Raw genomic sequence first — 107,689 nt, forward strand, 5'->3', positions numbered from 1 at the left:
AATCGCTGGCGGATTCTGACCGGCCTGTTGCGCTTGATAATGCGCCGCCATGAAGCCTTCGCGCAGCGCTTTGCCAACCGACGCCAACTGGCCGTCTTGTGGCAGCAGCAGGACGATTTTGCCCAGCGGCTGGCTGGCCAGTTCCTTGAGTTTGGTCAGCGGCAGCGGCAGGTTGATCGCTGCCGGGTGCTTTGGATTCTGCGCGCGCCAGTTGTCGATCGCAGCTTGCTGCTGCTCCAGCGTGCCTGCGGTTTTCACTGCTTGCGCCAGTGCCATCCAGCCGCCGAGATCATCGGTGGTGTTCGGTTGCAGCTGATCGGTTGGCAGCGAGGCGATCAGGGTCCAGATCGCTTCGTGGTTCTTGCTCGCGGCTTCGCCTTCCAGCATTGGTGCGATGAACACACGTTCGCGAGCAGCCGCCAATGTCTGACCGTCGGCTTCCAGGGCGCGGGCATGAACGGTGCCGGTGCGCACTTGCTGCTCTTGCGGCATTTCACCGAGCTTTTGGAAGCTTGGATGGCTCAGGGCAGTTAGCGCAGCTTTCGGCTGATTGCGCGTCATGGCCAGTTCGGCGGACAGCGTATTGGCGAAAATCTGCTGGCCTGGCTTGAGTTGCTCGATCGGCACTTGTTGCAGGATTTGCGCGGACTGGCCGGCATTGCCTTGGCGGTAAGCCTGGTCTGCCGCGCTCAGGCGCAACAGGGCGGCTTGTTCCGGGGTTTTAGCCTGGGCAGCCTGTTCGAGCAGTTGCTCGATGCTGGCGTCCGGAGTCCGTGGAAGTTCGCCAAGGCTGGAGGAAGGGGAGCTGGCACACGCGGCCAACAGGGCAGCGAGGCAGAGGGCAGTGAACAGCCGCAGGCAAGCGATCATGTAAGTGTTCCTGATACTCGATCAAATTAGCGTGGAATTGTACCCAAGCACTGGCCGGGGCGCGATGTTAGTGGCGTGAATCGATCAATTTAGCTGGAGTAAATGTTGCGGCAGCGCACAACCGTGCGAAAAACCTCCCTCGGCTTGAGCGCATCGCCAGCCTCGTGACGCGCTACAATGGCCGCTTTTACCGATCACGAGGTGTGCGCTTTGACTGCTCCAGGTCCTTTGAATTCCGCTGCTGGCTCGCTTTATGTGGTGGCGACGCCCATCGGCAACCTGGACGACATCAGCGCCCGGGCCCTGAAGATCCTGCGTGAAGTGGCGCTGATTGCCGCCGAAGACACGCGGCACTCGGCGCGCCTGATGCAGCACTTCGGTATCGGCACGCCGCTGGCCGCGTGCCACGAGCACAACGAACGGGATGAGGGTAGTCGCTTTATTACCCGGTTGCTGGCGGGCGACAACGTGGCGCTGATTTCCGATGCCGGTACGCCGCTGATCTCTGATCCGGGTTATCACCTGGTGCGTCAGGCCCGGGCGGCCGGCATCAATGTGGTACCGGTGCCCGGTGCCTGCGCGTTGATCGCGGCGCTATCGGCGGCGGGGTTGCCGTCCGACCGTTTTATTTTCGAAGGTTTCCTGCCGGCCAAGTCGGTCGGGCGCAAGGCACGTCTGGAAGCGGTTAAAGAAGAACCACGCACGTTGATCTTCTATGAAGCGCCGCATCGCATTCTCGAATGTTTGCAGGATATGGAAGCGGTGTTTGGTGGTGAGCGTCAGGCTTTATTGGCGCGGGAAGTCACTAAAACCTTCGAAACCCTCAAAGGCCTGCCGCTCAGTGAGTTGCGCGCGTTCGTCGAGTCCGACAGCAATCAGCAGCGTGGCGAGTGTGTGGTGCTGGTGGCCGGCTGGACGGCGCCGCAATCAGAAGACGCAGTCAGCAGCGAAGCCATGCGCATCCTCGATCTGCTCCTGGAGGAAATGCCGCTCAAGCGCGCCGCTGCACTGGCAGCGCAAATTACCGGCGAACGCAAAAACGTGCTTTATCAAGTGGCGCTGAATAAGCAGAAAGGCGTGTAAGCCGTCGCCCATGGCGTTCTTGAGGGTTTTAGCGCTTGTTCTTCCGGCGCTCTGCCGTTAACCTTCGCGGCGGAGAGTCGATCGGACAGTCGCTGCCCTCTATGAAAATTAGGGGGGGGAGGAAAGTCCGGGCTCCATAGGGCGAAGTGCCAGGTAATGCCTGGGAGGCGTGAGCCTACGGAAAGTGCCACAGAAAATAACCGCCTAAGCGCGCAAGCGCCGGTAAGGGTGAAAAGGTGCGGTAAGAGCGCACCGCACGTCTGGCAACAGTTCGTGGCTAGGTAAACCCCACTTGGAGCAAGACCAAATAGGGTCCCAAGGCGTGGCCCGCGCTGGGACCGGGTAGGTTGCTAAAGATGTCCAGTGATGGCCATCGTAGACGAATGACTGTTCAAGACAGAACCCGGCTTACAGATCGACTCTCCACCTTTTTCTCTCCCTGCCTGGAACATGGAAGGCGCGGCTGTGTAATATCAGTCGGCCCGGTCTGAAATTCCGGCAGCGGCAAACGCGGTAATAGCCTTTTCCCACCCTGCTTCAATCATCAGCCGAAGCGCCTTTGTAATACCGAAAAAATCTTACTCTTAACAAACTACTTTAACTTTCGAGCGCAGCTTTCAGTGCTGCATCAGGTTATTGGTCAAAACTTCGCGTCAGATTCTCGTTGAGCCTCCTTTTACCTCGCTAAATCTCCGTTCTGTAAGGGTTTTCCTTTAATCCGCGCCTTGACGGTGTGGTGGGCGCATTCCTATAGTGTGCGCAAGTGGCGGAAAGTGGCATGAAGTGGGTTTTTTGAGCTCAAAACGATAAAAATTGGAGAAACGCTGACGTGTTTCGCGGAGCTAACGCTATCAGTCTCGATGCAAAGGGCCGTCTCGCTATGCCGAGCCGGTACCGTGACGAGCTCGATTCGCGCAGTTCCGGCCAATTGATCGTGACCATTGATGCCGTAGATCCATGTTTGTGTGTCTACCCGCTCGACGAGTGGGAAATCATTGAAACCAAGTTGCGCGCACTCCCTTCGCTTCGCGAAGAGAACCGTCGTCTGCAACGTTTGCTGATTGGTAATGCCGTCGACCTTGAACTCGATGGCAGTGGTCGTTTCCTGGTTCCGCCGCGTCTGCGCGAATACGCCAAGCTGGATAAGCGCGCAATGCTGGTGGGCCAACTGAACAAGTTCCAACTGTGGGACGAGGATGCATGGAACGCGGTGTCTGCCGCTGACCTTGCTGCTATTCAACAACCGGGCGCGATGCCTGATGAACTGCGTGATTTGATCCTGTGACTATTGATAGCGGCTTTAACCACATCACCGTACTGCTTGACGAAGCCGTCGAGGCTCTCGCCGTACGTCCTGATGGCTGCTATCTGGACGGCACGTTCGGGCGCGGTGGGCACAGCCGATTGATCCTCAGCCAGCTCGGGCCGGACGGTCGACTTATCGGATTCGACAAGGATCCTCAAGCGATTGCCACCGGGCAAACGCTAGCGGCCGAAGACGGCCGCTTTGTCGTTGTGCAGCGCAGCTTTGCCGAGCTCGGTTCGGTGGTTGCCGAGCAAGGCCTGACCGGCAAAGTCAGCGGCATTCTGCTCGACCTCGGCGTGTCGTCGCCGCAACTCGACGACGCCGAGCGCGGCTTCAGTTTCCTCAATGACGGGCCGCTGGACATGCGCATGGACCCGTCCCGTGGCATCAGCGCGGCCGAATTCGTCAACACTGCGCCGGCTGAAGAAATCGCCCGCGTGTTCAAGGAATACGGCGAAGAACGTTTCTCCGGGCGTATGGCCCGTGCCGTCGCCGAGCGTCGTGACATCAAGCCGTTCGAGCGCACCGCCGATCTGGCTGAAGTGCTGAAAGTCGCCAACCCTGCATGGGAAAAGGGCAAGAACCCGGCCACCCGCGCGTTCCAGGGCTTGCGCATTCACGTCAATAACGAATTGGGTGATCTGGAAGCGGGCCTCGAGGCCGCACTGGACGCGCTGGAAGTCGGCGGTCGTCTGGTGGTGATCAGCTTCCATTCGCTGGAAGACCGCATCGTCAAACTGTTCATGCGCAAACTGGTGAAAGGCGAGGCCGACAACCTGCCGCGCAACCTGCCGGTTCGCCACGTCGCCTTCGAACCGAAAATCAAAATCCACGGCAAAGCGCAGACGGCCTCTGATGCCGAACTCAAAGCCAACCCACGTTCCCGTAGCGCTGTCATGCGTGTTGCGGAGAAGTTGCGGTGAGCAAGCTTTTCGCCAAGCCATTGCCTGGCGGCAGCTTTCTGATGCTGCTGCTGTTTATCGGTGTGCTTTTTTCGGCAATCGCCGTGTCGTACAGCGCGCACTGGAATCGTCAGTTGCTCAACACCCTTTATAACGAACTCAGTGTGCGCGACAAGGCGCAGGCCGAGTGGGGCCGGCTGATTCTCGAACAGAGCACCTGGACTGCGCACAGCCGCATCGAAGTGCTGGCCACCGAACAACTGAAAATGCACATTCCCGGCGCGGCTGACGTGAAGATGGTGGCGCCATGATGAAACTCGAAGGCGCGCTGTTTCCGTGGCGCTTCCGCCTGATGGTGGCGCTGCTCGGTCTGATGGTCGCGGCGATCTGCTGGCGAATCATCGACCTGCAAGTGGTCGACCGTGACTTCCTCAAAGGCCAGGGCGACGCTCGCAGTCTGCGGCACATCCCGATTCCGGCGCACCGTGGTCTGATCACCGACCGTAACGGCGAGCCTCTGGCCGTGAGTACCCCGGTGACCACGCTGTGGGCGAACGCCAAGGAAATGCAGTCGGCCAAAGAGAAGTGGCCGGCACTCGCTGCCGCGCTGGGCCAGGATCCGAAAGCCCTGAGCGAGCGCCTCGAAGCGCAGGCCAACAAAGAATTCATCTATCTGGTGCGCGGATTGACCCCCGAGCAGGGTCAGGCCGTGCTCGATCTGAAAGTGCCGGGCGTTTACGGCATCGAAGAATTCCGCCGCTTCTACCCGGCCGGTGAAGTCACCGCGCACATGGTCGGGTTTACCGACATCGACGATCACGGTCGTGAAGGCGTCGAGCTGGCCTATGACGAATGGCTGGCCGGCGTGCCGGGCAAACGACAAGTGATCAAGGATCGCCGCGGACGGCTGATCAAGGATGTTCAGGTCACCAAGAACGCCAAGGCCGGCAAGCCCTTGGCGTTGTCGATTGACCTGCGTCTGCAATACCTGGCCAACCGCGAGCTGCGCAACGCGATCATCGAGAACGGCGCCAAGGCCGGCAGTCTGGTGATCATGGATGTGAAGACCGGCGAGATTCTCGCCATGGTCAACCAGCCGACCTACAACCCGAATAACCGCCGCAACCTGCAGCCGGCGATGATGCGCAACCGCGCGATGATCGACGTGTTCGAGCCGGGTTCGACGATGAAAGCCATCTCGATGAGCGCAGCGATCGAAACCGGCCGCTGGAAACCGAGTGACACCGTCGAGGTGTATCCGGGCTCGTTGCAGATCGGCAAATACACCATCAAAGACGTATCGAAATCCGAAGGCCCGGTGCTCGACCTGACCGGCATTCTGATCAATTCCAGTAACGTCGGCATGAGTAAAGTCGCCTTCGATATCGGCGGTGAGACGATTTTCCGCCTCGCGCAGAAAGTCGGCCTTGGCCAGGACACCGGTCTGGGCTTCCCCGGCGAACGTGTCGGCAATCTGCCGAACTACCGCGAATGGCGCAAGGCCGAAACTGCAACCTTGTCTTACGGCTACGGTATTTCCGTGACCGCGATCCAGCTGGTGCACGCGTTCTCGGCGTTGGCCAACAACGGGCGCCTCGCGCCACTGACCCTGATCAAAACCGACAAGATGCCGCAGACCACGCAAGTGCTGCCCGAAGCCGTGGCAAAAACCATGCAGGGCATGTTGCAGCAAGTGATCGAAGCGCCGCGCGGCGTGTTCCGTGCACAAGTGCCGGCTTATCACGTCGGCGGCAAGTCGGGTACCGCGCGCAAGACCTCGGTCGGCACCAAGGGCTATGCGGAAAATTCTTACCGTTCGCTGTTCGCCGGCTTCGGCCCGATGAGCGATCCGCGTTACGCCATCGTTGTGGTGATCGATGAGCCGACCAAGGCCGGTTACTTCGGTGGTCTGGTGTCGGCGCCGGTGTTCAGCCGCGTGATGTCGGGCACCCTGCGCCTGATGAACGTGACCCCGGACAACCTGCCGACCACCCAACAGGCCAACGCCACCCCGGTCGTTCCGCTGAAAGCCAATGGAGGGCGCGGCTGATGTCATTGAGTCTGAACAAGATATTCCCCCACGCCGGCCACGATCTGTTGATCCGTGAACTGGCGCTGGACAGCCGCAACGTGCGCGCCGGCGATCTGTTTCTCGCCGTGCCCGGCGGCAAATTCGACGGTCGTGCGCACATCGCCGATGCCCTGCAACGCGGCGCCGCAGCCGTGGCGTATGAAGTGGAAGGCGCGACTGTGCTGCCGATCACCGATGTGCCGCTGATTCCGGTCAAAGGTCTGGCGGCGCAGCTGTCGGACATCGCCGGGCGCTTTTATGGTGAACCGAGTCATCACCTGAATCTGATCGGCGTGACCGGTACCAACGGCAAGACCAGCGTGACCCAACTGGTTGCGCAGGCACTGGATCTGCTCGGCCAGCATTGCGGCATCGTCGGCACCTTGGGTTCCGGCTTCTATGGCGCGCTGGAAAGCGGTTTGCATACCACGCCGAATCCGATCGCCGTGCAGGCGACGCTGGGCGACCTGAAAAAGGCCGGCGCCAAAGCCGTGGCCATGGAAGTGTCGTCCCACGGACTGGATCAGGGCCGGGTTACCGCGCTGGCGTTCGACGTGGCCGTGATGACCAACCTGTCCCGCGATCATCTGGATTACCACGGCACTATGCAGGCGTATGCCGAGGCCAAGGCCAGGCTGTTCGCCTGGAACGACCTGAAGTGCCGGGTGGTCAACCTCGACGACGATTTCGGCCGGCAACTGGCGGCGGAAAAACGCGAGTCGCGTTTGATCACCTACAGCCTGCTCGACAGCAGCGCTTACCTGTTCTGCCGCGAAGCGCAGTTCGATGACCACGGCGTGCGCGCCACGCTGGTCACGCCGCAGGGCGAGCATCATCTGCGCAGCACGTTGCTCGGGCGTTTCAACCTGAGCAACGTTCTGGCGGCAGTCGGCGCCTTGCTCGGTCTGGATTACGCCCTCGACGAAATTCTCAAGGTGCTACCGAAACTCGAAGGCCCGGCCGGGCGCATGCAGCGTCTGGGCGGCGGCACGCAGCCGCTGGTGGTGGTCGATTACGCCCATACTCCGGACGCGCTGGAAAAAGTCCTGAGCGCACTGCGCCCCCACGTCAAAGGTCAGTTGCTGTGTCTGTTCGGTTGCGGCGGCGATCGCGATCGCGGCAAGCGTCCGTTGATGGCTGAAGTGGTCGAGCGTCTGGCCGATCAGGTGCTGGTCACCGACGACAACCCGCGCACTGAAGATCCTGCTGTGATTTTCGACGACATCCGCGCCGGTTTCACCGCTGTGGATAAAGTCAGTTTCGTCGCCGGTCGCGGCCGGGCGATTGCGCAGTTGATTGCTGGCGCGACCGCTGACGACGTGATTGTGCTCGCCGGCAAAGGTCACGAGGACTATCAGGAAATCAACGGCGTGCGCCAGCCGTTTTCCGATCTGGTCGAGGCCGATCATGCCCTGACCGCGTGGGAGGTGGCCCATGCTTAAGGCATTGACACTCAGCGAACTGACCAATGCCCTCGACGCCCGTCTGATCGGCAGCGATGCCAGCTTCAATGGCGTCAGCATCGACAGTCGCGCAATCCAGCCGGGCCAGCTTTTTGTCGCGCTGACCGGCCCGCGTTTCGACGGTCATGATTATCTGAACGACGTCGCTGGCAAAGGCGCTGTCGCAGCACTGGTCGAGCGCGAAGTCGCCGACAGTGCGTTGCCACAATTGCTGGTCAAGGACAGCCGTCAGGCGCTGGGCCAGTTGGGCGCCTTGAACCGTGCCGCCTTTACTCAGCCAGTGGCAGCGGTGACCGGTTCCAGCGGCAAGACCACGGTCAAGGAAATGCTCGCGAGCATCCTGCGCACTCGCGGTCCGGTGCTGGCCACCCGTGGCAATCTGAACAACGACCTCGGCGCGCCGCTGACCTTGCTCGAACTCGCCCCGGAACATACATCGGCAGTGATCGAACTGGGGGCCTCGCGTCTTGGCGAAATCGCCTACACCGTGGGCCTGACCAAGCCGCACGTCGCGATCCTCAATAACGCCGGTACCGCCCACGTTGGCGAGTTCGGCGGGCCGGAAAAAATCGTCGAAGCCAAAGGCGAGATCATCGACGGCCTGGCCGCTGATGGCGTCGCCGTGCTCAACCTCGATGACAAAGCCTTCGGTATCTGGCAGACCCGTGCAGGCGCTCGCAAAGTATTGACCTTCGCTCTAAGCAACGTTCAGGCGGATTTCTACGCCAGCGACATGAGCACCGATGCGCGCGGTTGCCCCGCGTTCAATCTGCATACACCTGAAGGTAGCGAGCGTGTGCAGTTGAACCTGCTCGGCACCCATAACGTCGCCAACGCCCTGGCTGCCGCCGCTGCTGCGCACGCCTTGGGCGTGTCGCTGTTCGGCATCGCCACCGGCCTCGGCGCGGTGCAACCGGTCAAGGGCCGCACCGTCGCGCAGCTGGCGAAAAACGGCATGCGCGTGATCGATGACACCTACAACGCAAACCCCACCTCGATGTGCGCCGCCGTTGATATACTCGCCGGCTTTTCCGGCCGCACCGTCCTGGTGCTCGGGGATATCGGCGAGTTGGGCGAGTGGGCGGAGCAGGGGCACCGCGACGTGGGCGAGTACGCCCGAGGCAAGGTTTCCGCGCTTTACGCCGTCGGGCCAAACATGGTCCACGCCGTGAACGCTTTCGGTGAACAGGCGCATCACTTCGGCACGCAAGCCGAACTGATCCAGGCCCTCGACGCCGAGCAGGACACAAACACCACCATTTTGATCAAGGGTTCGCGCAGTGCAGCGATGGAAAACATCGTTGCGGCTCTGTGCGGGTCCAGTCTGGAGAAACATTAATGCTGCTGCTGCTAGCGGAGTATCTGCAACAGTTCTACAAAGGCTTCGCGGTCTTCCAGTACCTGACCCTGCGCGGGATTCTCGGTGTGCTGACCGCGCTGGTTTTGTCGCTGTGCTATGGCCCGTGGATGATCCGCACCCTGCAGAACCGTCAGATCGGCCAATCGGTACGTAACGACGGTCCGCAATCGCACCTGTCCAAATCCGGCACGCCGACCATGGGTGGCGCGCTGATCCTGTCTTCGATCGGCGTCAGCACCTTGCTCTGGGCTGACTTGAGCAACCGCTACGTCTGGGTGGTGCTGCTGGTGACCCTGCTGTTCGGCGCCATCGGTTGGGTCGACGATTACCGCAAAGTCATCGAGAAGAACTCCCGTGGCCTGCCGAGCCGCTGGAAGTATTTCTGGCAGTCGGTATTCGGCCTCGGTGCGGCGATCTTCCTTTATATGACCGCATCCACTCCGGTGGAAACCACGCTGATCCTGCCGATGCTCAAGGACTACAGCATTCCGTTGGGCGCCGGTTTCATCGTGCTGACCTATTTCGTGATTGTCGGTTCGAGCAACGCGGTCAACCTGACTGACGGCCTCGATGGGCTGGCGATCATGCCAACCGTAATGGTTGGCGGCGGTCTGGGAATTTTCTGCTACCTGTCGGGTAACGTGAAATTCGCCGAATACCTGCTGATTCCTTACGTGCCGGGCGCGGGCGAGCTGATCGTGTTCTGCGGCGCGCTGATCGGTGCCGGCCTCGGTTTCCTCTGGTTCAACACCTATCCAGCGCAAGTGTTCATGGGCGACGTTGGCGCCCTGGCACTCGGCGCGGCACTGGGCACCATCGCGGTGATCGTCCGTCAGGAAATCGTCCTGTTCATCATGGGCGGCGTGTTCGTGATGGAAACCCTGTCAGTGGTCATTCAGGTTGCGTCCTTTAAGCTCACCGGTCGCCGTGTGTTCCGCATGGCGCCGATCCACCACCACTTTGAACTCAAGGGCTGGCCCGAGCCGCGTGTGATCGTCCGTTTCTGGATCATCACCGTGATTCTCGTCCTGGTCGGCCTTGCCACCCTGAAGCTGAGGTAGAACGAGTGTCTCTGATCGCTTCTGACCACTTCCGCATCGTTGTCGGCCTCGGCAAGAGCGGCATGTCCCTGGTTCGCTTCCTGGCGAACCGGGGCACGTCGTTTGCCGTCGCCGACACGCGGGAAAATCCACCGGAACTGGCCACGCTCAAGCGTGACTATCCGCACGTGGAAGTGCGTTGTGGCGAGCTGGACGTCGAATTCCTCTGCCGTGCCGATGAGCTCTACGTGAGCCCCGGCCTGGCGTTGGCGACTCCGGCCCTGCAAGCCGCTGCGGCGCGTGGCGTGAAAATGGCCGGCGACATCGAGTTGTTCGCGCGTAACGCGCGGGCGCCGATCGTCGCGATCACCGGTTCCAACGCAAAAAGCACCGTCACCACGCTGGTTGGCGAGATGGCCGCTGCCGCTGGCAAACGCGTCGCCGTCGGCGGCAACCTCGGCACACCGGCGCTGGATCTGCTCAGCGACGACGTCGAGCTGTACGTGATGGAGCTGTCGAGTTTTCAACTGGAAACCACCGACCAGCTCAACGCTGAAGTCGCCACCGTGCTGAACATCAGCGAAGACCACATGGATCGCTACAGCGGTCTGCCAGCGTATCACTTGGCCAAGCACCGGATTTTCCGCGGCGCCAGGCAGTTCGTGGTCAACCGTCAGGATGCCCTGAGCCGTCCACTGATCGGCGAAGGCCAGCCATGCTGGACTTTTGGTTTGAGCAAACCGGACTTCAAGGCCTTCGGCATTCGCGAAGAAGATGGCGAGAAGTATCTGGCCTTCGAATTCCAGAACCTGATGCCGGTGCGTGAACTGAAGGTTCGCGGCGCACACAACCAGTCCAACGCTCTTGCAGCATTGGCGCTGGGTCACGCTGTGGGTTTGCCGTTCGACGCCATGCTCTCGGCACTGCGCACGTTTGCCGGCCTCGAGCACCGCTGCCAGTGGGTACGCGATCTCGACGGCGTGGCCTATTACAACGATTCCAAAGCCACCAACGTTGGCGCTGCGCTGGCCGCCATCGAAGGCCTCGGTGCGGACATCGACGGCAAGGTCATTCTGATCGCCGGCGGTGACGGCAAAGGCGCCGAATTCAACGATCTGCGCGATCCGGTGGCGGCCAACTGCCGCGCCGTGGTGCTGATGGGCCGCGACTCGGACAAGATCGGCGAAGCGCTCGGCGATGCCGTGCCCTTGATCCGCGCGACCTCGCTGGTCGACGCCGTCGCGCAATGCCGCGCCGCTGCCCAATCGGGCGACGTGGTGCTGCTGTCACCGGCCTGCGCCAGTTTCGACATGTTCAAGAATTATGAAGACCGTGGTCACCAGTTCGTCCGCGCCGTGGAGGAACTGGCATGAACCTGAGAAACATCATCAAGCCGTACCCGTCGCCGCTGATCACCGGGCGTGGCATTGATCTCGACTTCCCGATGCTCGCCGGTTGTCTGGCGCTGCTCGGTCTGGGTCTGATCATGATTGCCTCGGCGTCGACTGAAGTGGCAGCCGCGCAGTCGGGCAGCCCGCTGTATTACATGATTCGCCACCTTATTTATGTGGTGCTGGGTTTGGGGGCTTGCATCGTCACCATGATGATTCCGATCGCCACTTGGCAACGCCTCGGCTGGATGATGCTGATCGGCGCGTTCGGTTTGCTGGTGATGGTGATCATCCCCGGCATCGGCCGCGAAGTGAACGGTTCGATGCGCTGGATCGGTTTCAGTTTCTTCAACGTGCAGCCCTCGGAAATCGCCAAGGTGTTTGTGGTGATCTACCTCGCCGGTTATCTGGTGCGCCGCCAGAAAGAAGTGCGTGAGAGCTGGATGGGCTTCTTCAAGCCGTTCATCGTCCTGCTGCCGATGGCCGGTCTGTTGCTGATGGAACCGGACTTCGGCGCCACCGTAGTCATGATGGGCGCGGCGGCGGCGATGCTGTTCCTTGGCGGGGTCGGGTTGTTCCGCTTCTCGCTGATGGTGGTGCTGGCGGTTGGCGCGGTGGTGTTGCTGATCCAGATGCAGCCTTATCGAATGGCGCGTCTGACCAACTTTGCCGACCCGTGGGCCGACCAGTTCGGCGCCGGCTATCAACTGTCGCAAGCCTTGATCGCTTTCGGTCGCGGCGAGTGGCTTGGCGTCGGCCTGGGCAACAGCGTGCAGAAACAGTTCTACCTGCCGGAAGCGCATACCGACTTCGTGTTCTCGGTACTTGCTGAAGAACTTGGCGCGGTCGGTTCGCTGTGCACCGTCGCGCTGTTCGTGTTCGTGTGTGTTCGCGGCATGTACATCGGCCTGTGGGCGGAGAAGGCCAAGCAGTTCTTCGCCGCTTACGTGGCTTATGGCTTGTCGTTCCTGTGGATTGGACAGTTCCTGATCAACATCGGTGTGAACGTCGGCCTGCTGCCAACCAAGGGTCTGACCCTGCCGTTCCTCAGTTACGGCGGCAGCTCGCTGGTGATCTGCTGCGCCTGTCTGGGTCTGTTGCTGCGCATCGAGTGGGAGAGTCGAACCCACCTGGGCAGCGAAGAGATGGAATTCCAGGAGAGCGACTTCGCTGAGGAGCCGACTCATGGGCGCTAACGTATTGATCATGGCCGGCGGTACCGGCGGCCATGTGTTCCCGGCGCTGGCCTGTGCCCGCGAATTTCAGGCGCGCGGCTACACCGTGCACTGGCTTGGCACGCCGCGCGGCATCGAAAACGAACTGGTCCCGGCGGCAGGTCTTGAATTGCACCGGATCAACGCCAGCGGCCTGCGCGGCAAGGGCAAGCTGTCGCTGCTAAAGGCACCGTTGATGTTGCTGAAATCGGTTTGGCAGGCGCGGGCGATCATGCGCCGGCTGAAACCGGTGTGTGTGGTCGGCTTCGGTGGTTATGTGACCGGCCCCGGCGGCCTTGCCGCGAAACTGGCCGGCGTGCCGGTGATCGTTCACGAGCAGAACGCTGTCGCCGGCACCGCCAATCGGTTGCTGGTGCCGTTCGCCGCCCGAGTGTGTGAAGCGTTCCCCGACACCTTTACTCTGTCGGACAGCCGCCGTACCACCGGTAATCCGGTGCGCAGCGAGCTGTTCCTCGAAACATCGCGACCGGCGCTGGCCGGCCGCAAAGCGCGTTTGCTGATCCTTGGCGGTAGCCTGGGCGCAGAACCGTTGAATAAATTACTGCCTGAAGCCCTGGCCCAAGTCGCTGCCGATTTGCGCCCGGAAGTGTTTCATCAGGCCGGCAAGAATCACGATGAAGTGACTGCCGAGCGTTACCGCGCCGCGGGCGTGGAAGCGCAGGTGCAGCCGTTCATCAAAGACATGGCCCAAGCCTATGGCTGGGCTGACCTGGTGGTGTGCCGCGCCGGCGCGCTGACCATCAGTGAGCTGGCGGCCGCCGGTCTGCCCTCGATGCTGGTGCCTTTGCCCCACGCGATCGACGATCACCAGACCCGCAACGCCGATTATTTGGCCCGCGAAGGCGCTGCCTTCCTGATGCCGCAAAGAACGACTGGTGCCGCGGACCTTGCCGCGCGCCTGACAGAGGTCTTGATGCAACCGCAACGACTCGAAGCAATGGCCCAAGCGGCCCGCCGACTGGCCAAACCCGATGCCACCCGTAGCGTGGTCGATACCTGTCTGGAGGTGGCCCATGGTTGAGAATCAGAAAGCCATGCCACAACCGGAAATGCGCCGCATCCGTCGCATCCACTTCGTCGGTATCGGCGGCGTGGGCATGTGCGGTATCGCTGAAGTGTTGTTGAACCTGGGCTATCAAGTCTCCGGTTCCGACCTGAAAGCGTCGCCGGTCACCGAGCGGCTGGAATCGTTTGGCGCGCAGATCTTCATCGGTCACCGTGCCGAGAACGCCGCTACCGCCGACGTACTGGTGGTGTCGAGCGCTGTGAATACCTCCAACCCGGAAGTCGCGACTGCGCTTGAGCGCCGCATTCCGGTGGTACCGCGTGCGGAAATGCTCGCCGAACTGATGCGCTATCGCCACGGCATCGCCGTCGCCGGTACGCACGGCAAAACCACGACGACCAGCCTGATCGCTTCGGTGTTCGCTGCCGGTGGCCTCGATCCGACCTTCGTGATCGGTGGCCGGTTGAATGCGGCGGGTACCAATGCCCAGCTCGGCACCAGCCGTTACCTGATCGCCGAAGCCGACGAGAGCGATGCGAGCTTCCTGCACCTGCAACCGTTGGTGGCCGTGGTCACCAATATCGACGCCGACCACATGGCGACCTACGACGGCGACTTCAACAAACTGAAGAAAACCTTCGTTGAATTCCTGCACAACCTGCCGTTCTACGGGCTGGCGGTGATGTGCCTGGACGATCCGGTGGTGCGCGAAATCCTCCCGCTGGTCAAACGTCCGACCGTGACCTACGGCTTCAGCGAAGACGCTGACGTGCGCGCAATCAATGTGCGCCAGCAGGGCATGCAGACCTTCTTCACCGTGCTGCGCCCGGATCGCGAGCCGCTGGACGTGTCGGTGAACATGCCCGGCAATCACAACGTGCTCAACTCGCTGGCGACCATCTGCATCGCCACCGACGAAGGCGTCAGCGATGAAGCCATCGTGCAGGGCCTTTCGGGTTTCCAGGGCGTTGGTCGGCGCTTCCAGGTCTACGGCGAACTGCCGGTGGAGGGCGGCAACGTGATGCTGGTCGACGACTACGGCCATCACCCGACCGAAGTTGCGGCGGTGATCAAAGCCGTGCGCGGTGGCTGGCCGGAGCGCCGTCTGGTGATGGTGTATCAGCCGCACCGCTACAGCCGCACGCGCGATCTGTACGACGACTTCGTCAATGTACTGGCCGACGCCAACGTGCTGCTGCTGATGGAAGTGTATCCGGCCGGCGAAGAGCCGATCCCGGGCGCCGACAGCCGCAAGCTGTGCAACAGCATCCGCCAGCGCGGCCAGCTAGACCCGATCTACATCGAGCGTGGCGTCGACCTCGCGCCGCTGGTCAAGCCGCTGCTGCGTGCCGGCGACATCCTGTTGTGCCAGGGCGCTGGTGATATCGGCGGTCTCGCGCCGAAGCTGTTGAAAAGTGAATTGTTCGCCGGCGCCGTGGCGGCGCCGGTCGAGGGGAAGTTGAAATGACTGCTGCCTACGCCAAGCTGTTCTCCACGATCGCGCCAAAAGACTTCGGCCGCGTCGCCGTGCTTTTTGGCGGCCTGAGTGCCGAGCGTGAGGTTTCGCTGAAATCCGGTAACGCCGTGCTCGAGGCGCTGCAAAGCGCTGGCGTCGACGCGTTCGGCATCGATGTGGGTCAAGACTTCCTGCAACGTCTGCTCAGCGAAAAGATCGACCGTGCGTTCATCATTCTCCACGGTCGCGGCGGTGAAGACGGCAGCATGCAGGGATTGCTCGAATGCGCGGGCATTCCCTACACCGGCAGTGGCATTCTGGCCTCGGCACTGGCGATGGACAAACTGCGCACCAAGCAGGTCTGGCACAGCCTCGGCATTCCGACGCCGCGTCACGCCGTGCTGTGCAGCGAAGCCGATTGTATTTCGGCGGCGACGGAACTGGGCTTGCCTTTGATCGTCAAACCGGCGCATGAAGGTTCAAGTATCGGGATGGCCAAAGTGAGTTCTGCGTCCGAGTTGATCGACGCATGGAAAGCGGCCAGTACCTACGATTCACAAGTGTTGGTCGAGCAATGGATTCAAGGTCCGGAGTTCACCATCGCCACTCTGCGTGACCAGGTGTTGCCTCCTATCGCCCTGGGTACACCGCACACGTTCTACGACTACGACGCCAAGTACATCGCCAACGATACCCAGTACCGCATTCCGTGCGGGCTGGATGCCGCCAAAGAACAGGAACTCATGGATCTCACGGCCAAGGCCTGTGAGGCGCTGGGTATTGCCGGTTGGGGCCGGGCGGACGTGATGCAGGACGCCGACGGGCAGTTCTGGTTCCTCGAAGTGAATACCGCACCGGGCATGACCGATCACAGTCTGGTGCCGATGGCGGCGCGTGCTGCCGGTCTGGATTTCCAGCAACTGGTACTGGCCATTCTGGCAGCCAGCGTTGAAGACGCTGGCAATAAAGAGGCGCGAGGTTAAGACCATGCAAGGCGCTCATCTGCGACATCAGCCCCCCGCACCCGGCCGCAAGCCGGTGCCGCGTGGCGCCAGCCGAATGGTGGCGAAAGAGCCGATGTCCGCGCGCCTGCCGAAAGCCAATTTCGGCTTTTTGAAAAGTCTGTTCTGGCCGGTGCTGCTGGTGGCGCTGGGCTTCGGTACCTATGAAGGCGCGCAGCGGCTGCTGCCGTACGCCGACCGGCCGATCAGCAAGATCGCGGTGCAGGGCGACTTGAGCTACATCAGCCAGCAGGCGGTGCAGCAGCGGATTGCACCGTTCGTGGCGTCGAGCTTCTTCACCATCGACCTCGCCGGTATGCGTACCGAGCTTGAGCAGATGCCGTGGATTGCCCACGCCGAAGTGCGTCGGGTATGGCCGGATCAGGTAGTGATCCGTCTCGAAGAGCAATTGCCGGTGGCGCGTTGGGGCGATGAGTCGTTGCTCAATAACCAGGGCCAGGCGTTTACGCCCAAGGAACTGGCGAACTACGAACACCTGCCGCAGCTGTTCGGCCCACAGAGGGCTCAGCAGCAGGTGATGCAGCAGTATCAGGTGTTGAGCCAGATGTTGCGCCCGCTGGGTTTTTCGATTGCACGCCTGGAATTGCGTGAACGCGGCAGCTGGTTCCTGACCACCGGTGCCGGCAGTTCGGGGCCTGGCATCGATCTGCTGTTGGGACGCGGCAACCTGGTGGAAAAGATGCGCCGCTTCATCGCCATCTATGACAAGACGCTGAAAGAGCAGATTACGAACATTGCGCGCATCGATCTGCGCTACGCCAACGGCCTCGCTGTTGGCTGGCGGGAACCCGTAGCGCCGACGACAGCCCAACCCGCTGTCGCAAAGAATTAAGAAGAGGCAGGACCCATGGCAAACGTGCAAAGCGGCAAAATGATCGTCGGTCTGGATATCGGCACTTCCAAGGTAGTGGCGCTGGTAGGCGAGGTCGCGGACGACGGTCAGCTGGAAATCGTCGGGATCGGCACGCATCCGTCCCGCGGCTTGAAGAAGGGCGTGGTGGTCAACATCGAATCCACCGTGCAGTCGATCCAGCGCGCGATCGAAGAAGCCCAGCTGATGGCCGGCTGCCGCATTCACTCGGCTTTTGTCGGCGTGGCGGGCAATCACATCCGCAGCCTGAACTCCCACGGCATCGTCGCGATCCGCGATCGCGAAGTCAGTTCGGCCGACCTTGAGCGGGTGCTCGACGCCGCTCAGGCTGTGGCGATTCCGGCTGACCAGCGCGTGCTGCACACCCTGCCGCAGGATTACGTGATCGATAACCAGGAAGGCGTGCGCGAACCACTGGGCATGTCCGGTGTGCGTCTGGAAGCCAAGGTTCACGTTGTCACCTGCGCCGTCAACGCCGCACAGAACATTGAAAAATGCGTGCGCCGCTGCGGTCTGGAAATCGACGACATCATCCTTGAGCAATTGGCCTCGGCCTACTCGGTCCTCACTGACGACGAAAAAGAACTGGGCGTGTGCCTGGTCGACATCGGCGGCGGCACCACTGACATCGCGATCTTCACTGAAGGCGCGATCCGTCACACCGCAGTGATCCCGATTGCCGGTGATCAGGTGACCAACGACATCGCCATGGCGCTGCGCACGCCGACTCAATACGCCGAAGAAATCAAGATCCGTTACGCCTGCGCCCTGGCCAAACTGGCCGGTGCCGGTGAAACCATCAAGGTGCCAAGCGTCGGCGATCGTCCACCGCGCGAACTGTCGCGTCAGGCCCTGGCCGAAGTGGTCGAGCCGCGTTACGACGAACTGTTCACGCTGATTCAGGCGGAGCTGCGTCGCAGCGGCTACGAAGACCTGATCCCGGCGGGCATCGTGCTCACCGGCGGTACTTCGAAAATGGAAGGCGCCACTGAACTGGCCGAGGAAATCTTCCACATGCCGGTGCGCCTCGGTGTACCGCATGGCGTGAAGGGTCTGGATGACGTGGTGCGCAACCCGATTTATTCCACTGGCGTTGGCTTGTTGATGTACGGCCTGCAGAAGCAGTCCGACGGAGTTTCGTTTTCCGGCATCGGCAGCCGCGACAGCTACAGCAACGAAGAGCCACAGGCGCCGTTGCTGGACCGCTTGAAGAAGTGGGTTCAAGGCAATTTTTAAAGCTTTACCGCAACACCGCTACAAACAGCAGTAGGCGAAAAAACTAGAGAATGTAAGGAGAGGGAAAATGTTCGAACTCGTAGACAACATCCCCGCAAGCCCGGTAATCAAAGTTATCGGTGTCGGCGGCGGCGGCGGCAACGCTGTCAATCACATGGTCAAGAGCAACATCGAAGGCGTTGAGTTCATCTGCGCCAACACCGATGCTCAAGCGCTGAAAAACATCGGCGCGCGGACCATCCTGCAACTGGGCACCGGCGTGACCAAAGGCCTGGGTGCCGGCGCGAATCCGGAAGTCGGCCGTCAAGCCGCTCTGGAAGACCGCGAGCGCATTGCCGAAGTGCTGCAGGGCACCAACATGGTGTTCATCACCACTGGCATGGGCGGCGGTACCGGTACCGGTGCAGCGCCGATCATTGCCGAAGTGGCCAAGGAAATGGGCATCCTGACCGTTGCGGTCGTGACCCGTCCGTTCCCGTTCGAAGGCCGCAAGCGTATGCAGATCGCCGACGAAGGCATCCGTATGCTTTCCGAAAGCGTTGACTCGCTGATCACCATTCCGAACGAAAAACTGCTGACCATCCTCGGCAAAGATGCCAGCCTGCTGTCGGCTTTCGCCAAGGCAGACGATGTACTGGCCGGTGCCGTTCGCGGTATCTCCGACATCATCAAGCGTCCGGGCATGATCAACGTCGACTTCGCCGACGTGCGCACCGTGATGAGCGAAATGGGCATGGCAATGATGGGCACTGGCTGCGCCAGCGGTCCGAACCGTGCACGTGAAGCCACCGAAGCGGCGATCCGCAACCCGCTGCTCGAAGACGTCAACCTGCAAGGCGCGCGCGGCATTCTGGTGAACATCACCGCCGGTCCTGACCTGTCGCTGGGTGAGTACTCCGACGTCGGTTCGATCATCGAAGCCTTCGCTTCCGAGCACGCGATGGTCAAGGTCGGTACCGTTATCGATCCGGACATGCGCGACGAACTGCACGTGACCGTGGTTGCTACCGGTCTGGGCGCGAAAATCGAGAAGCCTGTGAAGGTCATCGACAACACCGTTCACACCTCCATGGCTTCGGCGCAGGTGCAGCAACCGGCTCCGGCCCGTCAGGAGCAGCCTGCGGTGAACTACCGTGATCTGGATCGTCCGACCGTCATGCGCAACCAGGCTCAGGCCGGGGCTGCGGCTGCCGCGAAGATGAATCCGCAGGATGACCTGGACTACCTGGACATTCCGGCATTCCTGCGTCGTCAGGCCGATTGATGGAATGTATCAGGGCTATGAAGGTGATTGGTGTTCAGCAAAGGCATGGTCTGCTATCATCGCCAGCCTTTGTTGATACCAGTTCGCAATTTGCGCTGAAGCGGCCCAAGCCATGATTAAACAACGCACACTGAAAAATATTATCCGTGCCACAGGTGTAGGCCTGCACTCCGGTGAGAAGGTCTACCTGACCCTCAAGCCTGCGCCTGTCGACACTGGCATTGTGTTTTGTCGCGCTGACCTCGACCCTGTGGTGCAGATTCCTGCCCGCGCGGAAAACGTCGGTGAAACCACTATGTCGACGACGCTGATCAATGGCGACGTCAAAGTGGACACGGTAGAGCACTTGCTCTCGGCCATGGCTGGCCTGGGCATCGATAACGCCTACGTCGAGCTCTCCGCGTCCGAAGTCCCGATCATGGATGGCAGCGCTGGACCCTTCGTATTCCTGATTCAATCGGCTGGCCTGGAAGAACAGGACGCCGCCAAGAAATTCATCCGCATCCTGCGTGAAGTGACAGTGGAAGACGGCGACAAGCGCGCCACTTTCGTCCCTTTCGAAGGCTTCAAGGTGAGCTTCGAAATCGATTTCGATCACCCGGTATTCCGGGACCGCACCCAGAGTGCAAGCGTGGATTTTTCCAGCACTTCGTTCGTAAAAGAAGTCAGCCGCGCGCGTACCTTTGGCTTCATGAGTGACATCGAGTACCTGCGCAAGCACAACCTCGCACTCGGCGGCAGCGTGGAAAACGCGATCGTGGTCGACGCTGATGGCGTGTTGAACGAAGACGGTCTTCGTTACGAAGACGAATTCGTCAAACACAAGATCCTCGATGCGATTGGCGACCTGTACCTGCTGGGCAATAGCCTGATTGGTGAGTTCAAAGGCTTCAAGTCCGGTCATGCACTGAACAACCAGCTGCTGCGCAAATTGATTGAGCAGACAGATGCCTGGGAAGTCGTGACGTTCGAAGACGCCAGCACCGCACCAATCTCTTACATGCGCCCGGTTGCGGCGGTGTAAGTAAAAAACCTCTCTAGTTTTTTGAAGGCCATCCTCGGATGGCCTTTTTTTATGCCTGTTGGTTTTGTGTTGCATGAATTATCGCCTTCGCGAGCAAGCCCGCTCCCACAGTTGAAATGCATTCCAACCGTGGGAGCGGGCTTGCTCACGAAAGCGGCGGTGCCATCACCCTGGAAACATCAGGCAGACACCACCACGCGATTACGCCCGCCTTCCTTGGCCTGATACAACGCCTTGTCCGCCGCAAACAGCAGATGCTCCAGCGTCATCTCGCTCGCCGAAGTCCACGTGGCGATGCCAATACTCACCGTCATCTCCCGCTCAGCGCCCTCGGCTCTTGGCAGGTTTTGCACCGCCTGACGAATCTGCTCGGCGATCTGTTGCGCCCCCGCGCAGTCCGTCTCGGCGAGAATCACCGAAAATTCTTCCCCGCCATAACGCGCGACCAGATCCGCCGGGCGTCGCACGTTCGCAGTGATTACCTTGGCCAGCTCGCGCAGGACCTGATCCCCGGCCTGATGGCCATGTCGGTCATTGAATGCTTTGAAGTGGTCGGCATCGATCATCATCACCGACAGCGGCTGGCCCGAGCGCTGGGCGCGGAACCATTCGTGGCGCAAGGTCTGGTCGAGCATGCGCCGGTTGGCCACGCCGGTCAGATCGTCGGTGGCGGCCAGTTGTGCCAGTTCGCGTTCGGCGCGATGACGCAAGCGCAGTTCCCGGGCGAGCAGCCAAGTCAGCCACAACAGACCCAGGCATAACACGCCGGTAGCACCACTGATCAATATCGCCGTTCGCCGCCAAGTGCCGAACACTTCATCGCTGGACAAGGCCACCATCACGGTCAACGGCAAATTGCCCACCCGCGAGTAGGTATAGAGCCGGCGCTGTTCATCCATGCTGGAGGTGCTGGTGAAACTGCCGGTGCCATCGCGGTCATTGAGAATGCGCACGACATTGGGCCGGTTGCCGAAGCTCTTGCCCACCGAGTCGCTCTGCAGATAGGGCTTTTGCGCGAGCAACACGCCATCGCTGTTGATGATGTTCAGTGTGCTGTCAGTGCCGATGTCGAGGCTTTTGAACAGCTCGTCGAAGTAGTCGAGTTTTAACGATGCCACCGCCACGCCAAGGAATTCACCGGTCTGAGAGGAGATGCGGCGACTGAAGCTGATGCGCCACTGATCGGCCTCTGCGCAATCGCAACGGGTCTTGAAAGGTCGGCTGATGAACATCCCTGTATCGCGGTTGAACGCGTGCGCAAGGAAGTAATCACGGTCGGCGAAATTGCCCGGATTCGGTTCGATGCGCGAGGAGTCGGCGATCACTTCGCCATGCTTGTCGAGCAGCAGAATGTCGCCCTTGAAGCGCGCCGTGGTCGAGCGGTCGAAGAGCGCCAGATGACGGATCTGCGGCGAGACGTTCTGCAGGTCGTCCCGCTGGGCGGCGGCGATCAGGCCTTGCAGTGTCAGGTCGTACAGCTCGACGGTGCGCAGTACATCGGCGTCGATCAATTGCGCGATGGTGGTGGCGCGGCGGGTGGCGGCTTCCTGCGCGCTGGCGTACTCGCGGATCAGCAGAAAGGTGACGATGCACACCATCGCAATCACGGTCAGCAGGCTGCCGACAATCAACAGGCGCTCGGGGCGGCCGGTCTGGCCTGTGCTGGATGGAGTGCGGCTGGCGATCATGATGGGGGTTCGGTTGGGGTGGTTTCATAAGCTTAGTAGGGCTAACGCCGGAAAACCTTGTGGGAGCGGGCTTGCTCGCGAAAGCGGTCGGTCAGACAACATCGATGTTGAATGACACACCGTCTTCGCGAGCAAGCCCGCTCCCACAGGGTAAATCCCGGAATCTGAAAATCGCAGCGCCGATCTTAGAAGACGTTGACCGGGTAGTCGATGATTACGCGGTATTCATCTGTATCCGTATCAATGGCGCCATAACCATTGCCGCCACGGTTGGTCGCCCATTGCAGGCGCACGGCCAGGTCCTTGGCCTGGCCGCTTTGCACGACGTATCGCAAATCAATATCGCGCTCCCAGTGTTTGGCGTTGCGGCCATCGGCGCTGTACCAGCTGGAATAGCCCGGGCTATTCGGGTCGGCTTTGGTCAAGTCCACCGTGCCGCGCGAGTAGGACAGCGCCGAGGTCAACCCGGGCATGCCGACACCGGTGAAGTCATAGGCGTACTTGAGCTTCCACGAGCGTTCGTTCGGCCCGTTGAAATCCGAGTATTGCTGGGAGTTGTCCAGGTAAACACTGTCGCCCTGGCTGATGTAGTCGAACGGTGTGTTGCCGTTGACCCGCTGGTACGCAGCGGTGACGCTGTGGCTGCCGATGCCGACGGCGAAATGCACGCTCCAGGTGTTGTTGTCGATGTCGCCGAGCAGCGCGTCGCCGGTGTCTTGCGTGTGATAGAAGTGCAAACCCGGATTGAGGCTGACCAAATCGTTCAGTTGCCAGGTGTAGTCAAGGTCGTAGTAGTACTGGTTCCAGATGTCCTTGAGCTCGGACGCGTAAAGGCTGCTGGTCACACCTTCGACACCATTCCACGCCACACCAGCCCAGTTCAGGTGCCGGCTTTCGTCTGCGTCGGCGAGCGTGCCGTAGGACGTACCGATTCGCGTGTGTCCACTCTGGTTATACGGCTTGGTGAAGCTGGCCTGGCCGCCTTCTATCAGCCAGCCGTCAAAGCTTCGGTTGCTCAAGCTGATGCCACGAAACGTCTGCGGCAGCATGCGCGTGTCGCCGCCGGCAATCACCGGGTTGGTGAGGAACAGATCACCGGCCTTCAACTCGGTATCGAACGCACGCAGCTTCAGCGTGCCGCCTGCGGTCGAGAACGAGCCCGGCGCTTTGCCGTTGCCATCGCTGATCGGCAGGATACTCGAACCGTCGGTTCCGCCCCCGCCGTCGAGTTTCAGGCCGAGCATGGTGTGGGCATCGAAGCCGAAGCCGACCGTGCCCTCGGTATAACCGGACTGGAACACACCGAGAAAGCCCTGACCCCATTCGACGTTGTCGTCCGATTTCTGCAAGCGGTTGCGATTCATATAGTAATTGCGGGCGTTGAAGTTGAGGCTCGAGCCTTCGACGAAGCCTTGTTCAGCGGGCTCGTCGGCATGGGCGGCGGGAGTGATCGTTACGAAAATTGCAATGAACAATGGACTGAGACGGACGGGATAAAACACGTGTGATGGAGCTCCTTGGGTCAGCGGATCGCTCTGGTGCTTGAGCGACTCATGTTTCTTGTTATTACAGACGCACCCTGCAGCTTTCAGACCACAACGAAAAAAGGCCGCTGAACGGCAGCGGCCTGAAGTGACGACGGAAGAACGGGAGGAGCCAAACAACCGCGTCAAGGGAAACTTTTCACGGTACGACTCAGCTGTCTTTCTCGATCACTTGAGTCTGGGAAGTAGCGGCCTGCGGGGATTGTTCCGCGTCCTGAGCCTTGGCAATCACTTCGGCCTGACGCTGATCGAACGCCTGCGCGCGGGCGACGTTGTGCGCGACGAATGCTTGCGATTCTTCAGCCATCGCCGTCGGCGACAGGATCAATGAAGACAAAACGAAAGCGCTGGCAATACCCATACTCTTGGACATTTCGAAAACCCTCTTGCTTGGCAAGTGCTGTTTGGTGCGGGCAAAGATAAGGTTGTCGAGGGTTGGGAAACAACCAAAGTTTCATAAAAGACTGTTACAGAAAATGCAAAGATCGCAGTCTTTGGCAACGCCTACAAGGGCATGGTGTATACCCGTAGGAGCTGCCGAAGGCTGCGATCTTTTGATCTTTTCAGACCGGAAGGTGAATGCCGAAGGTGTTCATGCCCCGGTCGCTGCGCACAAACACGTCCCCGCCATGCATCAGCGCGATTGCCTTGACGATCGCGAGCCCCAGCCCATGATTATTGCCACTGTTGCTACGCGAAGCATCGACCCGATAAAACCGTTCGAACAACCTCGGCAGATGCTCGCCGGCAATCGGCGCTCCGGGATTCGCTACGCCAATGCTCACCTGATGCTCTTCAACCTCAATGCGCACCTCGATCACCTGACCGGGCTGGGTGTGCTGTACCGCGTTGCTGAGCAAATTGATCAGCGCCCGACGCAAATGCGCGACCTCGATCTGTACCTGCGCATCGCCGCTGACTTTCACTTCAACCTGCGCGTCTTCAAGAATGAAATCCAGATAGTCCAGTGTCGTCGCCACCTCATCAGCCAGTGACGTCGAGGTCAGCTTGGTTGCCTTGTTGCCCTGGTCGGCGCTGGCCAGAAACAGCATGTCGTTGATGATCGAACGCAGCCGTTCCAGCTCTTCGAGGTTCGATTGCAGCACTTCGAAATAGTGTTCGGCCGAACGTCCGCGAGTTAGCGCGACCTGGGTCTGGCCGATCAGGTTGGTCAGCGGTGAACGCAGTTCATGGGCAACGTCTGCGTTGAACGATTCCAGCCGCGAATAGGCCAGTTCGACCCGTTCCAGCGTCGAATTGAAGGACTCGACAAACTGCTCCAGTTCCGGCGGCAACGGCGACAGACGCAAGCGTCCGGCGCGCAGCGGTGGCGCCAGGCGCTGGGCTTCCTGCGACAGTTTGATCAACGGCTTCAGACCGATTCTTGCGACCCAATAGCCCAACGCCGAGGCCAGCAGCACGCCGATCACCGCCAGGCTGATCAAGGCAACGAGCAAGTGATGCTGGGTCTGATGCAGCGTCTCGGTGTCGATGCCGATCATGAAACGCAGCGGCGGGCGCTGGTCCTTGGCCGGGAACTGACTGATCAGCACTTTCAACGGATAGGGTTGACCGGGCAGTCGCAAGTCGTGCATGCCCAACGGGCCGTTGATGGCCGCGCGAATCTGCGGCGTGAGATTGCCGTATTCGTAACGCGGGTCGCCGCTGCTGATCCAGAAGCTGATGCGCTTGTCTTCCTCGCCGAGCAGGTTGAGCTTGTTGTTGATCTTCACCCAATGCTCAGGCGTGCCGTAACGGCCGACGGTGGATTCGAGCACGCTGTAACGCGCATCCAGCTCAGCTTCCGGCAGCAAACCCAGACCCTTGTCCACCTGTTGATACAGCGCGCCACCAATCAACAGAAACACCACGAGCGCCACCAGCGTGAACATGCCGCTGAGGCGCAGCGCAATCGAGTTACTGGACACCACGGCTCTCCAGCACATAACCCATGCCGCGAATGGTGTGCAGCAGTTTTTCGTTGAACGGCCCGTCGAGCTTGGCGCGCAGGCGTTTGATCGCGACTTCGACCACGTTGGCGTCGCTGTCGAAATTGATGTCCCAGACCATCTCGGCAATGGCGGTTTTAGAGAGGATTTCACCCTGGCGGCGGGCGAGCACGCTGAGCAGGGAAAACTCTTTCGCGGTCAGATCCAGGCGAATGCCGGCGCGGGTGGCTTTGCGGCTGATCAGATCTACCCACAGGTCGGCGATGGTCACTTGCACCGGCTCGTGGCCGCCGCTGCGGCGGGTCAGGGCTTGCAGGCGGGCGACCAGCTCGAGAAAGGAAAACGGTTTGCCGAGGTAATCGTCGGCGCCGTCGCGCAGACCCTTGATGCGATCTTCAACGCGCTCGCGAGCAGTGAGCATGATCACCGGGGTCTGCTTGCGCGCACGCAATGCGCGCAGTACGCCGAAGCCATCGAGCCCCGGCAGCATGACGTCGAGGACGATCACTGCGTAGTCGCATTCCAGCGCCAGATGCAGGCCTTCGACGCCGTCGCGGGCGAGGTCGACGGTGTAGCCCTGTTCGGTCAGGCCACGGTGCAGATAGTCCGCGGTTTTTTCTTCGTCTTCGATAATCAGAACGCGCATGACCGCCTCAGTCTGTGGTCGCCAATGCCGTTGCAGGCATTGGTTCTGGCCGGTGAAACAGCCGCTCGAGCCATAAGTATATGACCGGCGTGGTGAACAGCGTCAGCATCTGGCTGACCAGCAAACCGCCGACCACGGCAATGCCCAGTGGCTGGCGCAGTTCGGCGCCGGTGCCGTAACCGAGCATCAGTGGCAACGCGCCGAGCAGGGCGGCGAGGGTGGTCATGATGATCGGACGGAACCGTGTGATGCACGCCTCGAAAATCGCTTCCTGTGGCGCCAGGCCGCGCTGGCGCTGCGCCTCGAGGGCGAAGTCGATCATCAGGATGCCGTTCTTCTTGACGATGCCGATCAGCAGCACCAGGCCGATCAGCGCCATGATCGAAAAGTCCTGGCTGCAGATCCACAGCATGATCACCGCGCCCAGACCGGCCGCCGGCAATGTCGAAATGATCGTCAGCGGATGCACGAAGCTTTCATAAAGCACGCCGAGAATGATGTACACCGCCACCAGCGCCGCCAGAATCAGCCACGGCTGGCTGGCCAGCGAGCTCTGGAACGCTTGCGCCGCGCCCTGGAAATTGCCGCTGATCGCGGTGGGCATGCCGATCTCGGCCTTGGCCTGATCGAGCAGAATCACCGCATCGCCCAGCGCCACGCCGGGCGCGAGGTTGAACGACAGGTTGGCGGCGGGGAACATGCCGTCATGGGCAATCGACAGCGGGCCGATGGTTGGCGCGTCGAATCGGGCCAGTGCCGACAGCGGCACCATTTCCCCGCTGAGCGGTGAGCGCAGGTAGAAATAGTTGAGGCTTTCGGCCTTGCCGCGTTGTCGGGTGTCCAGTTCCAGGATCACGTTGTACTGGTTGACCTGAGTCTGGAACTCATTGATCTGCCGTTGGCCGAACGCATCGTACAGTGCCTCGTCGACATCGCTGGCAGTCAGGCCGAAACGCGCGGCCGCGCTGCGGTCGATGCTGATGTGGGTGATGCTGCCGCCCAGTTGCAGATCATTGGAAATGTCGCGGAATGCCGGATTGCTGCGCAGTTTTTCGGTCAGGCGCTGAGTCCAGGTGGCGAGGGTCGCGCCGTCGTTACTCTTGAGTACGTATTGGTACTGCGCACGGCTCGGGCCGGAGCTGAGGTTGATGTCCTGCCCGGCGCGCAAATACAGGACGATGCCGGGCACTTTCATCAGTTGCGGGCGGATGCGGTCGATGAACTGGCTGGCGCTGACATCGCGATCGCCGCGTTTTTTCAGGGCGATCCAGAAGCGCCCGTTGGCGATGGTCTGGTTGCTGCCGGACACACCGACCGAGTGGGAAAACGCTTGCACCGCCGGATCGGCCGCGACGATTTCGGCCATCGCCAAGTGTTTTTTCACCATGTCACCGTAGGAAATGTCCGCAGCGGCTTCAGTGGTGCCGAGGACGAAACCGGTGTCCTGCACCGGGAAGAAACCCTTGGGGATAAAGATGTAACCGGCAACAGCCAGCGCCAACGATAAACCGAACACACCAATCATCAATTTCTGATGATCGAGGGCGCGGCGCAGGCCCTTTTCATACCAACTGAGCAGGCGTTCGCTGAACCCCGGTCTGGCGTTGGCGTGATGCAGCGGTTTGCGCATGAACAGCGCGGCAAGGGTGGGCGCCAGCGTCAGCGAGACCACCACGGAAATCATGATGGTCGAGGTCGCGGTCAGGGCGAATTCCTTGAACAGTCGCCCGACCACTCCGCCCATGAACAGCAGCGGAATAAACGCCGCTACCAGCGAGAAACTGATCGATACCACGGTGAAGCCGATCTCGCCCGCGCCTTTGATCGCGGCTTCGCGCATATCGTCGCCGGCCTCCAGATGCCGGTGGATGTTTTCCACCACCACGATCGCATCGTCGACCACAAAGCCGACCGCGACGACGATCGCCACCAACGTCAGGTTGTTCAAGCTGAAACCGAGCACATACATCAGGGCGAAACTGGCAATCAGTGAGACGCCAAGCACCGCCGAGACAATCAGCGTCGCCGACAACTGCCGCAGGAACAGCGCCATTACCGCGATCACCAGCAGGATCGCGATCAACAGGGTGATCTCGACTTCATGCAGCGAAGCGCGAATGGTCTGGGTACGGTCGATCAGGGTTTTCACCTGTACCGAGGCCGGTAGCATGGCTTCGAGACCGGGCAGGGCGGCTTGAATGCGGTCGACAGTCTCGACAATGTTGGCGCCGGGCTGGCGCGAGATCACCAGGTTCACCCCCGGGCGATCACCGGCCCAGGCCTGCACGTAGGCATCTTCCGCACCGTTGACGACTTTGGCGACATCGCGCAGGTGAACCGGGGCGCCATCCTTGTAGGAAACGACCAGTTGGCTGTAGTCCTCTGGGTGGAACAACTGGTCGTTGGTCGACAGTGTGGAAATGCTCGAATCGCCGTACAGCGCGCCTTTGGCAAGATTCAGGCTGGTCTGCTGGATCGCCAGTCTGATGTCGGCGAGGGTCAGGCCGATGGCGGCGAGTTTGTCTGCCGAGGCCTGTACGCGAATGGCCGGGCGTTGCTGGCCGGTGATGTTGATCTGGCCGACGCCGTCGATCTGACTGATCTGTCGGGCGAGCAGGGTTTCCACCAGGTCGCTGAGTTCGGTGCCGGGCATTTGCGTCGAGCTCACGCTAAGGATGAGCACCGGGCTGTCGGCCGGGTTGACCTTCTTCCATGTCGGCAGCGTCGGCATGTCTTTTGGCAACTTGCCGGCGGCGGTATTGATCGCCGCCTGTACTTCCTGAGCGGCAGTGTCGATGCTTTTGTCGAGCGTGAATTGCAAGGTCAGCAGGGTTGAGCCCAGCGCACTGCTCGAGGTCATCTGGGTCATGCCGGGGATGGCGCTGAATTGCACCTCCAGCGGCGTGGCCACGGAAGAAGCCATGGTGTCGGGGCTGGCGCCGGGCAACTGCGCCGAGACCTGGATAGTAGGAAATTCCGCTTCCGGCAGTGGGGCGATCGGCAAGCGCGGGAAGGCAATGATCCCGACCAGCACCAGCGCGATGGTCAGCAGAATGGTCGCCACCGGGTGATCAATGCACCAGGTCGAGATGCCTCTGTGCGATTTCATGGCTTGGGCTCCGCCTGCACCACCTGCGGCGGCTCGCTCATGACTTGCACGGTCGAGCCGGGCTTGAGCCGCGACTGGCCATCGGTGACCAGCACGTCACCAGCATCGACGCCTTTGATGATGTCCTGACCGCTGCCCTGATAGACCATCTGCACCGGCACGGCTTCAACCTTGTCGTCCTTCACGCGATAAACGAAGTGTTGATCGAGGCCGCGTTGTACGACGGTCGGCGGAACCAGCAGCGCATCTTTATCTACCGCCGTCTGAATTTTTACCGTCACCAGCAAGCCCGGCCAGAGCTTTTGGCTGGCATTGGCAAATTCGGCCTTGGCGCGGATGGTGCCGGTGTTGGCGTTGATCTGGTTGTCGATCAGGGTCAGGTGACCTTCGCCGAGCAGGTTGGCGGTTTCGCCATCGGTGTCGGCGCCAATGTAAGCCTTGACCGGCGCGCGTTGCGGGTCGCTGATCAGATTCTGCAGGGTCGGCAGCATTTGCTGCGGCAGGGCGAACTCGACGGCGATCGGATCGATCTGAGTCACGGTGAACAGGCCTTGGGTATCGGTCATCCGCAGGAAATTGCCTTCATCGACCGTACGAATACCGACGCGTCCGGTGACCGGCGAGCGAATCTGCGTGTAGGAGAGTTGCACCTGCGCCGCATCGATCGAGGCCTGATTGCCCTGGGCGGTGGCTTTGAGCTGGTTGACCAGCGCTTGTTGCTGGTCGAAGGTCTGTTTCGACACGCCGTCGTCGACGCTGAGCAATTTGTAGCGTTTGAGATTGACCAGCGCGACCTGCAACTGCGCCTGACTCTCACCCAACTGCGCCCGCGCCTGATCGAGGCTGGCGCGGATCGAACGGTCATCGATGGTGGCGAGCAGCTCGCCTGCTTTGACCGGTTGGCCTTCCTTGACCAGGATCTTCGTCAGAATGCCGTCGATCTGCGGACGCACCACCACGCTATGCAACGAGAGCACCGAGCCGATGCCGCTGGTGTAGCGCGGCACGTCTTTGGCACTCACCGTCACCACCCGCACGGGGATGGCAGTCGGGCTGGCCAGTTTGGTCGGCGCCGGTTTCAGCGCGAACCAAAGGCCGGCGGCTGCCAGCAGAATCAGGAGAGTGGCCAGCAGGATTTTGTTTTTCTGGATGGACATGCGCGGCGCCGAAGTCTGGAGTTTGGGCAGATTGACCAGTTATAAACCGGTCGGGCGGTCGGCAGGGTGACGGCTGGCTGTCAGGATTGTCAGTTTCGTTTGGATAGATGGGGAGTAGCAGGTGTGCGGCGATGGTCTTGTGTTGGATTCGCCCCTCATCGGAACGTCGCCCGCCCAGCCCTCTCCCCAGGGAGAGGGTTAAGGTGAGGGGAAACCGTTCAGCGCATCGTGCAAATCTTCAGATGCCGAGCCAGAGCGCACAGGTATACTGCGCGCCTTTGCGGCTCACTGATCGGGCCGACTTTTTGTTCCCGGAGCTTCTATGACTTCCCCAACCCAACCGCCGGTTGACGATGCTGTGAGCGACGTCCCGGCTGAAGTGGCTGACGCCAGCGAAACCAAGGCCGAGATCCCGGCGTTCAGGTTCCCGTTCAAACCGGGCGAGCTGGCTTCGGCGAAAGGCTCGAATCAGCCGTGGTACAAAAATGGCGCGAAGAATGGCCACACCAAAACCCCGGGCATGGCGCCGCCGGGCACGCGTCGGTCGATGGGCAAGCGCTGAGTCAGATCTGCTGGGCCTGCTTGGCCTTTTCGCTGGCAAGCCCGCGAACAGGCCCTCAACTTTGCTGAAAAATTGGATCAAGCCGCGCGCAATGAAATGAACGCATAAGTTTGCGCCGGTTCGGTCACCACCTGCCCACCCGCAGCCAGCACTTGCCCGGCCACGTCATCACCCGACAAATGAAACAGCCATTCACTCGGTTGCGCCGCTGGTGGTTGCGCGCTCACTTGGTCAATCACTGCTGCAAACGCATTCATGTTCGGCAAGTACGCGGTAAACCCGTCACCCTTGAGCGCGGTAGTGCGGATCCCCAGCGTGGCGCAGATCGCATCCTTGAGTTGGATGTCATCCCGATCCGCCTGACGCGAACGCTGGATCAGCTCAACCAGTTCCCGATCAACCAGCTCGCCTCCCACAATCAGCTCCGGCCCTTGCTCCCAGGACTCTGGCGGGCAATCCTTGGCAGCCGGGTTGAGCGGGATATGCGGATTGATTTCCGCCGGGTATATCCGGCACACCAGCGGACGCCGCTCGTAGATCCGGCAGCGCTTGTCCTCGTCAAGATTCCGGCAGGGGCCGACGTTATAAGCGGCAAAGGTAATCGCCACATGAGCATCAGTGGCGCCGCTGCGAACCATCGTCGAACGGCGTTCGGCATGTTCGCGCTGCTGCGGCGGCAGGCCCAGGCCATTGCCGAGAAATGCCTCGACCAGCACGATTACCTGACCACCGTCCGCCGCCCACATGCGGGATTCGGCCAGCGTCAGCGGAACATGGTGGTCGGTGCAGCACTTGCCGCAGCCTACGCAGGAAAACGTCGTATTCATTGAGCGATCGGTCTTCAATCCAGGTGTGAAACGATGGCGGAAAACCATCGCACAGAACCGGATCGAAGCAAGGACTGCGCCAGTCAGTGGGTTTTCGCTGGCGGGCGAATCGAATCCCACTCGGTGACGAACGCGGTTTTCGACTGTTTGTTGTACAGGCACAGCTCGCTGCCTTGCTGGCCTTTCATGTGTTTTTGCGGGTATTGGCCTTGCAGCAGAACGGCGGTGTAACCGACACGGTCGTCGAATTGCGCGGGCGCGCCGACCGGTTTGACGTTTTCCAGACCGCTGGCCTTGGTGCAACTGGCGAGTACGGTCTTGTCGTAGGCGGCCCAGGCGTCGGGGCTGGAGGCGTGGGCCTGGGAGGCGAGAGCGGTGAGGCTGAGCAGGCTTGCGGTGAGGATTTTCATGGCGGGCATCCTTGGTCGTGGGTGGCCAAGGTTGGAGTCTGCCTAAAGAGTTTTGTTGCCTGGGACACCGCTAAAAGATCAGTCCGGCACCAATTCCCGGCGGACCACATACATCCCCGCACTTTCATACAACCGCTGCGCCCGCAGATTGTCTTCCAGCACCTTCAGATCAACAAACCCTTCGCGCCGTTGCTGAAACACCTTGAACGTATTGAGCAACAACGCTCGCCCCAGCCCCCGGCCCTGCATTCGCGGGTGCACCACCAGATTCTTGATATATGCACTCGTCCAGCATTGCGCCACGCCCACCACGCCCTCGGCATCGCAGGCCACGAAACACAACGCCGGATCGTATTCAGGGTCGCTGGCAAAGCGCTGCCGCCAGTCGCCCAGTGACGGCACTCGACCGCCACCTTCCAGCTGTCCGAGCTGCATCAACTGATGCACTGCCGGCGCCATTTCCTCGCGGTAGACGGACAGCTCAATCCCCTCCGGCCACTGCGCATCCGGCAGAACCCCGCTCAAATCGCGGCGCAGCAGAAAGCAAAACGTCTCGGCCAACACTCAGTGCCCGTTGGCCGCGACGTGCTTGGCGGCTTCGATCAGACGTTGGGTCAGTTCCGGCGAGGAAAACTTGGTCAACACCGCGTTGGCACCGGCCAGTCGAGCCTTTTCGCTGTTCATCGCGCTGTCGAGCGAGGTGTGCAGCAGCACATACAAATGAGCGAAATCCGGGGTCTCGCGCAGGGTGCGGGTGAACGCGTAGCCGTCCATTTCCGACATTTCGATGTCCGAGACAATCAGGTTGATCTGCTGCGCGGTGCCCTGCAGGTCGAGCAGGCAATCGATCGCTTCCTTGGCACTGCGCGCGGTATGGCATTGCAGGCCGAGGTTGCGCAGGGTGTGCACCGATTGTTGCAATGCCACCTGGCTGTCGTCGACCACCAGAATGCGCGCGTTGCCGAGCACTTCGGCGTCTTCCATGGTCAGGTCGGTCGGCGCCATTTCGATCTGCGCCGGGGCGATGCTGTGAATGACTTTTTCGATGTCCAGCACCTGCACCAGCGTACCGTCTACCGAGGTCACGCCGGTGATGTAGGCGCGCGAGCCGCCAGAGCCGAACGGTGGCGGCTTGATGTCGGTGGTCAGGCAGTGAACGATCTTGCTCACCGCTTGCACGTGCAGACCCTGCTTGGAGCGGCTGACATCGGTGACGATCAGGCAGCCACCGTTGGGATCTTCCAGCGGCCGCTCGCCGATGGCGCGGCTGAGGTCGATCACCGACAGCGAGGCACCGCGCAGCGAGGCGATGCCTTTGACGTGCGGGTGCGACTCCGGCAGCTTGGTCAGCGGCGGACAGGGGATGATTTCACTGACTTTCAGCAGGTTGATCGCCATCAGCTTGCCGCTGCGCAACGTAAACAGCAGAAGCGAAAGTGAATCTGCGCGGGCTTTGGTGGAGGACATAAGAACCTTCTGTGGATGGGCGAGAGTGGAAATCGCCAGAAACCTTTGATGCCGGGTTATCGGCGTGATCGGGGTGGGCTTTAGGCTATTGGCTCGTCAGCCTTTCATCCCCAAACGCTTGGCCATCCGCCCAAGGTTCGCCCGATCCACCCCCAGCTCCCGCGCCGCACTCGCCCAATTATGCTGATGACGCTCAAGTGCGGCGTTGATCAAGCGCCGCTGAAACTCATCCGTCGCAGTACGCAAATCGGCGCCGACCATCGGCATTGCTTTGGCCAAGCCTGCGTCAACAGGCGCAAGCACGTGATCGACAACCTCATGCGGCAAATCCAGATCCGCCGCACTCAGGCTCAGAATCTTTGGCCGCACCTTGCAGTTACCCAGCGCTTTGAGCGCACTGCGCCCGATCAGGTGCTCCAGCTCACGGACATTGCCCGGCCAGGTATAGGCCAGCAGCGCTTCCTGAGCATCACTGTTCAAGCGCAGGCTATTGAGGCCCATGCGCGAGCGGTTCTGCTCGAGAAAGAAACCACTGAGCAACAACACATCACGCCCACGATCACGCAGCGCCGGCACTCGCAGCGGATACACGCTCAAGCGGTGATAGAAGTCGGCGCGGTAGCGACCGCTTCGCACCTCCTCGGCCAGATCGCGATTGGTCGCCGCAATCAAACGCACATCAACCTGATGCTCTTGGTCCGAACCCAGGCGCTGCAACTGACCGCTCTGCAGTACGCGCAGCAACTTGGCCTGAACCGTCAGCGACAGCTCGCCAACTTCGTCAAGAAACAACGTGCCGCCGTTGGCCAGTTCGAACTTGCCGCGGCGGTCGCTGGTAGCGCCGGTGAAGGCGCCGCGCACGTGGCCGAACAATTCGCTTTCTACCAGTGTGTCGGGGAGGGCGGCGCAGTTGAGGCTGATGATCGGTTTGTCGGCGCGCGCGGAAGCAGCGTGAATGGCTTGGGCGACCAGCTCTTTGCCGACGCCGGTTTCGCCGGTGATCAGAACGGTCAGGTCGCTGCCGCCGACCAGATTGATTTCTTCCACCAGACGTTTGTGCGCTTTGCTCTGGCCTATCATTTCGCGGTTCTGCTGGCCGCTGGCCTGACGGTAAACCTCGGCGCGCTGATGTTCGTCTTCAGCGCGGGTGGCCAGACGTTCGATGCGTTCGGCAGCGTTGACCGTGGCCGAGGCGAGGCTGGCGAAGGCTTGCAGGGCATCGAGCTCGATCGGCTCGAAACGCTCGGGATCAAGCGCATCAAGGGTGATCAGGCCCCAGAGTTTTTCATCAACAAATAAAGGACAGCCGAGGCAGTCGTGAACCTCGAGGTGATCGTCGAGGCCGTCGACCAGCCCGTCATAAGGATCGGGCAGCTCGCTGTCGGCAGCGAAGCGCGTCGGCCCTGCACCGGCCAGGAGAATTTCGAAGCGCGGGTGCTCGCTGACTTTGAAGCGCCGGCCGAGGGTGTCGGTACTCAAACCATCCACCGCCAGCGGCACCAGTGATTCGGCATCCAGACGCAACAACGCGGCGGCATCGCAAGGAAGCAAGGCGCGCATGGCTTCGAGCAGGCGCCGATAGCGCTCGCCCTCGGGCAGTTCGCGGGAGAGGTCAGCGACCAGAGGCAGCAGGGCGGTAAGCAGGGATTTAGCGGTCATGGTCATGTAGTCAAAGAGACAAGGTGTAGTCGCGATGACTATACGTTGATTTGTGTCGAAATGACTAAGCAGGTTTCAAGCTATTGAATTTAAAGGATTAATTAGTTGGCACGAAAGCTGATATCCCTAAGGCAATCTTTCAAGAAAGCGCAGGAGTCACCTTATGCTTAGCGTCCAGGATCGTGCCATCATCAAATCCACTGTGCCTCTGCTGGAAAGCGGCGGCGAGGCGTTGATCACGCATTTCTATCGCATGATGCTCTCCGAGTATCCGGAAGTGCGCCCTCTGTTCAACCAGGCGCACCAGGTCAGTGGCGATCAGCCGCGTGCCTTGGCCAACGGTGTGCTGATGTACGCGCGGCACATCGATCAACTCGACCAGTTGGGCGATCTGGTGGCGAAGATCATCAACAAACACGTCGCCCTGCAGATTCTGCCGGAGCATTACCCCATTGTTGGCACCTGCCTGCTGCGCGCCATTTGCGAAGTGCTCGGCGAAGAGATCGCCACGCCTGAGGTGATGAGTGCCTGGGGCGCTGCGTACGGGCAACTGGCCGACATCCTGATCGGCGCGGAAACCGCGATCTATGACCAGAAGGAACACGCCGTCGGCGGCTGGCGCGGTGCGCGGGAATTCATCGTTGCGGCGAAAGTGCAAGAGAGCGCGGAAATCACCTCGTTCTACTTCGAACCGGCAGACAAAGGGCCGATTCTTGCGGCCGAGCCGGGTCAGTACATCGGCATGAAGCTGATCCTCGACGGCGAAGAAATCCGTCGCAACTATTCGCTGTCGGCACTGGCCAGTAACGGTCAGTACCGCATCAGCGTCAAGCGTGAACCGAATGGTCGCGCGTCCAACTACCTGCATGATCAACTGCACGTCGGCGCGAGCATCCAACTGTTCCCGCCGTCGGGCGAATTCACCCTGGCGGCCAGCGACAAGCCGCTCGTGCTGATCAGCGGCGGCGTCGGCATCACCCCGACGTTGGCGATGCTGGAAGCAGCGTTGGCTACGGAACGTCCGGTGCACTTCATCCACTGTGCGCGCAACGGCAGCGTTCACGCGTTCCGTGACTGGGTCGATGGACTGGCGGCGCGTCATCCGCAGCTCAAGCGTTTCTATTGCTACGCCGAGGAGGATGGTGTCAGCCCGGCGGCGGACAAGGTCGGCTTGTTGAGTCAGGAACAGCTCGGCGAATGGCTGCCGGCGCAGCGTGATGTCGATGCGTACTTCCTCGGGCCGAAAGGGTTCATGGGCGCGATCAAACGGCATTTGAAAGCGTTGGGCGTGCCGGAGAAGCAGAGCCGCTACGAGTTCTTCGGGCCGGCTTCTGCTCTGGAGTGAATCTGAAAGCGAGGCGCCTGCATTGGCGAGCAAGCCCGCTCCCACACCGAAGCTGCGTCCGGCACAAATTGTGTGCAAGGCACGGTCTAATGTGTGAGCGGGCTTGCTCGCGAAGGGCTCGACGCCAATTCCGACACGAGGTTAATCATTCCTTAACCGCTCTATCGTTTATTGCCCCGGTGTAGACTTGCGACAATTTCAGCTGCCAGCCGGCTGAACCATGGACTTACAAAGGAAAGGCAATGAGCGAGGAAACGATGCGGTTGGGACGTGAGCGGCGCTATCTGGTGCTGCTGGGGATCATCTGTCTGGCGTTGATCGGCGGTGCGTTGTACATGCAGGTCGTGTTGGGCGAGGCACCGTGCCCGCTGTGCATCCTGCAGCGCTATGCGCTGTTGCTGATTGCACTGTTCGCCTTTATCGGCGCAGGCATGCGCAGCCGTCGCAGCATCACCGTGTTCGAGACGCTGGTGGTGATCTGTGCGATTGCTGGCGCCGCAGTAGCCGGGCATCACGTCTATACGCAGTTCTATCCGGCGGTGAGTTGTGGTGTCGATGTGCTGCAGCCGATTGTCGATGATCTGCCACTGGCGAAGATCTTCCCGCTGGGCTTCCAGGTCGACGGTTTCTGCTCGACGCCGTATCCGCCGATCCTCGGCCTGTCGCTGGCACAATGGGCGCTGGTAGCGTTCGTGCTGGTGGTGATTCTGGTGCCGCTGCTGACCTCGCGTAATCGAAAAGCGCTGCACTGAGTCAACTTTTCAGCACAAGTGCCGATAAACAAAACGCCCCGTTTTTCGTTGATGAAAATCGGGGCGTTTTTGCTTTTCAGGGTGTTTGTGAAAACACCGTGACGAACGGCAATGAAGTGTGCGGCAAGTGTGCGACATGTTGTCACACACGGGCTGTCGCAGGGGCTGGCGAAGCGGCGGATTGGGCGCCTGTTACATAAAAAGATTGGCCACATCCAACGTTTTCGGGCTTCGCCAGGGATGGGGTGGATCAGGCAGTTTTAACAGGCGCCGCCATGTGGGCGAAGCCCTTGGAACATCGGGCTTTGCGCCAGTCGGGCGTCCACGGAAGAGGTGCAGAGCTGTCTGATTTGAGGCGGTTGCAGCTGCAGATTTTGCCGGTTTTATTGAGAAACGCTTTCGATAACCTGCGCAACTTTTGCAAAAATGGCGATGGATTGTTGCTCTGAGTGATAAAAATTATTTCGGGATAAGACATGGTGTATAGGGCGCTACCTATCTACAATCGCCCGCACTGAATTCCCGGCGCTGTTCAGCCTTTATCAAGGAACTGATCAGAAGGTCGGGTGTCGAGCGAGCCGCGAGGCTTTCAAGACACCCTGGTGTCGGTGCCTTTCCAATTTTCCGCACCAAATGGAATTGGTCTGTAACAAGGCCTTTGACCACGAATTCGAATAAGAACTGAACGCTGTCCCAAGGTTTTGTCGAGCGTGTAACGCGCGACGGGCGGCCCTTATTCAATCCAAAGAAAATGCCAACCCTTGGCAGGGTGAAGTGTTGGCGATCAAAACCCAACTGCATTGCGCAAGCTGCTTTAGAGGTCGTGAGATGAGTAAAAACAGGTACCCCAGATTACTAGGCCTAGTGCCGCTGCTCGGCACGTTGTTGCTGGGAGGCTGCAACATGACCTTGCTCAATCCAACGGGCCAGGTCGGCCTGGAACAGCGCAACCTGATCATCACCGCCACGCTGCTGATGCTGTTGGTCGTCGTGCCGGTCATCGTCATGACCTTCCTGTTTGCCTGGAAGTACCGCGCTTCGAACAAGAACGCTGTCTACACGCCGAAGTGGTCGCACTCGACCAAGATCGAAGTGGCCGTATGGACCATCCCGGTGCTGATCATCATCGCCCTGGGCTACATCACTTACATCTCGACTCACGAGCTGGACCCGTATCGTCCGATCGAGTCTGACGTGAAGCCGGTGACCATCGAAGTCGTCGCGCTGGACTGGAAGTGGCTGTTCATCTACCCGGAACAAGGCATTGCCACGGTCAACAAGATCGTGTTCCCGGCGCACACGCCGATCAACTTCAAGATCACCTCCGACGCCGTGATGAACTCGTTCTTCATCCCGGGCCTGGGCGGCCAGATCTACGCGATGGCGGGCATGCAGACCAAGCTGCACCTGATCGCCGACCGCAACGCTGAAATGGACGGTATCTCCGCCAACTACAGCGGCGCCGGTTTCACCGGTATGAAATTCAAGGCTATCTCCACTACTCAGGAAGATTTCGACGCCTGGGTAAATGAAGTCAAGAAGTCGCCTAAACAGCTTGATCAGGCTGAATACGCGGCCCTGGCCAAACCGAGCCAGAACAACCCAGTCGAGCTCTACTCGTCGGTCACGCCTAACCAGTTCCAGATCATCGTCGACAAGTACGAAGGTATGAAACCGGGCAAGCCGCTGAAGCACGAGAAGAAAGAGAAAGAAGTGGCGGCCACGGATATTGACGCGGGTTCGCATTCAGCTGCCGGGGCAGAGGAGTAAACGATGTTTGGTAAATTAAGTTGGGAAGCAGTCCCATTCCACGAGCCGATCGTGATGGTGACCATCGCCATGATCGCCCTCGGTGGTCTGGCACTGTTCGCTGCGATCACTTACTTCAAGAAGTGGACGTACCTGTGGACCGAGTGGCTGACTTCGGTCGACCACAAGAAAATCGGCGTGATGTACATCATCGTCGCCATGGTCATGCTGCTGCGCGGTTTTGCCGACGCAATCATGATGCGTACCCAGTTGGCCATGGCCACCGAAGGTTCGCCTGGCTACCTGCCACCTGAACACTATGACCAGATCTTCACCGCTCACGGTGTGATCATGATCATCTTCATGGCGATGCCATTCTTCACCGGCCTGATGAACCTTGCAGTGCCGCTGCAGATCGGCGCGCGTGACGTGGCGTTCCCGTTCCTGAACTCCCTGAGCTTCTGGCTGCTGGTGTCCGGCGTTGTGCTGATCAACCTGTCGCTGGGTGTCGGCGAATTCGCCAAGACCGGTTGGGTTGCGTATCCGCCGCTGTCGGGTCTGCAATACAGTCCTGGCGTGGGTATGGATTACTACATCTGGGCGCTACAGCTATCCGGATTGGGCACGACGTTAACCGGGGTCAACTTCCTCGCGACCGTACTGAAAATGCGTACCCCTGGCATGAAACTGATGGACATGCCGATCTTCACCTGGACCTGCACCTGGGCCAACGTTCTGATCGTGGCTTCGTTCCCGATCCTGACCGCGACCCTGGCACTGCTGACGCTTGACCGTTACATGGATTTCCACATTTTCACCAATGAACTTGGTGGCAATCCAATGATGTACGTCAACCTGTTCTGGGCGTGGGGCCACCCTGAGGTTTACATCCTGATCCTGCCGGCCTTCGGCATCTTCTCGGAAGTGATCTCGGCGTTCACCGGCAAGAAACTGTTCGGCCACCACTCGATGATCTACGCCTCGGGCGCGATCTCGGTACTGGGCTTCATGGTTTGGCTGCACCACTTCTTCACCATGGGTTCGGGTGCCAGCGTCAACGCCTTCTTCGGTCTGGCGACGATGCTGATTTCCATCCCGACGGGTGTGAAACTGTTCAACTGGCTGTTCACCATCTACCAGGGCCGTCTGCGTTTCACCAGCCAGGTGATGTGGACGCTGGGCTTCATGGTGACCTTCGCCATCGGCGGCATGACCGGCGTACTGCTGGCCATCCCGGGTGCTGACTTCGTGCTGCACAACAGCCTGTTCGTGATCGCGCACTTCCACAACGTGATCATCGGCGGTGCGGTATTCGGTTACATCGCTGGCTTCGCGTTCTACTTCCCGAAAGCGTTCGGCTTCAAGCTGCACGAAGGCTGGGGTAAAGCAGCGTTCTGGTTCTGGATCTCGGGCTTCTTCGTCGCGTTCATGCCGCTCTACGCACTGGGCTTCATGGGCATGACCCGTCGTCTGAACGCCACCACCAACCCTGAGTGGGTACCGTACCTGTACGTTGCCATGTTCGGTGCGGTGATGATCGCTGTCGGTATCGCCTGCCAACTGATCCAGCTCTACGTCAGTGTGCGTGACCGCAACAAACCAGAGAACGTTTGCGATCACGGTGACCCGTGGAATGCGCACACGCTGGAATGGTCGACCTCGTCGCCACCACCGTTCTACAACTTTGCTGTGCTGCCTAAGGCTGACTGCATCGACCCGTTCACCGAAGCCAAGGAAAACGGTACTGCGTACCAGCGTCCGGCCAAGTACGAGCCGATCCACATGCCGAACAACACCGCCACTGGTGTGGTGATGGGCGCGCTGTTGACCGTCTTCGGTTTCGCGATGATCTGGCACATCTGGTGGCTGGCGATCGCGAGCCTGGTGGGCACCGTCGTTTACTTCGTGATCCACGCTGCACGTGACGACCAGGGCTATATGGTTCCGGTTGAAACGATCGAGCGTATCGAAGCCGAGCAGCACAAGCGTCTGGTCGCGGCAGGGAAAATCCCGGCCAATGCCACCCGTGTTGAAACCTCGTTGGAACAGGCTTAAACCATGTCGAACTTAGTGACCAATGTTGGACACGCCCATGGTGACCATGGGCACGATGACCATCACCACGACTCGGGCGAGATGACCGTATACGGTTTCTGGCTCTACCTGATGACCGACTGCATTCTGTTTGCATCGATCTTCGCGGTGTACGCAGTACTGGTAAACAACGTTGCCGGTGGCCCGTCGGGCCACGACATCTTCGAACTGCCTTACGTGCTGGGCGAAACCGCTCTGCTGTTGTTCAGTTCGATCACCTACGGCTTCGCCATGCTGGCGTTGTACAAGGGCAAGAAGCAGGCGGTCCTGGGGTGGTTGTTCATGACCTTCCTGCTCGGCGCGGGCTTCATCGCCATGGAGATCAACGAGTTCCACCTGCTGATCTCCGAGGGCTTCGGTCCTAGCCGTTCGGGCTTCCTGTCGGCGTTCTTCACCCTGGTCGGTACCCACGGTCTGCACGTTTCGGCCGGTCTGATCTGGATGGGCGTCATGATGTATCAGGTCAACAAGCATGGCCTGACGTCGACCAACAAGACTCGTCTGAGCTGCCTGAGCCTGTTCTGGCACTTCCTGGACGTAGTCTGGATTTGCGTCTTCACCGTTGTTTACCTGATGGGGACTCTGTAATGGCTAATGCACACTCCCATGACAGCCACGATGCTGGCCACGGCAGCGTCAAGTCGTACGCCATCGGCTTCATCCTGTCGGTAATCCTGACCGTCATTCCGTTCGGTCTGGTGATGTACCCGACCCTGCCGAAGTCGACGACGCTGGCAATCGTTCTGCTGTTCGCAGTGATCCAGGTGATCGTTCACCTGTATTACTTCCTGCACCTGGACCGTTCCATTGCTCAGCGTAACAACGTGATCGCATTCGTCTTCACGGCGATCGTGATTGTGCTGCTGGTTGGCCTGTCGCTGTGGATCATGTTCAGCATCCACACGTACATGATGGCGAAGTGAGGTAGACCCGATGTCGCTCAAGCACTTTATCCAAATCACCAAACCGGGGATCATTTTCGGTAACGTGCTTTCTGTGGCAGGCGGGTTCTTCCTGGCCTCGAAAGGGCATGTCGATCTGGCGGTGTTTCTGGCCGCCATGATCGGTACGTCCCTGGTCGTGGCCTCCGGTTGCGTGTTCAACAACTGCATCGACCGCGACATCGACCTGAAGATGGAACGCACCAAGAACCGTGTGCTGGTCCAGGGCCTCATCTCCCTGAAACTGGCCCTGGTTTACGCGACCATTCTGGGTGTTCTCGGCGTTGCCTTGTTGTACAAGGTGGCCAACCCGTTGGCTGCCCTGTTCGCAGTAATCGGCTTCGTCATCTACGTCGGCTTCTACAGCCTGTACCTCAAGCGCAAGTCGGTTCACGGCACGCTGGTGGGCAGTCTGTCGGGCGCCATGCCGCCAGTGATCGGTTACGTTGCCGTGACCAACAGCTTCGACATGGCTGCACTGACCCTGCTGGTGATGTTCAGCCTGTGGCAGATGCCGCATTCCTATGCCATCGCGATTTTCCGTTTCAACGATTACCTGGCCGCATCGATTCCGGTGCTGCCGGTGAAACGCGGGATTCAAGTGGCGAAGAAGCACATCCTGCTCTACATCCTGGCGTTCCTCGTGGCGACCTTGATGCTGACCTTCAGCGGCTACGCCGGCATGAGCTACCTCGCCGTCGCCGCCGCCATGGGCATGTACTGGCTGTACATGGCCTGGACCGGCTACAAGGCAGTCGATGACACCGTCTGGGCACGCAAGCTGTTCGTGTTCTCGATCTTCACCATCACTGCGTTGAGCGTCATGATGTCCCTGGACTTCAAGGTGCCGACAGAGCTGCTGCTGACGTACGCGCCGTAAGGTTGCAGGCTTCAGGAAAAACCCCGCACATCGAGAGATGTGCGGGGTTTTTTGTTGGGTGAAACACACGGTTCCGGATGCAGCTATTGGTCAGCAGGCTCGCTCCCACAGTTAGCGGTTGCGGCCACTTGGTAAAAGACCTAGATTCGGATCCAACCCCGACAGTAGTAGCTCCAAGCCATCCTCCGCTGCTCGACTGTCCTGACCCGTGGATTGATCAAAAGGCTGGGCGTAATGACCGAACGGATGACCTGCGATGAGCGCTTTATCGCCCTGGCTGAAGAACTCAACTACGACATCTATGGCGAGAACACCGCCGGTGGCAATTACGCGCCGCTGATTCGCCATCACGATGAGCTGTACATCAGCGGCATGGTGCCGAGGGTCAACGGCAAAATTCTGTATCCCGGCCGCGTGGGACTGGAATTGAACCTCAAGGATGCGCAAGCCGCCGCAAGCATCAGCGCCATGCGTTGCCTGGCGCTGATTGTCGATGCGGTGGGTTCGCTGGACAAGATTCGCGCGTTGTTGCGGGTCACGGTGTATGTGAAGTCGACCGCTGACTTTGTCGACCTGAGCGAAGTGGCCAACGGCGCTTCGGACGTATTCAGCCATGTGCTGGGCGATGCGGGACGGCATACGCGCACGACCATCGGCGTGTATCAGTTGCCGAAGAATGCGGCGATTGAAGTGGACATGATTGCAGCGTTGCATCCTTCGGCTTGAGGTTATCCCCGCCTCAAACAAAAAGCCCCGCCTGATCACTCAGCGCGGGGCTTTTTTACAGGCGCTTGGCAGCTTACTGCGCCGCGATGCTATACCCGTCAAACGCGGTCTGCTGCTGCAGGGCGGTGATGATGTTCTTGCGGTTCACCGCCTGTTCCGTACCGGCGTTGTCGACGAAGGTTTCGCTCTCCAGCTCGGCTTCATCGCCTTCACCCACAAAGGTGAAACCGAGGAATTCCAGCGCCTCACGATCAACATTCAGACGCGAACGCGGTGTGCGCATTGGCAAGGTCACGCTGGCGCCGTCCTTGCTGATGGTGAAGATTTCCACTTCTTTCTTTTTTGCGGCCTTGCTCTTGCCACCGCTCGGGTTGCTGATCGCCTGATGGGTCTGATTCAGCACTTTCAGGGCCAAGCCATAAACGATTTCCTGAAACGCCGGATCGTCTTTGAAGCTGGACAGAATGCGCCCGATCGAGAACTTGCTGCTCAGGTCTTCCAGCGCGGCGATGTCCGCCGCCTCGGCGTCTTTAAGGCGCTTGAGTTCGCCCATTAGCTCGTACGCCTTGTCGTCATCAAAGCTGTCATGCGCCTGACGGATCGCTGCCCGCAATTCACGGATCTGGTCGCTTTCGCGGGTCGACTGGAACGCGTCCAGAACCATCTCGCTGATGATTTTGGCTTGGGGCAGGTGTTGTGAAAGATTGATGGAGTTTTCGTATTCCGCTTTGGACGACTGGGTGGCTACGGATTCAGCGGTGTTGAAATCGGACATTGAAATTTCACTACTTTTTTAACTTGAGTTGAGACGAGAAAGCACGAGGTCTTTTTCAGGCCGACTAATTTAGGGGAGCGGGGCGGCGTTGTCACGGAGCAACGGTCTGGTGGTCGGGAATTTTCCCTGTCGTTGTTATTTCAGGCGCGGGCGTTCCATGGCAATCAGCGAAGTTTCGAAACCCAGGCTGGCGAAAAAGGCTTCTGCGCCCTCGCGTCCCGCACGTAGCACCCACGTGATGTCAGGGTTGTCGCCCATCACATGCTCAACCAGCGCACGGCCAATGCCCTTGCGTTGATGATGATCAGCAACCACCACCATCGACAGATAGCCATTGGATATTTCATCAGTGATGCCGCGGGCGAAGCCGACAATGTTGTCGTCGAGCAGAGCGACGGCGGCGCGTTGCGAATTGCCAATCAAGCGAGCGAACGACTCGGCATCGCCGGTGCGATGGCGCCAGCCATGCTCGCCGAGAAACAGCCGCGCCGACTCTGTTTCATCGGGGCGCAAGTTGCGAACGTTGAGCGTGTACTGCATGGATTGAAGTCCTTTTCAGCTTTCGATTGTTGAACGGAGGGCGTCAGGTTTGCCCCACGTACGCATCGCAAACTCGACAAATTTCCGCAGCTTCGGCAAACGGTAGCGATCCGGGGCATACAACAAATGCATGGGCCGACTCGGTGGCGTGTAATCGGCGACCACCCTGACCAGTTTGCCTTCGCGCAGATCCTGTTCGACCAGTGCATCGGGCAGCATCATGATTCCCATACCGTTGCGCGCGGCCTGGTGCAGACCGGCAGAGCTATTGATCAGCAGCGGGCCACTCACGTCGACGAGCACTTCGCCATCGGGGCCGCTCAAACGCCAGCGTTTTTCCACCGATTGCCAGTCATCCCCGGCCGGGTAGGCGAAGGACAGGCAATCGTGCTGCTGCAAATCCTGGGGCGTGTGCGGCATGCCACGTCGCGCGATGTATTCGGGGGAGGCGCAGACCGTCAGGGTGTAGTCGATCAAGGGGCGAGCGATCAGGTTGGAAGACTCATCGAAATTGCCCAGCCGGAATGCGACGTCGAGGCCATTCTCCAGCAGATCCGGGCGGCCGTTGGTCAGTACCACGTCGAGTTTCACTTGCGGATACAACAAGGCGTATTCGCTGAGCGCCGGGGTCAGGCGTTCGACGCCGAAGGTCAGCGGCGCGGCAATACGCAGCAAGCCGCGTGGCTCGTCGAGGGCCTGTTCGGCAAGGCGTTCGGAGTCGGCGACCAGACCGAGCACGTCCAGGCAGCGCTGGTAATAGACGCTGCCGAACTCGGTGAGCCGCTGGCGACGGGTGGTGCGCTGCAGCAATTGCACGCCGAGGCGTTGCTCCAGCGCGCGCAGATGATTGCCGACCATGGTCGTCGACATGTCGCACTGCAGAGCGGCTGCGGTCATGCTCCCGCCTTCGACCACTTTGACGTAAACACCCATCGACTGAAACAAATCCATTATCAAGCTCTGCTTTTAAACGATTGAAGTTTTTCCGGGTTTATCCAGTTCAGGTGGCTAACCATACTAAAAAAACACCGACCTGCAATGGAGTTTCACGTCATGACCGCCGCCCTGATGAACACCTACCAACCACTGGCCCTGAGCTTCACCAAGGGCCTGGGCACGCGCCTGTGGGATCAGGCGGGGCGCGAATATCTGGACGCGGTTGCCGGTGTGGCAGTGACCAACGTTGGCCACTCGCATCCGCGCATTGTCTCGGCGATCAGCGAGCAAGCGGGATTGCTGCTGCACACCTCCAACCTGTACAGCATCGACTGGCAGCAACAACTGGCCAAGCGGCTGACGGCGTTGTCGGGGATGGAGCGCGCGTTCTTCAACAACTCCGGCGCCGAAGCGAACGAGACGGCACTCAAACTGGCGCGCCTGTTCGGTTGGCGCAAAGGCATCGAGCAGCCGCTGGTGGTGGTCATGGTCAACGCGTTTCATGGCCGCACCCTCGGCACGCTGTCTGCCAGCGATGGCCCGGCAGTGCGCCTGGGCTTCAACGAATTGCCGGGGGATTTCGTCAAAGTGCCGTTTGGCGATCTCGCGGCTCTGGAGCAAATACAACGCAAACACGGCGCGCGCATCGTGGCGATTCTGGTCGAACCGATCCAGGGCGAAAGCGGCGTACAAATCGCAGCGCCAGGTTATCTCAAGGCTCTGCGCGACCTGTGCAATCGCCACGCGTGGCTGCTGATGCTCGATGAAATCCAGACCGGCATCGGCCGCACGGGGCAGTGGTTCGCCTTTCAGCACGAAGGCATCGTGCCCGATGTCATGACCCTGGCCAAAGGCCTGGGTAATGGCGTGCCGATCGGCGCCTGCCTGGCACGGGGGCGCGCGGCCGACCTGTTCACCCCGGGCAGCCACGGCAGCACCTTCGGCGGCAATCCTCTGGCCTGTCGGGTCGGCTGCACCGTGCTGGACATCATCGAAGAACAAGGCTTGCTGGAGAATGCGCGGGTGCAGGGCGCACGGTTACTGGAACGCCTGCGCGCCGAACTGGCAGACAACCCGAATGTGCTGGCGATTCGTGGGCAGGGCCTGATGATCGGTGTCGAGCTGAAACAACCGGTGCGCGACCTGACGCTGATCGCCGCGCGGGATCATGGCTTGTTGATCAACGTGACTCGTGGCAAGACCATCAGGTTGCTCCCGCCGCTGACGATCGATGAGCGCGAGGTGGGGATGATTGTCAGAGGGGTTGGGCGGGCTCTGGACGCACATTGATTGGTCTGCGCAAAACCCAGTGGGAGCGCATGGCTTTAGTCCGACACATCTTTAGACTCCGGCGCCAGCATCCTCGTCTTCTGCGCCCCATTCGAGTTGTGCTGAATAATCTCGCTCGGCTGCCCCTGGTCATTGAAAAACACCTGTCCGATCCCTGCTGAATTCCACAGCCGTTCCCCGGCCTCGGCATGTTCCGGCGTATACGGGACGATGCGCATCTGCCGGCGTTTGGTGAACCAGTTCAACGGCGAGCGCGGTGAGTAGAGCCAGCGGTTGAGGCGGTCGAACCATTCCAGCAGGGTCGGCGGGAATTCGTTCTTGATGCCGCTGCTGGTGATCTGCCAGATGCGCGGGCCGGCCTTGCGATGGCGGATCAGCACTTCGTAGACGAACGAATAATGCACGTCGCCCGACAGCACCACGTAGTTACCCGGTGTGCGCGAGTGACGGAAAATGTTCAGGATCACCTGCGCCGCACCGCGATGGGCCATCCAGTTTTCCGCATCGACCAGCAGCGGATAGCCGCACCAGCTGAACACCTTTTGCACGGTTTCAATCAGCTTCACGCCGAAGATCGGCGCTGGCGAAACGATGATTGCCGAAGGGTGATCGAGCAGTTCCTGTTGCAGCTCGCTCAAGGCTTCCCAGTCGAGCAGGCCCGACGGCTGCTTGAGGGCCATCTCGCTGCGCCAACGCCGGGTGCGCGTGTCGATCACCACCAGCGCCGGACTGCTCGGCAGCACGAAATGCCACTGCTGAAAACGCAGCAACTGATCAATCAGATCGTCCTGCACCGGCATGTCCAGATAGCCGTCGTCGCCACTCGCGCTCAGTTGTGCGGTCTGCTCCAGCATTCCTTTGAAAGCGTCCGGATTGTTGCCCCAGCCCTGACACAACAGATAAGCAATCAGCGCATTGCCGATGATGCGCTTGGAGAACGGATGGCCGTAGGCCGTTTCCTCCCATTGCGCGGAAAGATTCCAGTCATCGGTGATGTCGTGATCATCGAAAATCATCAGGCTCGGCAGATGCGCCAGCGCCCGTGCGACATTGCCCAGGCCCGCCTTGAAGGCATCGATGCGCGTCTGCTCAAGGTGGTAGCGCTTGGAGCGTTCCGGCGTCAGCGTCGGCGCGCTCGGGTTGATCAGCGACCACGGCGTCGGCGACCACACCAGCATGTACATCGCCATGACTTCGGCGAACGTCACCAGGTGATTGTCAGCGCTGCTGCTGGTGAAAATCGGCTTACGTGCGCCACCGAAAAATCGCTCGCGCAAGGTCTCGTTGCTCTCCAGCGCCGGTAACAAATCCGCACGGTGGTAGTAACTGGCCGGGTGTTGATAGAGCTTGGCGCTGTCGCTGACCACGGCACCTTCAAGGTGTTCTTCGAACAGACCCAGGCGCTCGATCAAGGCATGGATCGCCCGCAGCATCGGCCCGGCAACGTCATCGGCATAGACCTGATCACCGCTCATCATCAGCAACGCCGGACGTTGCTGCGCATCGGTTTCGTCGGCCAGCAGTTGGTCGACGCAGAGCAAACCATCGGTTGCCGGATGATGCGGCTTGCGGCACGAGCCGTGGAGCAATTGGTCGATCCGCGAACGCACCACGAGGTTCGCGCAGGCGCCGCCGGGGTAAAGCAGATGCGGCGACCATTCAGCCATACCGATGGTGTCATCGATCAGCAGGTCGTAGTCGATACGGGTGTCGCAGGGCAGGGCGCTTTCGAGTTGAACGTCGATCAGATGCACGAAGGCATGACGGCCTACGGCAATGACCGTGCATTTCTGCGCATCGAGCGGAATATCTCCTACACCCTGCAGGCGCAAGGTCAGCGACAGTTCACGCGTGGCCACCAGCCACAGCACCACGCGTGTCGGTTCCAGCCGCCGCAGCAACGGGCCGGCCAGAACAGGAGGCAGCGAGATCAGGTCATCGGGTGTTGAAAACATTGAGGGCAAAGTTCAAGGCGCACAGGCCGCCGATGATAGCGCAGCCGGCGCCCTGATCCCTTAAATCAGCCTTAAGAGTCGGCTTTTTGCAGTTTCAGCGCCAGCAAACGCCATTCCCCAGCGGTCGCATCAACCCGTGGCAGTTGTTGTACAGAGCAATCGAATCGGTAGGTGACATCGTCGCCATTCATGTTGCGCGCGGTGACGTTGTTGCTGAAGGTGTAGACCTGATCCTTGAAGCGATGGCTGACCAGCGCTTTGCTGTCAGCAAAACGCGCCGAAGCGGGATAACGCAGTGTGCTGGTGACAAACGGGCTGCACATGACATACGCGATCATCGACTTGTCGGCCTGTGCGTCGCCGCGCAGTTTCTTGTTCAGCGCGGCCAGGGCCATGCGGCCCTCATAGTCGCTTTGATCCAGCACCGTCTGTACCGCCATTGATTGCGGTGCCCGACTGATGTAATTCGGCAACAGTGCGGAGTCGGCGGGAGAAGGCATGTCGTCCGCCTCAATGGCAGCAAAAACCGGCGCATCTTTCAGCTCGGTGGCGGGCGTGACCGCCTCGGCTTCAGGCAGCAGAGAGGACGCCTCGACGACTGGCGTGTTCTGCGCCTGCGCTGCTTCGTGATCGAACGACGAAGGAAACAGAGAAAAGGTGATCGACAACATCACCAGTCCGACAATGAAGCCGCCCGCCGCGCCAACGATGTTGCCGTAGAAAATATTCCAGCTGCCGCGATTCTTCACCACCCAGCGCCACATGAAACCCCAGACAGCGACGAACGCCAGAAAACGCAGAAACTCCATTTGATCTTTTTCCTTGATGTCTTTTAGTGCGAAGTCCGCGCGCTTGCCGCAGGTACACTGGTAAAAAGAAGGAAGATAACAAAAGCAACGGCTTATGCCATCGACTTGGCCCCGATAAGGCAAGAAAAAAGCGATGTCCGAAGGCGACGTATTAGACTGCGCCACGGTCGGATCGAGTCGACCATTCCAGAACATCAAGAGAGCAAAGCATGGAAGCTGAGATCAGCGTCTACGAGCACTATTGTGAGCAGGTCAGACACCACCAGGACGAGCGCCGCGCTATTGCGAACACACTCACGGTGGTCATTGGAGCATTGATCGCTGTGATGGCTATTGATCAAAAGCTGGATGAGCAAGATAGCTGGCTTGTCTATGCCCTGATGGTAGTCGGATTACTGGGTTCGGTGTGTATGGTCAAGTGCCATGGGCTGATCAGGTTTTACAAGGCTATGTCTGAAACTATGGCGCTGCGTATCGGATACAACACGCCAGGCCCATTCGATGTGAAAGCGCTCGAAACGGCGGCAATCCTTGCACAACACTGGTTCTGGCGAACAATGCATAAGGTCAGGCTGTGGCACTTGTGGTTGGCGTTTTCCGGATTCGTGTTCGTTGCGGCGGTATCAATGCGTCTCCGGTTACCGACAAGTGACTGGATTCTGGTCAGCGGTACTGTTGGCTGATGATTACTTTGAGGTAAGAGCCTGTCTGCTAGAGGATGTCTTTCAAATACCCCTTCAGCGCGAGCAGCGGCTGACCCAGCTGCTCCATCGACCGCGCCTGGGCCAACTCCGCCGACAACTTGCGCAACTCCCGCCCCAACGGCTTGTCGACCCCACCCAAAGCATCCAGCGCCAGGTTCAGGCATTCGTTCATCTTGAACTGAATAGTCTCGACATCGCCGCGTTTCACCAGTAACTCGAACAGGTCTTTCTGATAATCGCCCATGACCATGTCATCGCGCAGGATCGGGCTCAGGCCTTCTTCTTCGTAGGCGAGTTTGAGGGAGAAGAGGGCGACGGTTTCCAGTGAGGTTTCCATGGGTTTGTCTGTCAGTGAAGTGGAGGGCTTGAAACCAATGCGCGAAACGCCAGAGGAGGTTTGACGTGCGGGCGTGATTATACGGGCGGGGATCGCATGCGAGGCAACCAGCAATCGGGCATCTAAAACCTACAAGCTCGCGCAGCATTGACATCCACTTTGATACGACGCTTTGTTTACAAACACTGAACATCAGCGGAGTGACCATCATGGAATACGACATGAAACTGATCGACGACGCCGTTCTTGCTCTCCTGGCAGCCTATAGCTCCGACGACGGCAATGCGTGGAAGGGCTATGACTTTGAAATCATGAACCGTTTGCACGAACAGGGTTTGATCAGTAATCCGGTTAACAGGAACAAGTCGATATGGTTGACGAAGGAAGGGTTGGAGCGGGGGCGGGAGATTGCTGAGCGGATATTTGGAGCTAAGGAATAGGTTGGGCAAACGCCCGATTCTGTAGTTGAGCTGTTGCTCGGCAAGATAACGTCAGGTGTGATCATGGCTCGCCATGGGGATATGCATACGATTGTTGTTGGTGCGGTTGCACGCAGATCTGCAGGCGAAACGGTAGCGAGTTACTGGATAAGGAATCGGAGGATTTTTGCATTGGGACATCTTCTGGACGAACCACAACTGACTAGGGTCAGAGATGCCTTATCAGAGCCTTTCAATCATTTCCCCACTGATTACGACTACGTCGTTCGTCAGCTAAGGGGCGTTGATCCAGCGGTGCTCTACAAGATTTTTTATTCAGAAGTAGCACCCGTGTGTTTCACAAACATTGCTGCAGTTCTTCCCACTGTATGGACTGGGTTCGACCCTGATTGGCTCAGATCCGAGATAGAGGAGAGGCTCGCGGCGCGACGGCGCAATTGGTTTCGCAGGCAGTACGACAAACTGTTGGTACGTTGGCTGGAATACAACTATGACTACATGTGGAAAGAGATAGCCTCGAGGTTATGAGGACGGTTTCACGCGGTTTGGTATTCCGCGATGGTGAAAGCCACCTTTTGTTTCACCGATGCGGTGATTCAGGTTCCTTCAAGCTCAATCGTCGGGCGGGGCTTTAGTGCTCGGCATTGCACCAACCACTTTCCTCCAGACGAAAAAAAAGGCCCTGCTTTCGCAAGACCTTTTTCTCTGTGTTGGTGCCCCGAGGGAGACTCGAACTCCCACTCCTTTCGAAAACGGATTTTGAATCCGCCGCGTCTACCAATTCCGCCATCAGGGCTCAATGGCGGCGAAGTATAGAGAGGTGATTACCGTTGGTCAATCACGTTTCATGGTCAATTTTCGATATTTCCGCTAGACTTTCCGGCCCTGCTAGACGAACCCCATCATGCGCGTTGCTGACTTTACTTTCGAGCTTCCTGATTCGCTGATCGCCCGCCACCCCTTGGCCGAGCGTCGCGGTAGTCGCCTGCTGACCCTCGATGGGCCGAGCGGCGCCCTGGCACACCGTCAATTCACTGATTTGCTTGAGCATTTGCGCCCGGGCGATTTGATGGTGTTCAACAATACCCGGGTGATTCCGGCGCGGCTGTTCGGGCAGAAAGCGTCCGGCGGCAAACTGGAAATTCTCATCGAGCGCGTGCTCGATGCGCACCGCGTGCTGGCGCATGTGCGCTCCAGCAAATCGCCGAAACCGGGTTCGAAGATTCTTATCGATGGCGGTGGCGAAGCCGAGATGCTCGCGCGTCATGATGCGTTGTTCGAGTTGGGGTTTGCCGAGGAAGTCTTGCCGCTGCTCGACCGCGTCGGGCATATGCCGTTGCCTCCTTATATAGACCGCCCGGATGAAGGCTCGGATCGCGAGCGTTATCAGACCGTGTATGCCCAGCGTCTGGGCGCGGTCGCGGCGCCGACGGCGGGGCTGCATTTCGATGAGCCGTTGATGCAGGCGATTGCCGCCAAGGGCGTCGAGACTGCGTTCGTGACGTTGCACGTCGGCGCGGGGACGTTTCAGCCGGTGCGTGTCGAGAAGATCGAAGATCACCACATGCACAGCGAGTGGCTGGAAGTCGGCCAGGATGTGGTCGATGCGGTCGCTGCGTGCCGTGCGCGTGGCGGTCGGGTGATTGCGGTCGGCACCACCAGCGTGCGTTCGCTGGAAAGTGCAGCGCGCGATGGTGTACTCAAGCCGTTCAGTGGCGACACCGACATCTTTATCTATCCGGGCCGGCCGTTTCATGTGGTCGATGCCCTGGTGACCAATTTCCATTTGCCGGAATCCACGCTGTTGATGCTGGTTTCCGCGTTTGCCGGTTATCCCGAAACCATGGCCGCCTACAAGGCCGCCGTGGAAAACGGTTATCGCTTTTTCAGCTACGGGGATGCGATGTTCATCACCCGCAATCCCGCTCCAACTGCCCCTGAACAGTCGGGCCCAGAGGAAACAGAATGAGTCGCGAATGTCGAATGTCCTTTGAGCTGCTGGCCACCGATGGCAAGGCTCGTCGTGGTCGCCTGACCTTCCCCCGTGGCACCGTCGAGACTCCGGCATTCATGCCGGTCGGCACGTACGGCACGGTCAAGGGCATGCTGCCGCGCGACATCGTCGCCACTGGCGCGGAAATCATTCTGGGCAACACCTTTCACCTGTGGCTGCGTCCTGGCACGCAGGTGATCAAGGAGCACGGCGACCTGCACGATTTCATGCAGTGGAAAGGCCCGATCCTGACCGACTCCGGCGGCTTCCAGGTGTTCAGCCTCGGCGCGATGCGCAAGATCAAGGAGGAGGGCGTGACTTTCGCCTCCCCAGTCGACGGCGCGAAAGTGTTCATGGGCCCGGAAGAATCGATGCAGGTGCAGCGCGATCTCGGCTCCGACATCGTGATGATTTTCGACGAATGCACGCCGTACCCGGCTGACGAAGACGTTGCGCGGGTATCGATGGAGCTGTCGTTGCGCTGGGCGCAGCGTTCGAAAAATGCCCACGGCGACAACACCGCGGCGCTGTTCGGCATCGTCCAGGGCGGCATGCATGAAAACCTGCGCATGCGTTCGCTCGAAGGCCTCGACAAGATCGGCTTTGACGGCCTCGCCATCGGCGGTCTGTCGGTAGGCGAACCAAAGCACGAAATGATCAAGGTGCTGGATTATCTGCCGGGCCAGATGCCCGCTGACAAACCTCGTTACCTTATGGGCGTTGGCAAACCGGAAGATCTGGTTGAGGGTGTGCGCCGCGGAGTGGACATGTTCGATTGCGTGATGCCAACCCGTAATGCCCGCAATGGGCATCTGTTCATCGATACCGGTGTGCTGAAGATCCGTAACGCGTTCCATCGCCATGATGAATCGCCGCTGGATCCGACCTGCGATTGCTATACCTGCCAGAACTTCTCGCGCGCTTATCTGCATCACCTGGACAAGTGCGGCGAAATGCTCGGCAGCATGCTCAATACCATCCATAACTTGCGCCATTATCAGGTGCTGATGGCTGGTTTGCGCGAGGCTATTCAACAGGGTACATTGGCCGCCTTTGTCGATGCCTTCTACGCCAAACGCGGACTTCCCGTTCCGCCTTTGGACTGAGTTTTCTGACCCCAAGATTCAACATTTGCAACTGGAGTGCTAAATGAGCTTTTTTATCTCTAATGCCATGGCTGACGCCGCTGCACCGGCTGCTGCAAGCCCAATGGGCGGCGGCTTCGAGTGGATTTTCCTGGTCGGCTTCCTGGTCATCTTCTATCTGATGATCTGGCGTCCACAGGCCAAGCGCGCCAAAGAGCAGAAGAACCTGCTGAGCAGCCTGCAGAAGGGTGACGAAGTCGTGACCACTGGCGGCATCGCCGGCAAGATCACCAAGGTTGCCGATGACTTCGTGGTCCTGGAGGTTTCCGACACCGTGGAAATGAAGTTCCAGAAAGGCGCTATCGCCGCCACGCTGCCAAAAGGCACGCTGAAAGCGATCTAAGAGCAACAACTTCTACTCAATCGACGGGGCGCGCAAGGCGCCCCGCGTTCATAACGGGCGGCGTGATGCTGAACAAATACCCTCTGTGGAAATACATCCTGATCCTGGCGGTGCTGGCGATCGGTCTGATTTATTCCGCTCCCAATCTTTACCCCGATGACCCGGCCATTCAGATCAGCGGCGCCAGCACGGCTCTGCAGGTCAATGACGCCGATCTGGCTCGCGTCAGCACGGCGCTGAAAGAGTCCGGCATCAACGTCAAGGCGGCCACGCTGACGGCGGGCGGCAAGGGCGGTCTGATCCGTCTGAGCAAGGCTGAAGATCAGCTGCCAGCCAAGGACGTTGTGCGCAAGGCATTGGGTGATGACTACGTCGTCGCGCTGAACCTGGCACAGACCACTCCGCAATGGCTGCGCAACCTCGGTGCGCACCCGATGAAGCTGGGTCTGGATTTGTCCGGTGGTGTGCACTTCCTGCTCGAAGTGGACATGGACAAAGCCCTCGATGCACGCCTGAAAGTCTACGAAGGCGACGTCAAGAGCCTGCTGCGCAAAGAGAAGCTGCGCTATCGCAGCCTGCCGCAACTGGACGGTGCCATTCAGTTGGGCTTCAGCGATGAAGATGCCCGTGAACAGGCCCGCGCGCTGATCCGCAAGAACTTCAACGATTTCGACATTGTTCCGGCCGACCTCAATGGTCAGCCGGTGCTGCGTCTGGCGATGACCCCGGCCAAGCTGGCGGAAATCCGTGAATACTCCATCAAGCAGAACCTGACCACGGTACGTAACCGCGTCAACGAGCTGGGTGTTGCCGAACCGATCGTGCAGCGTCAGGGCGCCAACCGCATCGTGGTTGAGCTGCCGGGCGTGCAGGATACTGCCGAAGCCAAGCGTATTCTCGGCAAGACGGCCAACCTTGAGTTCCGTCTGGCCGCTGAGCCGGGCGCTTCGAAAGCCACTTCCGAGTCGTTCGAATTCCGCGAAGGCAACCGTCCGCCAGCGCAGATCGAGCGTGGTCTGATCATTACCGGTGACCAGGTCACCGACGCCAAGGCCGGTTTCGGCGAGCACGGCACACCGGAAGTGAACATCCGTCTGGATGGCCACGGTGGCGAGCTGATGAGCCGCGCGACCCGTTCCAACGTCGGTCGCAGCATGGCAGTGATCTTCATCGAACAGCGCCCGGTGACCACTTACACCAAGCAGGTTGTCAACGGCGTCGAGAAAGACGTGCCGGTGCAGACCTTCAAGGAAGAGAAGAAGATCATCAGCCTGGCGACCATTCAGTCGCCGCTGGGTGCGCAGTTCCGTATCACCGGCCTGAACGGCCAGGGCGAATCGTCCGAGCTGGCACTGCTGCTGCGTGCCGGTGGTCTGGCGGCGCCGATGTACTTCGCCGAAGAGCGCACAATCGGTCCGAGCCTGGGTGCTGACAACATCACCAAAGGTATCAATGCGTCGCTGTGGGGCATGCTGTTCGTGTCGCTGTTCATTATCGCCATCTACCGCTTCTTCGGCGTCATCGCCACCGTTGCGCTGGCGGTGAACATGGTGTTGCTGCTGGCGCTGATGTCGCTGCTGGGTGCCACGCTGACCCTGCCGGGCATCGCCGGTATCGTGTTGACGATGGGTATGGCGGTCGACGCCAACGTGCTGATCTTCTCGCGGATTCGTGAAGAGATCGCCGCCGGCATGACCGTGCAGCGCGCAATCAACGAAGGCTTCGGCCGGGCATTCACCGCGATCCTCGATGCCAACCTGACCACCTTGCTGGTGGGCGGCATTCTCTTCGCCATGGGCACCGGCCCGGTGAAGGGCTTCGCAGTGACCATGTCCCTCGGGATCTTTACCTCGATGTTCACGGCCATCATGGTGACCCGCGCAATGGTCAACCTGATCTTTGGCGGACGTGACTTCAAGAAGTTGTGGATTTAAGGGGCTGCCATGTTACGTACAATCAACTTCATGGGCGTTCGCAACTTCGCGTTCGGCGTCACCGTGTTGCTTACCGTCATTGCCTTGTTCAGTGTCGCCACCAAGGGCATGAACTGGGGGCTGGACTTTACCGGCGGTACGCTCATCGAGCTGACCTACGAGCGTCCTGCCGATGTCACCAAGGTCCGCGAGCAGTTGGCGAGCTCGGGTTATCACGAAGCTATCGTGCAGAACTTCGGCGCAACTACCGACTTGCTGGTGCGTATGCCGGGTGAAGACCCGCAGCTCGGTCATCAGGTCGCGCAAGCGCTGCAGAAAGTCGGCGGCGACAACCCGGCGACGGTCAAGCGTGTCGAGTTCGTCGGCCCGCAGGTCGGTGAAGAACTGCGCGACCAGGGCGGCCTCGGCATGCTGCTGGCGCTGGGCGGCATCCTGATCTACCTGGCTTTCCGCTTTCAGTGGAAGTTCGCGGTCGGCGCCATCGTGTCGCTGATCCACGACGTGATCGTGACCATCGGTATCCTGTCGTTCTTCCAGATCACCTTCGACCTGACGGTGCTGGCGGCGGTACTGGCGATCATTGGTTACTCGCTGAACGACACCATCGTCGTCTTCGACCGGGTGCGGGAGAACTTCCGCGTGCTGCGCAAGGCGACGCTGATCGAGAACATCAACATCTCGACCACCCAGACCCTGCTGCGCACCATGGCGACGTCAATCTCGACATTGCTGGCGATCGCGGCGCTGCTGTTCTTTGGCGGCGACAACCTGTTCGGCTTCTCCATCGCGCTGTTCATCGGCGTGCTGGCGGGTACGTACTCGTCGATCTACATCGCCAACGTTGTGCTGATCTGGCTGAACCTGACTACGGAGGATCTGATTCCTCCGGCGAACACCGAGACGGAAGTCGACGACCGTCCATAACGGCCCTCGAAATCCCGGCTGTCAGGCCACGAAAGGCGCGAGTTGAACTCGCGCCTTTTTTTGTGCTCCAAGGCTGGGAGAAGCGCGGGCGCGTCCCGCATGTGATGGTCAGGAGGTTCATGTGAACAAGTCGTTGCTGGTTGGTGCGGTATTGGGTGCTGTCGGTGTCACAGCCGGGGGTGCTGTTGCCACCTACAGCCTGGTTAAAAGCGGCCCTGAGTATGCGCAAGTATTAGCCGTTGAGCCGGTCAAGACACAGATCAAGACTCCACGTGAAGTATGCAAGGATGTAACGGTGACCCGTCAGGCGCCGGTGAAAGATCAACACCAGATCGCCGGGACCGTGGTCGGCGCGCTGGCCGGTGGTTTGCTGGGTAACCAGATTGGCGGCGGCACCGGCAAAAAAATTGCCACGGTGGCCGGTGCGGTCGGTGGCGGTTACGCGGGCAACAAGGTGCAGGAGGGCATGCAGGAGCGTGACACCTACACCACCACGCAAACCCGCTGCAACACGGTCAATGACATCAGCGACAAGGTCGTCGGTTACGACGTGCGTTACTCGCTCGACGGCAAGGAAGGCAAAGTGCGGATGGATCGCGATCCGGGCAACCAGATTCCGGTCGACAAGGAAGGCAAGCTGATCCTGTCGCAGAATGAGCCGGGTCAGTAAGGCTCCACTGTTGTGCGAAGAAGCACCCTGCGGGGTGCTTTTTTTGTGCTCGCGATTTCTTCAGCCAACTGATCTCCTGTTTATTTCCCTGATCAGTGTAGGAGCTGCCGAAGGCTGCGATCTTTTGATCTTGCTTTCAAAAAACAAAGTCAAAAGATCGCAGCTACAGGGAATGGTGTTAAATCGCAGGCATAAAAAAAGCACCCCGAAGGGTGCTTTTCTGTTAGCCGTGAGCTTAGCGCTTCAGCGAAGCCGGCAGGTGCGGCTGGATCGCCGTCAGCACTGCCTTAAAGCATTTGGTGTTACCGGCAACGATATGGCCTTTTTCAAGGAAGTCGTGACCGCCGGTGAAGTCGCTCACCAGGCCGCCGGCTTCCTGAATCAGCAGGGCGCCTGCAGCCATGTCCCACTCGGACAGGCCCGACTCCCAGAACGCATCAAAACGACCGGCAGCCACGTAAGCCAGGTCCAGGCTTGCCGAACCGGCGCGGCGGATGCCGGCAGTCTGGCCAACCAGGGCGCGGAACATGCCGAGGTAGTTGTCGAGGTTGTCCATCTGATCGTCACGGAACGGGAAACCGGTACCGAGCAGGGCGCCGTCGAGGCTGGTGCGACCGCTGACGCGCAGGCGACGACCGTTCAGTTGGGCGCCGCGACCACGGCTGGCGGTGAATTCTTCCTGGCGGACCGGATCCAGAACCACGGCGTGTTCCAGGCGACCACGATATTTGCAGGCAATGCTCACAGCAAAGTGCGGAATGCCACGCAGGAAGTTGGTGGTGCCGTCCAGTGGATCGATGATCCACAGGTACTCTTCGCCTTCGATGCCGGTGCCAGCGTGCAGGCCGGTCTCTTCACCCTGGATCGAGTGATTCGGGTAAGCCTTGCGCAGGGCATCGATGATTTTCTGTTCAGCGGCGCGATCAACCTCGGATACGTAATCCTTGGCGTCTTTTTCGTCGACCTTGATGGTATCCAGGCGCTCGATGGAGCGGAAGATCAGTTCACTGGCGCTGCGGGCGGCGCGCAGCGCGATATTCAGCATGGGCTGCATGGATGTGTCACCTAAGGTTGTTAAAGAAAGCCGCGCATTCTATCAGAACTTTTCTTCAGGTGAAGGACGCTGTTCGCTTTCATAGCTTAACGGTAGGCTGTTCTGTAAGATTTGCCCCCCTTTCCAATGTCCGAGAGCGCCTCCCTTGCTGCAGAACATTCGTGTCGTCCTGGTCAATACCAGCCACCCCGGAAACATCGGCGGGGCCGCGCGCGCCATGAAAAACATGGGTCTGTCGCGACTGGTGCTGGTCGAACCGCGGGTCTTCCCGCATCACGAGGCCGATGCCCGCGCCTCTGGTGCCGGTGACATCCTTGAAAGCGCACAAGTCGTCGCCACGTTGGAAGATGCTTTGGTCGGCTGCAATCTGGTGCTCGGCACCAGTGCTCGTGATCGTCGTATTCCCTGGCCGCTGCTTGATCCGCGCGAATGCGGCAACAAAGTGGTCGAGGAGGCCGGGCAGGGCGCCGAAATCGCTTTGGTGTTCGGGCGTGAAGATTCCGGCCTGACCAACGAAGAGCTGCAGCGATGTCACTTCCATGTGCACATCCCTTCCGACCCGACGTTCAGTTCGCTGAACCTCGGGGCGGCGGTGCAGGTGTTGAGTTATGAAGTGCGCATGGCCTGGCTGGCTGCACAGGGTCAGCCGAGCAAGGTCGAGAAAGAAGAAGTGGCTTCGGTGAAAAGCGCCGAGTTGGCGACCATGGATGAACTGGAACGATTCTATGAGCACCTGGAGCAGACGCTGGTCGCCATCGAATTCCTCGACCCGGAAAAACCACGGCACTTGATGGCGCGCCTGCGCCGGTTGTACGGACGCAGCTCGGTCAGCCGGGCGGAAATGAATATTTTGCGTGGCATCCTCACGGAAACCCAGAAAGCGGCCCGTGGCGAGCTTCTAAAGCGGAAGGATTGAATAATGTTTGAGCGTTTGCGTGAAGATATCCAAAGCGTATTCCATCGAGACCCGGCGGCACGTAACGCTTTTGAAGTCCTGACCTGCTACCCCGGCATGCATGCGATCTGGATTCATCGTCTGGCCGGCATGCTCTGGCGCAACGATCTGAAGTGGCTGGCGCGGCTGGTGTCGAACTTCGGTCGCTGGCTGACCGGGATCGAGATTCATCCGGGTGCCAAGGTCGGGCGGCGTTTCTTCATCGATCACGGCATGGGCATCGTTATTGGTGAAACCGCCGAGATCGGCGATGACGTGACCATTTATCAGGGTGTGACCCTTGGCGGTACCAGTTGGAACAAAGGTAAGCGCCACCCGACGCTGGGTGATGGCGTAGTGGTCGGTGCGGGCGCCAAGGTGCTCGGTCCGTTCACGGTGGGTGCTGGGGCCAAGGTCGGCTCCAATGCCGTTGTGACTAAAGAAGTGCCGCCGGGCGCCACTGTGGTGGGGATTCCGGGGCGGATCATCGTCAAGACCGATGAAGAGCAGGACGCCAAACGCAAAGCCATGGCGGAAAAGATCGGTTTCGACGCCTACGGTGTCAGCGAAGACATGCCCGACCCGGTGGCCCGCGCCATCGGCCAATTGCTCGATCACCTGCAAGCGGTTGACGGGCGTCTGGAGGGGATGTGTGGTGCGTTGAAGGATCTGGGCAGCAATTACTGTGCGAAAGATCTGCCTGAGCTGCGAGAAGAAGACTTCGCCTGCGTCAAGGGCAAAGACGAATCCAAGGCCGGCTAAAGCCTCTGTAGGAGCTGCCGAAGGCTACGATCTTTTGATTTTGCCTTCTTAAGATCAAAAGATCGCAGCCTTCGACAGCTCCTACAAAGGCGTCCAGCAGCTGGTGTGCCATTGGGCTGCAGACCCTGCTATCATTCGCGCGCTCTTTTGCGGGTAAACCCGACTAAAGCACTAGGTCTTATAGTTGACTTAAATGCTCGGGAATTGCATACTCCCGCCCATTCCGAACTCCGTGGTAACTGTCCATGCGACTGACTACAAAAGGCCGATACGCCGTGACCGCCATGCTTGACCTGGCGTTGCACGCGCAGCACGGGCCGGTGTCTCTGGCCGATATCTCCGAGCGCCAAGGCATCTCCCTGTCCTACCTCGAACAGCTGTTCGCCAAGCTGCGCCGCAGCAACCTGGTTTCCAGTGTTCGCGGCCCGGGTGGTGGCTACCAGTTGTCCCGCGACATGCAGGGCATTCAGGTCGCCCAGGTGATCGATGCGGTGAACGAATCGGTCGATGCCACCAAGTGCCAGGGCCAGGGCGATTGCCATTCCGGCGATACCTGCCTGACCCATCATCTGTGGTGCGACTTGAGCCTGCAGATTCACGAATTTCTGAGCGGTATCAGCTTGGCCGACCTTGTGACTCGCCGTGAGGTACAAGAAGTGGCCCAGCGTCAGGACCAGCGCCGTTGCAGCAGCAAGGCGCCACGCCTGGACAAGATTGAAGCGTCCGCCGTCGAATGACAGCCGAAGAGCTACCCGCGGCACGCCAGCCCTGATTTAGGAGATAGTCCATGAAATTGCCGATTTACCTTGATTACTCTGCAACCACCCCGGTTGATCCGCGCGTTGCGCAGAAAATGAGTGAATGCCTGCTGGTCGACGGAAACTTCGGTAACCCGGCTTCGCGCTCCCACGTGTTCGGCTGGAAGGCTGAAGAGTCTGTCGAAAACGCCCGTCGTCAGGTGGCCGATCTGGTCAATGCCGACCCGCGCGAAATCGTCTGGACCTCCGGTGCCACCGAATCCGACAACCTGGCGATCAAGGGCGCGGCACATTTCTACGCCTCCAAGGGCAAGCACCTGATCACCAGCAAGATCGAGCACAAGGCTGTCCTCGACACCATGCGCCAGCTGGAGCGTGAAGGTTTCGAAGTGACTTACCTCGAGCCGACCGAAGACGGTCTGATCACCCCGGCAATGATCGATGCTGCACTGCGCGAAGACACCATTCTGGTGTCGGTGATGCACGTGAACAACGAGATCGGCACCGTCAACGACATCGCCGCCATCGGCGAGATGCTGCGCGCCAAAGGCGTGCTGTTCCATGTCGACGCTGCTCAGTCCACCGGCAAGGTCGACATCGATCTGCAGAAGCTGAAAGTCGACATGATGTCGTTCTCCGCCCACAAGACTTATGGCCCTAAAGGCATCGGCGCGCTGTATGTCAGCCGCAAGCCGCGTGTGCGCATCGAAGCGACCATGCACGGCGGCGGTCACGAGCGCGGCATGCGTTCCGGCACCCTGGCGACCCACCAGATCGTCGGCATGGGCGAAGCGTTCCGTGTGGCCAAGGAAGACATGGCCGCTGAAAACGTCCGTATCAAAGCCTTGAGCGACCGTTTCTACAAGCAGGTCGAGCATCTGGAAGAGTTGTACGTCAACGGCAGCCTGACCGCCCGCGTCCCGCACAACCTGAACCTGAGCTTCAACTACGTTGAGGGCGAGTCGCTGATCATGGCGCTCAAGGATCTGGCGGTATCGTCCGGTTCGGCGTGCACCTCGGCCTCGCTGGAGCCTTCGTACGTATTGCGCGCCCTGGGCCGCAACGACGAACTGGCGCACAGCTCGATCCGCTTTACCTTCGGCCGTTTTACCACCGAAGAAGAAATCGACTACGCCGCGCAGAAAGTCTGCGAGGCCGTTACCAAGCTGCGCGCTCTGTCGCCGCTGTGGGACATGTACAAAGACGGCGTCGATATCTCGAAAATCGAGTGGGCGGCACACTAACTATAGAAGCCGCCGGATACAGACCCTGTAGCGACGCGGCGTTAACGCAGCGCAGTTGCAGGGTCTCAAGAGCGGCCCTGATGAGTGAGGATTGAGAATCATGGCTTACAGCGAAAAGGTCATCGACCACTACGAAAACCCGCGCAACGTCGGCAAGATGAATGCGGAAGATCCTGATGTCGGCACCGGCATGGTCGGCGCTCCGGCGTGCGGCGACGTGATGCGTCTGCAGATCAAGGTCAACGAGCAGGGCGTTATCGAAGATGCCAAGTTCAAGACCTACGGTTGCGGTTCGGCCATCGCCTCCAGCTCCCTCGCCACCGAGTGGATGAAGGGCAAGACTCTGGATGAAGCCGAAACCATCAAGAACACTCAGCTGGCCGAAGAACTGGCCCTGCCGCCAGTGAAAATCCACTGCTCCGTGCTCGCTGAAGACGCTATCAAAGCGGCTGTTCGCGATTACAAGCAGAAGAAAGGCTTGATCTGACTTTCAAGATTTGGCGACGAGTAAGGAGTCAACGATGGCTATCAGCATGACAGAAGCGGCTGCTCGACACGTGCGGCGCTCCCTCGACGGGCGCGGCAAAGGTGAAGGGATTCGTCTGGGTGTTCGCACTACAGGCTGTTCCGGCCTTGCCTACGTGCTGGAGTTTGTCGACGAGGTAGTGGCGGAAGATCAGGTGTTCGAGAGTCACGGCGAAAAAGTGATCATCGACCCGAAAAGCCTGGCCTACCTGGACGGCACCGAGCTTGATTTCGTCAAGGAAGGGTTGAACGAAGGCTTCAAGTTCAACAACCCCAACGTGCGCGGTGAATGTGGCTGCGGCGAAAGCTTCAACATCTGAGGCTGGTCGTGGGTATTCCTTGTCATTTCGCTTTATTCGAGCTGCAACCGAGCTTCCGCCTGGATCTCGAGCAGTTGGCCACGCGCTACCGTGAGTTGGCGCGCGGCGTCCATCCTGACCGCTTTGCCGACGCTTCCGAGCGCGAGCAGCGCTCGGCGCTCGAGCAATCGGCGCGGCTCAACGACGCCTACCAGACGCTCAAGAGTCCGGCCCAGCGCGCACGCTACCTGCTGAAAATCAGCGGGCATGAAGTGCCGATGGAAGTCACCGTCCACGATCCCGAGTTCCTTCTGCAGCAGATGCAATGGCGCGAAGAGCTCGAAGATCTGCAGGACAGTGCCGACCTCGACGGTGTCGCGGTATTCAAGCGTCGCTTGAAGGCGGCTCAGGAACAGCTCAACGAAAGCTTCGCAGCCTGTTGGGATGATGCAGCGCAACGCGAGCAGGCCGAACGCCTGATGCGGCGCATGCAGTTCCTCGACAAGCTCACCTACGAAGTGCGCCAGCTGGAAGAGCGCCTCGACGATTAACCCAGTGCTGCCCTGATTGCACGCTGACAGACAGACAAGACCTGATCACCATGGCTCTACTGCAGATCGCCGAACCCGGCCAAAGTCCTCAACCGCACCAGCGTCGTCTGGCTGTTGGCATCGACTTGGGTACAACCAATTCGCTGGTCGCTGCGCTGCGCAGTGGTCTTTCCGAACCGCTGGCCGACGCTAACGGGCAGGTCATCCTGCCGTCCGCCGTGCGTTATCACGCCGACCGCGTCGAAGTCGGCGAGTCGGCCAAGCTCGCCGCATCCTCCGATCCTCTGAACACCGTGCTCTCGGTCAAGCGCCTGATGGGTCGTGGTCTGTCCGACGTCAAGCAATTGGGTGAGCAGCTGCCGTACCGCTTCGTCGGCGGCGAGTCGCACATGCCGTTCATCGACACCGTGCAAGGCCCGAAAAGCCCGGTCGAAGTCTCCGCCGATATTCTCAAAGTCCTGCGTCAGCGTGCTGAGGCGACCTTGGGTGGCGAACTGGTTGGCGCGGTGATCACCGTTCCCGCTTACTTCGACGACGCGCAGCGTCAGGCCACCAAGGACGCGGCCAAGCTCGCCGGTCTGAACGTGTTGCGCCTGCTCAACGAGCCGACCGCTGCTGCTGTGGCGTACGGTCTGGATCAGCATGCCGAAGGTCTGGTGGCTATCTACGACCTGGGCGGCGGTACTTTCGATATCTCCATTCTGCGTCTGACTGGCGGCGTCTTTGAAGTTCTGGCCACTGGCGGCGACAGCGCGCTGGGCGGCGATGACTTCGATCACGCCATTGCCGGCTGGATTATCGAGAGCGCCGGTCTGTCCGCCGATCTCGATCCGGGCGCACAACGCAATCTGCTGCAAACCGCCTGTGCGGCCAAAGAAGCCCTGACCGACTCGGCCAGTGTGGAAGTGGCTTATGGCGACTGGAAAGCGCAGCTGACCCGCGAAGCCTTCAATACGCTGATCGAGCCGATGGTCGCGCGCAGCCTGAAAGCCTGCCGCCGCGCCGTTCGCGATTCCGGTATTGAACTGGAAGATGTCCATGCCGTGGTCATGGTCGGCGGTTCGACCCGCGTGCCGCGCGTTCGTGAAGCCGTTGCCGAAGCGTTCGGACGTCAGCCCTTGACGGAAATTGACCCGGATCAAGTGGTAGCCATCGGGGCCGCGATCCAGGCCGATACCCTGGCTGGCAACAAGCGTGATGGCGGCGAGCTGCTGCTGCTTGACGTGATTCCGCTGTCGCTGGGCCTGGAAACCATGGGCGGTCTGATGGAGAAGGTGATTCCGCGCAACACCACTATTCCCGTCGCCCGCGCCCAGGATTTCACGACGTATAAAGACGGCCAGTCGGCCATGGCGATCCACGTCCTGCAGGGCGAGCGCGAGCTGATCAGCGACTGCCGTTCTCTGGCACGCTTTGAATTGCGCGGCATTCCGGCGATGGTGGCGGGGGCAGCGAAGATTCGCGTCACCTTCCAGGTCGATGCTGACGGCCTGCTCAGCGTCTCGGCCCGTGAACTGGGTTCGGGCGTTGAAGCGAGCATTCAGGTCAAGCCCTCCTACGGTCTGACCGACGGCGAAATCGCCAAAATGCTTAAGGATTCGTTCCAGTACGCCAGTGACGACAAGGTCGCCCGTGTCCTGCGTGAACAGCAAGTCGATGCCCAGCGCCTGCTCGAAGCGGTGCAGGGCGCTCTGGAGGCGGATGGTGAGCGTTTGCTCGACGCCGAAGAGCGCATGGTCATCGAACTGCAGATGCAGGAACTGGCCGAACTGATGAAAGGTACCGATGGTTACGCCATCGAGCAGCAGACCAAGCGTCTGTCGCAAGTAACCGATGCTTTTGCTGCCCGCCGCATGGATCTGACGGTGAAAGCCGCTCTGTCGGGGCGCAATCTGAATGAAATCGAGGATATCTGATGCCGCAGGTCATTTTTCTGCCCCACGAGAAGTTCTGCCCTGAAGGCATGGTGGTCGAGGCTGCGCCCGGCACATCGATTCTCGAACTGGCCCACGAACACCATATCGAAATGGAAAGCGCGTGCGGTGGCGTCTGCGCCTGCACCACGTGCCACTGCATCATCCGTGAGGGTTTCGACTCGCTGGAAGAGGCCGACGAGCTGGAAGAAGACTTCCTCGATCGTGCCTGGGGTCTTGAGGCGCAATCGCGTCTGGCCTGCCAGGCCATCGTCGGTGAAGAAGATCTCACCGTCGAGATTCCGAAATATTCGCTTAACCATGCGGCCGAAGCGCCGCACTGACTGGTAAGACTGTCATGAGCTACGGTTGGAATGATGTTCAACGCATTGCCGAAGAGCTGGCCGAGGCCCACGAGGGGCTTGATCCATACTCTGTAGGTTTTGTCCGTCTGCAGCAGATGATTCTTGAGCTGCCCGACTTCGATGCTACTTCTGGCCGCGTCGGCGAGAAGGTGCTGGAAGCGGTTCAGGAGCTCTGGGCCGCAGAATTGGACTGATCGTCTCGCAGGTTAGGCAATACCCAAGAACCCGCGTATAATTCGCGGGTTTAATTTTTCGCAAATTACCGTTTCTGGAGTTACACCATGGCTGTTCAACGTACTTTCTCCATCATCAAGCCTGACGCCGTTGCTAAAAACGTGATCGGCAAGATCACCACTCGCTTCGAAGACGCTGGCCTGCGCGTTGTAGCTTCGAAACTGAAGCAACTGTCCAAAGCCGAAGCCGAAGGCTTCTACGCTGAGCACAGCGAGCGCGGTTTCTTCGGTGACCTGGTTGCTTTCATGACTTCCGGTCCGGTTGTCGTTCAGGTTCTGGAAGGCGAAAACGCCATCGCTCGCAACCGTGAGCTGATGGGCGCTACCAACCCTAAAGAAGCTGCTGCCGGCACCATCCGTGCTGACTTCGCTGAATCGATCGACGCCAACGCCGTTCACGGTTCGGACTCCGAAGCTGCTGCCGCTCGCGAAATCGCTTACTTCTTCGCAGCTACTGAAGTAACCACTCGCTAAGCATTGCTTGCAGAGTGAAGGTGAATCCATGACTACATCGACTGTTAAAACAAACCTGCTGGGTCTGACCCAGCCGGAAATGGAAAAATTCTTCGACTCAATCGGGGAGAAGCGTTTCCGTGCCGGTCAGGTAATGAAATGGATTCACCACTTTGGCGTCGATGATTTCGACGCCATGACGAACGTCAGCAAAGCCTTGCGCGACAAGCTCAAGGCCATTGCTGAAGTGCGTGGTCCGGAAGTGGTCAGCGAGGACATCTCCAGCGACGGCACCCGTAAATGGGTGGTGCGCGTGGCGTCCGGCAGCTGCGTCGAGACCGTGTATATTCCCCAGGGCAAACGCGGCACCCTGTGCGTTTCGTCCCAGGCAGGCTGTGCCCTGGACTGCAGTTTCTGCTCCACCGGCAAGCAAGGCTTCAACAGCAACCTCACCGCCGCCGAAGTCATCGGTCAGGTGTGGATTGCCAACAAATCTTTCGGCAGCGTCCCGGCCACCGTCGACCGCGCCATCACCAACGTGGTGATGATGGGCATGGGCGAGCCGTTGCTGAACTTCGACAACGTCGTCGCCGCCATGCATCTGATGATGGATGACCTCGGCTACGGGATCTCCAAGCGCCGCGTGACCCTGTCCACCTCGGGTGTGGTGCCGATGATCGATGAGCTGGCCAAGCACATCGATGTGTCCCTGGCGTTGTCCCTGCACGCACCAAATGACGCATTGCGTAACCAATTGGTGCCGATCAACAAGAAATATCCGCTTAAGATGCTGCTCGAGTCGTGCCAGCGCTACATGTCCGCCCTTGGCGAGAAACGTGTGCTGACCATCGAGTACACCTTGCTCAAGGACATCAACGACAAGCTTGAGCACGCGGTGGAAATGATCGAGCTGCTCAAGGATATCCCGTGCAAGATCAACCTGATCCCGTTCAATCCGTTCCCGCATTCCGGGTACGAGCGGCCGAGCAACAATGCCATCCGCCGCTTCCAGGATCAGTTGCATCAAGCCGGTTTCAACGTCACCGTGCGCACCACCCGTGGTGAAGACATTGATGCTGCATGTGGTCAATTGGTAGGGCAGGTGCTGGATCGCACCCGTCGCAGCGAACGTTACATCGCCGTACGCGAGTTGAGCGCCGACAGCGATCTGACCCAGAACGCCGCGAACACTAACTAAGAGAGGATCTCTATGTCCCTGCGCTTTGCGCTGCTGTTGCTGTTGGCCAGCCTTTGCGCTGGTTGTGTCCTGTCGGGTGACTACAACCCGATGAAGACCAGCAAGGGCCGCGATGAAGCGCGGGCTGCCTACGTGCAGCTGGGGCTGGGCTACCTGCAGCAGGGCATGACCGAGCGCGCCAAGGTGCCATTGAAGAAAGCGCTGGAGCTGGACGGTTCCGACCCTGACGCCAATGCGGCGCTTGGTCTGGTGTTTCAGGCCGAAATGGAGCCTGCGCTTGCCGACGAGCACTTTCGCAAGGCCTTGTCCTCACGTCCTGCCGATGCGCGCATCCTCAACAACTACGGCAGTTTTCTCTACGAAGAACAGCGCTACAAGGAAGCCTACGAGCGTTTTGAACAAGCGGCCGCCGATACCCTGTATCCTGAGCGCTCGCGGGTCTTCGAAAACCTCGGCATGACCGCCGCCAAGCTTGGCCAGCGTGATCTGGCCCAGCAACAGCTGGAAAAAGCCCTGCGTTTGAACCGCCAACAACCACGGGCGTTGCTGGAAATGGCTGAGTTGTCCTTCGAAGACAGGCATTATGTGCCCGCGCGTGACTATTACGACCGTTTCAGCCAACTGACCGAACAAAATGCACGTAGCCTATTGCTCGGCGTTCGGCTGGCAAAAGTGTTTGAAGATCGCGACAAGGCAGCCAGTTACGGTCTGCAATTAAAACGACTCTATCCCGGTACGCCGGAATATCAGCAATACCTGTCGGAGCAATGATGAAAGCGGCGCATCCCGAAGTTGTAGCAGCGAATCGCGTTAATCCCGGTGAGACCCTGCGCCAGGCCCGCGAAAGCAATGGCTGGTCGCTGGCCGAAGTGGCCCTCAAGCTCAACCTCACCGTGACATCCCTGAGCAATCTTGAAGCCGGCGCGTTCGACAAGCTGCCGGGGCATACCTTCGCTCGCGGTTACATTCGCGCCTATGCCAAATTGCTCGGCATGGACCAGACCGTTCTGGTTCAGCAGTTTGACCAGTCCACCGGCACCGACTCCCAGGGCAGCAACGTTCACGCCCTCGGTCGTATCGAAGAGCCGGTGCGGGTTTCCCACACCATTTTGCGTATCGTCAGCCTGTTGTTGCTGATCGCGGTCATCGGCGGCGGATTCGTCTGGTGGCAGGATCAGACCTCACAGCGCAGTCGCGATCTGACCAGCCTCGCGCCAGAACACGTTGAAGTCGAAGGCGCTGACGGCACCACCCAGATCCACCCGATCGACGAGCCGGAAGACCAGGCCGTCGCCGAGAATCAGGCCGACAACTCCACTTCGCTGGCTTTGCCGCAGTCGGACGCCAGCGCTGAATCGACCGGCGCCGAGTCCGCTGCGCCAGCGACCGAGCCGGCTGCCCCGGCAGTTGCACCAAGCGTACCGGCACAGACGCCTGCACCGGTGGTGGCGGCTCCGGCCACTCCCGCGCCGAATGTCCCAGCGACACCTGCCCCGACCGCGCCGGTTGCTCAAGCGCCAAGCGCTGAAACAGCTGCTCCGGTAGCCGGCGAAGGCCAGGTACAGTTGCAATTCACCGGCGATTGCTGGGCACAGGTGACCGATGGCCGTGGCAAAGTGATTTTCAGTGGTCTGAAGCATAAAGGCGACAGCGTGAGTGTTTCCGGCAAACCCCCGCTCGCCGTGCGCCTGGGCGTCGCCCGCGCGGCACAGGTCAGCTACAACGGCCAACCGGTCGACATCGCTCCGTTCACCAGTGGCGAGACTGCTCGCCTGAAGTTGGGTCAATAAGTCATGCACGGCGAATCTCCAATCAAACGTCGCGAATCGCGCAAGATCTGGGTCGGCAACGTACCGGTGGGCGGCGACGCGCCGATCGCTGTGCAAAGCATGACCAACAGCGACACCAATGACGTCGCCGCGACCGTGGCGCAGATCAATCGTCTGGAAGCTGCCGGCGTCGATATCGTTCGCGTTTCGGTACCCGACATGGACGCCGCCGAGGCGTTCGGCAAGATCAAGCAACTGGTCAAAGTGCCGTTGGTGGCCGACATCCACTTCGACTACAGGATCGCTCTGCGCGTGGCCGAGCTGGGCGTCGACTGCTTGCGCATCAACCCGGGCAACATCGGTCGTGAAGACCGTGTGCGTGCCGTGGTCGATGCAGCCCGCGATCGTGGCATTCCAATTCGCATCGGCGTCAACGCCGGTTCCCTGGAAAAAGACCTGCAGAAGAAATATGGCGAGCCGACCCCGGCCGCATTGGTCGAGTCCGCCCTGCGCCACGTTGAACACCTCGAACGCCTGAATTTCCAGGACTTCAAGGTCAGCGTGAAGGCCTCCGACGTGTTCATGGCCGTCGAAGCCTACCGTTTGCTGGCGAAAGAAATCGTCCAGCCGCTGCACCTCGGCATCACTGAAGCCGGTGGTTTGCGCTCGGGCACGGTGAAATCCGCCGTGGGCCTAGGTATGCTGCTCGCCGAAGGGATTGGCGATACTATCCGCATCTCGCTGGCGGCCGACCCGGTCGAGGAAGTGAAGGTCGGTTACGACATTCTCAAGTCTTTGCATCTGCGTTCCCGTGGTATCAACTTCATCGCCTGCCCGAGCTGCTCGCGGCAGAACTTCGATGTGGTCAAGACCATGAACGAGCTGGAAGGGCGCCTTGAAGACCTGCTGGTGCCGCTGGATGTCGCGGTGATCGGTTGCGTGGTCAACGGCCCCGGCGAAGCCAAGGAAGCCCATATCGGCTTGACCGGCGGCACGCCCAACCTGATTTACATCGATGGCAAACCGTCGCAGAAACTGACGAATGACAATCTGGTGGATGAGCTGGAACGGCTGATCCGCCAGAAAGCGGCCGAAAAGGTCGAAGCTGACGCTGCGGTTATCGCGCGCGGCTGATCGAACGAATTAAGGAATTTTTGTGAGCAAGTCTCTGCAAGCCATTCGTGGCATGAACGACATCCTGCCCGAACAGACCCCGCTGTGGCGTTATTTCGAGGGCACTGTTGCGCGTCTGCTGGATAACTACGGTTACAAGCAGATCCGCATGCCGATCGTCGAGTTCACCGAGCTGTTCAAACGCTCGATCGGTGAAGTGACCGATATCGTCGAAAAAGAGATGTACACCTTCGAAGACCGCAACGGCGACTCGCTGACCCTGCGTCCGGAAGGCACTGCGGCGTGCGTGCGCGCTGTGCTCGAACACGGCATCACCGGTGGCGGTCAGGTGCAGAAACTCTGGTACATCGGCCCGATGTTCCGCCACGAGCGTCCGCAAAAAGGCCGTTATCGCCAGTTCCACCAGATCGGTCTTGAGGTGTTCAACCTCGACGGTCCGGACATCGACGCCGAGCTGATCATCATGACCTGGCGCCTGTGGCGCGAGCTGGGTATCCGTGATGCGGTCAAGCTCGAACTCAACAGCCTCGGCACCAGCGAGTCCCGCGGTCGCTATCGTGAAGCGCTGGTCGAGTACCTCTCGGCGCACCACGACAAGCTCGACGAAGACAGCCAGCGTCGCCTGAAAACCAACCCGCTGCGCGTGCTCGACACGAAAAATGCCGACACCCAGGCCGTGCTGGTCGATGCGCCGAAAATGGCCGATTACCTCGACGACGAGTCCCGGGCTCACTTCGAAGGCCTGAAGGCGCGTCTGGATGCCGTCGGCATTCCTTATGTGCTCAACCCGAAACTGGTGCGCGGCCTCGATTACTACAGCAAAACCGTTTTCGAATGGGTCACCGACAAGCTCGGCGCTCAGGGCACCGTGTGCGCGGGCGGCCGTTACGACGGTCTGGTCGAGCAGATGGGCGGCAAGCCAACCGCGGGCGTCGGTTTCGCCATGGGCATCGAGCGTCTGGTGTTGATGCTCGAAACCCTCGAGCAGATCCCGGAAGAAATCTCCCGTCAGGTCGACGTCTACCTCTGCGCCTTCGGTGAGCAGGCTGAGTTGGCCGGTCTGGCTCTGGCCGAGCGGGTTCGCGATCAGCTTCCAAACCTGCGCCTGCAAGTCAATGCCGGCGCCGGCAGTTTCAAAAGCCAGTTCAAGAAGGCCGACAAGAGCGGTGCGCTGTACGCGCTGATCCTCGGTGACGACGAAATGGCCCAGCAAGTGGTAGGTTTCAAACCCCTGCGTGGCCAGGGCGAACAACAAAGCATTGCCTGGGATGCGCTCGCCGCTCACCTGGCCACCTGCGTCGTGCAGGGTTGAAGCTGTCTTAACAGCCGATTTAGCGATTAAGGAGTATTGGGGTGTCGAGTACCGAAGACGAACAGTTGGCGGATTTGAAGGACTGGTGGACACGCAACGGCAAACCTCTGGTCACCGGCGGCCTGTTGGCGCTGGTCATCGTGTTCGGCTGGCAGGCTTATCACAAATACCAGAGCAACCAGTCGCAAGGCGCCTCGGTGCTCTATCAGCAATTGCTGGAAACCACCCTGACGCCTGACGGCAAGCCCGATGCCGCGCGCGTTGCGGATCTGGCCGGCAAGCTCAACAGCGAATACGGCGGTTCGGCTTACGCGCAATACGGCAGCCTGTTCGTCGCCAAAGTCGCGGTCGACAGCGGCAAGCTGGACGACGCAGCCGCTGAACTCAAAGCCATCGTCGACAAACCGGCCAACCCGGCGCTGGGCGAGATTGCCCGTCAGCGTCTGGCGCAGGTGCTGGGCGCGCAGGACAAGGCCGAAGACGCCCTGAAACTGCTCGACGGCGATGCCGACAAAGCGTTCCTGGCCACTCGCGAAGAACTCAAGGGCGACCTGCTGGTGCGCTTGGGCCGTACCGATGACGCGAACAAGGCGTATCAAAAAGCCAAGGCGGCACTGTCGGATGAAGCGGCAGTCGGTGGCCTTCAAATCAAGCTCGACGACCTGGCCAAAGGGGATGCGTGACGTGATCCGTTGGAAGCATGCAGCATTGCTGGCTCTGGCCCTTCTGGCCGCGGGTTGCAGCAGCAACAGCAAGAAAGAACTGCCACCGGCTGAACTGACCGACTTCAAGGAAGAAGTGGTTCTGCAGAAGCAGTGGAGTCGCTCGATCGGTGACGGTCAGGGTGAAACCTACAACATGCTGGTGCCGGCGATTGACGGTGACACCATCTACGCCGCCGATGTGACCGGTGTGGTGATGGCACTGGATCGCAGCAACGGCGACGTGAAGTGGGACCAGGATCTGGAACTGCCTGTCTCCGGCGCCGTTGGCGTGGGTTACGGTCTGGTACTGATCGGTACCCTGCGTGGCGAAGTCGTCGCTCTGGACACCAGCAATGGTGAAGAGAAGTGGCGTGCGCGCGTCAACAGTGAAGTCCTCGCGCCGCCGGCCAACAATGGCGACGTCGTCGTTGTGCAGACTCAGGACGATCGTCTGATCGGTCTGGACGCGGCCACCGGCAACCAGCGTTGGGTGTATGACAGCACTCCGGCTGTCCTGACCCTGCGTGGCACCAGTGCTCCGCTGGTCACCAACCGTCTGGCGCTGGCTGGCCTGTCGACGGGTAAAGTGGTCGCTCTGGACATCTCCAACGGCGTGCCGGTGTGGGAACAACGCATCGCCATTCCACAGGGTCGTTCGGAACTGGAGCGCGTGGTCGACATCGACGGCGGTCTGCTGTTGTCCGGCGGCACGCTGTATGTGGCCAGTTATCAGGGTCGCGTGGCGGCACTGGACCTGGAAAGCGGTCGTCAACTGTGGCAGCGCGATGCGTCGAGCTACGCCGGTATCGCTCAGGGTTTCGGCAGCGTCTACGTGAGCCTGTCCTCGGGCACCGTTGAAGGCGTCGACGAGCGTTCGACCACCGCACTGTGGAGCAACGATGCGCTGGCTCGCCGTCAGCTGTCGGCTCCGGAAGTGTTCTCCAGCTATGTAGCTGTGGGTGACCTGGAAGGTTATCTGCACCTGCTCAGCCAGGTTGACGGTCGTTTCGTCGGCCGTGAGCGCATCGACAGCGACGGCCTGCGTGCTCGTCCGCTGGTGGTGGGCGACACGATTTATGTGTATGGCAACAGCGGCAAACTGGAAGCCCTGACCATCAAGTAACAACTATGCTTGGGGTTGATCCCCAAGCGGCCCTGCATCAGCAGGGTTTGCAGCGCCTCCGGGTGTTGCCCCGAGCACCAGCCGCTGCCTCGCAGCGGCTTTTGTATTTTCTGAAATAACGCAGTGGAGAGCCGCATGGTTCCCGTAATCGCCCTGGTGGGCCGACCGAACGTCGGCAAGTCCACCTTGTTCAACCGCCTGACTCGGACTCGCGACGCCATCGTCGGCGACCTGTCCGGTCTGACCCGTGATCGCCAGTACGGTGAGGCCAAGTGGCAAGGGCGTTCCTACATTCTGATCGACACCGGCGGTATCTCCGGTGACGAACATGGTATGGACGAAAAAATGGCCGAGCAGTCGCTGCTGGCCATCGAAGAAGCCGATGTGGTGCTGTTTCTGGTAGATGCCAAGGCCGGTTTTACCGCTGCCGACCAGATGATCGCCGAGCATTTGCGCAAACGTAACAAGCGTTCCCACGTGGTGGCCAACAAGGTCGACAACATCGACCCGGAAATGGCCCGCGCCGAATTCGCCCCGCTGGGCATGGGCCACGCGATCCCGATCGCCGGCGCCCACGGCCGTGGCATCACGCAACTGCTGGAAGCCGCCCTGAGCGAATTCCCGCGTGATGATGACGAGCCGGCTGAAGGTGAAGAGGAAGAAGTCGTTGCCGAAGGTGAGGAAGCCAAGCGCATTCCTGGCCCGAGCGAAAAAGACGGGATCAAGATCGCCATCATCGGCCGGCCGAACGTGGGCAAGTCGACCCTGGTCAACCGCATGCTCGGTGAAGACCGCGTCATCGTGTATGACCAGCCGGGTACTACCCGCGACAGTATCTACATTCCGTTCGAGCGCAATGAAGAGAAGTACACGCTGATCGACACCGCTGGTGTGCGCAAGCGCGGCAAGATCCACGAAGAAGTCGAAAAGTTCTCCGTGGTCAAAACCCTGCAGGCGATCAAAGACGCCAACGTGGTGATCTTCGTGATGGACGCCCGCGAAGGTGTGGTCGACCACGACCTGAACCTGCTGGGCTTCGCCATCGAGTCCGGTCGTGCGCTGGTCATCGCGATCAACAAGTGGGACGGCATGACGCCGAGCGAGCGCGACTTCGTCAAGGTCGAGCTGCAACGTCGACTGTTCTTCGTTGACTACGCCGATATTCACTTCATCTCGGCGCTGCACGGCACGGGCGTGGGCAACCTCTACGCCTCGGTGCAGAACTCGTTCAAGTCGGCGGTCACCCGTTGGCCGACCAACCGCCTTACCCAGATTCTCGAAGATGCGGTGGGCGAGCACGCGCCACCGATGGTCAACAACCGCCGGATCAAGCTGCGTTACGCTCACCTCGGTGGTGCGAACCCGCCGATCATCGTGATTCACGGCAACCAGATCGAGAAAGTGCCGAAGTCGTACGTGCGCTATCTGGAGAACACTTACCGTCGTGTGCTCAAGCTGGTCGGTACGCCGATCCGCATCGAGTTCAAGGGCGGCGAGAACCCGTACGAAGGCAACAAGAACACGCTCACCGACCGTCAGGTCAACAAGAAGCGTCGCTTGATGTCGCACAACAAGAAAGCCAGCAAGAAGCGCCGCGACAAGAAATAACGTCGCTTGCAGGATCGTTCCCACGCAGAGCGTGGGAACGATCAGTCAGAGAGAAGGGCGCCGGTTGGCGCCCTTTTTTTATGGGCGCCGGATGGGCTATCCTCGGGCTCTCCCGAGCCGTCGTCAGAGCCGGGTGTCGAGAGAGAACCCCCGATGATCACCAGCAAGCTGCCGAATGTCGGCATCACTATTTTCACGCAGATGTCTCAGCTCGCGGCGCAGACCGGCGCGATCAACCTGTCGCAGGGTTTTCCGGATTTTGACGGGCCGCAGTCGCTGCGTGATGCGGTCGGGCGGCATATCGCCAGTGGCCATAATCAGTATTCGCCGATGACCGGGTTGCCGGCGTTGCGCCAGCAGATCGCGGCCAAGATCGCCCGCAGCTATGGCGTGAATGTCGATGCCGATCATGAAGTGACGGTAACGCCCGGCGCGACCCAAGCGATCTTCTGCGCGATTCAGGCCGTTATCCACAGTGGCGACGAAGTCATCGTGTTTGATCCATGCTACGACAGCTACGCGCCGGCGACGGAGCTGGCGGGTGGTCGTTGCGTGCATGTGCACTTGAATCCGGACGATTTTTCCATCGATTTCGACCAACTCGCCGCGGCCCTGAGCCCGCGCACTAAAATGATCGTCATCAACACCCCGCATAACCCCAGCGGCGCATTGATCAGCCGCGACGAGCTCGATCAACTGGCGGCCTTGATCCGTGATCGCGACATCTATCTGATCAGCGACGAAGTCTACGAACACCTGGTGTTCGACGGCGTACCGCATGTCAGCGTGCTCGCCCATGAAGAGCTCTATCAGCGCGCGTTCGTGATCAGCTCGTTCGGCAAGACTTACCACGTCACCGGCTGGAAAACCGGCTATGTCGTCGCCCCGCCAGCGCTGACGGCCGAGTTGCGCAAGGTGCATCAATACGTGAGTTTCTGTGGCGTCACACCGCTGCAATACGCGCTGGCCGATTACATGTCCGAGCACCCCGAGCACGTTGAACAATTGCCGGGTTTCTATCAGGCCAAGCGCGATCTGTTTTGCGATCTGCTCGCGCCGTCGCGGTTCAGCTTCACCCGTGTCAGTGGCACCTATTTCCAGTTGGTTGATTATTCACAGATCCGTCCTGATCTGAATGATGTCGACATGGCCACGTGGATGACTCGCGAGCACGGTGTCGCGAGCATTCCGGTGTCGGTGTTCTACCAGAATCCACCGCAAGGCCAGTGCTTGATACGGCTGTGCTTTGCCAAACGCGAGGAGACGCTGCGTGAAGCGGCGGCGAAACTATGCGTGATTTGAGTGCTTTGCCAGACCTGACTCTGGCGCTGATCCAGACCAGCCTGGCCTGGCACGACCGCCAGGCCAACCTCGAGCATTTCGAGCTGTTGCTGGAGCAGGCCCGTGGGGCCGATCTGATCATCCTGCCGGAAATGTTCACTACCGGTTTTTCCATGGAGTCGGAAACCCTCGCCGAAGCCGAAAACGGCCCGACCAGCAAATGGCTGCGAGCGCAGGCGGCGAAATTCGATGCGGTCATCACTGGCAGCGTGATTATTCAGGCGGCTGACGGCAGCCATCGCAATCGCTTGCTGTGGGCGCGGCCGGACGGCGAAGTGCTGCATTACGACAAGCGTCACCTGTTCCGCATGGCTGGCGAGCACAACCATTACACGCCCGGCGAGCGGCAGGTGCAGTTCGAGCTCAAGGGCTGGCGAATTCGTCCGCTGATCTGCTACGACCTGCGCTTCCCGGTGTGGAGCCGCGATGCGCAGGACACCGATCTGCTGCTGTACACCGCCAACTGGCCGGGCGCACGGCGTCTGCACTGGAATCGCCTGCTGCCGGCCCGAGCGATTGAAAACCTCTGCTACGTGGCGGCGGTGAACCGGGTCGGCAGCGATGGCAAGGGCTTTGCGTATACCGGTGACAGTCAGGTGCTGGATTTCCAGGGCGAGACGTTGCTGGCGGCGGGGGAGGCGGATGGCGTGTTCCAGGTGATTCTGGAAGCGGCGCCGTTGGCGGCGTATCGTGAGCGCTTTCCGGCGAACCTGGATGCCGACACTTTCGAGTTCACCTGATAGTTGCAGCGTCCAAGCGGACGCATTCGCGGGCAAGCCCGCTCCCACAGTGGCCGAGGTATACCTGAATGTCGGGTTCACCCTAAAACTTGTGGGAGCGGGCTTGCCCGCGAAAGGGCCATCAGCTTCACCGCAAAAGCTGGAGGTAAAAAAAGGCCCCGGAGTTTTCACTCCGGGGCCTTTCGCGTTTCAACGGTCGATTACGCTGCTTTCGCCTCTGGCTGGCTCAGCGAGCGGTTCAGCGCGCTGAACAGTGCCTTGAAGCTGGCAGTGGTGATGTTTTCATCGATCCCCACGCCGTGCACCGCACGTTCACCGTTCACGCGCAGTTCGATGTAGGCCGCCGCTTTGGCGTTGGTGCCGGCGCCGATCGCGTGTTCGTTGTAGTCCATGATCTCCACCGGAACCGGCAGACCCGCCACCAATGCCTCCAGCGCGCCGTTACCTTTGCCGCGCCAGTGCAGGTTGGTTTCGCCCTGACCTTTGCTGGCCACTTCCACTTCGACGGCGCTGTTGCCGTTTTCTTCCTGCAGACGATGGCTGACCAGCGCGTACGGGGTGTTGGCCTGCAGGTATTCGCTGATCAACAGCGAGTGAATCTGCTTGGCGGTCATCTCCAGGCCCAAGCGATCGGTTTCACGCTGCACCACCTGGCTGAACTCGATCTGCATGCGACGCGGCAGGCTGATGCCGTATTCCTGCTCCAGCAAGTAGGCGATGCCGCCCTTGCCCGACTGGCTGTTGACGCGGATCACCGCCTCATAGCTGCGACCAATGTCGGCCGGGTCGATCGGCAGGTATGGCACTTCCCACAGGGTGTCCGGTTTCTGCTGGGCGAAGCCCTTGCGGATGGCATCCTGGTGCGAGCCGGAGAACGCGGTGTGCACCAGGTCGCCCACATACGGATGACGCGGGTGCACCTGGATCTGGTTGCACTCTTCGACGACCTTGCGCACGCCGTCGATGTCGGAGAAATCCAGCTCAGGGTTCACGCCCTGGGTGTACATGTTCAGCGCGACGGTGACGAGGTCGACGTTGCCGGTGCGCTCGCCGTTGCCGAACAGGCAGCCTTCGACACGATCGGCGCCGGCCATCAGGCCCAGCTCGGTGGCCGCGACGCCTGTGCCACGGTCGTTGTGGGTGTGCAGGCTGATGATCACGCTGTCACGACGGTTGATGTTGCGACCGAACCACTCGATCTGGTCGGCGTACACGTTCGGCGTTGCGCATTCAACGGTGGCCGGCAGGTTGAGGATCATCTTGTGCTCAGGCGTCGGGTTCCACACCTCGATCACCGCGTCACAGACTTCCTTGGCGAATTCCAGCTCGGTGGCGCTGAAGGTTTCCGGCGAGTATTCGAAGGTCCACTCGGTCTCTGGCTGCATCGCTGCGTATTTGACGAACAGTTTGGCGGCGTTGACCGCAATGGCCTTGATGCCGTCCTTGTCCTGGTTGAAGACGATGCGACGGAAAGAAGGCGAGGTGGCGTTGTACAGGTGAACGATGGCTTTCTTCGCCCCGCGCAGGGATTCGAAGGTGCGCTCGATCAGATCTTCACGGCCCTGGGTCAGCACCTGAATGGTGGTGTCATCCGGGATGTGGCCTTCTTCGATCAGCGTACGCACAAAGTCGAAGTCGGTTTGCGAAGCCGCCGGGAACGATGCTTCGATTTCTTTCACGCCGACCTGCACCAGGGTTTTCCAGAAGCGCAGCTTCTTCGCCGCGTCCATTGGCTCGATCAGCGACTGGTTGCCGTCACGCAGGTCGGAGCTGCACCAGATCGGCGCGGTGTTGATGGTCTTCGACGGCCAGGTGCGATCCGGCAGGTTGATGACGGGAAACGCGCGGTATTTCGAAGACGGGTCTTTGAGCATGCTCATCGGGAAATTCCTTGTTGTCTGGGCCGAAAAGAGGCGGCCTGCCGGTTGAACGAATGTTCTTGGAAAAGCGTGGGACGAGGCGCAGCGATTCAGCCTGGCAGTCGTGCGCTGACGAGGCACAGGCTGCGGTGCTGGCGAAGCTGAATGAGGGTGTGAGAGGTTTTCATGCCCTCAACCCTAACCGCGAGGGGAAAGGATGGCAAGCAGTCGGAAAAAATTGAGAGGAATCCTCGGAAAGCAGGTTTTTGCGCGATTTTATTGTGCTTAAGTCATTACTGGTTGTTGATGTTTGCGTGAGGGTAGATAGAGGCGCAATTGAGGGTGGGCGGATGCCAGCGGTATTTGTAGGTGGAAAAACCGCCTTCGCGAGCAAGCTCGCTCCCACATTGGATTGCATTCACAAACAAATCCCTGTGGGAGCTTGCCCGCGAAGAGGCCAGCAGCCTCCACACAATATTCAGGGTTGGAACGCGCCAATGAAAATCGCCGGATCGACCCGCGCATCATTCAGGCTGACGTTCCAGTGCATATGCGGGCCGGTCGCGCGGCCGGTCGCGCCGACCTTGCCCACCACTGCGCCACGAGCCAGTTGCTGGCCGTTCTTCACATCGATCTTCGACATGTGACAGAACATGCTGATAAAGCCCTGGCCATGATCCACGAACACCGTATTGCCGTTGAAGAAGTAATTGCCGATCAGAATCACCTTGCCCGCCGCCGGCGTCTTGATTGGCGTCCCGGCCGGTACCGCGAAATCCAGGCCCGCATGAGGATTTCGCTCTTCACCGTTGAAGAAACGGCGCACGCCGAACTTGCTCGACAGTGGGCCGTTGACCGGTTTGTCCAGCAGCAGATTGCTCGGCGTGTTCGGGCTGAAACTGCGGTAAGCCGCGATCTGTTCCGCCAGTTCACCCTCGATGCGCTTGAGGTTGTCGGCGTTCGGGTTGACCTGCTGTTTGTTCTTCAGGGTGATGTGCTGTTCCGGGTATTTCTTGCTGCCGACGGTGAAGGGCAGATTGCGCCCGCCACTGCTGATTTGCTGTGCACCGGGCTTGACCGTCAGCGGTACGCCGACAATCGCCAGCCAGTTGTTCTGTTCTTTCACCACCAGCACCGGTTTGCCCTGATACGTGGCTTTCGGCGCTTGTGCTGCCGCGCCCAGATCCACCACCGCGACGCCGCCCGGCACTGGTTTGTTCAGCAGGCGAGTGATGTAACTGTCGGCGTGAGCATTGAAAGCCAGGCAGAGCAACAGCAGCGGAGCGAGAAAACGCGGCATGGATCAGTCCAGTAAAGAGAGGGTGACGGGCGTCAGGTGGTTATCCTCGACGCGCACTTGCAATTCGCCTTCGCCCAGTTTGGCTTTCAGGCGTTGGCCGGTGTGGGTCTGCGCGGCGTTGCGAATCGCGTGGCCACGCTCGTCGAGCAGGATGCTGTAACCGCGACCGAGGGTCGCCAACGGGCTGACCACATGCAGGGTCTGCATCTGACTGTGCAATTGCTGACGACGTTGTTTCAGGCCATCGCGCATGGCACGGGGCAGGCGTTCGGCGAGGCTGTCGAGGCGCTGACGGAGCATGGCCAATTGGCGTCCCGGGTGTTGCCCGGCGAGGCGGGTTTCCAGGCGGATCAGGCGTTCGCGGCGGGTATTGAGACTGCGCTCGAAGGCCCGGCGCATGCGCATGTCCAGATCGTCGAGCCGCTGGGCCTGCTGACGCAGACGTTCGCCAGGATGCCGCAGCCGTCTGGCCATGCCTTCCAGACGCAGGCGATCACGCATCAAGCGATCGCGCATGCGCATCACCAAACGTCGATGCAGGCTCTCGACCTGACGGATCAGATGGCTGGAATCCGGGGCGAGCAGTTCGGCGGCCGCCGAGGGTGTCGGTGCGCGGACGTCGGCAACAAAGTCGCTGATCGACACATCGGTTTCATGGCCGACGGCGCTGACGATCGGCGTTACGCAGGCATCGACCGCGCGCGCCACGGCTTCTTCGTTGAAGCACCAGAGGTCTTCCAGCGAGCCGCCGCCACGGGCGAGGATCAGCGCATCGAAGCCACGGGCATCGGCCATTTTCAGAGCACGGACGATTTGCGCAGTGGCTTCGCGGCCCTGTACGGCGGTCGGAATCAGGGTCAGTTGCACCTGCGGCGCACGGCGGCGGAACACGCTGATGATGTCGCGAATCACTGCGCCGGTCGGCGAACTGATGATGCCGATGCGTTGCGGGTGCGCGGGCAGCGGCACTTTGCGTTCGGCACTGAACAAGCCTTCGGCGCTGAGCTTTTCCTTCAGCGCATCGAAGGCCAGACGCAGCGCACCGTCACCGGCAGGTTCAACGGTGTCGAGGATCAGTTGATAGTCGCCACGGCCTTCGAACAGCGAAACCTTGCCGCGCACCTTGACCGCCAGACCATCTTTCAATGCCTGACGCACTCTCGCGGCGTTCTGCCGGAACAAGGCGCAACGCACCTGCGCGCCGCTGTCCTTGAGGGTGAAGTAGACGTGACCGGACGCCGGGCGCGCAAGGTTGGAAATTTCGCCTTCTACCCAGATGTTGCTGAACACGTCTTCGAGCAACACCCGCGCGCGGCCGTTGAGCTGGCTGACGGTCAGGATTTCTCGGTCCAGGCCAAGTCTTGCGAAGGGATCTTTAATCATGGGGCGCAGTTTAAAGGCATTCTTCTGCTCATTGCACGAACCCTGTAGGAGCTGTCGAGTGCAACGAGGCTGCGATCCTTTGATCTTGTTTTTTCAGGATCAAGATCAAAAGATCGCAGCCTTCGGCAGCTCCTACAGCGCAGTATTGGCGACTTAATAAGGAAATGAAGTGATGAGCGTGATGGAACTGTTGGGGGCGTGGTCGTGGGGCGCGGGCGGTTGGGCGGCTATCGGGCTGGCCATTGCCTTGGCCTACATCGTCTTTGGTATTGCCGGTTTCGGCACGGCGCTGGTGGCGGGGCCGATTCTGATCCTGTTCATGCCGCTGTCGAAAATCGTGCCGCTGCTGGTGTTGCTGGATTTCGTTGCGGCGTTCGGCAATCTGCTGCCTTCGCGGCGGGACGTGGCCAGAGCGGAGTTGCTCAGACTGCTGCCGTGCATGGCGATCGGCTGCACGCTGGGGGTGATCTTCCTGCTGAATCTCAAATCCGATCTGTTGCTGCTGTTGATGGGCCTGTTTATCAGCGCCTATGCGGTTTACAGCCTGTGGGTCAAAGCGCGGCCGGCGCAGTTGTCGGCGGCATGGGCCGTACCCATGGGCACGGTGGGCGGATTGTTCGGTGCGTTGTTTGGCAGCGGCGGTTTTTTGTATGCGATCTATCTGAACAGTCGCTTGCCCAAAGAGGCTGCGCGGGCCACGCAAAGTGCGTTGATCAGTTGCAGCACCGTGGTGCGTTTGAGTCTGTTTGTCATCGCCGGTGTCTATGCCGAGCTACCCTTGTTGATGCTGGCCCTGTGTCTGTTGCCGGCGATGGCGCTGGGCTTGTGGATCGGCCGGCGCTTGAGCATGAGGCTTTCGCGCGAGGCATTTGTGCGGCTGGTGACGTGGCTGGTGCTGGCCAGCGGAATCGCGTTGATCGTGCGTTATTTCAGCACTTGACCGAATTTCTTCAGGGATTAAGCTGCCGGCCTTTGGAACGCCTTCGCGAGCAGGCTCGCGAAGGCGTCAGAAGCCACACCGCAGGAACTTTCATGAACACGCAAAGCATCATCGTCCCGAAAATCTCCACCCTGCCGGTGCACGAACCCCGGGCGCGGGCGATCGTGCGTTGGCTGGTGCGCAAGAACATCATCGAAGAACAACTGACCACCTGCGGGCGCACCGGCAACCGCATGGCGCACGCCATCGCCGACGGCGCCCGCGCAGTGGTGCTGCACCCCGAGGCGCTGCCGTTCGGTGAGCCGATCAATGGCCTGGAAATTGTCACCAAGCGCTGCATCTATACCCCGGCCAAAGGCTTTCTCGAAGAAGCCGGCTGTGCCGAATGCCGCCGCGAAGTCGGCGAGGCACTGTTCGAAAGTCTGGAAGACTGGTTTCCGGGGCGTACCGACAACTTCACCTGCCCGGAGTGCGGGCATGAAGACGACATCAACGGCTTCCTGTTTTTGCAGGAATGCGCGTTTTCCAACCTCGGCTTCATTTTCAATAATTGGCTGGAGGCGGGGTTCAAGCAGAGCTTTATCGACGAGTTCGCCGATTGGCTCGATCAACCTGTAAGTTGGATAAAGGTCGAGCTCTGATCCCAGCAGGAACTGCCGAAGGCTGCGATCTTTTGATCCTGCCTTTGAAAAGCGAAGTCAAAAGATCGCAGCCTTCGGCAGCTCCTACAGAAAGCCAGGTTTTCCATCTATCAATTAGGCTGAGTTTTACATTGAACAGCAGGGGGTGTCTGACTATAATGGCGCGCTTCCATTTTCCCGCTCGGGAGCCCCCGCGATGCTGCGTATCAGCCAAGAAGCTCTGACATTCGACGACATTCTCCTAGTGCCCGGTTATTCCGAGGTACTTCCCAACGAAGTCAGTCTCAAGACCCGTCTTACCCGTGGCATCGAACTGAATATTCCTCTGGTTTCTGCCGCCATGGACACCGTTACTGAAGCCCGTCTGGCAATCGCCATGGCTCAGGAAGGTGGCATCGGCATTATCCACAAGAACATGACCATTGAGCAGCAAGCTGCCGAAGTGCGCAAGGTCAAGAAGTTCGAAGCCGGTGTGGTCAAGGATCCCATCACCATCGAGGCCGATGCCACGGTGCGTGATCTGTTCGAACTGACCCGTCTGCACAACATTTCCGGCGTTCCGGTACTGCACGATGGCGACCTGGTCGGCATCGTCACCTCCCGCGACGTACGTTTCGAAAACCGTCTGGAAGCCACTGTCCGCGAAGTGATGACGCCCAAAGAGCGTCTGGTCACGGTCAAGGAAGGCGCCGACAAGAACGACGTCCGTGAACTGCTGCACAAGCACCGCATCGAGCGCGTGCTGATCGTCGACGACAAATTCGCCCTCAAAGGCATGATGACCGTCAACGACATCGAAAAAGCCAAAGCCTACCCGCTGGCCAGCAAGGACGATCAAGGTCGTCTGCGCGTTGGCGCTGCGGTCGGCACCGGTAAAGACACCGGTGATCGCGTGACCGCACTGGTCAACGCCGGCGTTGACGTGGTGGTGGTCGACACCGCGCACGGTCACTCCAAGGGCGTGATCGACCGCGTTCGCTGGGTCAAGGAGAACTTCCCTGAAGTGCAGGTGATCGGCGGCAACATCGCCACCGGCGCTGCCGCCAAGGCCTTGGCCGAAGCGGGCGCCGACGCAGTCAAGGTCGGTATCGGCCCTGGCTCGATCTGCACCACCCGTATCGTCGCCGGTGTCGGCGTGCCGCAAATCAGCGCCATCGCCAACGTCGCCGCCGCCCTTGAAGGCACCGGCGTGCCGTTGATCGCCGACGGCGGCATCCGTTTCTCCGGTGACCTGTCCAAGGCCATCGTCGCCGGTGCGTCCTGCGTGATGATGGGCTCGATGTTCGCCGGTACCGAAGAAGCGCCAGGCGAGATCGAACTGTTCCAGGGCCGTTCGTACAAGGCCTATCGCGGCATGGGTTCGCTGGGCGCCATGTCCCAGGCTCAAGGCTCGTCCGACCGTTACTTCCAGGACTCCTCGGCAGGCGCCGAGAAACTGGTTCCGGAAGGCATCGAAGGCCGTGTGCCGTACAAGGGCACCCTGAGCGCGATCATTCATCAATTGATGGGCGGCCTGCGTTCCTCGATGGGTTACACCGGCAGCGCCAACATCGAAGAAATGCGCACCAAGCCCGAATTCGTGCGGATCACTGGCGCCGGCATGGCCGAATCCCACGTTCACGACGTGCAGATCACCAAGGAAGCGCCGAACTACCGCGTAGGTTGAGGCTTCCAGCAAAACGTTAAATCACCGGGGCTGTTCATTCAGCCCCGAGTTGTTTCTGATTCACTACATGAGAATGAGTCATGGCCCTCGACATTCACGCTCACCGCATCCTGATCCTCGACTTCGGTTCGCAATACACCCAGCTGATTGCCCGCCGCGTGCGCGAGATCGGCGTGTACTGCGAACTGCACCCGTTCGACATGGACGAAGATGCGATCCGCGAATTCGCCCCTAAAGGCGTCATCCTCGCCGGCGGCCCCGAGTCCGTGCACGAAGCCAACAGCCCGCGCTGCCCGCAGGCGGTGTTCGACCTGGGCGTGCCGGTGTTCGGCATCTGCTACGGCATGCAGACCATGGCCGAGCAACTGGGCGGCAAGGTTGAAGGTTCCGAACTGCGTGAGTTCGGTTACGCTCGCGTTGACGTGGTCGGCAAGAGCCGCCTGCTCGACGGCATCGAAGATCACATCGACGCCGACGGCCTGTTCGGCCTCGACGTGTGGATGAGCCACGGTGACAAGGTCACCAAGATGCCGGAAGACTTCCACATCCTCGCCAGCACCCCGAGCTGCCCGATCGCTGGCATGTTCAACGACGATCGCGCGTACTACGGCGTGCAGTTCCACCCGGAAGTGACCCACACCAAGCAGGGCGGCCGCATCCTGTCGCGTTTCGTGCTCGACATCTGCGGCTGTGAAGCCCTGTGGACACCCTCGAAAATCGCTGAAGACGCCATCGCCAACATCCGCGCCCAGGTCGGCACCGACAACGTCCTGCTGGGCCTGTCCGGCGGCGTCGACTCCTCGGTCGTTGCTGCGCTGCTGCACAAAGCCATCGGTGATCAACTGACCTGCGTGTTCGTCGACAACGGTCTGCTGCGTCTGCACGAAGGCGAGCAAGTGATGGCCATGTTCGCCGAGAACATGGGCGTCAAGGTGATCCGCGCCAACGCTGAGGAGCAGTTCCTCAACAACCTGGCCGGCGAAGCCGACCCGGAGAAGAAACGCAAGATCATCGGTCGTACCTTCATCGACGTATTTGATGCCCAGTCCAACAAACTGGAAAACATCAAGTACCTCGCGCAGGGCACCATCTACCCGGACGTGATCGAGTCGGCTGGCGCGAAAAGCGGCAAGGCCCACGTGATCAAGTCGCACCACAACGTGGGCGGCCTGCCGGAAGAAATGAACCTGAAATTGGTCGAGCCACTGCGCGAACTGTTCAAGGACGAAGTCCGTCGTCTGGGCCTGGAACTCGGCCTGCCGTACGACATGGTCTACCGCCACCCATTCCCGGGCCCGGGCCTGGGCGTGCGCATCCTCGGCGAAGTGAAAAAGGAATACGCCGACCTGCTGCGTCGTGCCGACCACATCTTCATCGAAGAACTGCGCAAGGCCGACTGGTATCACAAGGTCAGCCAGGCCTTCGTGGTGTTCCAGCCAGTCAAATCGGTGGGCGTGGTCGGCGACGGCCGTCGTTACGCGTGGGTCGTGGCCCTGCGTGCGGTAGAAACCATCGACTTCATGACCGCGCGTTGGGCACACCTGCCTTACGAACTGCTGGAAACCGTCTCCGGCCGCATCATCAACGAAATCGAAGGTATTTCGCGCGTCACCTACGACGTGTCGAGCAAGCCGCCGGCGACGATTGAGTGGGAATGATCCTGCTGCACGCTGATCGACGCATCGAGTAAACAAAAAACCCTTGGCCTCAAGCCAAGGGTTTTTTGTTTCATGAGCCTGAAAACGGTTCAGGTGGGCAGGCGGCTTTGCAGGGTCAGGCCGATTTCTATCAGCCGCTGGGATAGCGCGGCGAGGTCGCGGAACATGATGCCGCTGATGCGAGGCATCGACTGAGCCCAAATGTAAACCTGGCCGTCCCTCCGGCTATTTACCGCTGTTCGCACAATGCTGCCTGAGCTGTCGCGACGTACCAATGTGTAAGCGTTCTGGTTCTTTTCGAACAAAAACATACCATTGCGATGCAGCAGCTTTTCCTGCGCCGCAGGCGTCCATTGCGGCGTAGGTGATTCAATCTGCAAGCGCAGGTCAGCGAAGAGCACGTCGGACGAGGCGCGGGTCGACGCGCCGTTATCAAACGGGCCACGCGCGACTTTCAGGCCAGAGTCGATTCCGACGGTTGCCTGCTCTGCGGACGAAACCTCTTCGATCCGTAAACCGATACCGCCCAAGTGTTCGCTTATTCCCGGCAGATTTCTGAACGTATTGGTATCCGTTGCCTCGCTCAAGGCAACCCATTTGCCCGGCCTGTTGAGAATTGCGTCACCCCTTATGATTCGGCTGCTCAGGCGAGTACGCATCATCTGCTCTTCAATCGAGGTGAGTGGTACCTTCGGCTTGTAGTTTTGGGCAACGTCCAGTCCCTGAACCCGAATGCCATTGGCCTGCGCGGTGTTGACCAGCTCAAGGATGTTGAACCTTTCATTGGGGTCGGTGCCGAGACTGGACAGATAGGAACGCAGATCCTGCGACATCTCTCCCGACAGAAAGAACTCGTTGAGATCGATCTGCGCGAAATCACTGAGCAATCCACGGACATACAGCATATTGATGTGCCGTGCGAACGCCTGCATGTTTTCGATCATGAAGCGCATGCTGGCGATGCGATCCAGCGTCTCGCCAATCACCAGCCCATTGCTGTTGGCAAAAATGCCGTCGATCAGCTCGCCCGTCGACATCGCAGGAGTGACCTGCGGGATGACTGGCCGTGGGGGCAGGTTGGCCCAGCTCAGTTCCGAGTAGAACTCCTTGGCCTCGTTAAGCAAAATGGCGCGCCTTTCGGCGAAGTAGGCAGCAAACACCTCGGCAGTCGATCGACTGTCCTGGGCTGTGCCGGGCAGCGTAGCGAAGGGTTCAGGCAGATTCATCGCCCACCTTCGCAGTGTCGGCATGTCCATTCCTGGCACTTCATGAAGGGGCGTGACCAAGCGCAGCGGGCGGGCAGATGGAGGAACCGGTTCGACCAATGGCAGCTCCGGCGAGGGCGTTGTGGAAGACGGTTCTGAGGACGTTTCAGTGTCCGGTATGCAAGCCTTGCCCATGCATTGACCGCCGCCCCTGAGCCGCAACGCGGGTATGCGCTCCCACTTGCCGTCAGCACCGAAGCGTACTGGCAGCGAATACGCGAACTGATTGGGGCGCTCGGGATTGACGATTGCCCAGTGGCCGCTTTCTTCGGAATCGTCAAAGTAGTGCACGTAATACGCATCGTTGCCGAGTTTGATCGCGTAGCGTGGCTCCTTGTCGAGACGGTAGATACCTTCAAATTTCCCTGGGATTGCCTGGACGGCGTCCGGCACCAGCACCTCGTTGCAGCGGTAGCGGGCAGGAATGCCTGGCACGGATGGCCCCTGTTGGGCCGCGGCAGTTATGGAGGTCTGGGCGGGCGTGGCGGGAGGCGTATCGATGGGAAGGTCGTTTGCCAACTCATTGCTGGCTTCTTCAATTACCGCGGCTGGCGGCGGCTCCACGGGGGGCAGCAGAGGCGTGTTTGCCGAAGTGAACTCGATCAACCCGGCCATTTCTTCGGCTTCGGCAAACTCGACTTGTGGGCCGACCTCCAGCTGCGCGCCCGAGCCGATCAGAAACGGCACATCCAGCACAATTTCGATACCGTTGAGCACTGCATTGGCAAGACCCGTTTTACGTTCGGCGGCTGTGGCGCCGTTGACGGCCTGATCGATGTTCAGCCCCATGTTGGCGATGCTCGCGCCGATCAACGGCAACGCCACAGGCCAGCCCACCGCCGCCATCGGACCGAATACTTTCAGACCCGCGCTCAGATAGCCTATCCAGAGTTTTTTGCGCAGGTCGCTGTTGGAGGTCAGCACCATCTGTGCCTCGGCGACCATGGCGCTGCGTGTCGATTCGCTTAACCAGGTGAACGCGTCCCCGGCGACAGCGACGTCGCTGCGATTGATCATCTGGTGATCGCTATGGCCCCAGGTCCCCACCAGGCGGTTCATCAGATCGGTAAGGTTTTCGCTGATGCGGTGACTTTCGGCGAGCGGGAAATGCTTGAGGAATGCGCTGCGTTTGTCCTCGGCATTCATCTGCTCAAGCAGCCACCAGTGCAGATCAGCCTCACTGTCCATCAGGCGAAAAGCCGGGGCTTCACCCGGCAAGTAAAGGGTTTGCCGGCCGCTGTCTTCCACCAGACGCAGCACATCGGTGGCAACGTGGCGATCGACATCCAATGCGCGTACTTCAGCGCCGACCGGGTAGGTCGTTCGCAGCATTTGCAGGGTGACGGGCCAGGTAATCGGCCCGATTACCGAGGCGATGATGCGCTGAAAATCATCGCCCCCCAGGTCGTTCTGTTGCAGCGCCTGCACCGCTTGACTGAGGAAACTGCACTTGGCCAGGACACGAAAATCACCCGACGAGCTTTGCCAGAATTTGCTCAATTGCTCGGTGTAGCGCGTGCTGAAGTCGACTTCCCAGAACACTTTCAGAACATCGCTGCCAAGCAAGCGCACTTCGTTGCTTTGGTTGAAGTTCTCGGCGCTCGGACCTTCCGAATAAAAGCCAGCGTAGAGGCCGAGCAGGTCGGCGTTGTCTTGATCGGTCGCGCGAAAGCGATGGATAACCAGTTGGGTGAGGGTCAGCGTTTCATAGGGCTTTTCCAGCAAATGTTCCCAACCGGTAAAGGTCAGCGCGTTGCTCTGCGCGGCTTTGAAACGGTGGAAATACACCCGGTCGGGATCAAGGCCAGACAGACCTTTGGCCACCAGCAGTTCGCTGGCGACCTGACGTGCGGCTTCAAACAGACCCGGGCAGGTCTGCACGATGGTCGTGGCGAGGGCTTTGAGGGCGGTTTTGTCTGCTGCGTTGGGCAGCAGACGGCGTTCGGGAGCGGTCATGGGTTTTTCATCCTTGAGAAAACAAGGAGCGAGCATGACCGTTTGGTTCAAGCCAAGTGTGTTACCCGGCTATGGCGCGGCGCCCTGTTGGCGGCGGGGGAAGGTTGTCGCATGTATCACCGCCGCGCCACATCCGAAAAATAGAACTTGTCCAGCGTATGCCGTGATTCGGTGTATTCGAACTGGCGGCCGTCCTGCAGGAAGGTCTGGTTGCTGACCACGATGACGTGGTTCTGGCCGTCGAGGTCCAGGTGTTGTTGGTCGTCTTTGCTGCACGGTACGGCTTCAATGGTGCGCTGAGCGTAGGCGATCTGCAGTTGCAGGGTCTGTTCGATGTGGGCGTAGATCGAATGTTCGGCGATGTCCGCCGACAGGCCGGGTATGACGGCGCTGACGAAGTGATTGATGTCGAGGATGACGCGTTTACCGTCGATGCACCGTACCCGTTTGATCCGGGTGATCGGGCTGCCGGGTTCGGCATTGATATGTTCAAGCAGCGCACCTTCCAGCGGCACCTGACACATCTCGACCACCTCGGTGCTGACGTCGTTGCCCAGACGCGGATGGGTTTCCTGGAAACTGACGATGCCGCCGAGCTGGAATTCGATCGGGTTGGTCGACAGCACGAACGCGCCTTTGCCGTGAATCTTCTGAGCGAAGCCGCGCTCTTGCAACTGGTCGATGGCCTTGCGCACCGTGCCACGGCTGGCCTGATAGGTGTCCATCAGTTCGGTTTCGGAAGGCAGCCGGGCGCCGCGCTCCAGGCGCTGCGTGGTGATACTGGCAAGCAAATCGCTGTAGATCTGGTTGTATTTGCTCATGGCTGGGCTCTGTGCCGACGGTGTTCAAAACCCCGAACCTTAAGGGCAGGGTAGGGGTTTGTCCATGCGGACGAAGGAAAACATCTTAGGTCAGAGTAGGAAGAATCCGCTTATTTCTGACGTAGATCCAAGGACGCCGGCTCGTACAGACGAGTTGTTGCATTAACTCGTACAGACGAGTATTTTTCCTCTCGGCGTGCTGCCAATAACAACAATCCACGACGGACGAACAAGCATGAGCCACGACTATCCGAACATCGCCCGGGAGCTGCTGGAAAGCCTCGGTGGCCGCGACAACATCGAGCAGGCGGCGCATTGCGTGACACGTTTGCGTCTGGCCTTGAACGACCCCGCGCGGGTCAATGTGGCCGCACTCAACGGCGTCGAACTGGTCAAGGGGTCGTTCTTCACCGGCGGGTTGTATCAGGTGGTCATCGGCCCGGGCGATGTTGAAAAGGTCTACGCCGAACTGCGCCAGCAGACCGGTCTGGCGGCGTCGACCATCGCCGACGTTAAACAGAAAAGCGCCGAGAAGATAAACGCCATGCAACGGCTGGTGCGGGTGTTTTCCGATGTGTTCATGCCGATTCTGCCGGCGCTGATCATTGCCGGCCTGTTGATGGGCATCAACAACCTGCTCGGCGCCAAGGGCATGTTCATCGAGGGGCAGACCCTGCTCGATGCCTATCCGAATCTCGACGGGCTGTGGAGCCTGATCAATCTGATGGCCAACACCTCGTTCGTGTTTCTGCCGGCGCTGGTGGGCTGGTCGGCAGCCAAGCGTTTCGGCGGCAGCGAAATCCTCGGCATCGTCCTCGGTCTGATGCTCGTGCATCCGGACCTGCTCAACGCCTGGAACTACGGCAAGGCCGTGGCGGGGCTGGATGGGCAGCAGCTGCCGTACTTCGACATTCTTGGCTTGTTCCAAGTGGAAAAGGTCGGTTATCAGGGGCAGATCCTGCCGATCCTGCTGGCAGCCTACGTGATGAGCGTGATTGAAAAATGGTTGCGGGCGCGTGTACCCAACGCCGTGCAATTGCTGGTGGTGCCGATCACTACCATCGTCGTTACCGGCGTGCTGGCGCTGGCGGTCATTGGCCCGGTGACCCGGCATATCGGCATCTACATCACCGAGGGTCTGGTGATGCTGTTTGATCTGGCGCCGTTGGTGGGCGGTCTGATCTTCGGCTTGCTGTATGCGCCGCTGGTGATCACCGGCATGCACCACATGTTTCTTGCAGTCGACTTGCAATTGATCTCGAGCCAGGGCGGCACCTTCATCTGGCCGATGATCGTCATGTCCAATCTGGCGCAGGGCAGTGCGGCCCTGGCGGTGTTCTGGATGACGCGCAATGCGCGGGACAAGAGCATGGCTTCTACCTCGGCGATTTCCGCGTACTTCGGCATCACCGAGCCGGCGATGTTCGGCGTCAACCTGCGCTACAAATTTCCGTTTTACGCCGCGTTGGCCGGTTCGGCGCTGGGGTGCATGTTCCTCTCGCTGAACAAGATTCAGGCCTCTGCCATCGGCGTTGGCGGCCTGCCGGGGTTCATTTCGATCATGCCGCAGTTCATACCCATGTTCGTGATCGGCATGCTGATCGCGATGCTCGTGCCATTTGCCCTGACCTGCGTGCTGAGCATGAAGATCGTCCGGCCGGGTTACCGGGTCGCCTGAAATCAAAAGATCGCAGCCTCGGGCAGCCCCCACAGAGATCGTAAAATTCAAGAGGAAATCCGCCATGCAAGACTGGCAACGTTCGGTGATCTACCAGATCTATCCGAAGAGCTTTCACAGCCATGCCGGCAACGCCACAGGCGATCTGCTCGGCATCGTTGCCAAGCTCGATTACCTGCAATGGCTCGGGGTCGATTACCTGTGGATCACGCCTTTTCTGCGCTCGCCTCAGCGCGACAATGGCTACGATATCAGCGACTACTACGCGGTCGATCCGAGCTACGGCAGCATGGCCGACTGTGAACTGCTCATCGCCGAAGCCGGCAAGCGCGGGATCAAGTTGATGCTCGACATTGTGGTCAATCACACCTCGATCGAGCATGTCTGGTTCCAGCAGGCGCGCAGCAGCCTCGACAATCCTTATCGCGACTTCTATATCTGGCGCGATCAGCCGAACAACTGGGAGTCCAAGTTCGGCGGTTCAGCCTGGGAGTACGAAGCGCAGACTGGCCAATATTATCTGCACCTGTTTGACCACACCCAGGCGGATCTCAATTGGGACAATCCCAAGGTCCGCGACGAAGTGTTCAAAATGATGCGCTTCTGGCGCGACAAAGGCGTCGGTGGTTTTCGTCTGGACGTGATCAACCTGATCTCCAAACCGGCGGATTTCCCCGAAGACGACAGCGACGGTCGGCGCTTCTATACCGACGGGCCGAACGTGCATGCGTACTTGCAGCAGATGCACCGCGAAGTCTTCGAAGGGCACGAGCTGATCAACGTCGGCGAGATGTCCTCGACCCGCCTTGAACACTGCATTCGTTATTCCAATCCGCAGTCGAAAGAACTGTCGATGACCTTCAACTTTCATCACCTGAAAGTCGATTACCCGAACCTGCAAAAGTGGGTGCGCGCCGATTTCGATTTCCTCCAGCTCAAGCAGATTCTCTCCGACTGGCAGACCGGCATGCAGGCGGGCGGCGGCTGGAATGCACTGTTCTGGTGTAACCACGATCAGCCGCGTGTGGTTTCGCGGTTCGGCAATGACGGCGAATACCGCGAGCTGTCGGCGAAGATGCTCGGCACCGCGCTGCACTTTCTACAGGGCACGCCGTTCGTGTATCAGGGCGAAGAACTGGGCATGACCAATCCGGGTTTTGACAGTATTGAGCAGTATCGCGATGTCGAGACGCTGAATATCTTTCGCCTCAAGCGTGAGGCTGGGGCCAGCGATATCGACAACCTGGCGGCAATCATGCAGAAGTCCCGCGACAACGGGCGCACGCCGATGCACTGGCACGCCGGGCACAATGCCGGTTTCACCCTTGGCGAACCCTGGATTGGCGTGCCGGCCAATGCTGCGCAAATCAACGTCGCGCAGCAGCTGCACGATCCGGAATCGGTGCTGCATCACTATCGGCGCCTGATCGAATTGCGCCGCACTGAAGCGCTGATCGGCGACGGCATCTATCGCCAGTTATTGCCGGAGCACCCAAAAGTCTGGGCGTACCTGCGCGAAGGCGTGGGAGAACGTTTGCTGGTGGTAAACAACTTTTACAGTAGCGCGTGTGACGTCGAGCTACCTGCATTGATTGACGAAGCCACGGAGCAGCGCTTGTTGATCAGCAATTACCCGGACTGTCCGAAACGCACGCGGCGGCTGCGCTTGCGACCTTACGAATCCTTCGTGCTGCACCTGACCGATCCCTGATTTCTTTTACTGAATAACAACCTTTGAAAAAACACGCAGAACGCTGCGCGGGGGATTTGTGCGCGCTGAATTCCTGCAACCACACAATAAAAACAATGGGTGGCATATGAAAACAACCCTCAATCACAGCCTGGCCGTCGCGGGTTTATGTCTGGCCATGCCGACGTCTTCACAGGCGCTGGAGTTTGGCGGCTATCTGCGCAGTGGTCTCGGGACCTCGGTCAACAGCGGGAGCCAGTCGTGTTTCCAGTTGCCCGGTGCGCAGACCAAATATCGCCTGGGAAATGAATGCGAGCAGTATGGCGAACTCGAGCTGCGCCAGGATCTGTACACCCTCGACGACGGCTCGGTGCTGAGCGTCGACGGTATGGCATCGCTATATAACCGCTACGACCGCAGCCTGACGTTCAAGGAAGACAACGGCTCGATTCGCTTGCCGCAGGCGTACGCGCAATGGTCGGCAATGCCCGCGCTCAATGGTGGCTCGCTATGGGCGGGGCGGCGCTATTACAAACGTAACGACATCCATATTTCCGACTTCTACTACTGGAACCAGAGCGCAACCGGCGGCGGTATCGAAGACGTATTGATCGGCGGCTTGAAATACAGCTACGCCTTTTCGCGCAAGGACAACCTTTATCAGAAGGACTACATCAACCGGCACGACTTCAACGTCGGCGGTTTCAATAGCAACCCGGGCGGTGAGCTCGAATTCGGTCTGAGTTACATCGACAAGCCTGACAGTCGCGACGCCCACCGTGGCTGGGCGATCACCACTCAGCACGTGCAACAGGACTTTTTCGGCGGCAAGAACAAACTGGCGCTGCAATATGGCGAAGGGCCGGGCACAGGGTTGGGCTATACCGGTAACGTCAGGCTCGATGACCGCAACAAGAGCTATCGGGTCGTCGAGTTCTTCGACTGGCAACTGACGCCGCGTTTTGGCGGACAATTCCAAGCGGTGTATCAAAAGGATATTCGCCCGGGCGGGGCCGATCAGAACTGGCTGTCGCTGGGTGTGCGCCCGGCTTATGCGCTGAGCGAGCAGTTCAAACTGGTGACCGAACTGGGTCACGATCAGGTCGATGCGGCGGACGGCACGCGCAAGCTGAGCAAGTTCACCTTCGCGCCGACCTGGTCCCCCAAAGGCCCGGAGTTCTGGGCGCGGCCCGAGGTGCGTCTGTATTACACCTATGCCAGCTGGAACCAGGCGGCCAAGCGTGCTGCCAACCTGTTGGCCAAGGGTTCGGCACTGTCCGATACGGGGGCTTTCGGCAACGCGCGGCACGGCGCCAATGTCGGCTTGCAGGTTGAATACTGGTGGAAGTAAGCAAAGCGGGTGCGACCGCTCATTCAGACAATACAAGCGCAGGTGATGTCATGGCCACACCCCAACAATTGCAGTTGCTGGCACCGTTGTCCGGCGTACTGATGGCGCTGGACGAGGTGCCCGATCCGGTGTTTGCCGGGCGGATCATCGGCGACGGTTTGTGCATCGACCCGACTTCGTCGACGCTCTGCGCACCGCTGGCCGGCGTGGTCAGCGACGTGCAGGCCAGCGGGCATGCGCTGACCATCACCGGCGATGAAGGTGTTCAGGTGCTGATGCACATCGGTCTGGACACGGTGAATCTCGCCGGCAAAGGGTTCACCCGCCGCGTTGAAGCGGGGCAGCGGGTCGAAGCGGGGCATGCGCTGATCGATTTTGACGCCGATTACATTGCCCTGCACGCGCGCAGTTTGTTGACCTTGATGCTGGTGGTCAGCGGCGAGCCGTTCGATTCACTCGTCGGCTCAACAGGGTTGGTTGAGGTTGGCCAACCAGTGCTGGACGTCGTGGTCGGCGCAGTCGTCGGCGAAAACCCGGCATCGGTGCAGGGCGATGCGGTGTTCTCGCAGCCGATCAACCTGCCCAATCCCAGTGGCCTGCACGCGCGGCCGGCGGCGGTATTTGCCCAAGCGGCGAAGGCATTTTCAGCGACCATCCATCTGCACAAACTGCAAGCGCAAGCCAATGGCAAATCATTGGTGGCAATCATGGCTTTGCAAACGGCCCATGGCGACAGTGTGCAGGTCAGCGCCGAAGGTGAAGATGCCGAAGCCGCCGTCGAAGCGCTGGGCCGCTTGCTGAGCGAAGGCTGCGGCGAAGCCGTTACAGTGCCTACGCCGGTCGAAGTCGTTGCGGCACAAATGCCGAACATCCTGCGCGGCGTCTGCGCTTCGCCCGGTTCGGCGCTGGGCCAAGTCATGCAGATCGTCGAAGTGCCGCTTGTGATCAACGAGTTCGGCGCCGAGCCGCCGACCGAACTTGAGGCCTTGAGCCAGGCCCTGATCGAAGCCGACATGGCCTTGCAGCATCTGCGCGACACCGCCAGCGGCCAGGCGCAGGCGGAGATTTTCAAGGCACATCAGGAACTGCTGGCCGACCCCAGCCTGCTGGATCAGGCCCATGCCCTGATCGATGAAGGCAAGAGCGCAGCGTTTGCCTGGAAAACCAGCACCGAAGCGACGGCGGCGATGTTCCGTTCGCTGGGCAATGCTCTGCTGGCCGAGCGTGTGGCGGATCTGGCCGATGTCGGCCAGCGCGTGCTGAAGCTGATCCTCGGTGTCCACGAGCAAACGCTGGAGTTGCCGGACGACACCATCCTCATCGCCGATCAATTGACCCCTTCGCAGTCCGCCGGGCTGGATACGCGCAAGGTGCTGGGTTTCGCTACGGTCGGCGGCGGCGCCACCAGCCACGTGGCCATTCTGGCGCGTGCCTGTGGTTTGCCGGCGATCTGCGGCATGCCGCTGCAAATGCTCGGGCTCGACAACGGCACGCGGGTGCTGCTCGATGCCGACAAGGGCGAACTGCAGTTGCATCCGGACGCCGAGTCCATCGACCAGCTGCGTGCGCGGCATGAGCAACAGCGTCAACGTCATCAGCAGGAGCTGGCACGGGCCGGCGAGGCGGCCTGTACCCGCGACGGCCGTCACGTCGAAGTCACCGCCAACGTCGCGTCGCAGAGCGAAACCGCGCAGGCCATGGAGCTGGGCGCGAATGGCGTGGGGCTGCTGCGATCGGAATTTCTCTACCTGGGTCGCCAACAGGCGCCGGGCCATGACGAACAGGTGGTCACCTACAGCGCCATCGCCCGAACCATCGGGCCGGCACACAATCTGGTGGTGCGCACACTCGATGTTGGTGGCGACAAACCGCTGGCTTATGTGCCGATGGACAGCGAAACCAATCCTTTCCTCGGCTTGCGCGGCATTCGTCTGTGCCTGGAGCGACCGCAACTGCTGCGTGAACAATTTCGCGCCGTTCTGGCCTGCATTGAGCTGACGCGCCTGCATATCATGTTGCCGATGGTCACCAGCCTTGCGGAATTGCGTCTGGCACGGCAAATCCTCGAGCAAGAGGCGCGGGTGCTGGGCCTGGCGCACCTGCCGAAACTGGGGATCATGATCGAAGTGCCCGCCGCCGCGCTGATGGCCGATGTGCTCGCGCCGCACGTGGATTTTTTCTCCATCGGCACCAATGACCTCACCCAATACACGTTGGCCATGGACCGAGATCATCCGCGTCTGGCCAACCAGGCGGACAGCTTTCATCCTGCAGTGCTGCGCCTGATCGCCATGACGGTGAACGCTGCACACGCGCACGGCAAATGGGTCGGCGTCTGTGGCGCGATGGCGTCTGAACGTCTGGCGGTGCCGTTGCTGCTGGGGCTGGGCGTGGATGAGTTGTCGGTGAGCGTGCCGTTGATTCCGGCGATCAAGTCGGCGGTGCGCGAAGTGAATCTGGCCGACTGTCGGATCATCGCCCAACAGGTCTCGAACCTGGAAAGCGCCGCCGATGTGCGCGAAGCCTTGCGGCGGTTTGATGAGGCGACAGCTGATGCCTCGCCGGTTATGGAGAATTGAACATGTTCGACAAATTGCAGCAGGCACTCTGGAAAGCGCTGACGCCGGATCTGGTTCCGGATGAGGTGATAGCCGCCGCCGATCCGGTTGCGGGCTTGAGCGCGGAGATCGTTGCGGCGCTGGGCGGTGTGGATAACCTCAGGTCTCGGCAGCCGGTGGCGCTGACCCGGGTCCGTGTGGCACTGCATGATGAGTCACGGGTCGACCGTCAGGCGCTGAGCGTGGCCGGTGTGGCGGGCGTCATGCCGCTGGGTGACGGCGTGCTGCACCTGATTACCGGGCTGCACGAGCAAGGCTGAACAAGACGTGCGGCCTCAGGTCGCCCTTACTGTTTCTCAACTGCGGGTGTATCGTATTCGCCTTTTTGCGGATCCCTCGGGGTCTGTCGCTGATACGTGAGGTAGTTGAGTTCATGTCCTTTACCCGTCGCCAAATCCTCGGTGGCCTGGCCGGTCTTGTTGTCGTTGGCGTGGGCGCGGGAGGCGCATCGCGTTACTGGCTGGGCAAGATGGCTGACGCCGAGGCCGGCCACGACTATGAGCTGATCGCTGCGCCGCTGGACGTGGAGTTGGTACCGGGGCACAAGACCGAGGCCTGGGCGTTCGGCCCGTCCGCGCCGGGCACGGAGTTGCGTGTGCGTCAGGGCGAATGGCTGCGGGTGCGTTTCATCAATCATCTGCCGGTGGCGACCACCATTCACTGGCACGGCATTCGCCTGCCGCTGGAAATGGACGGCGTGCCTTACGTGTCGCAACTGCCGGTGTTGCCGGGTGAATACTTCGACTACAAATTCCGTGTGCCGGACGCCGGCAGCTACTGGTATCACCCGCATGTCAGCAGCAGCGAAGAACTGGGGCGCGGGCTGGTCGGGCCGCTGATCATCGAAGAACGCGAACCGACCGGTTTCAAATATGAAAAAACCCTGAGCCTGAAGAACTGGCACGTCGACGAGCAAGGCCAGTTCGTCGAATTCAGTATCCCGCGCGAAGCGGCGCGTGGCGGTACGGCGGGGCGTCTGTCGACGATCAACGGCGTACCGTTGCCGGTGATTGATTTGCCGGCCGGGCAGATCACTCGGGTGCGCTTGCTCAATCTCGATAACACCCTGACCTATCGCATCAACATTCCCGGCGTTGAAGCGAAGATCTACGCCCTTGATGGCAACCCGGTCGAGCCGCGACCGCTGGGCAAGGAATACTGGCTCGGCCCCGGCATGCGCATTTGCCTGGCGATCAAGGCACCAGCGGCCGGTGAGGAATTGTCGCTGCGTAATGGCCCGGTTCGTCTGGGTACGCTGCGTTCGGTGGCCAATACGGACGCGCCAACGGACTGGCCGAAAGCCTTGCCGGCCAACCCCGTGGCCGAGCCGGATCTGGCCAACGCCGAGAAACTCAACTTCAATTTCGAATGGGTCGGCTCGGTGTCGGTCAATGTCGACAACGGCAAGCCGCCGAGCCTGTGGCAAATCAACGGCAAGGCCTGGGACATCACCGACAAGACGTGCGCTGATCGACCGATCGCCAGCCTGAAATTGGGCCAGAGCTATATTTTCGAACTGAAGAACATGACCCAGTACCAGCACCCGATTCACTTGCATGGCATGAGCTTCAAGGTGATTGCCTCGAACCGGCACAAGGTCGTGCCGTACTTCACCGACACTTATCTGCTGGGCAAGAACGAGCGTGCGCAAGTGGCGCTGGTGGCGGATAACCCGGGGGTGTGGATGTTCCACTGCCATGTCATCGACCACATGGAAACCGGCCTGATGGCCGCGATCGAGGTGAAGTGATGCGCCAGATCCGCCCGGCGGCGATCATCGACCGCAGCCGCGACCGCGACTTCATGCGCGAAGCCCTGACCCTCGCCGCACAGGGCGCCGCCCTCGGTGAAGTGCCGGTGGGCGCGGTACTGGTGCAGGATGGTGTGGTCATCGGGCGCGGCTTCAATTGCCCGATCAGCACCAGCGACCCGAGTGCCCACGCTGAGATGGTCGCGATTCGCGCCGCGGCGCAGGCGGTGGACAACTATCGCCTGCCGGGCAGCACGCTGTATGTGACGCTGGAACCGTGCAGCATGTGCGCCGGGCTGATCGTGCATTCGCGAGTGGCGCGGGTGGTGTATGGCGCGCTGGAGCCCAAAGCCGGAATTGTGCAGAGCCAGGGGCAGTTTTTCACCCAGGGCTTTTTGAATCACCGGGTGTTGTATGAGGGTGGGGTGCTGGCGGAGGAATGTGGGGCGGTGCTGACCGAATTTTTTCGCGCCAGACGCGCAAAACCCGCTGAATAAATACCGCCCCATTGTAGAAGCGAGCAGGTTCACTTGCTCAAAAGACGGCATTTCAACGGCAGAAATGCGCTTGCAATGTGGGAGCGGGCTTGCTCGCGAAGACGGTGATTCAGGCAACCATTTATCGTCTGACACACCGCCTTCGCGAGCAAGCCCGCTCCCACAGCGGGATCTGCGCTGTGAGATCGGGTTATTTCTTCGCGACAATCACCGCACGCATCGGCGCCGGCAGTCCCTCGACAGTTTTGCGGTGATCCTCAGGATCCAGAAAATCGCTCAGCGACTGATACTTCATCCACTCCGTCCCGCGCTGTTCCTCGACTGTGGTGGTGCTGACATCCACACAGCGAATATCGGTAAAACCCGCCCGACGCAGCCACAATTCCAGCGCCGGCACCGACGGCAAAAACCACACGTTGCGCATCTGCGCATAACGATCTTCCGGCACCAGCACCTGATGCTTGTCGCCTTCGACCACCAGGGTTTCCAGCACCAGTTCGCCGCCCTTGACCAGGCAATCCTTCAGCGCCAGCAAATGCTCGATCGGCGAGCGGCGGTGATAGAACACGCCCATGGAAAACACGGTGTCGAAGCCTTCCAGATTCGGCGGCAAGTCTTCGAACGGGAACGGCAGGTGCCAGGCATTCGGCTCTGACAGGTAACGCTGCACGGCCTGGAACTGGCAGAAGAACAGCCAGTTCGGGTCGACGCCGATCACGCTGTCAGCGCCGGCGCCAAGCATGCGCCACATGTAGTAGCCGTTGCCGCAACCCACGTCGAGGATGCGTTTGCCTTTGAGATCCAGATGCGGCGCCACGCGCGACCACTTCCAGTCCGAGCGCCATTCGGTGTCGACGTGCACACCGAACAGATCGAACGGGCCTTTGCGCCACGGCGACAGGCCCATCAGTGCGGTGCGCATCTGTGCGCGGGTTTCGTCGTCGCAATCGGTGTCGAGTTTCAGCCCGTTGAGCAGGTCGACTTCGCTTGGCTGGATCTTCGGCAAGGCGTCCAGCGCACTTTGCCAGCGCTCCAGATCGCCGTGGCCTTTTTCCATTTTCTTGTCGAGTAGATGCTGCAGGGTGTTGGCCCATTCGGCCAGCGGTGTGCCGGCCAGACGGCGGGCGAGGGGGGACAGATCAATCATGGCAAGGCAATCAACGAGGCAAAGTTAAGACACTGGAACCACGGCACGACTTTCGAGAACCCGGCCGCCAGCAGGCGTTCGCGGTGTTCTTCGAGGCTGTCGGGCTTCATGACGTTTTCGATGGCGCTGCGCTTCTGGGCGATTTCCAGTTCGCTGTAGCCGTTGGCGCGCTTGAACGCCACGTGCAGATCGGTGAGCAGCGCATGTTCCTCGGCATCGTTGAAGCGCAGCTTCTCCGAGAGAATCAGCGCGCCGCCGGGCACCAGCGATTGGCGAATGCGCGAGAGCAGTGCGGTGCGCTGATCCGGGGCGATGAATTGCAGGGTGAAGTTCAGCGCCACGACCGAGGCGGGCTGAAACTCCAGCGCGAGGATATCGCCCTCGATCACCTCGACGGGCAGCAATTCCTGAAACATCGAATCCTGGCCGTTGAGGTACTCGCGGCAGCGCTCGACCATCGCCACCGAGTTATCCACAGCGATCACCCGGCAACCGTCTGTGCGTACATGGCGGCGCAGGGCCTGAGTCACCGCTCCCAGTGACGAGCCAAGGTCGTAAAGCACGCTGTTGGGTTGGGCGAATTGCGCGGCGAGCACGCCGAGGTTTTCGACGATGGTCGGGTAACCCGGCACCGAGCGCTTGATCATGTCCGGGAACACCCGCACCACGTCTTCATTGAAGGCGAAGTCAGGTACCTGGGCCAAGGGCTGGGCGAATAGGCGATCGGGTTCTTTGCTCACGGCGGCGTCCGGCGGTGTCGGTGGAAAAGGCCGGCATTTTAGCCAAAGTGGCGCGCGGATGCTTGAATTGCTGATAAGCCGAATGTGCGGTGATCGTTCCCACGCGGAGCATGGGAACGATCAATAGCGAGTTTGCTCGCAAAGACGCCAGCGCGGTGTCCCGCCGTCAGTTCACCGAAATGGCGCAGTCAAAGGTTTCTACTGGCAGCACTTCTGGCGCCCAGGGTTGTTGCGAGGTCAGGCGCAAACGCCCAGTGCCGGACGCGAAGGCCTGGAAGCGCCAGGTCGACACACCCGCCGCACCGACGACACCGGCGTCCTCCGGATTGCTGTAGACCTCCGGGCTGAGCGCCCGCAATACGCCGCCGGCCGAGTCCTGAATTGCCCAGCGATAGCCCGTGGTCGGGTTGCTCGGCAGGGTAATGATCAAATTTTGCCCGGTGCTGAGCCGCACGGGGCATTCGCTTTGTTTTTCCACGGTCACGTTGTGTTTCGTTTGCGTGGCGCAAGCGGCCAGCAAGGAAAAGGCGAGGGGAAGAAACAGGCGAGTGGGGGACATGGGTCAGCAGCTCCGGCGGTTACGACGAACGGCGAGCATAACTGAAGATGAGACAAAGTGTGACAATCTGGGAATCCAGCGTTGTCAGCACTGACGCCTTCGCTGGGGAGCCAGCTCCCCACAGGGTTTTGTGGTGAACACAGAATATTTGAACACATCGGACACTGTGGGAGCTGGCTTGCCAGCGAAAGCGGTATGGCAGGCACTACCTGATTATCAGAAGAGCACTTTCGCCACATCGGCAAACCGCTTGGCAAAGTGCACGGTTATGCCTTCCTTCAGGTAATCCGGCAGTTCCTCGAAGTTGCCGCGGTTCGCTTCCGGCAGGATCAATTCGAAAAGCTTCTGCCGCCGCGCCGCAATCACCTTCTCACGCACCCCGCCAATTGGCAGAACATGCCCGGTCAGCGTCAGTTCGCCGGTCATTGCCACGCCTTTTTTCGGTGGCTGATTTCGCGCCAGCGACAGCAACGCACTGGCCATGGTCACGCCGGCGCTCGGGCCGTCCTTCGGCGTCGCGCCTTCCGGAACATGCAGGTGGACGAAGGCTTCGTCGAAGAACTTCGCATCACCGCCGAACTGCTTGAGGTGCGAGCTGACGTAGCTGTAGGCGATTTCCGCCGATTCCTTCATCACATCGCCAAGTTGCCCGGTGAGCTTGAACCCACGGTTAAGCGTATGAATCCGCGTGGCTTCGATCGGCAAGGTGGCGCCGCCCATGCTGGTCCAGGCCAGACCGGTAATCACGCCGGTGCCGGACAACACTTGTTCATTGCGGAACACCGGATGGCCGAGCGAGGCTTCGAGGTCTTTGGGCCCGAGTTTGATCACCGCTTTCGGATCGTCGATCAGCTTCATCACCGCTTTGCGCACCAGTTTGCCCATCTGTTTTTCCAGCTGACGCACACCGGCTTCACGGGCGTAGCCGTCGATCAGGGTTTTCAGTGCGCTGTCGCTGATGCTCAGGCTGCCTTTCGACACGCCGGCCTTTTCCAACAGCTTCGGCCACAGGTGACGCTTGGCGATGGCGACTTTTTCTTCGGTGATATAGCCCGACAGGCGAATCACTTCCATCCGGTCCAGCAGTGGGCCGGGGATCGAGTCCAGAGTGTTGGCGGTGCAGACGAACAGGACTTTCGACAGGTCCATGCGCAGGTCGAGGTAATGGTCGAGGAATTCGACGTTCTGCTCAGGATCAAGGGTCTCCAGCAGCGCCGAAGCCGGGTCGCCCTGGTAGCTCTGGCCCATCTTGTCGATCTCGTCGAGCATGATCACCGGGTTCATCACTTCGACGTCTTTCAGCGCCTGTACCAGTTTGCCCGGTTGCGCGCCGATGTAGGTGCGGCGGTGGCCCTTGATCTCGGCCTCGTCACGCATGCCGCCGAGGCTGAAGCGGTAGAACGGCCGTCCCAGCGATTCGGCGATGGATTTGCCGACACTGGTTTTACCCACGCCCGGCGGACCGACCAGCAGCACGATCGAACCGCTGATCTCGCCTTTGTAAGCACCGACGGCGAGAAATTCGAGGATGCGATCCTTGATGTCGTCCAGACCCGCGTGGTGCTTGTCGAGGACTTTGCGTGCGTGCTTGAGGTCGAGTTTGTCTTCGCCGTACACGCCCCACGGTACCGAGGTTGCCCAGTCCAGATAATTGCGCGTGACCGCGTATTCCGGCGAGCCGGTTTCGAGGATCGACAGTTTGTGGGTTTCTTCTTCGAGGCGCTTCTGCACCTGCGCCGGCAGGGTTTTGCCTTCGAGGCGCTGCTGGAACTGTTCGAGATCGGCGCTGCGGTCGTCTTTGGTCAGACCGAGTTCCTGTTGGATAACCTTGAGTTGTTCCTTTAGGAAGAACTCCCGCTGATGCTCGCCGATCTTGCGGTTGACTTCCGCTGAAATCTCTTTTTGCAGGCGCGCGACTTCGACTTCCTTGCGCAGCATCGGCAGGACTTTTTCCATTCGCTTGAGCATCGGCACGCAGTCGAGCACTTCCTGCAGTTCAGGGCCGGTGGCGGATGTGAGCGCGGCGGCGAAGTCGGTCAGCGGCGACGGGTCGTTGGGGCTGAAGCGGTTGAGGTAGTTCTTCAGCTCTTCGCTGTACAGCGGGTTGAGCGGCAGCAGCTCCTTGATCGCATTGATCAGCGCCATGCCGTAAGCCTTGACCTCATCGGTCGGCTCGGTCGGCTGGTGCGGGTATTCGACCTCCACCAGGTACGGTGGGCGGTGATGTTTGAGCCAGGTCTTGATGCGCACGCGGCTCAGACCCTGGGCGACGAATTGCAGTTTGCCGTTCTCGCGGCTGGCGTGGTGGACCTTGACCAGCGTGCCGTATTCGGGGAGGGCGGCGGTGTCGAAGTGGCGCGGGTCTTCCTGGGGCGTGTCCATGAAGAACAGGGCCAGGGAATGATGTTCGGATTTGCTGACCAGTTCGAGGGTTTCGGCCCACGGTTCTTCGTTGACGATGACCGGCAGGACCTGCGCCGGGAAGAACGGGCGGTTGTGGATCGGGATGATGTAGACCTTGTCCGGCAGGTTTTGCCCAGGCAGCGCCAGGCCGGTGCCGGAAGAGGTGTGTTCGATGTGGTCGCTTTCGAAATCGTCGTGGTTGTCCGGGCGATCTTGCTGGTCGGTCATGGGGCACCTGCGCAATGGGGTATGGGGTCTTAGATGGGGCAGGGGTGGGGTGGTTTCAATGGGGCGGGTGTGTTTCTGCTTGTGTGTTTGGGGCTTGGCGGCCTCTAGGCCGGCCATGCTCTGGGTGGTCTGTGTGAATATCCGTTTCTTCGGGTGCGGCGGCTGTCGGTTTCGCCCTTACGGCGAGTCACCTTTTTCAGACGCCGGAGTGCCGGCCCAGCAATAAGGTAACCGAAAAGGCTTGCTCCTGCGTTCGGCCCTCGCAGGCTCGGGTTCCACGCATTCAGCAGCGTATGTGGGACGTTCACAATTCTCACTCACAAACGAGACCGAATGTGGGAGCGGGCTTGCTCGCGAAGGCGGTGTGTCAAAAAACACATGTGCCGACTGACACTCCGACTTCGCGAGCAAGCCCGCTCCCACAGGTTTTTCCGGTGCTTGCCAGATTGCATGCACAAAAAAGGCGATGTCCCACAGGGGCATCGCCTTTTTGTTACCGCCTGTCTCGTCCTGAATAAGGTTTACACCTTCTGACCTATCCTCAGGAGGAACCAATGGAATCAGGAAAAAGGCGCAGTCAACGTGATTACACGCTGGGCTTTAAATTAGCGGTCGTCGA

General features: G+C 60.0%; 97 protein-coding genes, 1 tRNA gene and 1 other RNA gene (1 of these 99 running past the window's edge). 69 read left to right on the top strand and 30 right to left on the bottom strand.

All coding sequences use genetic code 11. The features are described 5' to 3' along the window. Positions 1-870, bottom strand: partial view of a penicillin-binding protein activator gene (locus ACP7D9_RS26670; protein WP_426160090.1) — the beginning only. It extends 942 nt beyond the left edge of the window; 870 of the gene's 1,812 nt are visible here — the first part of the coding sequence; it begins with the start codon at positions 868-870; the stop codon falls past the left edge of the window. A 177-nt stretch (positions 871-1,047) separates the two neighbouring features. Between ACP7D9_RS26670 and rsmI the strand changes: the two genes are divergently transcribed. The 18 genes from rsmI (at position 1,048) to lpxC (ending at position 20,600) form a co-directional block, all read left to right on the top strand. Then, positions 1,048-1,953: a 16S rRNA (cytidine(1402)-2'-O)-methyltransferase gene (gene rsmI, locus ACP7D9_RS26675; RefSeq protein ID WP_426160091.1), complete on the top strand. Its 906-nt coding sequence runs from the start codon at positions 1,048-1,050 to the stop codon at positions 1,951-1,953. A gap of 73 nt (positions 1,954-2,026) precedes the next feature. Then, positions 2,027-2,380, top strand: an RNA gene (gene rnpB, locus ACP7D9_RS26680) — RNase P RNA component class A. Positions 2,381-2,782: 402 nt separating this feature from the next. Next, positions 2,783-3,238 carry a division/cell wall cluster transcriptional repressor MraZ gene (mraZ, locus tag ACP7D9_RS26685; RefSeq protein WP_007917012.1) on the top strand — a complete coding sequence of 152 codons (456 nt, stop codon included), beginning with the start codon at positions 2,783-2,785 and terminating at the stop codon, positions 3,236-3,238. Continuing rightward, positions 3,235-4,182: a 16S rRNA (cytosine(1402)-N(4))-methyltransferase RsmH gene (gene rsmH, locus ACP7D9_RS26690; protein ID WP_426160092.1), complete on the top strand. Its 948-nt coding sequence runs from the start codon at positions 3,235-3,237 to the stop codon at positions 4,180-4,182. The genes mraZ and rsmH overlap by 4 nt, the downstream gene beginning before the upstream one ends. Continuing rightward, positions 4,179-4,472 (top strand): cell division protein FtsL, encoded by a 294-nt coding sequence (gene ftsL, locus ACP7D9_RS26695; RefSeq protein ID WP_016773269.1) that lies wholly within the window; start codon positions 4,179-4,181, stop codon positions 4,470-4,472. Before rsmH ends, ftsL begins: the two co-directional genes overlap by 4 nt. Next, positions 4,472-6,211, top strand: coding sequence for a peptidoglycan D,D-transpeptidase FtsI family protein (locus ACP7D9_RS26700; protein WP_178081236.1), 1,740 nt, complete (start codon positions 4,472-4,474; stop codon positions 6,209-6,211). Before ftsL ends, ACP7D9_RS26700 begins: the two co-directional genes overlap by 1 nt. Beyond that, the gene (locus tag ACP7D9_RS26705; RefSeq protein ID WP_101161958.1) at positions 6,211-7,674 is read left to right on the top strand and encodes a UDP-N-acetylmuramoyl-L-alanyl-D-glutamate--2,6-diaminopimelate ligase; all 1,464 of its coding nucleotides are present in this window, start codon (positions 6,211-6,213) and stop codon (positions 7,672-7,674) included. The genes ACP7D9_RS26700 and ACP7D9_RS26705 overlap by 1 nt, the downstream gene beginning before the upstream one ends. Continuing rightward, positions 7,667-9,034, top strand: a complete 1,368-nt coding sequence (locus ACP7D9_RS26710; RefSeq protein WP_426160093.1) for a UDP-N-acetylmuramoyl-tripeptide--D-alanyl-D-alanine ligase — start codon at positions 7,667-7,669, stop codon at positions 9,032-9,034. The genes ACP7D9_RS26705 and ACP7D9_RS26710 overlap by 8 nt, the downstream gene beginning before the upstream one ends. Next, entirely contained in the window at positions 9,034-10,116 is a 1,083-nt protein-coding gene (gene mraY, locus ACP7D9_RS26715) for a phospho-N-acetylmuramoyl-pentapeptide-transferase (protein WP_090286123.1), read from the top strand. Before ACP7D9_RS26710 ends, mraY begins: the two co-directional genes overlap by 1 nt. A 5-nt stretch (positions 10,117-10,121) precedes the next feature. Continuing rightward, complete coding sequence (gene murD, locus ACP7D9_RS26720) at positions 10,122-11,468, top strand: UDP-N-acetylmuramoyl-L-alanine--D-glutamate ligase (protein ID WP_426160094.1); 1,347 nt, start codon at positions 10,122-10,124, stop codon at positions 11,466-11,468. Further along, complete coding sequence (gene ftsW, locus ACP7D9_RS26725) at positions 11,465-12,682, top strand: putative lipid II flippase FtsW (protein WP_426160095.1); 1,218 nt, start codon at positions 11,465-11,467, stop codon at positions 12,680-12,682. Before murD ends, ftsW begins: the two co-directional genes overlap by 4 nt. Further along, positions 12,672-13,742 (top strand): undecaprenyldiphospho-muramoylpentapeptide beta-N-acetylglucosaminyltransferase, encoded by a 1,071-nt coding sequence (gene murG / locus ACP7D9_RS26730; protein WP_123420121.1) that lies wholly within the window; start codon positions 12,672-12,674, stop codon positions 13,740-13,742. The genes ftsW and murG overlap by 11 nt, the downstream gene beginning before the upstream one ends. Beyond that, positions 13,735-15,195 carry a UDP-N-acetylmuramate--L-alanine ligase gene (murC, locus tag ACP7D9_RS26735; protein WP_101161963.1) on the top strand — a complete coding sequence of 487 codons (1,461 nt, stop codon included), beginning with the start codon at positions 13,735-13,737 and terminating at the stop codon, positions 15,193-15,195. Before murG ends, murC begins: the two co-directional genes overlap by 8 nt. Beyond that, positions 15,192-16,166, top strand: coding sequence for a D-alanine--D-alanine ligase (locus tag ACP7D9_RS26740; RefSeq protein ID WP_101161964.1), 975 nt, complete (start codon positions 15,192-15,194; stop codon positions 16,164-16,166). Before murC ends, ACP7D9_RS26740 begins: the two co-directional genes overlap by 4 nt. Before the next feature lie 4 nt (positions 16,167-16,170). Beyond that, complete coding sequence (locus ACP7D9_RS26745) at positions 16,171-17,037, top strand: cell division protein FtsQ/DivIB (protein ID WP_313000771.1); 867 nt, start codon at positions 16,171-16,173, stop codon at positions 17,035-17,037. A 15-nt stretch (positions 17,038-17,052) separates the two neighbouring features. Further along, positions 17,053-18,312 (top strand): cell division protein FtsA, encoded by a 1,260-nt coding sequence (ftsA, locus tag ACP7D9_RS26750; RefSeq protein ID WP_313000774.1) that lies wholly within the window; start codon positions 17,053-17,055, stop codon positions 18,310-18,312. Between the two features lie 67 nt (positions 18,313-18,379). Further along, positions 18,380-19,576 carry a cell division protein FtsZ gene (gene ftsZ / locus ACP7D9_RS26755; RefSeq protein WP_101161966.1) on the top strand — a complete coding sequence of 399 codons (1,197 nt, stop codon included), beginning with the start codon at positions 18,380-18,382 and terminating at the stop codon, positions 19,574-19,576. 112 nt (positions 19,577-19,688) lie between these two features. Further along, positions 19,689-20,600 (top strand): UDP-3-O-acyl-N-acetylglucosamine deacetylase, encoded by a 912-nt coding sequence (lpxC, locus tag ACP7D9_RS26760; protein ID WP_007916984.1) that lies wholly within the window; start codon positions 19,689-19,691, stop codon positions 20,598-20,600. 179 nt (positions 20,601-20,779) lie between these two features. Here the strand turns inward: lpxC and ACP7D9_RS26765 are convergent, their stop codons facing one another. The 7 genes from ACP7D9_RS26765 to ACP7D9_RS26795 form a co-directional block, all read right to left on the bottom strand. Further along, positions 20,780-22,288 (bottom strand): sensor domain-containing diguanylate cyclase, encoded by a 1,509-nt coding sequence (locus ACP7D9_RS26765; RefSeq protein ID WP_426160096.1) that lies wholly within the window; start codon positions 22,286-22,288, stop codon positions 20,780-20,782. A gap of 185 nt (positions 22,289-22,473) precedes the next feature. After that, a complete protein-coding gene (locus ACP7D9_RS26770) occupies positions 22,474-23,790 on the bottom strand; it encodes an OprD family porin (RefSeq protein WP_426160097.1) in 1,317 nt (438 codons plus the stop codon). A 193-nt stretch (positions 23,791-23,983) separates the two neighbouring features. After that, positions 23,984-24,205 (bottom strand): hypothetical protein, encoded by a 222-nt coding sequence (locus tag ACP7D9_RS26775; RefSeq protein WP_101161969.1) that lies wholly within the window; start codon positions 24,203-24,205, stop codon positions 23,984-23,986. A 190-nt stretch (positions 24,206-24,395) separates the two neighbouring features. Beyond that, a complete protein-coding gene (locus tag ACP7D9_RS26780; RefSeq protein ID WP_426160098.1) occupies positions 24,396-25,760 on the bottom strand; it encodes a heavy metal sensor histidine kinase in 1,365 nt (454 codons plus the stop codon). Continuing rightward, positions 25,750-26,427, bottom strand: coding sequence for a heavy metal response regulator transcription factor (locus ACP7D9_RS26785; RefSeq protein WP_101161971.1), 678 nt, complete (start codon positions 26,425-26,427; stop codon positions 25,750-25,752). The genes ACP7D9_RS26780 and ACP7D9_RS26785 overlap by 11 nt, the downstream gene beginning before the upstream one ends. 7 nt (positions 26,428-26,434) lie before the next feature. Continuing rightward, entirely contained in the window at positions 26,435-29,536 is a 3,102-nt protein-coding gene (locus ACP7D9_RS26790; protein WP_426160099.1) for a multidrug efflux RND transporter permease subunit, read from the bottom strand. Further along, positions 29,533-30,693 (bottom strand): efflux RND transporter periplasmic adaptor subunit, encoded by a 1,161-nt coding sequence (locus tag ACP7D9_RS26795; RefSeq protein WP_426160100.1) that lies wholly within the window; start codon positions 30,691-30,693, stop codon positions 29,533-29,535. The genes ACP7D9_RS26790 and ACP7D9_RS26795 overlap by 4 nt, the downstream gene beginning before the upstream one ends. A 322-nt stretch (positions 30,694-31,015) precedes the next feature. On the opposite strand from ACP7D9_RS26795, the gene ACP7D9_RS26800 reads away from it, so the two are divergent. Further along, complete coding sequence (locus tag ACP7D9_RS26800) at positions 31,016-31,255, top strand: hypothetical protein (protein ID WP_426160101.1); 240 nt, start codon at positions 31,016-31,018, stop codon at positions 31,253-31,255. 77 nt (positions 31,256-31,332) lie between these two features. Here ACP7D9_RS26800 and ACP7D9_RS26805 read toward each other — a convergent pair whose 3' ends face one another. The 5 genes from ACP7D9_RS26805 to norR form a co-directional block, all read right to left on the bottom strand. Then, positions 31,333-32,082 (bottom strand): YkgJ family cysteine cluster protein, encoded by a 750-nt coding sequence (locus tag ACP7D9_RS26805; protein WP_426160102.1) that lies wholly within the window; start codon positions 32,080-32,082, stop codon positions 31,333-31,335. Positions 32,083-32,165: 83 nt separating this feature from the next. After that, entirely contained in the window at positions 32,166-32,492 is a 327-nt protein-coding gene (locus ACP7D9_RS26810; protein ID WP_426160103.1) for a hypothetical protein, read from the bottom strand. A 78-nt stretch (positions 32,493-32,570) separates the two neighbouring features. Beyond that, on the bottom strand, positions 32,571-33,053 hold the full coding sequence (locus tag ACP7D9_RS26815) for a GNAT family N-acetyltransferase (RefSeq protein ID WP_426160104.1): 483 nt from the start codon (positions 33,051-33,053) through the stop codon (positions 32,571-32,573). Positions 33,054-33,056: 3 nt separating this feature from the next. Further along, positions 33,057-33,959 (bottom strand): chemotaxis protein CheV, encoded by a 903-nt coding sequence (locus tag ACP7D9_RS26820; RefSeq protein ID WP_016773296.1) that lies wholly within the window; start codon positions 33,957-33,959, stop codon positions 33,057-33,059. 96 nt (positions 33,960-34,055) lie between these two features. Then, positions 34,056-35,618 carry a nitric oxide reductase transcriptional regulator NorR gene (norR, locus tag ACP7D9_RS26825; protein ID WP_426160105.1) on the bottom strand — a complete coding sequence of 521 codons (1,563 nt, stop codon included), beginning with the start codon at positions 35,616-35,618 and terminating at the stop codon, positions 34,056-34,058. Positions 35,619-35,781: 163 nt separating this feature from the next. On the opposite strand from norR, the gene hmpA reads away from it, so the two are divergent. The 8 genes from hmpA (at position 35,782) to ACP7D9_RS26865 (ending at position 44,105) form a co-directional block, all read left to right on the top strand. Continuing rightward, entirely contained in the window at positions 35,782-36,963 is a 1,182-nt protein-coding gene (hmpA, locus tag ACP7D9_RS26830) for an NO-inducible flavohemoprotein (protein ID WP_426160106.1), read from the top strand. Between the two features lie 242 nt (positions 36,964-37,205). After that, complete coding sequence (locus ACP7D9_RS26835; protein ID WP_313000805.1) at positions 37,206-37,715, top strand: disulfide bond formation protein B; 510 nt, start codon at positions 37,206-37,208, stop codon at positions 37,713-37,715. Between the two features lie 828 nt (positions 37,716-38,543). Next, the gene (gene cyoA / locus ACP7D9_RS26840) at positions 38,544-39,485 is read left to right on the top strand and encodes a ubiquinol oxidase subunit II (RefSeq protein ID WP_122752278.1); all 942 of its coding nucleotides are present in this window, start codon (positions 38,544-38,546) and stop codon (positions 39,483-39,485) included. A gap of 3 nt (positions 39,486-39,488) precedes the next feature. Beyond that, a complete protein-coding gene (gene cyoB, locus ACP7D9_RS26845; RefSeq protein WP_041479948.1) occupies positions 39,489-41,519 on the top strand; it encodes a cytochrome o ubiquinol oxidase subunit I in 2,031 nt (676 codons plus the stop codon). Between the two features lie 3 nt (positions 41,520-41,522). Next, positions 41,523-42,146: a cytochrome o ubiquinol oxidase subunit III gene (cyoC, locus tag ACP7D9_RS26850; protein ID WP_101161990.1), complete on the top strand. Its 624-nt coding sequence runs from the start codon at positions 41,523-41,525 to the stop codon at positions 42,144-42,146. Continuing rightward, complete coding sequence (gene cyoD, locus ACP7D9_RS26855) at positions 42,146-42,481, top strand: cytochrome o ubiquinol oxidase subunit IV (protein WP_011335842.1); 336 nt, start codon at positions 42,146-42,148, stop codon at positions 42,479-42,481. The genes cyoC and cyoD overlap by 1 nt, the downstream gene beginning before the upstream one ends. 10 nt (positions 42,482-42,491) lie before the next feature. Beyond that, positions 42,492-43,379: a heme o synthase gene (gene cyoE / locus ACP7D9_RS26860; RefSeq protein ID WP_313000807.1), complete on the top strand. Its 888-nt coding sequence runs from the start codon at positions 42,492-42,494 to the stop codon at positions 43,377-43,379. 234 nt (positions 43,380-43,613) lie between these two features. After that, positions 43,614-44,105 (top strand): RidA family protein, encoded by a 492-nt coding sequence (locus tag ACP7D9_RS26865; RefSeq protein WP_016773306.1) that lies wholly within the window; start codon positions 43,614-43,616, stop codon positions 44,103-44,105. Positions 44,106-44,178: 73 nt separating this feature from the next. On the opposite strand, the gene ACP7D9_RS26870 is transcribed toward ACP7D9_RS26865, so the two are convergent. The 3 genes from ACP7D9_RS26870 to ACP7D9_RS26880 all read right to left on the bottom strand — a co-directional run bounded on the left by ACP7D9_RS26870 (position 44,179) and on the right by ACP7D9_RS26880 (position 46,371). Next, on the bottom strand, positions 44,179-44,880 hold the full coding sequence (locus tag ACP7D9_RS26870) for a hypothetical protein (protein WP_313000809.1): 702 nt from the start codon (positions 44,878-44,880) through the stop codon (positions 44,179-44,181). A 135-nt stretch (positions 44,881-45,015) separates the two neighbouring features. Next, entirely contained in the window at positions 45,016-45,420 is a 405-nt protein-coding gene (locus ACP7D9_RS26875; protein ID WP_313000812.1) for a GNAT family N-acetyltransferase, read from the bottom strand. Positions 45,421-45,435: 15 nt separating this feature from the next. Then, positions 45,436-46,371 carry a LysR family transcriptional regulator gene (locus ACP7D9_RS26880; RefSeq protein ID WP_426160107.1) on the bottom strand — a complete coding sequence of 312 codons (936 nt, stop codon included), beginning with the start codon at positions 46,369-46,371 and terminating at the stop codon, positions 45,436-45,438. Positions 46,372-46,473: 102 nt separating this feature from the next. Here ACP7D9_RS26880 and ACP7D9_RS26885 point away from each other — a divergent pair, with 102 nt between their 5' ends. Further along, positions 46,474-47,646 (top strand): aspartate aminotransferase family protein, encoded by a 1,173-nt coding sequence (locus ACP7D9_RS26885; RefSeq protein WP_101161997.1) that lies wholly within the window; start codon positions 46,474-46,476, stop codon positions 47,644-47,646. Positions 47,647-47,681: 35 nt separating this feature from the next. On the opposite strand, the gene ACP7D9_RS26890 is transcribed toward ACP7D9_RS26885, so the two are convergent. Beyond that, a complete protein-coding gene (locus ACP7D9_RS26890) occupies positions 47,682-49,601 on the bottom strand; it encodes an alkaline phosphatase D family protein (protein WP_426160108.1) in 1,920 nt (639 codons plus the stop codon). A 71-nt stretch (positions 49,602-49,672) separates the two neighbouring features. Then, on the bottom strand, positions 49,673-50,410 hold the full coding sequence (locus tag ACP7D9_RS26895; protein ID WP_313000821.1) for a hypothetical protein: 738 nt from the start codon (positions 50,408-50,410) through the stop codon (positions 49,673-49,675). Between the two features lie 209 nt (positions 50,411-50,619). Here ACP7D9_RS26895 and ACP7D9_RS26900 point away from each other — a divergent pair, with 209 nt between their 5' ends. Next, the gene (locus tag ACP7D9_RS26900; protein ID WP_426160109.1) at positions 50,620-51,093 is read left to right on the top strand and encodes a hypothetical protein; all 474 of its coding nucleotides are present in this window, start codon (positions 50,620-50,622) and stop codon (positions 51,091-51,093) included. Positions 51,094-51,121: 28 nt separating this feature from the next. Here ACP7D9_RS26900 and ACP7D9_RS26905 read toward each other — a convergent pair whose 3' ends face one another. Continuing rightward, positions 51,122-51,451 carry a hypothetical protein gene (locus ACP7D9_RS26905; RefSeq protein ID WP_426160110.1) on the bottom strand — a complete coding sequence of 110 codons (330 nt, stop codon included), beginning with the start codon at positions 51,449-51,451 and terminating at the stop codon, positions 51,122-51,124. 221 nt (positions 51,452-51,672) lie between these two features. On the opposite strand from ACP7D9_RS26905, the gene ACP7D9_RS26910 reads away from it, so the two are divergent. Together ACP7D9_RS26910 and ACP7D9_RS26915 are read left to right on the top strand one after the other, a co-directional pair. Continuing rightward, entirely contained in the window at positions 51,673-51,891 is a 219-nt protein-coding gene (locus tag ACP7D9_RS26910) for a DUF6429 family protein (protein ID WP_426160111.1), read from the top strand. A 171-nt stretch (positions 51,892-52,062) separates the two neighbouring features. Then, positions 52,063-52,419, top strand: coding sequence for a DUF7079 family protein (locus ACP7D9_RS26915; RefSeq protein WP_426160135.1), 357 nt, complete (start codon positions 52,063-52,065; stop codon positions 52,417-52,419). Between the two features lie 183 nt (positions 52,420-52,602). On the opposite strand, the gene ACP7D9_RS26920 is transcribed toward ACP7D9_RS26915, so the two are convergent. Then, positions 52,603-52,687, bottom strand: a tRNA-Leu gene (locus ACP7D9_RS26920). Between the two features lie 108 nt (positions 52,688-52,795). On the opposite strand from ACP7D9_RS26920, the gene queA reads away from it, so the two are divergent. The 6 genes from queA to ACP7D9_RS26950 all read left to right on the top strand — a co-directional run bounded on the left by queA (position 52,796) and on the right by ACP7D9_RS26950 (position 58,900). Next, positions 52,796-53,860: a tRNA preQ1(34) S-adenosylmethionine ribosyltransferase-isomerase QueA gene (gene queA / locus ACP7D9_RS26925; protein WP_083353529.1), complete on the top strand. Its 1,065-nt coding sequence runs from the start codon at positions 52,796-52,798 to the stop codon at positions 53,858-53,860. Between the two features lie 14 nt (positions 53,861-53,874). Next, positions 53,875-54,990, top strand: a complete 1,116-nt coding sequence (tgt, locus tag ACP7D9_RS26930) for a tRNA guanosine(34) transglycosylase Tgt (protein WP_160768392.1) — start codon at positions 53,875-53,877, stop codon at positions 54,988-54,990. 43 nt (positions 54,991-55,033) lie between these two features. Further along, positions 55,034-55,372 carry a preprotein translocase subunit YajC gene (yajC, locus tag ACP7D9_RS26935; protein WP_016773317.1) on the top strand — a complete coding sequence of 113 codons (339 nt, stop codon included), beginning with the start codon at positions 55,034-55,036 and terminating at the stop codon, positions 55,370-55,372. A 65-nt stretch (positions 55,373-55,437) separates the two neighbouring features. Continuing rightward, positions 55,438-57,306, top strand: coding sequence for a protein translocase subunit SecD (secD, locus tag ACP7D9_RS26940; protein ID WP_397504634.1), 1,869 nt, complete (start codon positions 55,438-55,440; stop codon positions 57,304-57,306). 9 nt (positions 57,307-57,315) lie between these two features. After that, positions 57,316-58,230, top strand: a complete 915-nt coding sequence (secF, locus tag ACP7D9_RS26945) for a protein translocase subunit SecF (RefSeq protein ID WP_101162014.1) — start codon at positions 57,316-57,318, stop codon at positions 58,228-58,230. 121 nt (positions 58,231-58,351) lie between these two features. Then, a complete protein-coding gene (locus ACP7D9_RS26950; protein ID WP_007956693.1) occupies positions 58,352-58,900 on the top strand; it encodes a glycine zipper 2TM domain-containing protein in 549 nt (182 codons plus the stop codon). 235 nt (positions 58,901-59,135) lie between these two features. Here the strand turns inward: ACP7D9_RS26950 and suhB are convergent, their stop codons facing one another. Next, positions 59,136-59,954 (bottom strand): inositol-phosphate phosphatase, encoded by an 819-nt coding sequence (gene suhB, locus ACP7D9_RS26955; RefSeq protein ID WP_016773320.1) that lies wholly within the window; start codon positions 59,952-59,954, stop codon positions 59,136-59,138. A gap of 145 nt (positions 59,955-60,099) precedes the next feature. On the opposite strand from suhB, the gene trmJ reads away from it, so the two are divergent. The 21 genes from trmJ (at position 60,100) to ACP7D9_RS27060 (ending at position 78,920) form a co-directional block, all read left to right on the top strand. After that, complete coding sequence (gene trmJ, locus ACP7D9_RS26960) at positions 60,100-60,870, top strand: tRNA (cytosine(32)/uridine(32)-2'-O)-methyltransferase TrmJ (protein ID WP_426160112.1); 771 nt, start codon at positions 60,100-60,102, stop codon at positions 60,868-60,870. A gap of 3 nt (positions 60,871-60,873) precedes the next feature. After that, positions 60,874-61,650, top strand: coding sequence for a serine O-acetyltransferase (gene cysE, locus ACP7D9_RS26965; RefSeq protein WP_101162260.1), 777 nt, complete (start codon positions 60,874-60,876; stop codon positions 61,648-61,650). A gap of 245 nt (positions 61,651-61,895) precedes the next feature. Next, positions 61,896-62,387, top strand: a complete 492-nt coding sequence (gene iscR, locus ACP7D9_RS26970; RefSeq protein ID WP_016773323.1) for a Fe-S cluster assembly transcriptional regulator IscR — start codon at positions 61,896-61,898, stop codon at positions 62,385-62,387. Positions 62,388-62,437: 50 nt separating this feature from the next. Further along, positions 62,438-63,652 (top strand): IscS subfamily cysteine desulfurase, encoded by a 1,215-nt coding sequence (locus ACP7D9_RS26975; RefSeq protein WP_101162018.1) that lies wholly within the window; start codon positions 62,438-62,440, stop codon positions 63,650-63,652. A 100-nt stretch (positions 63,653-63,752) separates the two neighbouring features. Next, positions 63,753-64,139, top strand: coding sequence for a Fe-S cluster assembly scaffold IscU (iscU, locus tag ACP7D9_RS26980; protein ID WP_003248539.1), 387 nt, complete (start codon positions 63,753-63,755; stop codon positions 64,137-64,139). A 34-nt stretch (positions 64,140-64,173) separates the two neighbouring features. Further along, a complete protein-coding gene (iscA, locus tag ACP7D9_RS26985; protein ID WP_003227904.1) occupies positions 64,174-64,497 on the top strand; it encodes an iron-sulfur cluster assembly protein IscA in 324 nt (107 codons plus the stop codon). Between the two features lie 8 nt (positions 64,498-64,505). Continuing rightward, complete coding sequence (gene hscB / locus ACP7D9_RS26990; RefSeq protein ID WP_016773325.1) at positions 64,506-65,027, top strand: co-chaperone HscB; 522 nt, start codon at positions 64,506-64,508, stop codon at positions 65,025-65,027. Between the two features lie 50 nt (positions 65,028-65,077). Further along, the gene (hscA, locus tag ACP7D9_RS26995) at positions 65,078-66,943 is read left to right on the top strand and encodes a Fe-S protein assembly chaperone HscA (protein WP_426160113.1); all 1,866 of its coding nucleotides are present in this window, start codon (positions 65,078-65,080) and stop codon (positions 66,941-66,943) included. Then, a complete protein-coding gene (gene fdx / locus ACP7D9_RS27000) occupies positions 66,943-67,284 on the top strand; it encodes an ISC system 2Fe-2S type ferredoxin (RefSeq protein WP_016773327.1) in 342 nt (113 codons plus the stop codon). Before hscA ends, fdx begins: the two co-directional genes overlap by 1 nt. 14 nt (positions 67,285-67,298) lie before the next feature. Then, a complete protein-coding gene (gene iscX / locus ACP7D9_RS27005; RefSeq protein WP_016773328.1) occupies positions 67,299-67,499 on the top strand; it encodes a Fe-S cluster assembly protein IscX in 201 nt (66 codons plus the stop codon). Positions 67,500-67,586: 87 nt separating this feature from the next. After that, complete coding sequence (gene ndk, locus ACP7D9_RS27010) at positions 67,587-68,012, top strand: nucleoside-diphosphate kinase (protein ID WP_024014216.1); 426 nt, start codon at positions 67,587-67,589, stop codon at positions 68,010-68,012. A gap of 28 nt (positions 68,013-68,040) precedes the next feature. Continuing rightward, a complete protein-coding gene (gene rlmN, locus ACP7D9_RS27015; protein ID WP_313000852.1) occupies positions 68,041-69,189 on the top strand; it encodes a 23S rRNA (adenine(2503)-C(2))-methyltransferase RlmN in 1,149 nt (382 codons plus the stop codon). Positions 69,190-69,201: 12 nt separating this feature from the next. Further along, positions 69,202-69,960: a type IV pilus biogenesis/stability protein PilW gene (gene pilW, locus ACP7D9_RS27020; protein WP_016773330.1), complete on the top strand. Its 759-nt coding sequence runs from the start codon at positions 69,202-69,204 to the stop codon at positions 69,958-69,960. Then, the gene (locus ACP7D9_RS27025) at positions 69,960-70,979 is read left to right on the top strand and encodes a RodZ domain-containing protein (RefSeq protein WP_426160114.1); all 1,020 of its coding nucleotides are present in this window, start codon (positions 69,960-69,962) and stop codon (positions 70,977-70,979) included. The genes pilW and ACP7D9_RS27025 overlap by 1 nt, the downstream gene beginning before the upstream one ends. A 3-nt stretch (positions 70,980-70,982) precedes the next feature. Continuing rightward, positions 70,983-72,092: a flavodoxin-dependent (E)-4-hydroxy-3-methylbut-2-enyl-diphosphate synthase gene (ispG, locus tag ACP7D9_RS27030; protein WP_003185136.1), complete on the top strand. Its 1,110-nt coding sequence runs from the start codon at positions 70,983-70,985 to the stop codon at positions 72,090-72,092. Positions 72,093-72,114: 22 nt separating this feature from the next. Continuing rightward, positions 72,115-73,404, top strand: coding sequence for a histidine--tRNA ligase (gene hisS, locus ACP7D9_RS27035; RefSeq protein ID WP_426160115.1), 1,290 nt, complete (start codon positions 72,115-72,117; stop codon positions 73,402-73,404). A gap of 41 nt (positions 73,405-73,445) precedes the next feature. Next, positions 73,446-74,087, top strand: coding sequence for a tetratricopeptide repeat protein (locus ACP7D9_RS27040; RefSeq protein WP_101162029.1), 642 nt, complete (start codon positions 73,446-73,448; stop codon positions 74,085-74,087). Then, the gene (bamB, locus tag ACP7D9_RS27045; RefSeq protein ID WP_101162031.1) at positions 74,080-75,231 is read left to right on the top strand and encodes an outer membrane protein assembly factor BamB; all 1,152 of its coding nucleotides are present in this window, start codon (positions 74,080-74,082) and stop codon (positions 75,229-75,231) included. Before ACP7D9_RS27040 ends, bamB begins: the two co-directional genes overlap by 8 nt. Positions 75,232-75,366: 135 nt before the next feature. After that, entirely contained in the window at positions 75,367-76,839 is a 1,473-nt protein-coding gene (der, locus tag ACP7D9_RS27050) for a ribosome biogenesis GTPase Der (RefSeq protein WP_024014210.1), read from the top strand. Between the two features lie 153 nt (positions 76,840-76,992). Further along, positions 76,993-78,141: a pyridoxal phosphate-dependent aminotransferase gene (locus tag ACP7D9_RS27055; RefSeq protein ID WP_426160116.1), complete on the top strand. Its 1,149-nt coding sequence runs from the start codon at positions 76,993-76,995 to the stop codon at positions 78,139-78,141. Then, positions 78,129-78,920 (top strand): amidohydrolase, encoded by a 792-nt coding sequence (locus ACP7D9_RS27060; protein ID WP_426160117.1) that lies wholly within the window; start codon positions 78,129-78,131, stop codon positions 78,918-78,920. The genes ACP7D9_RS27055 and ACP7D9_RS27060 overlap by 13 nt, the downstream gene beginning before the upstream one ends. 200 nt (positions 78,921-79,120) lie before the next feature. Here ACP7D9_RS27060 and leuA read toward each other — a convergent pair whose 3' ends face one another. The 3 genes from leuA to xseA all read right to left on the bottom strand — a co-directional run bounded on the left by leuA (position 79,121) and on the right by xseA (position 83,462). Further along, the gene (leuA, locus tag ACP7D9_RS27065; protein WP_426160118.1) at positions 79,121-80,800 is read right to left on the bottom strand and encodes a 2-isopropylmalate synthase; all 1,680 of its coding nucleotides are present in this window, start codon (positions 80,798-80,800) and stop codon (positions 79,121-79,123) included. 457 nt (positions 80,801-81,257) lie between these two features. After that, positions 81,258-82,079 carry a peptidoglycan DD-metalloendopeptidase family protein gene (locus ACP7D9_RS27070; RefSeq protein ID WP_101162039.1) on the bottom strand — a complete coding sequence of 274 codons (822 nt, stop codon included), beginning with the start codon at positions 82,077-82,079 and terminating at the stop codon, positions 81,258-81,260. A gap of 3 nt (positions 82,080-82,082) precedes the next feature. Beyond that, complete coding sequence (xseA, locus tag ACP7D9_RS27075) at positions 82,083-83,462, bottom strand: exodeoxyribonuclease VII large subunit (RefSeq protein WP_101162041.1); 1,380 nt, start codon at positions 83,460-83,462, stop codon at positions 82,083-82,085. A 172-nt stretch (positions 83,463-83,634) separates the two neighbouring features. On the opposite strand from xseA, the gene ACP7D9_RS27080 reads away from it, so the two are divergent. The 4 genes from ACP7D9_RS27080 (at position 83,635) to guaA (ending at position 88,367) form a co-directional block, all read left to right on the top strand. Then, positions 83,635-84,402, top strand: a complete 768-nt coding sequence (locus tag ACP7D9_RS27080) for a sulfite exporter TauE/SafE family protein (protein ID WP_426160119.1) — start codon at positions 83,635-83,637, stop codon at positions 84,400-84,402. A gap of 92 nt (positions 84,403-84,494) precedes the next feature. Next, positions 84,495-85,043: a sugar ABC transporter ATPase gene (locus ACP7D9_RS27085; protein WP_426160120.1), complete on the top strand. Its 549-nt coding sequence runs from the start codon at positions 84,495-84,497 to the stop codon at positions 85,041-85,043. A 196-nt stretch (positions 85,044-85,239) separates the two neighbouring features. After that, positions 85,240-86,709 carry an IMP dehydrogenase gene (gene guaB, locus ACP7D9_RS27090; protein ID WP_016773343.1) on the top strand — a complete coding sequence of 490 codons (1,470 nt, stop codon included), beginning with the start codon at positions 85,240-85,242 and terminating at the stop codon, positions 86,707-86,709. An 80-nt stretch (positions 86,710-86,789) separates the two neighbouring features. Next, complete coding sequence (guaA, locus tag ACP7D9_RS27095; RefSeq protein ID WP_042608327.1) at positions 86,790-88,367, top strand: glutamine-hydrolyzing GMP synthase; 1,578 nt, start codon at positions 86,790-86,792, stop codon at positions 88,365-88,367. Between the two features lie 89 nt (positions 88,368-88,456). On the opposite strand, the gene ACP7D9_RS27100 is transcribed toward guaA, so the two are convergent. Further along, positions 88,457-91,624: a membrane-targeted effector domain-containing toxin gene (locus tag ACP7D9_RS27100; protein WP_426160121.1), complete on the bottom strand. Its 3,168-nt coding sequence runs from the start codon at positions 91,622-91,624 to the stop codon at positions 88,457-88,459. A gap of 80 nt (positions 91,625-91,704) precedes the next feature. Beyond that, positions 91,705-92,409, bottom strand: coding sequence for a trehalose operon repressor (gene treR, locus ACP7D9_RS27105; RefSeq protein WP_426160122.1), 705 nt, complete (start codon positions 92,407-92,409; stop codon positions 91,705-91,707). A 235-nt stretch (positions 92,410-92,644) separates the two neighbouring features. On the opposite strand from treR, the gene treP reads away from it, so the two are divergent. From treP to tadA, 7 genes are all read left to right on the top strand, one after another. Further along, positions 92,645-94,087: a PTS system trehalose-specific EIIBC component gene (treP, locus tag ACP7D9_RS27110; RefSeq protein WP_426160123.1), complete on the top strand. Its 1,443-nt coding sequence runs from the start codon at positions 92,645-92,647 to the stop codon at positions 94,085-94,087. Between the two features lie 64 nt (positions 94,088-94,151). Then, the gene (treC, locus tag ACP7D9_RS27115) at positions 94,152-95,798 is read left to right on the top strand and encodes an alpha,alpha-phosphotrehalase (protein WP_426160124.1); all 1,647 of its coding nucleotides are present in this window, start codon (positions 94,152-94,154) and stop codon (positions 95,796-95,798) included. Positions 95,799-95,904: 106 nt separating this feature from the next. Next, positions 95,905-97,128, top strand: coding sequence for a maltoporin (locus tag ACP7D9_RS27120; RefSeq protein WP_426160125.1), 1,224 nt, complete (start codon positions 95,905-95,907; stop codon positions 97,126-97,128). A 50-nt stretch (positions 97,129-97,178) separates the two neighbouring features. Continuing rightward, on the top strand, positions 97,179-99,707 hold the full coding sequence (gene ptsP, locus ACP7D9_RS27125) for a phosphoenolpyruvate--protein phosphotransferase (RefSeq protein WP_426160126.1): 2,529 nt from the start codon (positions 97,179-97,181) through the stop codon (positions 99,705-99,707). Positions 99,708-99,709: 2 nt separating this feature from the next. Continuing rightward, positions 99,710-100,006, top strand: a complete 297-nt coding sequence (locus tag ACP7D9_RS27130; RefSeq protein ID WP_426160127.1) for a PTS transporter subunit EIIB — start codon at positions 99,710-99,712, stop codon at positions 100,004-100,006. 113 nt (positions 100,007-100,119) lie between these two features. Next, a complete protein-coding gene (locus tag ACP7D9_RS27135) occupies positions 100,120-101,496 on the top strand; it encodes a multicopper oxidase family protein (RefSeq protein WP_101162061.1) in 1,377 nt (458 codons plus the stop codon). Continuing rightward, a complete protein-coding gene (gene tadA, locus ACP7D9_RS27140) occupies positions 101,496-101,993 on the top strand; it encodes a tRNA adenosine(34) deaminase TadA (protein ID WP_426160128.1) in 498 nt (165 codons plus the stop codon). Before ACP7D9_RS27135 ends, tadA begins: the two co-directional genes overlap by 1 nt. 190 nt (positions 101,994-102,183) lie before the next feature. On the opposite strand, the gene cmoB is transcribed toward tadA, so the two are convergent. From cmoB to lon, 4 genes are all read right to left on the bottom strand, one after another. Next, positions 102,184-103,140, bottom strand: coding sequence for a tRNA 5-methoxyuridine(34)/uridine 5-oxyacetic acid(34) synthase CmoB (cmoB, locus tag ACP7D9_RS27145; RefSeq protein WP_426160129.1), 957 nt, complete (start codon positions 103,138-103,140; stop codon positions 102,184-102,186). Next, a complete protein-coding gene (cmoA, locus tag ACP7D9_RS27150; RefSeq protein WP_426160130.1) occupies positions 103,137-103,880 on the bottom strand; it encodes a carboxy-S-adenosyl-L-methionine synthase CmoA in 744 nt (247 codons plus the stop codon). Before cmoA ends, cmoB begins: the two co-directional genes overlap by 4 nt. Before the next feature lie 166 nt (positions 103,881-104,046). Continuing rightward, complete coding sequence (locus ACP7D9_RS27155) at positions 104,047-104,439, bottom strand: protease inhibitor I42 family protein (RefSeq protein ID WP_426160131.1); 393 nt, start codon at positions 104,437-104,439, stop codon at positions 104,047-104,049. Positions 104,440-104,655: 216 nt separating this feature from the next. Then, positions 104,656-107,070: an endopeptidase La gene (gene lon / locus ACP7D9_RS27160; protein WP_426160132.1), complete on the bottom strand. Its 2,415-nt coding sequence runs from the start codon at positions 107,068-107,070 to the stop codon at positions 104,656-104,658. Positions 107,071-107,689 lie beyond the last annotated feature (619 nt).

It is taken from the genome of Pseudomonas sp. TSRC2-2 (assembly GCF_049897785.1).
GTDB lineage: Bacteria > Pseudomonadota > Gammaproteobacteria > Pseudomonadales > Pseudomonadaceae > Aquipseudomonas.

Coding starts and splice junctions, on each gene's coding strand:
- rsmI (WP_426160091.1), top strand. CDS start 1,048: ATGGCCGCTTTTACCGATCACGAGGTGTGCGCTTTGACTGCTCCAGGT.
- ACP7D9_RS26700 (WP_178081236.1), top strand. CDS start 4,472: ATGAAACTCGAAGGCGCGCTGTTTCCGTGGCGCTTCCGCCTGATGGTG.
- ACP7D9_RS26705 (WP_101161958.1), top strand. CDS start 6,211: ATGTCATTGAGTCTGAACAAGATATTCCCCCACGCCGGCCACGATCTG.
- ACP7D9_RS26710 (WP_426160093.1), top strand. CDS start 7,667: ATGCTTAAGGCATTGACACTCAGCGAACTGACCAATGCCCTCGACGCC.
- mraY (WP_090286123.1), top strand. CDS start 9,034: ATGCTGCTGCTGCTAGCGGAGTATCTGCAACAGTTCTACAAAGGCTTC.
- ftsW (WP_426160095.1), top strand. CDS start 11,465: ATGAACCTGAGAAACATCATCAAGCCGTACCCGTCGCCGCTGATCACC.
- murG (WP_123420121.1), top strand. CDS start 12,672: ATGGGCGCTAACGTATTGATCATGGCCGGCGGTACCGGCGGCCATGTG.
- murC (WP_101161963.1), top strand. CDS start 13,735: ATGGTTGAGAATCAGAAAGCCATGCCACAACCGGAAATGCGCCGCATC.
- ACP7D9_RS26740 (WP_101161964.1), top strand. CDS start 15,192: ATGACTGCTGCCTACGCCAAGCTGTTCTCCACGATCGCGCCAAAAGAC.
- ACP7D9_RS26745 (WP_313000771.1), top strand. CDS start 16,171: ATGCAAGGCGCTCATCTGCGACATCAGCCCCCCGCACCCGGCCGCAAG.
- ftsA (WP_313000774.1), top strand. CDS start 17,053: ATGGCAAACGTGCAAAGCGGCAAAATGATCGTCGGTCTGGATATCGGC.
- ftsZ (WP_101161966.1), top strand. CDS start 18,380: ATGTTCGAACTCGTAGACAACATCCCCGCAAGCCCGGTAATCAAAGTT.
- lpxC (WP_007916984.1), top strand. CDS start 19,689: ATGATTAAACAACGCACACTGAAAAATATTATCCGTGCCACAGGTGTA.
- ACP7D9_RS26765 (WP_426160096.1), bottom strand. CDS start 22,288: ATGATCGCCAGCCGCACTCCATCCAGCACAGGCCAGACCGGCCGCCCC.
- ACP7D9_RS26775 (WP_101161969.1), bottom strand. CDS start 24,205: ATGTCCAAGAGTATGGGTATTGCCAGCGCTTTCGTTTTGTCTTCATTG.
- ACP7D9_RS26785 (WP_101161971.1), bottom strand. CDS start 26,427: ATGCGCGTTCTGATTATCGAAGACGAAGAAAAAACCGCGGACTATCTG.
- ACP7D9_RS26790 (WP_426160099.1), bottom strand. CDS start 29,536: ATGAAATCGCACAGAGGCATCTCGACCTGGTGCATTGATCACCCGGTG.
- ACP7D9_RS26795 (WP_426160100.1), bottom strand. CDS start 30,693: ATGTCCATCCAGAAAAACAAAATCCTGCTGGCCACTCTCCTGATTCTG.
- ACP7D9_RS26800 (WP_426160101.1), top strand. CDS start 31,016: ATGACTTCCCCAACCCAACCGCCGGTTGACGATGCTGTGAGCGACGTC.
- ACP7D9_RS26805 (WP_426160102.1), bottom strand. CDS start 32,082: ATGAATACGACGTTTTCCTGCGTAGGCTGCGGCAAGTGCTGCACCGAC.
- ACP7D9_RS26810 (WP_426160103.1), bottom strand. CDS start 32,492: ATGAAAATCCTCACCGCAAGCCTGCTCAGCCTCACCGCTCTCGCCTCC.
- ACP7D9_RS26820 (WP_016773296.1), bottom strand. CDS start 33,959: ATGTCCTCCACCAAAGCCCGCGCAGATTCACTTTCGCTTCTGCTGTTT.
- norR (WP_426160105.1), bottom strand. CDS start 35,618: ATGACCGCTAAATCCCTGCTTACCGCCCTGCTGCCTCTGGTCGCTGAC.
- hmpA (WP_426160106.1), top strand. CDS start 35,782: ATGCTTAGCGTCCAGGATCGTGCCATCATCAAATCCACTGTGCCTCTG.
- ACP7D9_RS26835 (WP_313000805.1), top strand. CDS start 37,206: ATGAGCGAGGAAACGATGCGGTTGGGACGTGAGCGGCGCTATCTGGTG.
- cyoA (WP_122752278.1), top strand. CDS start 38,544: ATGAGTAAAAACAGGTACCCCAGATTACTAGGCCTAGTGCCGCTGCTC.
- cyoB (WP_041479948.1), top strand. CDS start 39,489: ATGTTTGGTAAATTAAGTTGGGAAGCAGTCCCATTCCACGAGCCGATC.
- cyoC (WP_101161990.1), top strand. CDS start 41,523: ATGTCGAACTTAGTGACCAATGTTGGACACGCCCATGGTGACCATGGG.
- cyoD (WP_011335842.1), top strand. CDS start 42,146: ATGGCTAATGCACACTCCCATGACAGCCACGATGCTGGCCACGGCAGC.
- cyoE (WP_313000807.1), top strand. CDS start 42,492: ATGTCGCTCAAGCACTTTATCCAAATCACCAAACCGGGGATCATTTTC.
- ACP7D9_RS26865 (WP_016773306.1), top strand. CDS start 43,614: ATGACCGAACGGATGACCTGCGATGAGCGCTTTATCGCCCTGGCTGAA.
- ACP7D9_RS26870 (WP_313000809.1), bottom strand. CDS start 44,880: ATGTCCGATTTCAACACCGCTGAATCCGTAGCCACCCAGTCGTCCAAA.
- ACP7D9_RS26875 (WP_313000812.1), bottom strand. CDS start 45,420: ATGCAGTACACGCTCAACGTTCGCAACTTGCGCCCCGATGAAACAGAG.
- ACP7D9_RS26880 (WP_426160107.1), bottom strand. CDS start 46,371: ATGGATTTGTTTCAGTCGATGGGTGTTTACGTCAAAGTGGTCGAAGGC.
- ACP7D9_RS26885 (WP_101161997.1), top strand. CDS start 46,474: ATGACCGCCGCCCTGATGAACACCTACCAACCACTGGCCCTGAGCTTC.
- ACP7D9_RS26890 (WP_426160108.1), bottom strand. CDS start 49,601: ATGTTTTCAACACCCGATGACCTGATCTCGCTGCCTCCTGTTCTGGCC.
- ACP7D9_RS26895 (WP_313000821.1), bottom strand. CDS start 50,410: ATGGAGTTTCTGCGTTTTCTGGCGTTCGTCGCTGTCTGGGGTTTCATG.
- ACP7D9_RS26900 (WP_426160109.1), top strand. CDS start 50,620: ATGGAAGCTGAGATCAGCGTCTACGAGCACTATTGTGAGCAGGTCAGA.
- ACP7D9_RS26905 (WP_426160110.1), bottom strand. CDS start 51,451: ATGGAAACCTCACTGGAAACCGTCGCCCTCTTCTCCCTCAAACTCGCC.
- ACP7D9_RS26910 (WP_426160111.1), top strand. CDS start 51,673: ATGAAACTGATCGACGACGCCGTTCTTGCTCTCCTGGCAGCCTATAGC.
- queA (WP_083353529.1), top strand. CDS start 52,796: ATGCGCGTTGCTGACTTTACTTTCGAGCTTCCTGATTCGCTGATCGCC.
- tgt (WP_160768392.1), top strand. CDS start 53,875: ATGTCCTTTGAGCTGCTGGCCACCGATGGCAAGGCTCGTCGTGGTCGC.
- yajC (WP_016773317.1), top strand. CDS start 55,034: ATGAGCTTTTTTATCTCTAATGCCATGGCTGACGCCGCTGCACCGGCT.
- secD (WP_397504634.1), top strand. CDS start 55,438: ATGCTGAACAAATACCCTCTGTGGAAATACATCCTGATCCTGGCGGTG.
- secF (WP_101162014.1), top strand. CDS start 57,316: ATGTTACGTACAATCAACTTCATGGGCGTTCGCAACTTCGCGTTCGGC.
- suhB (WP_016773320.1), bottom strand. CDS start 59,954: ATGCAGCCCATGCTGAATATCGCGCTGCGCGCCGCCCGCAGCGCCAGT.
- cysE (WP_101162260.1), top strand. CDS start 60,874: ATGTTTGAGCGTTTGCGTGAAGATATCCAAAGCGTATTCCATCGAGAC.
- iscR (WP_016773323.1), top strand. CDS start 61,896: ATGCGACTGACTACAAAAGGCCGATACGCCGTGACCGCCATGCTTGAC.
- ACP7D9_RS26975 (WP_101162018.1), top strand. CDS start 62,438: ATGAAATTGCCGATTTACCTTGATTACTCTGCAACCACCCCGGTTGAT.
- iscU (WP_003248539.1), top strand. CDS start 63,753: ATGGCTTACAGCGAAAAGGTCATCGACCACTACGAAAACCCGCGCAAC.
- iscA (WP_003227904.1), top strand. CDS start 64,174: ATGGCTATCAGCATGACAGAAGCGGCTGCTCGACACGTGCGGCGCTCC.
- hscA (WP_426160113.1), top strand. CDS start 65,078: ATGGCTCTACTGCAGATCGCCGAACCCGGCCAAAGTCCTCAACCGCAC.
- fdx (WP_016773327.1), top strand. CDS start 66,943: ATGCCGCAGGTCATTTTTCTGCCCCACGAGAAGTTCTGCCCTGAAGGC.
- iscX (WP_016773328.1), top strand. CDS start 67,299: ATGAGCTACGGTTGGAATGATGTTCAACGCATTGCCGAAGAGCTGGCC.
- ndk (WP_024014216.1), top strand. CDS start 67,587: ATGGCTGTTCAACGTACTTTCTCCATCATCAAGCCTGACGCCGTTGCT.
- rlmN (WP_313000852.1), top strand. CDS start 68,041: ATGACTACATCGACTGTTAAAACAAACCTGCTGGGTCTGACCCAGCCG.
- pilW (WP_016773330.1), top strand. CDS start 69,202: ATGTCCCTGCGCTTTGCGCTGCTGTTGCTGTTGGCCAGCCTTTGCGCT.
- ACP7D9_RS27025 (WP_426160114.1), top strand. CDS start 69,960: ATGAAAGCGGCGCATCCCGAAGTTGTAGCAGCGAATCGCGTTAATCCC.
- ispG (WP_003185136.1), top strand. CDS start 70,983: ATGCACGGCGAATCTCCAATCAAACGTCGCGAATCGCGCAAGATCTGG.
- bamB (WP_101162031.1), top strand. CDS start 74,080: ATGCGTGACGTGATCCGTTGGAAGCATGCAGCATTGCTGGCTCTGGCC.
- der (WP_024014210.1), top strand. CDS start 75,367: ATGGTTCCCGTAATCGCCCTGGTGGGCCGACCGAACGTCGGCAAGTCC.
- ACP7D9_RS27055 (WP_426160116.1), top strand. CDS start 76,993: ATGATCACCAGCAAGCTGCCGAATGTCGGCATCACTATTTTCACGCAG.
- ACP7D9_RS27060 (WP_426160117.1), top strand. CDS start 78,129: ATGCGTGATTTGAGTGCTTTGCCAGACCTGACTCTGGCGCTGATCCAG.
- leuA (WP_426160118.1), bottom strand. CDS start 80,800: ATGAGCATGCTCAAAGACCCGTCTTCGAAATACCGCGCGTTTCCCGTC.
- ACP7D9_RS27070 (WP_101162039.1), bottom strand. CDS start 82,079: ATGCCGCGTTTTCTCGCTCCGCTGCTGTTGCTCTGCCTGGCTTTCAAT.
- xseA (WP_101162041.1), bottom strand. CDS start 83,462: ATGATTAAAGATCCCTTCGCAAGACTTGGCCTGGACCGAGAAATCCTG.
- ACP7D9_RS27080 (WP_426160119.1), top strand. CDS start 83,635: ATGAGCGTGATGGAACTGTTGGGGGCGTGGTCGTGGGGCGCGGGCGGT.
- ACP7D9_RS27085 (WP_426160120.1), top strand. CDS start 84,495: ATGAACACGCAAAGCATCATCGTCCCGAAAATCTCCACCCTGCCGGTG.
- guaB (WP_016773343.1), top strand. CDS start 85,240: ATGCTGCGTATCAGCCAAGAAGCTCTGACATTCGACGACATTCTCCTA.
- guaA (WP_042608327.1), top strand. CDS start 86,790: ATGGCCCTCGACATTCACGCTCACCGCATCCTGATCCTCGACTTCGGT.
- ACP7D9_RS27100 (WP_426160121.1), bottom strand. CDS start 91,624: ATGCTCGCTCCTTGTTTTCTCAAGGATGAAAAACCCATGACCGCTCCC.
- treR (WP_426160122.1), bottom strand. CDS start 92,409: ATGAGCAAATACAACCAGATCTACAGCGATTTGCTTGCCAGTATCACC.
- treP (WP_426160123.1), top strand. CDS start 92,645: ATGAGCCACGACTATCCGAACATCGCCCGGGAGCTGCTGGAAAGCCTC.
- treC (WP_426160124.1), top strand. CDS start 94,152: ATGCAAGACTGGCAACGTTCGGTGATCTACCAGATCTATCCGAAGAGC.
- ACP7D9_RS27120 (WP_426160125.1), top strand. CDS start 95,905: ATGAAAACAACCCTCAATCACAGCCTGGCCGTCGCGGGTTTATGTCTG.
- ptsP (WP_426160126.1), top strand. CDS start 97,179: ATGGCCACACCCCAACAATTGCAGTTGCTGGCACCGTTGTCCGGCGTA.
- ACP7D9_RS27130 (WP_426160127.1), top strand. CDS start 99,710: ATGTTCGACAAATTGCAGCAGGCACTCTGGAAAGCGCTGACGCCGGAT.
- ACP7D9_RS27135 (WP_101162061.1), top strand. CDS start 100,120: ATGTCCTTTACCCGTCGCCAAATCCTCGGTGGCCTGGCCGGTCTTGTT.
- tadA (WP_426160128.1), top strand. CDS start 101,496: ATGCGCCAGATCCGCCCGGCGGCGATCATCGACCGCAGCCGCGACCGC.
- cmoB (WP_426160129.1), bottom strand. CDS start 103,140: ATGATTGATCTGTCCCCCCTCGCCCGCCGTCTGGCCGGCACACCGCTG.
- ACP7D9_RS27155 (WP_426160131.1), bottom strand. CDS start 104,439: ATGTCCCCCACTCGCCTGTTTCTTCCCCTCGCCTTTTCCTTGCTGGCC.
- lon (WP_426160132.1), bottom strand. CDS start 107,070: ATGACCGACCAGCAAGATCGCCCGGACAACCACGACGATTTCGAAAGC.